This window comes from Nocardioides sp. Soil805, from assembly GCF_001429625.1.
In the GTDB taxonomy this organism is placed as follows: Bacteria; Actinomycetota; Actinomycetes; order Propionibacteriales; family Nocardioidaceae; genus Nocardioides.
This window is the reverse complement of the sequence record NZ_LMSU01000001.1, coordinates 1,920,235-2,032,693: the sequence shown is the minus strand read 5'-3', so window position 1 is coordinate 2,032,693 and position 112,459 is coordinate 1,920,235. Positions and strand designations below refer to the sequence as shown.

At 72.7% G+C, this 112,459-nt stretch carries 106 protein-coding genes and 3 tRNA genes (1 of these 109 cut by a window edge); 66 read left to right on the top strand and 43 right to left on the bottom strand.

The annotated features are described in order from the left end of the window. Nucleotides 1–368: 368 nt before the first annotated feature. The 13 genes from dnaA to ASG94_RS09780 all read left to right on the top strand — a co-directional run bounded on the left by dnaA (nucleotide 369) and on the right by ASG94_RS09780 (nucleotide 14,706). On the top strand, nucleotides 369–1,814 hold the full coding sequence (gene dnaA / locus ASG94_RS09835; protein WP_056926419.1) for a chromosomal replication initiator protein DnaA: 1,446 nt from the start codon (nucleotides 369–371) through the stop codon (nucleotides 1,812–1,814). 501 nt (nucleotides 1,815–2,315) lie between these two features. Beyond that, the gene (gene dnaN / locus ASG94_RS09830; protein ID WP_056926061.1) at nucleotides 2,316–3,449 is read left to right on the top strand and encodes a DNA polymerase III subunit beta; all 1,134 of its coding nucleotides are present in this window, start codon (nucleotides 2,316–2,318) and stop codon (nucleotides 3,447–3,449) included. A gap of 135 nt (nucleotides 3,450–3,584) precedes the next feature. Further along, nucleotides 3,585–4,565 (top strand): phosphogluconate dehydrogenase (NAD(+)-dependent, decarboxylating), encoded by a 981-nt coding sequence (gene gnd, locus ASG94_RS09825; protein ID WP_056926418.1) that lies wholly within the window; start codon nucleotides 3,585–3,587, stop codon nucleotides 4,563–4,565. A 7-nt stretch (nucleotides 4,566–4,572) separates the two neighbouring features. Then, entirely contained in the window at nucleotides 4,573–5,727 is a 1,155-nt protein-coding gene (gene recF, locus ASG94_RS09820) for a DNA replication/repair protein RecF (protein ID WP_056926060.1), read from the top strand. Beyond that, nucleotides 5,717–6,319, top strand: a complete 603-nt coding sequence (locus ASG94_RS09815) for a DUF721 domain-containing protein (protein ID WP_056926059.1) — start codon at nucleotides 5,717–5,719, stop codon at nucleotides 6,317–6,319. The genes recF and ASG94_RS09815 overlap by 11 nt, the downstream gene beginning before the upstream one ends. Nucleotides 6,320–6,588: 269 nt before the next feature. Next, nucleotides 6,589–8,658, top strand: coding sequence for a DNA topoisomerase (ATP-hydrolyzing) subunit B (gene gyrB, locus ASG94_RS09810; protein ID WP_056926058.1), 2,070 nt, complete (start codon nucleotides 6,589–6,591; stop codon nucleotides 8,656–8,658). A gap of 54 nt (nucleotides 8,659–8,712) precedes the next feature. After that, nucleotides 8,713–11,535, top strand: a complete 2,823-nt coding sequence (gyrA, locus tag ASG94_RS09805) for a DNA gyrase subunit A (RefSeq protein ID WP_056926057.1) — start codon at nucleotides 8,713–8,715, stop codon at nucleotides 11,533–11,535. 3 nt (nucleotides 11,536–11,538) lie between these two features. Next, entirely contained in the window at nucleotides 11,539–12,099 is a 561-nt protein-coding gene (locus ASG94_RS09800) for a DUF3566 domain-containing protein (RefSeq protein WP_056926056.1), read from the top strand. A 115-nt stretch (nucleotides 12,100–12,214) separates the two neighbouring features. Continuing rightward, a tRNA-Ile gene (locus ASG94_RS09795) sits at nucleotides 12,215–12,288 on the top strand. 46 nt (nucleotides 12,289–12,334) lie between these two features. After that, entirely contained in the window at nucleotides 12,335–12,460 is a 126-nt protein-coding gene (locus ASG94_RS22385; RefSeq protein ID WP_235537191.1) for a DLW-39 family protein, read from the top strand. A 27-nt stretch (nucleotides 12,461–12,487) separates the two neighbouring features. After that, nucleotides 12,488–12,563: transfer RNA gene (locus ASG94_RS09790), tRNA-Ala, on the top strand. 90 nt (nucleotides 12,564–12,653) lie between these two features. Continuing rightward, entirely contained in the window at nucleotides 12,654–13,901 is a 1,248-nt protein-coding gene (locus ASG94_RS09785; RefSeq protein WP_056926055.1) for a hypothetical protein, read from the top strand. A 145-nt stretch (nucleotides 13,902–14,046) separates the two neighbouring features. Continuing rightward, nucleotides 14,047–14,706, top strand: a complete 660-nt coding sequence (locus ASG94_RS09780) for a DUF305 domain-containing protein (protein ID WP_056926054.1) — start codon at nucleotides 14,047–14,049, stop codon at nucleotides 14,704–14,706. Between the two features lie 16 nt (nucleotides 14,707–14,722). Here the strand turns inward: ASG94_RS09780 and ASG94_RS09775 are convergent, their stop codons facing one another. From ASG94_RS09775 to ASG94_RS09765, 3 genes are read right to left on the bottom strand one after another with little or no spacing between them, the layout of a single operon-like run. Beyond that, nucleotides 14,723–16,924 carry a transglutaminase-like domain-containing protein gene (locus tag ASG94_RS09775; protein ID WP_056926053.1) on the bottom strand — a complete coding sequence of 734 codons (2,202 nt, stop codon included), beginning with the start codon at nucleotides 16,922–16,924 and terminating at the stop codon, nucleotides 14,723–14,725. Continuing rightward, nucleotides 16,921–18,087 carry a DUF58 domain-containing protein gene (locus ASG94_RS09770; protein ID WP_156411495.1) on the bottom strand — a complete coding sequence of 389 codons (1,167 nt, stop codon included), beginning with the start codon at nucleotides 18,085–18,087 and terminating at the stop codon, nucleotides 16,921–16,923. Before ASG94_RS09770 ends, ASG94_RS09775 begins: the two co-directional genes overlap by 4 nt. An 11-nt stretch (nucleotides 18,088–18,098) precedes the next feature. Further along, the gene (locus tag ASG94_RS09765) at nucleotides 18,099–19,103 is read right to left on the bottom strand and encodes an AAA family ATPase (RefSeq protein ID WP_056926051.1); all 1,005 of its coding nucleotides are present in this window, start codon (nucleotides 19,101–19,103) and stop codon (nucleotides 18,099–18,101) included. Nucleotides 19,104–19,175: 72 nt separating this feature from the next. On the opposite strand from ASG94_RS09765, the gene ASG94_RS09760 reads away from it, so the two are divergent. From ASG94_RS09760 to ASG94_RS09745, 4 genes are read left to right on the top strand one after another with little or no spacing between them, the layout of a single operon-like run. After that, nucleotides 19,176–19,898, top strand: coding sequence for an SURF1 family protein (locus ASG94_RS09760; RefSeq protein ID WP_056926050.1), 723 nt, complete (start codon nucleotides 19,176–19,178; stop codon nucleotides 19,896–19,898). After that, on the top strand, nucleotides 19,895–20,263 hold the full coding sequence (locus ASG94_RS09755; protein WP_056926049.1) for a DUF3817 domain-containing protein: 369 nt from the start codon (nucleotides 19,895–19,897) through the stop codon (nucleotides 20,261–20,263). Before ASG94_RS09760 ends, ASG94_RS09755 begins: the two co-directional genes overlap by 4 nt. A 34-nt stretch (nucleotides 20,264–20,297) precedes the next feature. Continuing rightward, nucleotides 20,298–21,161 (top strand): patatin-like phospholipase family protein, encoded by an 864-nt coding sequence (locus ASG94_RS09750; protein ID WP_200958041.1) that lies wholly within the window; start codon nucleotides 20,298–20,300, stop codon nucleotides 21,159–21,161. 42 nt (nucleotides 21,162–21,203) lie between these two features. Next, nucleotides 21,204–22,205 carry a lysophospholipid acyltransferase family protein gene (locus ASG94_RS09745; protein ID WP_056926047.1) on the top strand — a complete coding sequence of 334 codons (1,002 nt, stop codon included), beginning with the start codon at nucleotides 21,204–21,206 and terminating at the stop codon, nucleotides 22,203–22,205. Between the two features lie 171 nt (nucleotides 22,206–22,376). On the opposite strand, the gene ASG94_RS09740 is transcribed toward ASG94_RS09745, so the two are convergent. Continuing rightward, the gene (locus tag ASG94_RS09740) at nucleotides 22,377–23,225 is read right to left on the bottom strand and encodes a hypothetical protein (RefSeq protein WP_056926046.1); all 849 of its coding nucleotides are present in this window, start codon (nucleotides 23,223–23,225) and stop codon (nucleotides 22,377–22,379) included. A 168-nt stretch (nucleotides 23,226–23,393) separates the two neighbouring features. Here ASG94_RS09740 and ASG94_RS09735 point away from each other — a divergent pair, with 168 nt between their 5' ends. Next, nucleotides 23,394–23,903 (top strand): peptidylprolyl isomerase, encoded by a 510-nt coding sequence (locus ASG94_RS09735; protein WP_056926417.1) that lies wholly within the window; start codon nucleotides 23,394–23,396, stop codon nucleotides 23,901–23,903. A gap of 13 nt (nucleotides 23,904–23,916) precedes the next feature. Beyond that, nucleotides 23,917–24,846, top strand: a complete 930-nt coding sequence (locus ASG94_RS09730; protein WP_056926045.1) for a rhomboid family intramembrane serine protease — start codon at nucleotides 23,917–23,919, stop codon at nucleotides 24,844–24,846. A gap of 353 nt (nucleotides 24,847–25,199) precedes the next feature. Here ASG94_RS09730 and ASG94_RS09725 read toward each other — a convergent pair whose 3' ends face one another. After that, on the bottom strand, nucleotides 25,200–25,652 hold the full coding sequence (locus ASG94_RS09725) for a cell division protein CrgA (protein ID WP_156411494.1): 453 nt from the start codon (nucleotides 25,650–25,652) through the stop codon (nucleotides 25,200–25,202). Between the two features lie 72 nt (nucleotides 25,653–25,724). On the opposite strand from ASG94_RS09725, the gene ASG94_RS09720 reads away from it, so the two are divergent. Then, entirely contained in the window at nucleotides 25,725–26,519 is a 795-nt protein-coding gene (locus ASG94_RS09720; protein WP_235537190.1) for a DUF881 domain-containing protein, read from the top strand. A 28-nt stretch (nucleotides 26,520–26,547) separates the two neighbouring features. On the opposite strand, the gene pknB is transcribed toward ASG94_RS09720, so the two are convergent. From pknB to ASG94_RS09685, 7 genes are all read right to left on the bottom strand, one after another. Beyond that, the gene (gene pknB, locus ASG94_RS09715) at nucleotides 26,548–28,341 is read right to left on the bottom strand and encodes a Stk1 family PASTA domain-containing Ser/Thr kinase (protein WP_056926043.1); all 1,794 of its coding nucleotides are present in this window, start codon (nucleotides 28,339–28,341) and stop codon (nucleotides 26,548–26,550) included. A 106-nt stretch (nucleotides 28,342–28,447) separates the two neighbouring features. After that, nucleotides 28,448–29,971 carry a serine/threonine protein kinase gene (locus tag ASG94_RS09710; protein ID WP_056926042.1) on the bottom strand — a complete coding sequence of 508 codons (1,524 nt, stop codon included), beginning with the start codon at nucleotides 29,969–29,971 and terminating at the stop codon, nucleotides 28,448–28,450. After that, nucleotides 29,968–31,428: a peptidoglycan D,D-transpeptidase FtsI family protein gene (locus ASG94_RS09705; RefSeq protein ID WP_056926041.1), complete on the bottom strand. Its 1,461-nt coding sequence runs from the start codon at nucleotides 31,426–31,428 to the stop codon at nucleotides 29,968–29,970. The genes ASG94_RS09710 and ASG94_RS09705 overlap by 4 nt, the downstream gene beginning before the upstream one ends. A 52-nt stretch (nucleotides 31,429–31,480) precedes the next feature. Beyond that, nucleotides 31,481–32,890 (bottom strand): FtsW/RodA/SpoVE family cell cycle protein, encoded by a 1,410-nt coding sequence (locus tag ASG94_RS09700; protein ID WP_056926040.1) that lies wholly within the window; start codon nucleotides 32,888–32,890, stop codon nucleotides 31,481–31,483. Then, complete coding sequence (locus ASG94_RS09695; protein ID WP_056926039.1) at nucleotides 32,890–34,164, bottom strand: PP2C family protein-serine/threonine phosphatase; 1,275 nt, start codon at nucleotides 34,162–34,164, stop codon at nucleotides 32,890–32,892. The genes ASG94_RS09700 and ASG94_RS09695 overlap by 1 nt, the downstream gene beginning before the upstream one ends. Before the next feature lie 13 nt (nucleotides 34,165–34,177). Next, entirely contained in the window at nucleotides 34,178–34,648 is a 471-nt protein-coding gene (locus ASG94_RS09690) for an FHA domain-containing protein FhaB/FipA (RefSeq protein WP_056926038.1), read from the bottom strand. Between the two features lie 4 nt (nucleotides 34,649–34,652). After that, on the bottom strand, nucleotides 34,653–35,345 hold the full coding sequence (locus ASG94_RS09685; protein WP_056926037.1) for an FhaA domain-containing protein: 693 nt from the start codon (nucleotides 35,343–35,345) through the stop codon (nucleotides 34,653–34,655). A 148-nt stretch (nucleotides 35,346–35,493) separates the two neighbouring features. On the opposite strand from ASG94_RS09685, the gene ASG94_RS09680 reads away from it, so the two are divergent. Both ASG94_RS09680 and ASG94_RS09675 read left to right on the top strand, forming a co-directional pair. Next, nucleotides 35,494–35,579, top strand: a tRNA-Leu gene (locus ASG94_RS09680). A gap of 175 nt (nucleotides 35,580–35,754) precedes the next feature. After that, nucleotides 35,755–36,675 carry an NADP-dependent oxidoreductase gene (locus tag ASG94_RS09675; RefSeq protein ID WP_056926036.1) on the top strand — a complete coding sequence of 307 codons (921 nt, stop codon included), beginning with the start codon at nucleotides 35,755–35,757 and terminating at the stop codon, nucleotides 36,673–36,675. A 120-nt stretch (nucleotides 36,676–36,795) separates the two neighbouring features. Here the strand turns inward: ASG94_RS09675 and ASG94_RS09670 are convergent, their stop codons facing one another. Beyond that, nucleotides 36,796–37,911, bottom strand: a complete 1,116-nt coding sequence (locus ASG94_RS09670) for a matrixin family metalloprotease (protein ID WP_156411493.1) — start codon at nucleotides 37,909–37,911, stop codon at nucleotides 36,796–36,798. An 83-nt stretch (nucleotides 37,912–37,994) separates the two neighbouring features. Between ASG94_RS09670 and ASG94_RS09665 the strand changes: the two genes are divergently transcribed. The 4 genes from ASG94_RS09665 (at nucleotide 37,995) to ASG94_RS09650 (ending at nucleotide 41,180) form a co-directional block, all read left to right on the top strand. Further along, on the top strand, nucleotides 37,995–38,486 hold the full coding sequence (locus ASG94_RS09665; protein WP_056926034.1) for a hypothetical protein: 492 nt from the start codon (nucleotides 37,995–37,997) through the stop codon (nucleotides 38,484–38,486). Between the two features lie 43 nt (nucleotides 38,487–38,529). Further along, nucleotides 38,530–39,006 carry a glutathione peroxidase gene (locus tag ASG94_RS09660; protein WP_056926033.1) on the top strand — a complete coding sequence of 159 codons (477 nt, stop codon included), beginning with the start codon at nucleotides 38,530–38,532 and terminating at the stop codon, nucleotides 39,004–39,006. A gap of 64 nt (nucleotides 39,007–39,070) precedes the next feature. After that, nucleotides 39,071–40,450 (top strand): NAD-dependent malic enzyme, encoded by a 1,380-nt coding sequence (locus ASG94_RS09655; protein WP_056926032.1) that lies wholly within the window; start codon nucleotides 39,071–39,073, stop codon nucleotides 40,448–40,450. A 73-nt stretch (nucleotides 40,451–40,523) separates the two neighbouring features. Next, entirely contained in the window at nucleotides 40,524–41,180 is a 657-nt protein-coding gene (locus ASG94_RS09650; RefSeq protein ID WP_056926031.1) for a hypothetical protein, read from the top strand. A gap of 21 nt (nucleotides 41,181–41,201) precedes the next feature. Here ASG94_RS09650 and ASG94_RS09645 read toward each other — a convergent pair whose 3' ends face one another. After that, on the bottom strand, nucleotides 41,202–43,268 hold the full coding sequence (locus tag ASG94_RS09645; protein WP_056926030.1) for an MMPL family transporter: 2,067 nt from the start codon (nucleotides 43,266–43,268) through the stop codon (nucleotides 41,202–41,204). A gap of 71 nt (nucleotides 43,269–43,339) precedes the next feature. Between ASG94_RS09645 and ASG94_RS09640 the strand changes: the two genes are divergently transcribed. Beyond that, the gene (locus ASG94_RS09640) at nucleotides 43,340–43,843 is read left to right on the top strand and encodes a MarR family winged helix-turn-helix transcriptional regulator (protein WP_056926029.1); all 504 of its coding nucleotides are present in this window, start codon (nucleotides 43,340–43,342) and stop codon (nucleotides 43,841–43,843) included. A 3-nt stretch (nucleotides 43,844–43,846) separates the two neighbouring features. On the opposite strand, the gene ppgK is transcribed toward ASG94_RS09640, so the two are convergent. Both ppgK and ASG94_RS09630 read right to left on the bottom strand, forming a co-directional pair. Continuing rightward, the gene (gene ppgK / locus ASG94_RS09635) at nucleotides 43,847–44,602 is read right to left on the bottom strand and encodes a polyphosphate--glucose phosphotransferase (RefSeq protein ID WP_056926028.1); all 756 of its coding nucleotides are present in this window, start codon (nucleotides 44,600–44,602) and stop codon (nucleotides 43,847–43,849) included. Nucleotides 44,603–44,666: 64 nt separating this feature from the next. Then, the gene (locus ASG94_RS09630; protein WP_056926027.1) at nucleotides 44,667–45,278 is read right to left on the bottom strand and encodes a dienelactone hydrolase family protein; all 612 of its coding nucleotides are present in this window, start codon (nucleotides 45,276–45,278) and stop codon (nucleotides 44,667–44,669) included. 77 nt (nucleotides 45,279–45,355) lie between these two features. On the opposite strand from ASG94_RS09630, the gene ASG94_RS09625 reads away from it, so the two are divergent. The 4 genes from ASG94_RS09625 (at nucleotide 45,356) to ASG94_RS09610 (ending at nucleotide 49,837) form a co-directional block, all read left to right on the top strand. After that, entirely contained in the window at nucleotides 45,356–46,141 is a 786-nt protein-coding gene (locus ASG94_RS09625) for a maleylpyruvate isomerase family mycothiol-dependent enzyme (protein WP_056926026.1), read from the top strand. Between the two features lie 202 nt (nucleotides 46,142–46,343). Beyond that, nucleotides 46,344–47,780 carry a fatty acid desaturase gene (locus ASG94_RS09620; protein WP_056926025.1) on the top strand — a complete coding sequence of 479 codons (1,437 nt, stop codon included), beginning with the start codon at nucleotides 46,344–46,346 and terminating at the stop codon, nucleotides 47,778–47,780. A gap of 56 nt (nucleotides 47,781–47,836) precedes the next feature. Beyond that, nucleotides 47,837–48,406: a TetR/AcrR family transcriptional regulator gene (locus tag ASG94_RS09615; RefSeq protein WP_056926024.1), complete on the top strand. Its 570-nt coding sequence runs from the start codon at nucleotides 47,837–47,839 to the stop codon at nucleotides 48,404–48,406. Nucleotides 48,407–48,448: 42 nt separating this feature from the next. Beyond that, on the top strand, nucleotides 48,449–49,837 hold the full coding sequence (locus ASG94_RS09610) for an MFS transporter (protein WP_056926023.1): 1,389 nt from the start codon (nucleotides 48,449–48,451) through the stop codon (nucleotides 49,835–49,837). 36 nt (nucleotides 49,838–49,873) lie between these two features. Here ASG94_RS09610 and ASG94_RS09605 read toward each other — a convergent pair whose 3' ends face one another. Next, nucleotides 49,874–51,061, bottom strand: coding sequence for an acyltransferase family protein (locus ASG94_RS09605; RefSeq protein WP_056926022.1), 1,188 nt, complete (start codon nucleotides 51,059–51,061; stop codon nucleotides 49,874–49,876). Further along, nucleotides 51,062–52,144, bottom strand: coding sequence for an NAD-dependent epimerase/dehydratase family protein (locus tag ASG94_RS09600; RefSeq protein ID WP_056926021.1), 1,083 nt, complete (start codon nucleotides 52,142–52,144; stop codon nucleotides 51,062–51,064). A 154-nt stretch (nucleotides 52,145–52,298) separates the two neighbouring features. On the opposite strand from ASG94_RS09600, the gene ASG94_RS09595 reads away from it, so the two are divergent. The 4 genes from ASG94_RS09595 (at nucleotide 52,299) to ASG94_RS09580 (ending at nucleotide 57,191) form a co-directional block, all read left to right on the top strand. Then, nucleotides 52,299–53,531 carry a M15 family metallopeptidase gene (locus tag ASG94_RS09595; RefSeq protein ID WP_156411492.1) on the top strand — a complete coding sequence of 411 codons (1,233 nt, stop codon included), beginning with the start codon at nucleotides 52,299–52,301 and terminating at the stop codon, nucleotides 53,529–53,531. 22 nt (nucleotides 53,532–53,553) lie between these two features. After that, nucleotides 53,554–54,522, top strand: coding sequence for an NADPH:quinone oxidoreductase family protein (locus ASG94_RS09590; RefSeq protein ID WP_056926020.1), 969 nt, complete (start codon nucleotides 53,554–53,556; stop codon nucleotides 54,520–54,522). A gap of 56 nt (nucleotides 54,523–54,578) precedes the next feature. Then, on the top strand, nucleotides 54,579–56,537 hold the full coding sequence (locus ASG94_RS09585; RefSeq protein WP_056926019.1) for a M13 family metallopeptidase: 1,959 nt from the start codon (nucleotides 54,579–54,581) through the stop codon (nucleotides 56,535–56,537). Between the two features lie 192 nt (nucleotides 56,538–56,729). Continuing rightward, nucleotides 56,730–57,191, top strand: a complete 462-nt coding sequence (locus ASG94_RS09580) for a universal stress protein (protein WP_235537189.1) — start codon at nucleotides 56,730–56,732, stop codon at nucleotides 57,189–57,191. On the opposite strand, the gene ASG94_RS09575 is transcribed toward ASG94_RS09580, so the two are convergent. After that, nucleotides 57,172–57,684 carry a hypothetical protein gene (locus tag ASG94_RS09575; protein WP_056926018.1) on the bottom strand — a complete coding sequence of 171 codons (513 nt, stop codon included), beginning with the start codon at nucleotides 57,682–57,684 and terminating at the stop codon, nucleotides 57,172–57,174. The genes ASG94_RS09580 and ASG94_RS09575 overlap by 20 nt on opposite strands. A 50-nt stretch (nucleotides 57,685–57,734) precedes the next feature. Here ASG94_RS09575 and ASG94_RS09570 point away from each other — a divergent pair, with 50 nt between their 5' ends. Both ASG94_RS09570 and ASG94_RS09565 read left to right on the top strand, forming a co-directional pair. Then, complete coding sequence (locus tag ASG94_RS09570) at nucleotides 57,735–58,487, top strand: 2-phosphosulfolactate phosphatase (RefSeq protein WP_235537188.1); 753 nt, start codon at nucleotides 57,735–57,737, stop codon at nucleotides 58,485–58,487. A 33-nt stretch (nucleotides 58,488–58,520) separates the two neighbouring features. Further along, the gene (locus tag ASG94_RS09565; RefSeq protein WP_056926017.1) at nucleotides 58,521–60,644 is read left to right on the top strand and encodes a RecQ family ATP-dependent DNA helicase; all 2,124 of its coding nucleotides are present in this window, start codon (nucleotides 58,521–58,523) and stop codon (nucleotides 60,642–60,644) included. Between the two features lie 111 nt (nucleotides 60,645–60,755). Here ASG94_RS09565 and ASG94_RS09560 read toward each other — a convergent pair whose 3' ends face one another. The 3 genes from ASG94_RS09560 to ASG94_RS09550 form a co-directional block, all read right to left on the bottom strand. Continuing rightward, the gene (locus tag ASG94_RS09560) at nucleotides 60,756–62,336 is read right to left on the bottom strand and encodes a DHA2 family efflux MFS transporter permease subunit (protein ID WP_056926016.1); all 1,581 of its coding nucleotides are present in this window, start codon (nucleotides 62,334–62,336) and stop codon (nucleotides 60,756–60,758) included. Between the two features lie 68 nt (nucleotides 62,337–62,404). Beyond that, entirely contained in the window at nucleotides 62,405–63,580 is a 1,176-nt protein-coding gene (locus tag ASG94_RS09555) for a dipeptidase (protein ID WP_056926015.1), read from the bottom strand. Nucleotide 63,581: 1 nt separating this feature from the next. After that, nucleotides 63,582–64,070, bottom strand: coding sequence for a glutathione peroxidase (locus ASG94_RS09550; protein WP_056926014.1), 489 nt, complete (start codon nucleotides 64,068–64,070; stop codon nucleotides 63,582–63,584). 63 nt (nucleotides 64,071–64,133) lie between these two features. Here ASG94_RS09550 and ASG94_RS09545 point away from each other — a divergent pair, with 63 nt between their 5' ends. Together ASG94_RS09545 and ASG94_RS09540 are read left to right on the top strand one after the other, a co-directional pair. Then, nucleotides 64,134–66,935: a DEAD/DEAH box helicase gene (locus ASG94_RS09545; RefSeq protein WP_056926013.1), complete on the top strand. Its 2,802-nt coding sequence runs from the start codon at nucleotides 64,134–64,136 to the stop codon at nucleotides 66,933–66,935. Further along, nucleotides 66,932–67,603, top strand: a complete 672-nt coding sequence (locus ASG94_RS09540) for an SWIM zinc finger family protein (protein ID WP_056926012.1) — start codon at nucleotides 66,932–66,934, stop codon at nucleotides 67,601–67,603. Before ASG94_RS09545 ends, ASG94_RS09540 begins: the two co-directional genes overlap by 4 nt. 30 nt (nucleotides 67,604–67,633) lie before the next feature. Here ASG94_RS09540 and ASG94_RS09535 read toward each other — a convergent pair whose 3' ends face one another. Continuing rightward, complete coding sequence (locus ASG94_RS09535; RefSeq protein ID WP_056926412.1) at nucleotides 67,634–68,149, bottom strand: ferritin; 516 nt, start codon at nucleotides 68,147–68,149, stop codon at nucleotides 67,634–67,636. A 10-nt stretch (nucleotides 68,150–68,159) separates the two neighbouring features. Further along, entirely contained in the window at nucleotides 68,160–68,714 is a 555-nt protein-coding gene (locus ASG94_RS09530) for an SACE_7040 family transcriptional regulator (RefSeq protein WP_056926011.1), read from the bottom strand. Between the two features lie 256 nt (nucleotides 68,715–68,970). On the opposite strand from ASG94_RS09530, the gene ASG94_RS09525 reads away from it, so the two are divergent. The 7 genes from ASG94_RS09525 to ASG94_RS09495 all read left to right on the top strand — a co-directional run bounded on the left by ASG94_RS09525 (nucleotide 68,971) and on the right by ASG94_RS09495 (nucleotide 77,761). After that, nucleotides 68,971–69,648, top strand: coding sequence for a hypothetical protein (locus ASG94_RS09525; protein ID WP_056926010.1), 678 nt, complete (start codon nucleotides 68,971–68,973; stop codon nucleotides 69,646–69,648). A gap of 19 nt (nucleotides 69,649–69,667) precedes the next feature. Next, complete coding sequence (locus ASG94_RS09520) at nucleotides 69,668–71,293, top strand: carboxyl transferase domain-containing protein (RefSeq protein ID WP_442938470.1); 1,626 nt, start codon at nucleotides 69,668–69,670, stop codon at nucleotides 71,291–71,293. Nucleotides 71,294–71,414: 121 nt separating this feature from the next. After that, nucleotides 71,415–73,358, top strand: coding sequence for an acetyl/propionyl/methylcrotonyl-CoA carboxylase subunit alpha (locus ASG94_RS09515; protein WP_056926009.1), 1,944 nt, complete (start codon nucleotides 71,415–71,417; stop codon nucleotides 73,356–73,358). 51 nt (nucleotides 73,359–73,409) lie between these two features. Next, nucleotides 73,410–74,303 carry a hydroxymethylglutaryl-CoA lyase gene (locus tag ASG94_RS09510; RefSeq protein ID WP_056926410.1) on the top strand — a complete coding sequence of 298 codons (894 nt, stop codon included), beginning with the start codon at nucleotides 73,410–73,412 and terminating at the stop codon, nucleotides 74,301–74,303. A 46-nt stretch (nucleotides 74,304–74,349) separates the two neighbouring features. Further along, nucleotides 74,350–75,438 (top strand): hypothetical protein, encoded by a 1,089-nt coding sequence (locus tag ASG94_RS09505; protein ID WP_056926008.1) that lies wholly within the window; start codon nucleotides 74,350–74,352, stop codon nucleotides 75,436–75,438. Beyond that, on the top strand, nucleotides 75,435–76,541 hold the full coding sequence (locus ASG94_RS09500; RefSeq protein WP_056926007.1) for a hypothetical protein: 1,107 nt from the start codon (nucleotides 75,435–75,437) through the stop codon (nucleotides 76,539–76,541). The genes ASG94_RS09505 and ASG94_RS09500 overlap by 4 nt, the downstream gene beginning before the upstream one ends. Next, nucleotides 76,538–77,761 (top strand): hypothetical protein, encoded by a 1,224-nt coding sequence (locus tag ASG94_RS09495; protein WP_235537187.1) that lies wholly within the window; start codon nucleotides 76,538–76,540, stop codon nucleotides 77,759–77,761. Before ASG94_RS09500 ends, ASG94_RS09495 begins: the two co-directional genes overlap by 4 nt. A 22-nt stretch (nucleotides 77,762–77,783) precedes the next feature. On the opposite strand, the gene ASG94_RS09490 is transcribed toward ASG94_RS09495, so the two are convergent. Further along, on the bottom strand, nucleotides 77,784–78,467 hold the full coding sequence (locus ASG94_RS09490) for an EcsC family protein (protein WP_056926006.1): 684 nt from the start codon (nucleotides 78,465–78,467) through the stop codon (nucleotides 77,784–77,786). Nucleotides 78,468–78,789: 322 nt separating this feature from the next. Beyond that, the gene (locus tag ASG94_RS09485) at nucleotides 78,790–80,112 is read right to left on the bottom strand and encodes a calcium-binding protein (RefSeq protein WP_056926005.1); all 1,323 of its coding nucleotides are present in this window, start codon (nucleotides 80,110–80,112) and stop codon (nucleotides 78,790–78,792) included. A 104-nt stretch (nucleotides 80,113–80,216) separates the two neighbouring features. On the opposite strand from ASG94_RS09485, the gene aat reads away from it, so the two are divergent. From aat to ASG94_RS09470, 3 genes are all read left to right on the top strand, one after another. After that, entirely contained in the window at nucleotides 80,217–80,924 is a 708-nt protein-coding gene (gene aat / locus ASG94_RS09480) for a leucyl/phenylalanyl-tRNA--protein transferase (RefSeq protein ID WP_056926408.1), read from the top strand. A 56-nt stretch (nucleotides 80,925–80,980) separates the two neighbouring features. Then, a complete protein-coding gene (locus ASG94_RS09475; protein ID WP_056926004.1) occupies nucleotides 80,981–81,457 on the top strand; it encodes a hypothetical protein in 477 nt (158 codons plus the stop codon). Between the two features lie 127 nt (nucleotides 81,458–81,584). Then, the gene (locus ASG94_RS09470) at nucleotides 81,585–81,926 is read left to right on the top strand and encodes a YciI family protein (protein ID WP_056926003.1); all 342 of its coding nucleotides are present in this window, start codon (nucleotides 81,585–81,587) and stop codon (nucleotides 81,924–81,926) included. Nucleotides 81,927–81,947: 21 nt separating this feature from the next. Here ASG94_RS09470 and ASG94_RS09465 read toward each other — a convergent pair whose 3' ends face one another. Then, the gene (locus tag ASG94_RS09465; RefSeq protein WP_056926002.1) at nucleotides 81,948–82,829 is read right to left on the bottom strand and encodes an Fpg/Nei family DNA glycosylase; all 882 of its coding nucleotides are present in this window, start codon (nucleotides 82,827–82,829) and stop codon (nucleotides 81,948–81,950) included. Between the two features lie 53 nt (nucleotides 82,830–82,882). Here ASG94_RS09465 and ASG94_RS09460 point away from each other — a divergent pair, with 53 nt between their 5' ends. Together ASG94_RS09460 and ASG94_RS09455 are read left to right on the top strand one after the other, a co-directional pair. Further along, nucleotides 82,883–83,161, top strand: a complete 279-nt coding sequence (locus tag ASG94_RS09460; protein WP_056926001.1) for a hypothetical protein — start codon at nucleotides 82,883–82,885, stop codon at nucleotides 83,159–83,161. Between the two features lie 80 nt (nucleotides 83,162–83,241). After that, nucleotides 83,242–84,438 carry an ATP-binding protein gene (locus ASG94_RS09455; RefSeq protein ID WP_056926000.1) on the top strand — a complete coding sequence of 399 codons (1,197 nt, stop codon included), beginning with the start codon at nucleotides 83,242–83,244 and terminating at the stop codon, nucleotides 84,436–84,438. On the opposite strand, the gene ASG94_RS09450 is transcribed toward ASG94_RS09455, so the two are convergent. Then, on the bottom strand, nucleotides 84,439–84,858 hold the full coding sequence (locus ASG94_RS09450; RefSeq protein WP_056925999.1) for a DUF2177 family protein: 420 nt from the start codon (nucleotides 84,856–84,858) through the stop codon (nucleotides 84,439–84,441). It lies immediately after the preceding gene. Nucleotides 84,859–84,947: 89 nt separating this feature from the next. On the opposite strand from ASG94_RS09450, the gene ASG94_RS09445 reads away from it, so the two are divergent. Beyond that, a complete protein-coding gene (locus ASG94_RS09445) occupies nucleotides 84,948–85,541 on the top strand; it encodes a mycothiol transferase (protein WP_056925998.1) in 594 nt (197 codons plus the stop codon). A 99-nt stretch (nucleotides 85,542–85,640) separates the two neighbouring features. On the opposite strand, the gene ASG94_RS09440 is transcribed toward ASG94_RS09445, so the two are convergent. Beyond that, nucleotides 85,641–86,645, bottom strand: coding sequence for a hypothetical protein (locus ASG94_RS09440; protein ID WP_056925997.1), 1,005 nt, complete (start codon nucleotides 86,643–86,645; stop codon nucleotides 85,641–85,643). 134 nt (nucleotides 86,646–86,779) lie between these two features. Between ASG94_RS09440 and ASG94_RS09435 the strand changes: the two genes are divergently transcribed. From ASG94_RS09435 to ASG94_RS09415, 5 genes are all read left to right on the top strand, one after another. After that, complete coding sequence (locus tag ASG94_RS09435; protein WP_056925996.1) at nucleotides 86,780–88,150, top strand: MFS transporter; 1,371 nt, start codon at nucleotides 86,780–86,782, stop codon at nucleotides 88,148–88,150. Beyond that, the gene (locus tag ASG94_RS09430) at nucleotides 88,147–88,947 is read left to right on the top strand and encodes a glycerophosphodiester phosphodiesterase (RefSeq protein ID WP_056925995.1); all 801 of its coding nucleotides are present in this window, start codon (nucleotides 88,147–88,149) and stop codon (nucleotides 88,945–88,947) included. Before ASG94_RS09435 ends, ASG94_RS09430 begins: the two co-directional genes overlap by 4 nt. Nucleotides 88,948–88,957: 10 nt before the next feature. Continuing rightward, entirely contained in the window at nucleotides 88,958–89,896 is a 939-nt protein-coding gene (locus ASG94_RS09425; RefSeq protein WP_056925994.1) for a DUF5926 family protein, read from the top strand. A 224-nt stretch (nucleotides 89,897–90,120) separates the two neighbouring features. Next, a complete protein-coding gene (locus tag ASG94_RS09420) occupies nucleotides 90,121–92,076 on the top strand; it encodes an APC family permease (RefSeq protein ID WP_056925993.1) in 1,956 nt (651 codons plus the stop codon). Nucleotides 92,077–92,083: 7 nt separating this feature from the next. Continuing rightward, entirely contained in the window at nucleotides 92,084–93,040 is a 957-nt protein-coding gene (locus ASG94_RS09415; protein WP_056925992.1) for a DUF389 domain-containing protein, read from the top strand. Between the two features lie 119 nt (nucleotides 93,041–93,159). On the opposite strand, the gene ASG94_RS09410 is transcribed toward ASG94_RS09415, so the two are convergent. From ASG94_RS09410 to ASG94_RS09375, 8 genes are all read right to left on the bottom strand, one after another. After that, a complete protein-coding gene (locus ASG94_RS09410; protein WP_235537186.1) occupies nucleotides 93,160–94,170 on the bottom strand; it encodes an adenylate/guanylate cyclase domain-containing protein in 1,011 nt (336 codons plus the stop codon). Nucleotides 94,171–94,304: 134 nt separating this feature from the next. Continuing rightward, on the bottom strand, nucleotides 94,305–94,679 hold the full coding sequence (locus tag ASG94_RS09405) for a cyclic nucleotide-binding domain-containing protein (protein ID WP_056925990.1): 375 nt from the start codon (nucleotides 94,677–94,679) through the stop codon (nucleotides 94,305–94,307). A gap of 90 nt (nucleotides 94,680–94,769) precedes the next feature. Continuing rightward, on the bottom strand, nucleotides 94,770–95,996 hold the full coding sequence (locus ASG94_RS09400) for an arginine deiminase (protein WP_056925989.1): 1,227 nt from the start codon (nucleotides 95,994–95,996) through the stop codon (nucleotides 94,770–94,772). 62 nt (nucleotides 95,997–96,058) lie between these two features. Continuing rightward, nucleotides 96,059–97,183: a GNAT family N-acetyltransferase gene (locus tag ASG94_RS21335; protein WP_082624027.1), complete on the bottom strand. Its 1,125-nt coding sequence runs from the start codon at nucleotides 97,181–97,183 to the stop codon at nucleotides 96,059–96,061. After that, nucleotides 97,180–97,782: a TMEM165/GDT1 family protein gene (locus ASG94_RS09390; protein WP_056926406.1), complete on the bottom strand. Its 603-nt coding sequence runs from the start codon at nucleotides 97,780–97,782 to the stop codon at nucleotides 97,180–97,182. Before ASG94_RS09390 ends, ASG94_RS21335 begins: the two co-directional genes overlap by 4 nt. 9 nt (nucleotides 97,783–97,791) lie before the next feature. Further along, nucleotides 97,792–98,976 (bottom strand): nickel pincer cofactor biosynthesis protein LarC, encoded by a 1,185-nt coding sequence (gene larC / locus ASG94_RS09385; RefSeq protein WP_056925988.1) that lies wholly within the window; start codon nucleotides 98,974–98,976, stop codon nucleotides 97,792–97,794. Beyond that, a complete protein-coding gene (gene larB, locus ASG94_RS09380; protein WP_056925987.1) occupies nucleotides 98,973–99,683 on the bottom strand; it encodes a nickel pincer cofactor biosynthesis protein LarB in 711 nt (236 codons plus the stop codon). The genes larC and larB overlap by 4 nt, the downstream gene beginning before the upstream one ends. Nucleotides 99,684–99,716: 33 nt before the next feature. Beyond that, entirely contained in the window at nucleotides 99,717–100,577 is an 861-nt protein-coding gene (locus ASG94_RS09375; RefSeq protein ID WP_056925986.1) for a prephenate dehydratase, read from the bottom strand. Nucleotides 100,578–100,647: 70 nt separating this feature from the next. Between ASG94_RS09375 and ASG94_RS09370 the strand changes: the two genes are divergently transcribed. Beyond that, the gene (locus tag ASG94_RS09370; protein WP_235537185.1) at nucleotides 100,648–101,046 is read left to right on the top strand and encodes a DUF4446 family protein; all 399 of its coding nucleotides are present in this window, start codon (nucleotides 100,648–100,650) and stop codon (nucleotides 101,044–101,046) included. Between the two features lie 36 nt (nucleotides 101,047–101,082). Here ASG94_RS09370 and ASG94_RS09365 read toward each other — a convergent pair whose 3' ends face one another. Together ASG94_RS09365 and ASG94_RS09360 are read right to left on the bottom strand one after the other, a co-directional pair. Continuing rightward, nucleotides 101,083–101,802: an alpha/beta hydrolase gene (locus tag ASG94_RS09365; protein WP_156411491.1), complete on the bottom strand. Its 720-nt coding sequence runs from the start codon at nucleotides 101,800–101,802 to the stop codon at nucleotides 101,083–101,085. Nucleotides 101,803–101,921: 119 nt separating this feature from the next. Continuing rightward, the gene (locus tag ASG94_RS09360) at nucleotides 101,922–103,499 is read right to left on the bottom strand and encodes a YegS/Rv2252/BmrU family lipid kinase (protein WP_056925984.1); all 1,578 of its coding nucleotides are present in this window, start codon (nucleotides 103,497–103,499) and stop codon (nucleotides 101,922–101,924) included. A 40-nt stretch (nucleotides 103,500–103,539) separates the two neighbouring features. Between ASG94_RS09360 and serS the strand changes: the two genes are divergently transcribed. From serS to ASG94_RS09335, 5 genes are read left to right on the top strand one after another with little or no spacing between them, the layout of a single operon-like run. Continuing rightward, nucleotides 103,540–104,805, top strand: coding sequence for a serine--tRNA ligase (serS, locus tag ASG94_RS09355; protein WP_056925983.1), 1,266 nt, complete (start codon nucleotides 103,540–103,542; stop codon nucleotides 104,803–104,805). Continuing rightward, nucleotides 104,802–105,629 (top strand): HAD family hydrolase, encoded by an 828-nt coding sequence (locus ASG94_RS09350; protein ID WP_056925982.1) that lies wholly within the window; start codon nucleotides 104,802–104,804, stop codon nucleotides 105,627–105,629. The genes serS and ASG94_RS09350 overlap by 4 nt, the downstream gene beginning before the upstream one ends. Next, complete coding sequence (locus ASG94_RS09345) at nucleotides 105,626–106,435, top strand: Cof-type HAD-IIB family hydrolase (RefSeq protein WP_056925981.1); 810 nt, start codon at nucleotides 105,626–105,628, stop codon at nucleotides 106,433–106,435. The genes ASG94_RS09350 and ASG94_RS09345 overlap by 4 nt, the downstream gene beginning before the upstream one ends. 5 nt (nucleotides 106,436–106,440) lie before the next feature. Next, nucleotides 106,441–107,037: a hypothetical protein gene (locus tag ASG94_RS09340; protein ID WP_056925980.1), complete on the top strand. Its 597-nt coding sequence runs from the start codon at nucleotides 106,441–106,443 to the stop codon at nucleotides 107,035–107,037. Further along, nucleotides 107,034–107,642, top strand: coding sequence for a hypothetical protein (locus ASG94_RS09335; protein ID WP_056925979.1), 609 nt, complete (start codon nucleotides 107,034–107,036; stop codon nucleotides 107,640–107,642). The genes ASG94_RS09340 and ASG94_RS09335 overlap by 4 nt, the downstream gene beginning before the upstream one ends. A gap of 3 nt (nucleotides 107,643–107,645) precedes the next feature. On the opposite strand, the gene ASG94_RS09330 is transcribed toward ASG94_RS09335, so the two are convergent. The 4 genes from ASG94_RS09330 to mobA all read right to left on the bottom strand — a co-directional run bounded on the left by ASG94_RS09330 (nucleotide 107,646) and on the right by mobA (nucleotide 110,639). Then, the gene (locus ASG94_RS09330) at nucleotides 107,646–108,296 is read right to left on the bottom strand and encodes a bacterial proteasome activator family protein (protein WP_056925978.1); all 651 of its coding nucleotides are present in this window, start codon (nucleotides 108,294–108,296) and stop codon (nucleotides 107,646–107,648) included. Between the two features lie 343 nt (nucleotides 108,297–108,639). Beyond that, complete coding sequence (locus ASG94_RS09325; protein ID WP_056925977.1) at nucleotides 108,640–109,608, bottom strand: NAD(P)H-quinone oxidoreductase; 969 nt, start codon at nucleotides 109,606–109,608, stop codon at nucleotides 108,640–108,642. 67 nt (nucleotides 109,609–109,675) lie between these two features. Further along, nucleotides 109,676–110,002: a DUF6457 domain-containing protein gene (locus ASG94_RS09320; protein WP_056925976.1), complete on the bottom strand. Its 327-nt coding sequence runs from the start codon at nucleotides 110,000–110,002 to the stop codon at nucleotides 109,676–109,678. Nucleotides 110,003–110,060: 58 nt separating this feature from the next. After that, the gene (mobA, locus tag ASG94_RS09315) at nucleotides 110,061–110,639 is read right to left on the bottom strand and encodes a molybdenum cofactor guanylyltransferase (RefSeq protein ID WP_056925975.1); all 579 of its coding nucleotides are present in this window, start codon (nucleotides 110,637–110,639) and stop codon (nucleotides 110,061–110,063) included. Between the two features lie 66 nt (nucleotides 110,640–110,705). Here mobA and ASG94_RS09310 point away from each other — a divergent pair, with 66 nt between their 5' ends. The 3 genes in view from ASG94_RS09310 to ASG94_RS09300 are tightly spaced (at most 37 nt apart) and all read left to right on the top strand, a layout consistent with a single transcriptional unit that may run on beyond the window. Further along, entirely contained in the window at nucleotides 110,706–112,016 is a 1,311-nt protein-coding gene (locus ASG94_RS09310; protein ID WP_156411490.1) for a hypothetical protein, read from the top strand. 31 nt (nucleotides 112,017–112,047) lie between these two features. Continuing rightward, nucleotides 112,048–112,275, top strand: coding sequence for a biotin/lipoyl-binding carrier protein (locus tag ASG94_RS09305; protein ID WP_056925974.1), 228 nt, complete (start codon nucleotides 112,048–112,050; stop codon nucleotides 112,273–112,275). 37 nt (nucleotides 112,276–112,312) lie between these two features. Then, nucleotides 112,313–112,459, top strand: the 5' end (the start) of a protein-coding gene (locus ASG94_RS09300; protein ID WP_056925973.1) for a zinc-binding dehydrogenase. 957 nt of this gene lie beyond the right edge of the window; only the first 147 of its 1,104 coding nucleotides appear in the window; it begins with the start codon at nucleotides 112,313–112,315; the stop codon falls past the right edge of the window.

Here is a 112,459-nt window from a genome sequence, read left to right as displayed (position 1 = left end):
TGGGCGTGAAGTCGTGGACATGCGGCACCCGTCGACACGAAGTGGTGACAGGGGAAGTCCGTGCATCGCCCGGAGGCGACCGGCCAACGGTACGCGCGAGGCGAAGACAGGGTCAAACCAGCGATGATGACATGACGTCCGCGCCTGTGGATGACTCCTTGCCCGGCATGTCGGCGCCTTGTTAGGTTGCGGGCCAACCGGTGCGCGAGGTCGACCCGCACCACCCGCTGTTCCTGCAGCACGGCGCCGTGTGGGGCGTCGATCAGCGTCGACTGACCGATGGTTCACAGACTGTGGAAAACTCTGTGGAGCACCTGGCGATCGCACACCGCGACCGGGTCGGGACCAGCGAGGCGTGGAGGCAGTTCGTGGAACACCAGGAGACCGACCTCGGAACGGTCTGGCGCACCATCGTCCGAGACCTCCAGCCCAACCAGCGGGCCTGGCTGCGCGCGAGCGAGCCGGTGACGCTGCACGAGAGCACCGCGATCATCGCCGTGCCGAACGACTTCACCCGCAACCAGCTCGAGGGGCGGCTGCGGGGCCAGCTCGAGGACTCCCTCAGCGACGCCCTCGGCCGCGAGATCCGGCTGGCGGTGACCGTCAACCCGGCCCTCGAGGACGAGGCCGGTCCGAGCGCCCACGTCGAGGCCTCCGACCAGGCGCCCGTCGACATGTCGACAAAGCCACATGACGACATGTCCACCATGAACGGGCCGACGCTGGGCTCCCCGGCCGAGGAGCCGGCCGACGCTCGCCGCGCCGGGTCCGCCCTGGAGACGCGACTCAACCCCAAGTACACGTTCGAGACCTTCGTCATCGGCTCGTCCAACCGATTCCCCCACGCCGCCGCGGTGGCCGTCGCCGAGGCGCCGGGCAAGGCCTACAACCCGCTGCTCGTCTACGGCGAGTCCGGCCTGGGCAAGACGCACCTGCTGCACGCCATCGGGCACTACGTCCGCAGCCTCTACACCGGGGCCAAGGTCCGCTACGTCTCCAGCGAAGAGTTCACCAACGAGTTCATCAACGCGATCCGTGACGACCGCCAGGACCGGTTCAAGCGGCGCTACCGCGACGTCGACGTGCTCCTCATCGACGACATCCAGTTCCTCGAGGGCAAGACGCAGACCCAGGAGGAGTTCTTCCACACGTTCAACACCCTCCACAACGCCAACAAGCAGATCGTGCTGACCTCCGACCGCGCACCCAAGCGGCTCGAGGCGCTCGAGGACCGGCTGCGCAACCGGTTCGAGTGGGGCCTGATCACCGACGTGCAGCCGCCCGACCTCGAGACCCGCATCGCGATCCTGCGCAAGAAGGCGGCGATGGACCGCCTCACCGCGCCGCCGGACGTGCTCGAGTTCATCGCCAGCAAGATCCAGACCAACATCCGCGAGCTCGAGGGCGCCCTGATCCGCGTGACGGCCTTCGCCAACCTCAACCGCCAGGAGGTCGACATGACCCTGGCCGAGATCGTGCTCAAGGACCTGATCCCCGAGGGCGGCGAGCCGGAGATCACTCCCGGGCTCATCATCGCGCAGTCGGCCGCCTACTTCGGCGTCTCGATCGAGGACCTCACCGGCCCGAGCCGCGGCCGGCACCTCGTGATGGCCCGCCAGATCGGCATGTACCTGTGCCGCGAGCTCACCGACCTGTCGCTGCCCAAGATCGGCGCAGAGTTCGGCAACCGCGACCACACCACGGTGATGTACGCCGACCGCAAGATCCGCCAGCTCCTGGCCGAGCGCCGCGCCGTCTTCAACCAGGTCAGCGAGCTCACCAACCGCGTCAAGATGCAGGCCCGCCAGTCCTGACTCCGCGGCCCCGGACTCCCGGGCCGCACCGGTCCTCCCCACGACGGGTCGCGGCGGGTGAATCACAGGGCTGTGCGATGTGGAGGACGTGTGGTCCCACCCGGCCTGTCGTGCACACCCCCTGTGGGAATCACGCGTCCTGCACGCCACGGACCCCGCGCCGTGCACATGCCGGGCCGCGGGTGGACAGGCTCCTCAACACCCCCTGTGCACAGCGATCGAGCGTCACGACCTGCGACAACGCGAGTTGTCCACAGTTTCCACCGACGCTATGACTCCCACGAACCTCTACACGGATCGATCACTCGTCGAACACCACTCGGGCCCCTGCCTGGGGACAACCGGCACCGGAGCCCGACCGGGCGAAGCACAAGTTCGGCACTCCTGACCGACGGATTGACCGGCATGGCAGGATTCACCTCCCGTGCGCAGGAACGTGTCATTCGCCCCTGCCCTCGACCCCGATCCATCCCCGCCTCCACCGCACCGAGGAGCCCCGCCGTGAAGTTCCGCGTCGAACGCGACGTCTTCGCCGATGCCGTCGCCTGGGCGGCCCGCAGCCTCCCGGTCCGTCCCAGCGCCCCGGTCCTCGCCGGGCTGCTGATCGAGGCCAGCAACGAGGGCCTGGTGCTCTCCACCTTCGACTACGAGACGTCCGCGCGCGCCGACCTGACCGCCCAGGTCAGCGACGACGGCGCAGCGCTCGTCAGCGGCCGGCTCCTCGCCGACATCTGCCGCAGCCTGCCCAACAAGCCGGTCGACGTGGTGCTCGAGGGCCCCAAGGTCCAGCTCACCTGCGGATCGGCGCGCTTCAGCCTCCAGACCATGCCGGTCGAGGACTACCCCACGCTCCCCCAGATGCCCGCCGCCACCGGCACGGTCTCGAGCAACGACTTCGCCCACGCCGTCGCCCAGGCGGTGACCGCAGCCGGTCGCGACGACATGCTCCCGGTCCTCACCGGTGTCCGGATCGAGATCGACGGCGCGACCATGTCGCTGCTGGCCACGGACCGCTTCCGCCTCTCGCACCGCGAGCTGACCTGGAACCCGCAGACCCCTGACGCCTCGGTCGCGGCGCTCGTGCCCGCCAAGGTGCTCGGCGACACGGCCAAGTCGATGACCTCCGGCGCCGAGGTGACCATCGCGCTCAGCACCGGCGGGACCGGTGAGGGCCTGATCGGCTTCGAGGGCACCGGGCTGGGCGGCGTACGACGCACCACCACGCGCCTGCTCGACGGGGAGTTCCCCAAGGTCCGCTCGCTGTTCCCCAGCGAGCACCTCACCGTGGCCAAGGTCAACAAGCAGGAGCTCATCGACACGGTCAAGCGCGTCGCCCTGGTGGCCGAGCGCAACACCGCGGTGCAGCTGAAGTTCGGCGACGACCAGCTGGTGCTCGACGCCGGCAGCGGCGACGAGGCGATGGCGACCGAGGCGATCGACGCCGAGATCACCGGCGAGGCGCTCACCACGGGGTTCAACCCGCAGTTCCTGCTCGACGGCCTCACCGCCCTCGACGGGGAGTTCATCGACCTGTCGTTCACCCAGGCCACCAAGCCGGTCGTCATCTCGAGCACCGACGGCAGCGACGACAACGGCTTCCGCTACCTCCTGATGCCGCGTCGCCTGCTGTCCTGAGGCGACCAGCCGGGCGCGCTTGCGCGTCCGGCGTCGGTCGACCAGATTGAGCAGGGCCGGGAGCGAGCGTGCGAGCTCCCGTCGGCCCGTGTCGAAATCCAGCACGACAACGATCCGCGAGCCTTGGGAGACATGATGGACATCGGACTCGTCGGCCTCGGCAAGATGGGCGGCAACATGCGCGAGCGGTTGCGGCGCGCCGGCCACACCGTCGTCGGCTACGACCGCAACCCGGACGTCAGCGACGCCGGGTCCCTCGCCGAGATGGTCGAGGCGTTGCCCTCCCCCCGCGTCGTGTGGGTGATGGTCCCCGCCGGGGAGCCGACGCGGGCCACCGTCAAGGAGCTCGGTGACCTGCTCGGCGAGGGCGACGTGGTCGTCGACGGCGGCAACTCGCGCTGGACCGACGACATCGCCAACGCGGAGCTGCTCTCCGGCAAGGGCGTCGGCTACGTCGACTGCGGCGTCTCCGGTGGTGTGTGGGGCCTGGAGAACGGCTACGCCCTGATGTACGGCGGCGACGCGGCCGACATCGAGAAGGTCCAGCCGGTCTTCGACGCCCTGAAGCCCGAGGGCGACTTCGGGGCCGTGCACGCAGGCAAGGTCGGCGCCGGACACTTCTCCAAGATGGTCCACAACGGCATCGAGTACGCCGTCATGCAGGCCTACGCCGAGGGCTGGGAGCTCCTCGAGGCCGCCGAGGTCACCGACAACGTGACCGAGGTCTTCCGCTCCTGGCGCGAGGGCACCGTGATCCGGTCCTGGCTGCTCGACCTCATGGTCGCCGCACTGGACGAGGACCCGGGCCTGAGCCAGATCGCCGGCTACGCCGAGGACTCGGGCGAGGGCCGCTGGACCGTCGAGGCCGGTATCGAGCACGCGGTCGCCACCCCGGCCATCACCGCGGCGCTCTACGCACGCTTCGTCTCCCGCCAGGAGGACTCCCCGACGATGAAGGCCGTCGCGGCGATGCGCAACCAGTTCGGCGGCCACGCGGTCCGGACGGCGGCGCCCAAGGGCGGCGACGCCGCTGGTGCCACCGGGGGTCAGCCCGACCAGTCGGGCGCGGCCCGTCAGGCCGGTGCCGGCGAGGGTCGCCAGACGGGCGAGAGCTAGGCGCCACGTGCATGTCGCCCACCTGACCCTGCACAACTTCCGCTCCTACGCCGACCTCGACGTGGAGCTGGGCCCGGGCGCGACGGCGTTCATCGGGCGCAACGGCCAGGGCAAGACCAACCTGGTCGAGGCCATCGACTACCTCTCCCGGCTCTCCTCGCACCGCGTCGCCTCCGACGCGCCACTGGTTAAGGCGGGGGCCGACCAGGCGGTCGTGCGGGCGGCGGTCGTCCGTGACGGTCGTACGGCGGTGCTCGAGGTCGAGCTCAACCCCGGTCGCGCCAACCGGGCCCGGGTCAACCGCTCCCCCCTGCCGCGCCCCCGGGAGATCATCGGCCTGGTGCGCACGGTGGTCTTCGCCCCCGACGACCTCACCCTGGTCAAGGGCGACCCGAGCGACCGGCGCAAGATGCTCGACGACCTGCTGATGCTGCGTACCCCACGGCTGGCCGGCGTCCGCGCCGACTACGACCGCGTCCTCAAGCAGCGCAACACCCTCCTCAAGACCGCGGGGATCGCCCGCGGCGAGGCCCGCGAGACCGCGCTGTCGACCCTCGGGGTCTGGGACGCCCACCTCGCGCGGGTCGGCGCCGAGCTGCTCGCCGCCCGCCTGCGGCTGGTCGAGGAGCTGCGCCCCCACCTCGGCAAGGCCTACGAGGCGGTGGCCCGCGGGGCGAGCCGCGACGACGCCGAGATCGAGTACAAGCCGTCCTTCGACCTCGACGGCGCCGCCGGGGCCGGCGACCTGACCGAGGCGCTGCTGGCCGAGCTCGAGCGCCGCCGCAAGGACGAGCTGGACCGCGGCATCTCCCTCGTCGGTCCGCACCGCGACGAGCTGCTGCTCACCCTCGGCACGGGCAGGCAGGCCGGCGACCTCCGGCTGCCGGTCAAGGGGTATGCCTCGCACGGGGAGTCCTGGTCCTTCGCGCTCGCGCTGCGCCTCGCGGCGTACGACCTGCTGCGGGCCGACGGCGACGACCCGATCCTGGTGCTCGACGACGTCTTCGCCGAGCTGGACGGCGAGCGCCGCCAGCAGCTGGCCGAGCTGGTCGCCGGTGCGGAGCAGGTCCTGGTCACCGCGGCCGTGGCCGCGGACGTGCCGGTCGCGCTGCAGGGCGTCCGCTTCGTGGTCGCCGACGGGGAGGTGCGCCGTGACGAGTGAGCCGCCCGAGGGCACGGAGCCGGAGGCCCCCGAGAGCGGTGCGCCCGCCCCCGAGCCCGCCCCCGAGCCCGCACCGGAGCACCACGACGACGGCCTCGACCTGGCCCGGGCGGCCCGGCGCGCGGCCGGCGCGGTCCCCGGGACACCGACGACGAAGAAGAAGCGCCGTACGACGCCGTACGACGCCCCGCGCCGTCGTGGGGGGCCGCGCACGTCCGGCGCCTTCCCCTCCGACCGCGACCCCCAGCTGGTCGACACCGCGCTCGAGCGACTGATCTCCAACCACGGCTGGGAGCTCGACCTGCGCGTGCAGTCGGTCTTCGGCCGCTGGGCCGAGCTGGTCGGCGACGAGGTGGCGTCGCACTGCACCCCCGAGTCCTTCGCCGACACCCGCCTCGTCGTGCGCACCGACTCCACCGCCTGGGCGACCCAGCTCAAGCTGCTCGCACCGACCGTCGTACGACGACTCAACGAGGAGCTCGGGCACGGCACGGTCACCGTGATCGACATCCAGGGGCCACACCTGCCGAGCTGGAAGAAGGGCCGCTTCACCAGCCGCGACGGACGAGGTCCGCGCGACACCTACGGGTGAGGCCTCCCCGGCCGAGGCCGCGCGCCGGAATGCCGATCTACGGGCCGCTCGGACGTACAGGGACCTGTCCGACCCCCTGATCGGCCCTCCGCGATGCCCTCACGGGGCCCTCAGGGGCATATTTCGTCCCCAGATGACCCGATTCGGAGAGCACATGCGTGGATTGTGCGCGCGTGAAGGGTAGACTCGCCGAACGGGTCGCCGGCTCATCAGTCGCGACCCTCTCCCATGTCACCGACCCGTGTGGTCGAGAAGCAGATGAGGTTTGCGTGAGCGACGGATCCGCCCCCGAGAGGCCCAACGGCGTCGACTACGACGCCTCCGCGATCCAGGTGCTGGAGGGCCTCGAAGCGGTCCGCAAGCGCCCCGGCATGTACATCGGCTCCACCGGTGAGCGCGGCCTGCACCACCTCATCTGGGAGATCATCGACAACGCCGTCGACGAGTCGATGGCGGGCTACTGCGACCGCGTGATCGTCACCCTGCGGGCCGACGGCAGCGTCCGGGTCGAGGACAACGGTCGCGGCATCCCCACCGACACCGCGCCCGGGCAGGACATGCCCGCGCTGACGATGGCGCTGACGATGCTGCACGCGGGCGGCAAGTTCGGCGGCGGCGGCTACAAGGTGTCCGGCGGCCTGCACGGCGTCGGCGTCTCGGTCGTCAACGCGCTCTCGACGCACCTGCACGCCGAGGTCCGCAACCGCGGCCACCTGTGGCGCCAGACCTTCAGCCTCGGCGTGCCCGACGGCGAGCTCGAGCAGGTCCGTCCGATGGAGGAGGGCGAGCGCACCGGCACGACCGTCACGTGGTGGGCCTCGGAGGACATCTTCGAGACCACGACGTACAACCTCGAGACGATCACCAACCGCATCCGCGAGATGGCCTTCCTCAACAAGGGCCTCGAGATCGTGGTTCGCGACGAGCGCGAGCACGCCGACGACCTCGCTGACGCGGTGGGCGACAGCACCATCGACCCCAGCGTCGACCAGGCGGGCGCCGACGCGATCAAGAAGACCGCGACCGGCCTCGAGCGGATCTTCAAGTACGACCGCGGCCTCGTCGACTACGTCGAGCACCTCAACCGCCGCAAGGACAAGGCCAACCCGACGATCATCTCCTTCGAGGCCGAGTCGCCCGAGTCCTCGGGCGCGCACATGAGCCTCGAGGTGGCGATGCAGTGGAACACCTCGTTCACTGAGTCGGTCCACACCTTCGCCAACGCGATCAACACCCACGAGGGCGGCACCCACGAGGAGGGCTTCCGCTCGGCACTCACCAGCCTGGTCAACCACTGGGGTGAGGAGTGGGGCCAGATCAAGAAGAAGGAGGACCGGGTCTCCGGCGACGACATCCGCGAGGGCCTGACCGCCATCATCTCGATCAAGCTCGAGGAGCCCCAGTTCGAGGGGCAGACCAAGACCAAGCTCGGCAACACCGAGGCCAAGGGCTTCACCCAGCGCATCGTCAACGACCAGCTCGGCGCCTGGTTCGAGCAGAACCCCGCCGAGGGCAAGGACATCGTCCGCAAGTCGCAGGCCGCGGCGTCGGCGCGCATCGCGGCCCGCAAGGCGCGCGACCTGGCCCGCAACCGCAAGGGCCTGCTGGGCGGCGGCGGCCTGCCGGGCAAGCTGAGCGACTGCCAGTCGACCAACCCCGCCGAGTGCGAGGTCTTCATCGTCGAGGGTGACTCGGCCGGCGGCTCCGCGCGCCAGGGCCGCGACCCACGCGTCCAGGCGATCCTGCCGATCCGCGGCAAGATCCTGAACGTCGAGAAGGCCCGCATCGACAAGGTGCTGGCCAACACCGAGGTCCAGGCGATCATCTCCGCGCTCGGCACCGGCATCCACGAGGAGTTCAGCCTCGAGAAGCTGCGTTACCACAAGGTCGTGCTGATGGCCGACGCCGACGTCGACGGCCACCACATCAACACCCTGCTGCTGACGCTGCTGTTCCGCTTCATGAAGCCGCTCATCGAGCACGGCTACGTCTACATGGCCCAGCCGCCGCTCTACCGGATCCGGTGGAACAAGCCGGCCGAGCACGAGTTCGTCTACTCCGACGCCGAGCGCGACGCGATGATGAAGGACGGCCTGGCCCAGGGCCGCAAGCTGCCCAAGGAGAACCCGGTGCAGCGCTACAAGGGCCTCGGTGAGATGAACGCCGAGGAGCTGTGGGAGACCACGATGAACCCCGAGCAGCGCCTCATGCTCCAGGTCACCCTCGACGACGCCGCCCAGGCCGACGAGGTGTTCTCCACGCTGATGGGCGAGGACGTCGAGCAGCGGCGCTCGTTCATCCAGCGCAACGCCAAGGACGTCCGATTCCTCGATATCTGAGTGTCTAAGACCAGACCTAGATTCGAGTAGATCTCCCGAGAAGGACACAGACCCATGACTGAGACCACCGACAACCTCGCCGGACCCGGTGGCGGCGGCCGCATCGAGCCCATCGAGCTCCAGACCTCGATGCAGCGCGCCTACATCGACTACGCGATGGCGGTCATCGTGGGCCGCGCGCTGCCCGACGTACGCGACGGCCTCAAGCCGGTGCACCGCCGGGTGCTCTACGCGATGTACGACGGCGGCTACCGCCCCGACCGCGGCTTCTCCAAGTGCTCGCGCGTCGTCGGTGACGTCATGGGTCAGTACCACCCGCACGGCGACACCGCGATCTACGACACCCTGGTCCGCCTCGCGCAGCCCTGGGTGATGCGGGCGCCGCTGGTCAACGGCCAGGGCAACTTCGGCTCGCCGGGCAACGACGCCGCCGCGGCCATGCGGTACACCGAGTGCCGGATGGCCCCGCTCGCGCTCGAGATGGTGCGCGACATCGAGCAGGACACCGTCGACTTCCAGCCCAACTACGACGGCCGCTCGCAGGAGCCGGTCGTCCTGCCCTCGCGCTACCCCAACCTGCTGGTCAACGGCTCCGCCGGCATCGCGGTCGGCATGGCCACCAACATCCCGCCGCACAACCTGCGCGAGATCGCCGACGGCGCCCGCTGGGCCCTCGAGCACCCGGACGCCACCCGCGAGGAGCTCCAGGACGCGCTCATCGAGCGGGTCAAGGGCCCCGACTTCCCCAACGGCGCGCTCATCGTGGGCCGCGAGGGCATCGAGCAGGCCTACCGCACCGGCCGCGGCTCGGTCACCCAGCGCGCGGTCATCGAGATCGACGAGGACGCCAAGGGCCGCACCTGCCTGTCGATCACCGAGCTGCCCTACATGGTCAACCCCGACAACCTGGCGCTCAAGATCGCCGAGCTCGCCGACTCCGGCAAGGTGCAGGGCATCTCCGACGTCCGCGACGACTCCTCCGGCCGCACCGGCCAGCGCCTCGTCGTGGTGCTCAAGCGCGACGCCGTGGCCCGGGTCGTGCTCAACAACCTGCTCAAGCACACCGAGCTGCAGACCAACTTCAGCGCCAACATGCTCGCGCTGGTCGACGGGGTGCCGCGCACCCTGACCATCGACCAGTTCATCAGCAACTGGGTCACCCACCAGATCGAGGTCATCCAGCGGCGGACCCGCTTCCGCCTCGCCGAGAAGGAGCGCCAGGCCCACGTCTACCGCGGCCTGGTCAAGGCCCTCGACGCCCTGGACGAGGTCATCGCCCTCATCCGTCGCAGCCCCGACGTCGCGGAGGCCCGCGAGGGGCTGATCGAGCTCCTCGACATCGACGAGGTGCAGGCCGACGCCATCCTCGAGATGCAGCTGCGCCGGCTCGCCGCCCTCGAGCGACAGAAGATCATCGACCGCCTCGCCGAGCTCGAGCTGGAGATCGCCGACCTCGAGGACATCCTGGCCAACGAGTCGCGCCAGCGTCAGATCGTCATGGACGAGCTGACCGAGATCGTCGACAAGTACGGCAACGACCGGCGTACCCAGATCATCGCCGCCGACGGGGACCTCTCGATGGAGGACCTCATCCCCGACGAGGAGCTGGTGGTCTCGATCACCCGCGGCGGCTACGCCAAGCGTACGCTGCGCCAGCAGTACCGCCTGCAGAAGCGCGGCGGCAAGGGCGTGCGCGGCGCGACCCTGCGTGGCGACGACGTGGTCGAGCACTTCATCTCCACCACCAACCACCACTGGCTGCTGTTCTTCACCACGGCCGGACGCGTCTACCGCACCAAGGCCTACAACCTGCCCGAGGCCGCACGGGACGCCAAGGGCGGCCACGTCGCCGGGCTGCTGAGCTTCCAGCCCGACGAGGACATCGCCCAGGTGCTGGCGATCCGCGACTACGACCAGGCTCCCTACCTCGTGCTCGCCACCCGCAACGGGCTGGTCAAGAAGACCCGCCTCGGCGACTACAACTCCCCGCGCCAGGCCGGCGTCATCGCGATCAACTTCCGCGAGGACGACGACGAGCTGATCGGTGCCGAGCTGGCCAACGCCGAGGACGACATCCTGCTGGTCTCCCGCAAGGGCCAGGCGATCCGCTTCAAGGCCGACGACTCCCAGCTGCGGCCGATGGGCCGCGCCACCAGCGGCGTCTCGGGCATGAAGTTCCGCGACGGCGACTCGTTGTTGTCGATGTCGGTGATCCGCGCGGCCCAGGTGGCCGCCGAGGTCGCCGCCGGCCTGGACTCCGAGACCCCCAGCGACGAGGTCGCGGCCCCGACCGAGGGTGCCGTCGAGGAGGCGCCCCGCAACGACGAGGTCGCCACCGCGGCCGGCACCGGCGAGGTCAAGCCGCAGTACGTCTTCACCATCACCGACGGCGGCTTCGCCAAGCGCACCCGCATCAACGACTACCGCACGCAGTCGCGCGGCGGCCTGGGCATCAAGGCGATGTCGCTGGCCAACGAGGACCGCGGCGGGCTGGTCGGCGCCTTCATCGTCGAGGACGGCGACGAGGTGCTCTCCATCACCCAGGGCGGCCAGGTCGTGCGCAGCCCCATCAACGACGACTTCCGGCCGACCGGCCGTTCGACCATGGGCGTCAAGTTCGTGCAGCCCAAGAAGGACGACTCGGTCGTCGTGGTCGCCCGCTCGGTGGAGGCCCGCGAGGAGGAGGCCGACGAGGTCGAGAACGGTCCCCTCGAGGGTGAGGACGAGACCGGTACACCGGTCGCGACCGACGCCGCCGAGGGCACCGCGACCGAGGCGGTTTCGGAGGCCGGTTCCGAGGCAGGGGACGGCGACGAATCGCCCGAGGTTGCCGACGATGCAACAATCGAGAGTCCGTCCGAGTCCGCTGAGGAGTGATCCATGTCCGAGCGCACCGCTTCCCGAGCCCAGGGCAGCCCGCGCGGTGACGAGTCCGCCGCGTCTCGGCCGTCGCTGAGCGAGCGCGTCCAGTCGAAGCTGTCCAACGCCGCCACCGAGCACCGCGCCAACGCGGAGGCGAAGGACACCCGCACCGGTCGCCGCATCACCAAGGGGTCGGCCAAGTCGCCCCGCCGTGCCCGACTGCGGCTGACCCGGATCGACCCCTGGTCGGTCATGAAGACCTCGTTCCTGCTTTCGGTCGCCTTCGGCGTCGTCACCTTCGTGGCGGTCTTCATGGTGTGGTCGGTCCTCGGTGCCGCGGGCGTCTGGGACTCGATCAACTCGACGGTCGCGAGCGTCGTCGAGGGCGACACCAACACCAGCGACTTCGACGTCACCAACTACCTCGGCATGGGTCGGGTGCTCGGCTTCACCCTGCTCGTCAGCATCATCGACGTGATCCTGCTGACGGCCATCGCCACCCTCACCGCGTTCCTCTACAACATGGCCGCGGCGCTGCTCGGTGGCATCGAGGTCACCCTCGCCGAGGACGAGCGCTGAGGCTGGCGCACACCCCTCGCGGACGGCGTACCGGCGTTTTGTGGGGGTCCTCGGGCGTGGGGTAGTGTCTCCCCTCGGCCACCGGTGGTGGCCGTGTCGTCGTCCGCGACGACTCGGGCCTATAGCTCAGACGGTTAGAGCGCTTCCCTGATAAGGAAGAGGTCACAGGTTCAAGTCCTGTTAGGCCCACCGACGTCCCATCCGCGGCACCCGCCCCGCACCCCCAGGAGCGCACATGAAGAAGATCATCCTCCTCCTGCTGGCCGCCGGCGGCGCCGCGTTCGCGAAGAAGAAGATGGACGAGGGCAAGACCGAGCAGGCCCTGTGGGCCGAGGCCACGGACACCGTCCACAAGTCCTGACCACCCCGGCCCGCACGGGCCGACCCGGGGGCCTTGGCGCAATTGGTAGCGCACCTGCTTTGCAAGCAGGGGGTTAGGGGTTCGAGTCCCCTAGGCTCCACCACCCGCCGAGAACGTGAGTGCCGCGGTCTCCGGCACTGTGTGTTGTCGTGAACGACGGTCGGGGCTCGCGAAAGTCCTGTTGACTGCTCCAGTGGATCTGCTGACCTGGTTCGACCTGATCACGACGGTCGCGACCGTCCTTGCGGTGCTGGTGTCGGCGTATGCCGTTGCGCTCGCCCGGGACGCGGTCAAGGTGAGCGAGGCCGGACTGGAGACCGGCCGCAAGGACACCCTGCTCGCGATCACGACGCAGGTGCGGAGCACCTTGAACGATCTGATCGCGTCGTCCGGTGAGTTCGACGCCCAGCTCCTGCCGTACTGGAAGATCCCGGAGTCCGGACTCGGGCTGCCTGTCCACGTCACCGGGTCCGACGTGGGCGAGGACCCGTGGGTCGAGCGGGAGGTCCGGGTCCACGCCCAAGCACGCAGGATGACGACGCTGGGGACGATCCTCGCCAGTGAGCTCGCCGGCATGTTCGGCCATGTCCCCACCGGCTGGGACGCGGACGAGAGTGAGCGGCTCCTCGGATGGATCCGGGGGTTCGGCGACGGAGCGTGGTTTGCGCCCTACGCCGCGCTCGTCTCGGACGGCCCGACCTCCGCACTGACCATGATCGACTACCTGCGGTCCGAGGAGTTCGGAGGACTCCGGACCTTTGCGGTGGACCAGCTCTTCGACCAGGCGAGTCCGGGCGGTCTGCCCCACCCGCGCGCCAAGAACGTGGCCAGCGCGATGTTCAACGTCTCCCGGGACCGACTGATGGTGGAGGTGCTCGCCGCCCTTGCGCGCGCGGACGAGCTGATCGCCGACGGGGCGCCGCTCGCGAGCGCGGAGACGGCCCGCTTCCTGCGAGGCATCCACGACCTTCCTGCAGCGCCGATGCCGTCGCGGGACGACACCACGACGTACCGCCTCGTGCGGCGCGGCGGTCCGACCTCGGAGGGCACGTTGCCCGAGCTCGTCGCGACCCTGATCCCGGACTACGCCGAGTACGAGTTCGACTCCCGCGTCGCCCGGGCTCGCCGGGACGCGTCGGTGTTGCACCACGCGACCGAGCAGCAGCAGAAGGTACTCGGGGCGGAGCTCTCGGACCGGGAGCGGCGGCTGGCGGACAGCCCCAAGGGGTCTGTCCTGGAGGATCCGGACGGGGGGCCGCTGGGTTCGTGGTCGAGCCGGGCTCCGCTGTTCCTGGCGGCCAGCTTGTACGCGCCGTACACCGACGTCCCCGCGCCCGACGGGCACGCCGTGAGGCTCCTCGAGAGCGCGACCGAGCAGTCCTACCTGGAGAACTTCGGTCGCCTGACCGTGCTGAGCGCCGGCTCCGCACAGGAGTCCTGAGCCGGAGGACGGCTCGCGAAGGGTGCTTGTCCGCACGCCCGCACTGCGGGACCTCCGTCACCGGCCCGCGGGGCGCCCGCCTCTCCCCCTGACGGCCGCCCTGGCGCATCCTCGGTAGCAGGAGGACCCTGCGAGGAGGTCGGCGATGAGGCGCTCGGTGGTGGTGGCCGTGTGTGCCAGCGTCGTGGCGGTCGTCGCAACGGCGGGTCTGGCCGTCGCCCTCACGAACGACGACGACAACAGGCCCGGGATGATGTCCAGCAACGTCCAAGGGCGGGGCACCGGCGGTCCCGGCGGGCCGGGCCTCGGCCGCGGGACGATGATGCAGGGCCCCGGGCTCGGCGCCATGATGGGCGCCGGCATGCACGTCGTCGTACGCAGCGAGCACGGGTTCCTCGTCCGGATGATCGCCCACCACGAGGAGGCGATCGAGGCGGCCGGGGAGCTGAGCCGCTCCGACCGGCCCGAGATGCGGGAGCTGGGCCGCTCGATCGTGGCGGACCAGACGGCGCAGGTCGAGCAGATGCGGGCCTGGCTCCAGGAGTGGTACCCCGACCGCTCGGGCCATACCGCCTACCGGCCGATGATGCGCGACCTCAGCGGGCTGTCGGGCGACCGGCTGGACCTGGTGTTCCTCGAGGACATGATCGGGCACCACATGGCCGCGGTGATGATGTCGCAGCAGCTCGTGGTCCGCGGGCTCGCGGAGCACGACGAGGTGGCGGACCTGGCCCGGTCGATCAGCGCCAGCCAGCGCGCGGAGATCCTGACGATGCGCCGCTGGCTGTGGCAGTGGTTCGCCTGAGGGATCGCCTCGCGAATCAGCGGCGGCGCAGCAGCGAGCGCGGGTCGAGCGGCGCGAGCATGCGGCGTACGGGGGAAGCGGAGGACCGCAGCCCCGAGCGGCTCTCGTCCACGAGCGCCCAGAAGGCGGCTGCGGTGTCCGGCTCGCCGGGCGAGAAGGTCGCGACGTCCGCGTCGCGCGCGAGCCCGGGCGGTACGCCGAGGGCGACGGCCTGGGCGGTCCGGGTGCCGCGCGGGACGGGTACGCCGAGGTCCCCGGCCGTGTCGACGAGCTCGTCCCAGCCGCCGAGGTAGGCCAGGGACGGCGGCGAGGCCGCCCGGCGGCGCCGGCGGCGCAGCACCTTGAGCAGCGGGACCACGCCCAGCGCGAGAGGCACCAGCAGCAGCAGCGGCCACCGGGGCAGCGGCTCGTCGGCGACCTCGTCCTGCGACTCTGGCGTCTCCGGCTCCTCGCGGACCTCCGGCTCCTGCTGCTGGGGACGGTCGGTGGGCCGCTGGCTCGAGGGCAGCCGGACCTCCGGCAGCGGCGCGGAGTTGCGCTTGGGCGGTCGCCGCCCCATGAACGCCCGGGTCGGCAGCACCCGCCACGAGCCGTTGGCGACGCGGATCTCCACCCAGGCGTCGAGGTGCTTGCCCTTGATGACCCCGTTGCGGCCGAGCACGGCGCCGACCGCCACCCGCGCCGGGACGCCGACGCGGTTGGCCAGCAGCGCCATGGTGGCGGCGTACTGCTCGTCGTTGCCGACCATCATCGGCGCGTTGACGAAGCCCTCGTCCAGGCGGTCCTCGTCCTGCCCGGGCTCGAAGCGCGTCTCCCACCCGAAGGCGCCGTTGGAGTAGCGGCCGCGCTCACGCAACCGGTCGGCGATCCGGAACACCTCGCCCATCGGCGTCCGCGCCCCCAGCGACCAGGCGCGGGCCGGCACGTCGAGGAAGGCGGCGGCGTCCTGGAGCGTGGTGTCGGGGCGGCGGAAGGGCTTCATCCGCACCGTGAGCCGGTCGGGCGTGGGGACGGCGGTGAGGACGTAGTCCTCCTTGACGTGCAGGCCGCCGGGCAGCACCGCGGTGTCGGTCGCCCGGTTGTAGCGCAGGTCGGGCAGCCGGTCGCTGGCGTAGTCGTCGTAGAACTCGAAGGACTGGACGGCGCCGATCGTCGGCACCCACGGGAGGTCCCAGGTGCTGCGCACGAAGAAGGTGTAGAGCTCCTCCTCGCCGCGCCCCGGGTTGTCGAGGCGCGACGGGACGCGCAGGAAGCGGTCGGTGAAGTCGTCGGGGCTGGTGTCGTCGTCGGCGTACCAGCGGGTGCCGTCGTACCGGTCGAGCACCGCGACGCGCACCCGCGTCCCCGGGCCGGCGCCGCGCACCCGGAACAGCTTGCGCTCGGCCAGGTTGGTGTAGACGCCGGGCCCCTGGTCGCGGAAGCGGCGGAAGGCCGACAGCGGCGTCTCGAGGTAGGCCGAGTCGTACGGCGTGACTGCCTCGCGCAGCACGGCGCGGCGCTCGCCCTCCGGCAGGTCGACGACGGCGTACGACGCCACGGCGACGAGCCCGAGCACGGCCAGGCCGACGAGCAGGCGGCGCCCGGAGACGCCGCCGAGGGACGGGTCGCCCGCCGGGCCGGCCTCGACCCGCAGCCCGCGGTGGGCCGTCCAGGCCAGCGCCACGGCGCCGAAGCCGACGCCCTGCAGCAGCGTGGAGAAGGGGTCGGTCATGCCCAGGACCAGGGCCAGGACCAGCGCGGCGACGAGCGGGACCAGCGGCAGCGCGGCCCGCCGGCTGCGCAGCGCGATCGCCGACGAGATCGCGGCCGGCAGCAGCGCCAGGGCGTAGGGGATCAGCAGCACCGCGCCCCGGCTGTCCACGCGCGGGGCGGTCTCGACGAGGATCCGCCAGGACTCGACCGTGCCGATCGCTACGTCGTTGATCGTCTCGATGTCGGGGACACCGAGGAACAGCCCCGAGGAGCCGAGCGCGACGACCCCGGCGGTGAGCAGGTAGGGCACCGGCACCAGCGGGATGACCACGCCGCGGCCGAGCCGCAGGCCGGTCAGCAGCAGGGTCCAGGCCAGGCCGATCGCCACCCCGGCCGCGGCGACGACGACCCACCGCACCCCGGCGAAGGTGTCGGCGAAGCCGGCCAGGGCGATCGCCGTCAGCACCACGACGGCCAGGACGTCGACGGCGGCGTACGGCGGGAGCGGACGCGTGCGGGTGCTCATGAGGTGGCCGCCATCAGGCCGGGCAGCTCGGCGAGCCGACCCACGGTGACGACGTCGTGCCCGTGCTGGTGGACCACGCCGGCCGGCTCGCCGGGAGCCGCGCGCAGCACGACGACGCGGGTCTCGGCGGGCAGGGTCGTGGTCGCCCGGCCGAGGGCCTCGAGGTCGGTCCCCGCGCCGGTCACGAGCAGCAGCACGCTGGTCTCCGGGGCGAGCGCGAGCGCGGCGACCACCTGCTCGCTCGGCGTGCCGGTGCCCGGCTCGGGGTCGATGCGGCAGGTGCCGTCGAGCACGGTGGGGGCCGGCAGCGCGGCCAGCTGGATGCTGCCGCAGGCCAGGCTGACCTCATACTCCTCGCGGGCCGCGCACATGAGCAGCGACGCCGCGACCGAGGCGGCGAGCTCGAAGCCCTCGCCCGTCGGGTACGCCGCGGGGTCGGCGTCGACGACGACGGTGGCGTGGTTGCGGCGAGTGTCGTGGTACTGCCGGACGAGCAGCTCCCCGGCGCGGGCCGAGGAGCGCCAGTGGACGTGGCGCAGGTCGTCGCCGGGGACGTACTCCCGCAGCGCGTGGAAGGCCAGGTCGCTCATGGAGATCCGGTCGCTGGGGGTGCCCTCGAGGTCGCGCACGTGGCCGCTGCCCAGGCTCGGGACGACCACCATGGTCGGTCGCACGAACAGCTCGCGCGCGCGGCCCCACCGCACCGGGCGGTGCAGCAGCCCGAGCGGGTCGGCCCGGATCGCGGTGGCCGGCCCGACCTGGAGGACGCCCCGGGTCAGGTCGTCGACGAGGACCTCGGCACGCTCGGTGGCGCCGCGGTCGAGGGACGGCATCCGTACCCAGGCGTCGCGGTCCCCGACGGGCAGCCGCAGCAGGGGCTGCCACAGCGGCAGGACCCCGCGGTTGGTGGCGGTGAGGGACGCCTCGGTGCTCTCGCCCGCGCTGGTGCGCGGCGGCCGGAGCCGCAGGTCGGCGTCGACCCGCGTCGGCACCAGCAGCCACGGCACGGCGGCGACCAGGACGCCGAGGCACATCACCGCGACCAGGCGGAGCTCGACGAGGCCCCACAGGAGCGACCCGGCGTACGCCGCGAGGCCGAGGAGCAGCACGCCGCGCCCCGTCGCCGTGGGGACCCGCAGCACCGCGAGCGCGCGCGACAGCACGTCCGGCACGCTCAGCCGCGGTAGGTCGGGGGCTCAACGGACTCGAGCAGCCGCTCGATGACGTCGTGGACCGAGACGCCGTTGAACTGTGCCTGCGGGTCGAGCAGCAGCCGGTGGCACAGCACCGGAGTGGCGAGCGCGGTGATGTCGCCGGGCACCACGGTCGTGCGGCCGTCGGCCGCGGCCCACGTCTTGGCCACCCGCACGAAGGCGAGGCAGCCGCGCGCGGACAGGCCCATCTTGACGTGCTGGAGGTCGCGGCTGGCCTCGGCGAGCTGGCGGACGTAGCGCACGATCGCGCGGTCGACGTACACCTCGCCGGCGACGCGGGTGAGCTCGGAGACGACCTCGAGGGAGACGACGGGGGCGACCAGCGAGGCGCGGTCGCGGACCGCGGAGCCCAGCAGCAGCTCCTCGGTGGCGTCGGCGTCGGGGTAGCCGACGGACGTCTTCATGAGGAACCGGTCGAGCTGGGCCTCGGGCAGCCGGTAGGTGCCGGCCTGCTCGATGGGGTTCTGGGTGGCGATGACCATGAAGGGCCTCGGCACGTCGTGGGTGATCCCGTCGACGGTGACGTGGCCCTCCTCCATCACCTCGAGCAGCGCCGACTGCGTCTTGGGGGAGGCGCGGTTGATCTCGTCGGCCAGCACGATGTCGTGGAAGATCGGGCCGCGGTGGAAGTCGAAGGTGCCCTTGTGCTGGTCGTAGACCGTGACACCGGTGACGTCGGTGGGCAGCAGGTCCGGGGTGAACTGGATGCGCGCGTGGCTGCCCTCGATGGTGTTGGACAGCGCCCGGGCCAGCATGGTCTTGCCGGTGCCGGGCAGGTCCTCGAGGAGCAGGTGGCCCTCGGAGACCAGGCAGGTCAGGGCCAGTCGGACGACGTGGTCCTTGCCGAGGACGGCGCGGCCCATGTGGTCGGCGACCTGGGTGAAGGTGCGGCTGAACCACTCCGCCTCGTGGGTGGTGATCGATCCGGTGCTGCCGTCGACCGCCGTCGGCTGGGTGTCAGTCATGTCCGCCTCTCCGTCTCGTGCGAAGGGTACGCGGGCGCCGGGCCGCTGGGGGCCGAGTGACAGACTCTGGCCGTGTCATCCACCCCCCGGACCGTCGGCGCCACCGCCCTGGCCCTGGTGCTCGTCGGCACCGCCGGCTGGCTGGGCTGGTGGCAGCTCGAGGCCTGGCAGGCGCGCCGCGACGCCGAGGCGCGCGACCTCACGACGCTGGCGCCCGTGGCCCTCGACGAGGTGATGGGCTCCGACGACCCGTTCCCCGGCGACCAGGTGGGCCAGCCGGTCGACGTGGCGGGCACCTGGTTGGGCGAGGGCAGCTTCCTCGTCTCCGGTCGCACCCAGGACGGGCAGGACGGCTACTGGGCGGTGACCCCGCTGGCCCTGGAGTCATCAGGAGGCGACACGGCGGTCCTGGTGGTGCGGGGCTGGAGCGCGGACCCGGAGGTGGACGTGCCGTCGGGCGGTGCCGAGCTCACCGGGTGGCTCCAGCCCCCCGAGGGCACCGGTGCGGTCGACGACGACCCGGACGACGACGTCGTGCCCCAGCTGCGGATCGCCGACGCCGTCCAGCGGGTCGACGCCGACCTGTACGGCGCCTACCTGGTCGCGCAGGAGCCCGGTCCGGGGCTGGAGGCCGCGAGCCTCGAGTCCCTCCCGGAGGTCGGGCGCTTCACCGCCCTGCGCAACCTGCTGTACGCCGCGGAGTGGTGGTTCTTCGGCGCCTTCGCGGCCTTCATCTGGTGGCGCTGGCTCCGCGACGAGCGCGCTGTGGAGCGCGTGACAGACTCGGCGACGTGAAGGCCGCTCTCCTCCGTTACCGGGTCATGGCCACCGTCGTCGGTGTGCTGCTCATCGTGCTGTGCCTCGTCGGCCTGCCGCTCCACTACGGCTACCTCCTCTTCCCCGAGGCGATGCCCAAGGGCGGCGCGGCCTACGACCTCGGCGCCGCGATCTCGGCGTACCTCGGCGTCGCCCACGGGTGGCTCTACCTGATCTTCCTCATCATGGCGTTCATGCTCGGGCGCAAGGCGGGGTGGGAGCTGCCGTTCCTCGCGGTGACGCTGGTGTGCGGCACCATCCCGGTCGTGTCGTTCTGGGCCGAGCACCGCGCCACGCAGCGGACGATCGCCGAGCACCCCGAGCTGCAGCCCGAGCCGGTGTGAGCCCGGTCGTGGGCGCCCCGTGACGACGGCCCCGGTGACGACCGCCTTCGTCCTCGGTGGCGGCGGCATCCTCGGCGCCGTCGAGGTCGGCATGCTCCGGGCGCTCTTCGAGCGCGGGATCACCCCCGACCTGGTGCTGGGCACCAGCGTCGGCGCGCTCAACGGCGCGATGGTGGCCCGCGAGCCGCGGCTGCCGGTCATCGAGCGGCTCACCGACCTGTGGGCGCAGACCGCCGCCGGCAACGCCGACCGCGGGGCCTCGCCGTTCCACGACCGGCCCCTGCGCACCGTGCGGCGCGCGATGGCGACGGGCACGCACATCTACTCCGCGAAGCCGCTCACCCAGCGCCTGGCCGAGGAGTTCGGCGACACCACCTTCGCCGACCTCGAGGTCTCCTTCCAGGTGTGCGCGGCCAGCATCGAGCGGTCGGCGGAGCACTGGTTCCACGACGGCCCGCTGGTGCCGGCGATCGTGGCCAGCGCGGCCGTGCCGGGACTGCTGCCCCCCGCCGAGGTCGAGACCGAGTTCGGGGTCGAGCACTTCCTCGACGGCGGCATCGTCAACTCCATCCCGGTCGGGCGGGCCGTCTCCCTCGGCGCGACCCGGGTCTTCGTCCTCCAGGTCGGGCGGGTCGACCGCCCGCTCACCGTGCCCAAACGGCCGTGGGAGGTGGCCCGGGTCAGCTTCGAGGTCGCGCGCCGGCACCGGTTCATGCGCGAGCTCGCCGAGATCCCCGAGGGCGTCGAGGCGCACGTCCTGCCCGCCGCCGGCACCTCGCCCAAGGACGACTCGATGCTGGCCTTCCGCGACTTCTCCTCCGTCCAGCGCCGCATCGACGCGTCGTACGACGCCTCGCTCGCCTACCTCGACGCGCACCTCGACCCGGACGTCTCCTGAGCGGCAGGATGGCGCCGTGACCAGGGTGCCGGGGACGTCGTCGTGATCTGGGTCCTGCGCCGGCTCGTGCTGGCTCCTGCGCTGGTCGGGCTGACCGTGCTGCTGTGGGTGACGCTGCCGCTGTGGATCATCGGCGCGGCCGCGATCTCTCCGGTGCTCCCGGGGCGCTGGCGTGCGTTGCGGCTGTTCTGGGTGGTGGTCCTCTACCTGAGTGCCGAGTCGCTGCTGCTCGTCGTGCTGCTGGGCCTGTGGCTGGCGTCGGGCTTCGGGTGGCGGATCCGCTCGCCGTACTTCGCCGGCATCCACTACGACCTGGTGCAGTTCACCCTGGTCGGCTTCTTCCGCGAGGCGCGCCGCGTGCTCGCGCTGCGGATCCGCACCGACGGGCCGGCCCCCGCCCGGCACCCCGAGCGCCCGATCCTGGTCTGCTGCCGCCACGCGGGACCGGGCGACTCGTTCACGCTGATGTACGCCCTGCTGCACTGGTACGGCCGCGAGCCGCGCGTCGTCCTCAAGGACACCCTGGCGTGGGACCCGGCCATCGACGTCCTCCTGCGGCGGATCCCGGCCAGCTTCATCTCGCCCAACCCCGGCGCCGGGGAGGACCTCGAGTCGCAGATCGCGGCACTGGCCAGCGGCCTGGACACCAACGACGCGTTCGTGATCTTCCCCGAGGGCGGCAACTTCACCCCGGCCCGGCGCGATCGCGCGATCGCGCGGCTGCGCAAGCTCGGCCTGCACCAGATGGCCGCCCGGGCCGAGCGGATGACCAACGTGCTCGCCCCGCGCCCCGGTGGCTTCCTCGCCGCCCTGGACGCGGCGCCCGAGGCCGACGTGGTGATGGTGGCGCACACCGGCCTCGACCACCTGCTGACCGTCGGGGACCTGTGGCGCGAGCTGCCGATGGACAAGACCCTGGTGATGCGCTGGTGGGAGGTCCCCCGCTCCGAGATCCCGGCGGGCCGCGAGGCACGCATCGAGTGGCTCTTCGGCTGGTGGGAGCGGATCGACGCGTGGGTGGAGGACAACCGCACGGTCGCCTGATCCGGGCCGGCTCCTGGCGAGCCCGAGCGCGGTGCCGGCGTAGTCCGTGACGATCGGACCCCGATCACGCCCGTCCGGGGGTCCCTTCGTCGGGGACTACCCAGCCCGAGGACGCCGCGAGCCTCGGACCATCAGGTCCGGGGCTCGCGGGTGGTCGTGCTCGCGCTGGGATCAGCGCTTGTTGTCGGGGACCTCGTCGACGTCGACGACCTCGGCCGGGTTGTCCGGCGTGGTCACGTCGTGGGGCTCCTCGACGCGGTCGCTGAGCGCCTCGCCCGGGTCGCCGCCACCGATGTCGTCCACCTCGGTGCGGTGGGTCGGGTCGGTGAGCGCGTCCGAGGCCTCCGCGGCGTCGACCGCCGTGGGGGTGGACGGGTCGAGCGGCGTCTTGATCGGGTCGGTCAGCGGGTCACCGGCCGCACCGCTCGTGGGCAGCGGCGACGTCGAGGCAGCCGACGGTGCGGTGCTGGTCGGCGGGGCCGGCGTGTAGCTCGACTGCCAGTTGTCCTTGGTCTGCGACTTGCGCAGCTTGCTCGCGACGGCGCCCGCGACGGCCAGCAGGCCGCCGATGAGCAGGAACGTCTTGAGCTTGCTGCGCTGCGGCTCCGGCTCCTGGCGCAGCTCCGACACCTTGGCGGCTGCCAGGTCGCGGCCCTCGGCGGCCTTCTCGGCGGCCAGGGCGGCACCGACCGCGACCTTCTCCGACGCCAGCGCGCGGCCCTCGGCCAGCACCGGGACGGCCCGGTCGCGGGCGTCCTGGATCAGGGGCACGGCGCGGTCCCGGGCGTCCTGGATGAGCGGGACCGCACGGTCCCGGGTGTCCTGGAGGAGGGGTACGGCGCGGTCGCGGGCGTCGGACACCAGCGGGGCTGCCTTGTCCCGCGCGTCGGCGAGAGCAGGTCCCGCCGTGGCGCGCGCAGTCTCCAGCGCCGCCTCGAGCTGGGGGATGACGGTGTCGGCGACGGACTCCACGTAGTCGTGGGCCCGATCCATGATCGACTTCTGCCTGCGGATGCGCATGCGTGGCCTCCTTGTGAGTAGTGCACCCATCTCACCATGCCGCGCGAAGCCACCGACAGCCCCGTCCGGGTGAACGCCGACCGTGCGGGCCCACGTGGCAGGATCGACGGCGACACGTGCGCGGCGCCCCCGGCGTCGCACGCACTCCTGACACGCGAGAGGCAGACCATGGCGGACACCAAGGCCACCCTGAAGACCAGCAAGGGCGACATCGTCATCACCCTGTTCCCCAACCACGCGCCGGAGACGGTCGACAACTTCGTGGGCCTCGCCGAGGGCACCAAGGACTACACGACCGGTGACGGCAGGAGCGGCCCGTTCTACGACGGCCTCGGCTTCCACCGGGTCATCGAGGGCTTCATGATCCAGGGCGGCTGCCCGCAGGGCACCGGCACCGGCGGTCCGGGCTACACGTTCAAGGACGAGATCCACCCCGAGCTCGTCTTCGACAAGCCCTACCTGCTCGCGATGGCCAATGCCGGCCCGGGCACCAACGGTTCCCAGTTCTTCATCACCCTGGGCGCCACCCCGTGGCTCAACCGCAAGCACACCATCTTCGGCGAGGTCGCCGACCAGGCCTCGCGCGACGTCGTCGACGCGATCGGCACGACCCGCACCGGCGCGATGGACCGTCCGGTCGACCCGGTCACCATCGAGTCGGTCACCATCGAGCGCTGAGGCACTCCACCGCATGACCCAGCCGACCTCCGGCAGTCCCACGGCCGGCGTCCCGACCTGCTACCGGCACGCCGGCCGTGAGACGTGGATCCGCTGCCAGCGCTGCGAGCGGCCGATCTGCCCCGACTGCATGCGGGACGCGGCGGTCGGCTTCCAGTGCCCCTCCTGCGTCGCCGAGGCGGCGCGGACGACGCGCAGCATCCAGGCGCCGTACGGCGGCGCCCGCTCGAGCAACCCGGCCCTCACGTCGATGGTGCTCGTGGGCATCAACGTCGCGGTGTGGCTGGCGATCCTGGTGACCGGCGGCTCGGGCAGCGCCCTGGTCGACCGGCTCGGCCTGCGCGCCAACGGCGCGTGCGCCCCGGGGGACGGCTACCTCTACGACATGACCCGTACGACGTGCGACGCCGTCGGCGGGCGCTTCCTGACCGGGGTGGCGGACGGCGCCTGGTGGCAGCTGGTGAGCAGCCAGTTCGCGCACGTCGAGATCTGGCACATCGCGGGCAACATGCTCGCCCTCTACGTCTTGGGCCCGCAGCTGGAGGCCGTGCTGGGACGCGCCCGCTTCCTCGCGCTCTACCTGGTCTCGGGCCTCGCCGGCTCCGTCACCGTGCTCTGGCTCTCCCCCGAGATCGGGCTGACCCTGGGTGCCTCCGGCGCGATCTACGGCCTCTTCGGTGCGCTCGGGGTCGTGGCGCACAAGGTCGGCGGCGACCTGCGCAGCCTCGGCGGGCTGCTCGTGCTCAACCTCGTCATCACCTTCGCCGTCCCCGGCATCTCCTGGCAGGGCCACCTCGGCGGCCTCGTCGGCGGTGCCCTGATCGCGGTCCTGCTGGTTTACGCCCCCCGGCAGCGTCGCGGCCTCGTGCAGTGGAGCGGGCTGGCGGCGATGACCGTCGCGCTCGTCGCGCTCGCGGCCGGCCGCATCCTCGCGCTCGCCTGAGACGCCACGCCGCGGCGTACGACACACCACCCCGCGGCGTACGCCGTGTGCTCGCCGGGGAACGAGATCGGCCTGCCCGGGAGCTGCTGGGCCCGTCTGGTTCCCCAGTCCTGTACGCCGTCCGCGCGTCGCCCGCGATGGTCCTCATGACGCCGCACGGGCGCCGCGACGGCCGCGTGTATGAATCACAGCCGCCGGGATTCGGGCACCCGCCCCATCCACAGGTGTGGAATCACCTGTGGAGAACTACACGTGTGTAGTTATGCACACCTTCTCCCCAGACTGGGGAAAATGAGAGCGGCGCCGACCCCCGCATGGGGAGTCGGCGCCGCTGGCACGACGTCAGGAGGAGGTCACTCCCAGCGGGTCGCGAACGTGAAGCCGACCGCCATGAACGCGATGCCGACGGCGAGGTTCCACTGGCCGAGGTCGTTGAAGACCGGCAGCGAGGAGAGGTCGTCGGAGAAGACGTAGAAGGTGCAGATCCACAGCAGGCCGATGAGGAAGCAGCCCAGCATCCCGACCACGACGCCGCGACCGCGGCCGAGGGGGGTCGACGGGTGGGCCGAGATCGCCAGGCCGAGGAGGAGGGCACCGAAGCCGATGGCGTAGTTCCACAGGCCGAGGTCCGCGATCGCCTTGGGCGAGCCCTCCTCGGCGGGGAACACCGCCGGGTCGGGGCGCACGCCCACGTAGTAGTAGACGATCCAACCGATGCCGGCCGCGATGAGGAGCAGGGCCACCAGGAACCTCACGGAGAAGACCTTCGCCTTGCTGTCGACGAACGCCTCGCTGGACTTGGGCACGACCACTCCTCGTAGCTCACGAACTCGGGCGGTGGGGCGTGGGGCGCCCACCGGGGGGCTAGCGTAGTCGCCATGTCCGTCCCGTCCGACCCGCGCCCCGACGACAGCGCGGCGCGCGCCCGTCGACGGGCCCAGGTGTGGCGGGTCGGGACCCCGGCGATGTTCGTCCTGTGCGGGGTCCTCTTCGCCGTCAGCGCCGAGCAGAGCGACGGCACGGACCTGCGCGGTGGCCGCTACACCGACCTGGCGTCGGTGGTGCAGGCCGAGCGCAACGACACCAACGCGCTCACGCGGGAGGTGTCGGGGCTCAACGACGAGATCGAGACGCTCACCGACGGGCTCGGGGACCGCACGGTCAACCGCTACCAGGACGAGATCGACACCCTCGTCGACCCCGCCGGCCTCACGCCGCGCACCGGCCAGGCGGTCAAGGTCACCCTCACCGACGCTCCCGAGGATGTCCTCTCGACGACCGACCGGGACCAGAACGACCTGGTCGTGCACCAGCAGGACCTCCAGGCCGTCGTCAACGCCCTGTGGCGCGCGGGGGCCGTCGCCGTCACCCTCCAGGGCCAGCGCATCATCTCTACGACCGGCATCAAGTGCGAGGGCAACTCGGTCACCCTGCACGGCGTGCCCTACTCCCCGCCGTACGAGATCGTCGGGATCGGCGACCCCGACGAGATGCTGACCTCGCTCGACGAGGACAGCTACCTCGACGTCTACCGCGAGTACGCCGCCGACCCCACGGGCGGCGTGGGCTACGCCGTCACCACGCTGCCGCGGATGACCGCGCCGGCCTACGACGGGCTGCTCGACCTGACCTACGCCACGCCGATGGCCACGACCGGGCAGGACGGCGGCTGAGCCCAGCCCGGTCGCGGCACCACCGGTCTCAGCCGGTACGCCGCGGGGTCGTCGTCGGCGTCTCGGTCGGCGTGGTCGGTGTCTCCGTCGGGAGCGGCGTCTCGGTCGGGAGCGGTGTCTCGGTCGGCGTCTCGGTGGGCGTCTCGGTCGGCGGCGGCTCGACGAACGCCGAGACCACGATGAGCACCGTGTCGCCGCGGTCGGCCTCGCCGTCGCGGGGGAACTGGTCGACGACCGTCCCCTTGGGCTCGGTGGACGACGGGTCCGTGCGGACCTCCACCTCGAAGCCGGCCTGGCGCAGCGTCCGGGTGGCCTCGCCCTGGCGCAGGCCGATCACCGACGGGACCGACTCGGGTCCGTCGGACACCGAGAGCGTGACGGTGGTGCCCTCGGCCACGGACTGCCCGGCCGGCGGATCGGTGGAGATGACCTGGTCCTTCGGCTCGTCGGACTCCACCTCGGTCACGGCGACCTTGAGGCCGTCGGCCCGCAACGCGTCGCGTGCGGCCACGCGCGGCTGCCCCACGACGTACGGGACCTGCACCTCGGGCCGCCCGAGGGAGACCACGAGGTCCACGTCGGTGCCGGGGTCGACGTACACGTCGCGGTTGGGGTCCTGGCGCAGCACCTCGTCGGCCGGCACGTCCTCCGACGGCTCCCGGGTGACCTGGCCGACCGTCAGCCCGGCCCGGCCGATCTCGATCCGGGCCTGCTCCTCGGTGAGCCCCACGAGGGTGGGGACCTGCTGGCGCTGCACGTCCTCCTCGAACATGCTCGGCAGGACGTACGCCGCACCGGCGATGGCCGCGACGATGAGCAGGCCGAGCAGGACGAGCAGGCCGGTGCGTCCGCGCTGCCCGTTGTCACCCGAGGGGGGCGCGGTGGTGGCGGCCGGGATGGTCGTGGTGGCCGCGGCGACCGCCGGGACCACCTCGGTCGCGGCCACCGGCGGCGCGACGGCCTGGATCGGGTGGCCGGCGAGGTAGCGCTCGATGTCCTGGCGCATCGCGGCCGCGCTCTGGTAGCGGTCCTCGACGCGCTTGGCGAGCGACTTGAGCACGATGGCGTCGATCTCGGGGTCGAGCTCCTGGTCGTGGTCCGACGGCGGCGAGGGCTGCTCGCGCACGTGCTGGTAGGCGACGGCGACGGGGCTGTCGCCGACGAAGGGCGGCCGGCCGGTGAGCAGCTCGTAGAGCAGGCACCCGGTGGAGTAGACGTCCGAACGGGAGTCGACGGTCTCGCCGCGGGCCTGCTCGGGGGAGAGGTACTGCGCGGTGCCGACGACCGCCGCCGTCTGGGTCATCGTCGAGGACGCGTCGGAGACGGCGCGGGCGATCCCGAAGTCCATCACCTTGACGTCGCCGCTCGGGGTCAGCATCACGTTGCCGGGCTTGATGTCGCGGTGGATGATCCCGGCCCGGTGGCTGTAGTCGAGGGCCGCGAGCACGTCGCTGGTGATCTCGAGGGCCCGCTCGGGCAGGATCTTGCGGCCCTCGCGCAGGATGTCGCGCAGGGTGCGTCCCTGCACGCACTCCATGACGATGTAGGGCTGGGCGACGTCGGAGCCGTCGGTCGCCATCTCCTCGCCGGTGTCGTAGACCGACACGATCGAGGGGTGGTTGAGGGAGGCGGAGCTCTGCGCCTCCCGGCGGAAACGGGCCTGGAAGGTCGCGTCGCTGGCCAGGTCCGTGCGGAGCCGCTTGACCGCGACGGTGCGTCCCAGGCGGGTGTCGCGCCCCTTGCGGACCTCGGCCATGCCGCCCCGTCCGAGCAGCTCGCCGAGCTCGTAGCGGCCGCCGATGACGGTCGGTTCGGTGCTCATCCTCGCCCCCTCGCTGCGCTGGTCGTCTGGCTGGTCGTCTGGCTTCGTCTCGCGTGCGTGGTCGTTGTCGGAGTGGTCGTGGTCGGCGTGCGCCTGGTCGGACGCATCAGGTCGGACTGTCCGTGGGCGTGGCCGGCGTGGTGGCCGTCGTCGGCGTCTCCGTGGGGGTCTGGGTCGGGGTCTCGGTGGGGGTCTCGGTCGGCGTCGTCGGGGTCTCGGTCGGGGCCGGCTTGTCCCAGTAGGACACCGTCACCGTGTCACCCTCCTCGAGGGTGCCGGAGGGGTCGACGCCGAGGACGGCGTCCTGGGTCTCGTCCCCGGGGTTGTCGACCTTCTCCTTGCGCACCTTGAGTCCGAGCTCGCGCAGCGCCGCCTCCACCTCCTTGACGTCCCTGCCGAGGTACGCCGCCTCGTCCACCTCGACGGTCGTCGTCTCGGGGGTCTCGGTGGGCGTCTCGGAGGGGGACTCGCTGGGGGTCCGGCTCGGCGTCTGCGACGGGGTCTGCTGGTCGGGGGTGTCGTCGGGGGCAGGGTCGTCCCCGAGGACCTGCAGCGCGACCAGGACGGCCACCGCCAGGGCGAGGGCCAGCAAGGCCCACGGGAGCCAGCGCGGCAGGCCACCCGAGCGGCGGTCGTCGGCGGCGGGTGGGGACACCGGTGGCGCCGCGGGCGTGGGCACGGGGGCCGCCGGGACCGGGGCGATGACCTGCGTGCGGGTCGGGTCGTCGGCGACCGGGGCCGCGACGGGTGCCACGACCGTGGTCGCACCGCTCGCGGCGTCGGCCGAGGGGTTGCGCAGCGCGGCGGCGAAGGCCGCGCCGTCGGCGTACCGCTCGGCGGGGTCCTTGGCCATCGACCGGCGCACGACGGCGGCGAGGTCGCCGGGGACCGGGCCCGGGAGGTCGGGGACCGGGTCGCGCAGGTGGGCGATCGCGGTGGCCACGGGGGTGTCGGCGAGGAACGGCTTGCGGCCGGCCAGGCACTCGAAGGCGACCACGCCGAGGGAGTAGACGTCGGAGGCGCTGGTGGCGCGCTTGCCCTCCGCCTGCTCGGGCGAGATGTAGGCCGGGGTGCCCATCACCTGCCCGGTCTCGGTGAGCGACATCCCCTCGGCGGCGCGGGCGATGCCGAAGTCGGTCACCTTGGTGCGACGGTCCGGGGTCACGATGAGGTTGCCGGGCTTGACGTCGCGGTGCACGATCCCGGCCGCGTGCGCGGCCCCGAGGGCGTCGGCGGCCTGGGAGAGCAGGTCGCGGACCACCTCGGGGTCCATCGGCGCGTCCGGACGCAGCAGGTTGGAGAGCGGCTGGCCCTCGACGAGCTCCATCACCAGGAAGGGCCGCGGCGAGGTCGACCCGTCGGCCGGCGAGGCCTCCCCGAAGTCGAAGACGCCGGCGATGCCGGGGTGGTGGAGCGAGGCGGCGTGCCGGGCCTCGGTCTCGAAGCGGGTGCGGAAGAGCGCGTCGTCGGCGTACTCCGGCTTGAGGACCTTGACGGCCACCGCCCGCGACAGCACGGTGTCGGTGCCGCGCCAGACCTCGCCCATGCCGCCCGTCGCGATCCGGGAGGTGAGCGCGTAGCGGTGCCGGTCGTCCGCGAAGCGGTCCGGCGAGCCTGGGGTCGTCGTCACGGGTTGAGCACCGCCTCCATGACCGCCTTGGCGATCGGTCCGCCGAGCCGGCCGCCCGCGATGTCGCCGGGCGCGGTGTCGCTCGACTGCACCAGCACCGCCACGGCCACCTTCGGGTCGTCCGCCGGGGCGAACGAGGTGAACCAGGCGTACGGCGGGCGGGTGTCGGTGGACTCGGCGGTGCCGGTCTTGCCGGCCACCCGCACACCCGGGATCGCGGCGGCATAGGCGGTCCCGTCGTCGACGGTGGCGACCATCATCTCGGTCAGGTCGTCGGCGGTGCTGGGCGAGACGGCCTCGGACAGCTCCGACTCGGAGGTCTTGTCCAGCAGGGAGAGGTTGGGGGCGCGGACCTCGTCGACGACGTAGGGACGCATCACGACGCCGTCGTTGGCGATGCCGGCCGAGACCATGGCCATCTGCAGGGGCGTGGCGGTGACGCTGGACTGCCCGATGCCCGACAGGGCGGTCTGCGGCTCGTCCATGTCGGGCGGGTAGAGCGAGCGGGCCTGGCCGGGGAGGTCCTCCAGCGAGGTCGAGTTGAAGCCGAACTTCTCCGCCTGCTCGGTCATCGCCTCGATCCCCAGCTCGTCGGCCAGGGACATGAAGGTGACGTTGCAGGACACCTGGAGGGCCTGGGTCAGGGTGATCCGGTTGCCACCGCAGTCGCCGCCGCCCTGGTTGCCCACCTTGGTCGTCGACTGCGGCAGCTGGAACGACGCGCCCCCGGGGACCATCGACTGGGCGTCGTAGTCGCCCGACTCGATGGCCGCCGCGGCGGTCACCAGCTTGAACGTCGAGCCGGGCGGCAGGGTGGTGCCGATGCCGCGGTTGATCAGCGGCTCGGCGGGGTCCTGCTCGAGCGCCTGGTAGGAGTCCTCCACCGACCCGAAGTCGTGCGAGGCCAGCGTGTTGGGGTCGTACGTCGGGTTGGACACCATCGCCAGGATCTTGCCCGTGGCCGGCTCGATGGCCACCACCGCGCCCTGCACGTCCTCGCCCAGCGCCCGCAGGCCCTCGAAGGCGGCGGTCTGGGCCTCGGGGTCGATGGTGAGCTGGACGTTGCCGCCCTGGGGGTCGGTGTTGCTCAGCATGTCGACCAGCCGGGTGACGAACAGGCGCGAGTCCTCGCCGGAGAGCACGTCGTTCTGCGAGCGCTCGATGCCGGACTGGCTGTAGTAGGAGAAGTAGCCGGTCAGCGGGGCGTACTTGAAGGGCTGCGGGTAGGTGCGCTGGAAGTCGTACTGGTCGTCGCTCGGCACGCTGCGCGCGACCGCGTCCTTGCCCACCAGGATCGCGCCGCGCTCGCGGGAGAACGCGGCGGTGATGACGCGGCGGTTCTGCGGGTCGGCGGTGAGCTCGCCGGAGCGGACGTACATGAGGTACGTCGCGTTGAGCATCAGCGCGAGGAACAGGACGAGGCAGAAGAGCGAGATCGTGCGGATCGGCTTGTTCATGATCGGGGCCCCCGCGTCGTCGGGAGCGCAGCGAGGAACGTCGTGGGGTGATTCATCGCAGCTTCACCACCTGGGTCGACTCGCTGTCGGAGCCGGTGTCGGAGTCGTCCGCGCTCAGGCGGGGCACGGGGCGTCGGGCCTGGTCGGAGATGCGCAGCAGGAGCGCGATCACCACCCAGTTGGCCACCAGCGACGAGCCGCCGTAGGACAGGAAGGGCGTGGTCAGGCCGGTGAGCGGGATGAGGCCGGTGACGCCGCCGACGACCACGAAGACCTGGAGGGCGAAGATGCTGCCGAGGCCGACGGCCATCAGCTTGCCGAAGCCGTCGCGGGAGATCAGCGCGATCCGCAGCGCCCGCTCCACGATGAGGCCGTAGCAGACGATGATCGCCATGACGGCGGTCAGGCCGAGCTCCTCGCCGATCGCCGGGACGATGAAGTCGGACTCGGCGTACGGGATCCGGCAGGGTGCTCCGCCGCCGAAGCCGCGACCGATGAGGCCGCCCCAGCCCATGCCGAACAGGCCCTCGACGAGCTGTCCCGAGCCGGGGTTCTGGTCGTAGTAGGCCATCGGGTCGAGCCAGATGTTGACGCGGTTCTGGACGTGGCCGAAGGCGCGCCAGCCCGCGAACGCGCCCACCGCGAACAGCACCGTGCCGACGACCAGCCAGCCGGGCCGCTCGGTGGCGACGTACAGCATGATCAGGAAGATCCCGAAGAACAGCAGCGAGGATCCGAGGTCACGCTGGAAGACCAGGATGAACATGCTGACGGCCCACATGCCCAGGATCGGACCCAGGTCGCGACCACGCGGCAGGTCGATGAACAGCACCCGGCGACCGGCCAGGGCCAGCGCGTCGCGGTGCAGCACGAGGTAGCCGGCGAAGGCGATCACCAGCAGCACCTTGGCGACCTCGCCGGGCTGGAAGCTGAACGGTCCGACCGAGATCCAGATCTTGGCGCCGTTGACGGTGTTGCCGACGATCGGGACCATCGGCAGGAGCAGCAGCACGATCGCGGCCAGCCCGGTCGTGTACGTGAGCCGCTGCAGCAGCCGGTGGTCGCGCAGCAGCCCGAGGGTGGCGACGAAGAGCACCACGCCCAGCGTCATCCAGATGAGCTGCTGGCGGGCGAAGTCCCCGTTGTCGACGCACTGGCTGGTGTTGTCGAGGTCGAGGCGGTGGATGACGGCGAGGCCGAGGCCGTTGAGCGCCGCCACGAGCGGCAGCAGGACGGGATCGGCGTACGGCGCGAAGATCCGGATGGCCACGTGGGCCACGACGATGAGCGCGGTGAGCCACCCGCCGTACCCGACGATGTCGGCGGGGATGGTGCCCTCCATGCCGAGCCCGACCGCGGCGTAGGCGCCGATGCCGACGGCGAGGGCCAGCAGCAGCAGGAAGAGCTCCGCGCCCCGGCGGCGCCGGTGCACGAACCCCATCAGGGTGTGGTCCTGGCTCATCAGCCGGCGTCCTGGGTGGGCACGTCCTGACGGGCGGCGTAGGCGTCGACGGTGTTGCGCGCCTCCTCGAGGTCGCTGGCCTCGATGCCCTGGGACACCGTCTCGGCGTCGATCTCGCTGAGGTTGGCGACGTCCACGTCGGTCACCTCGTAGGGGTGCGAGATGTCCACGCCGGGGATCTCGGCGTTGAGGCCGCGGAAGATCGTCACCTTGTCGTCGGAGACCCCGACGTAGAACTGCTGCTGGCTCCACGACCAGGCCGCGGCCAGGGCCACCCACACGATGCCGAGCAGGACCGCGACCGCGAGCAGCCGCTTGAGCCAGGTGAACCGCGCCGGCGGGCGCGGCGCGTAGCGCTGGGCCTCGACGTCGATCGGGTCGGAGGGGAAGGCGTGCACGTCCGAGGGCAGCCCGTCGGGCACCGGGTCGATCTCGCCGGTGTCGCCGGAGCGGTGGCCGCGGAAGAGCCCACGACCGGCCACGCCGCCCGAGGCCTTGCGGGGCAGGTCGGCGGCGGCACCCACGAGCAGCGGCTCGAGGTCGGCCTCGGGCTCGGTGTCGATCACGTCGGCGACCACGCAGGTCACGTTGTCGCTGCTGCCGGCCTCGAGGCTGGCGCGCACGAGCTCCACGGCGGCGAAGTCGGGGGTGCCGGAGGCGAGGATGTCGGCCATCCGGGCGTCGTCGAGGGTGCCGCAGGCGCCGTCGCTGCACAAGAAGATGCGGTCCCCGACCTCGAGCGGCACCTCGAAGAGGTCGGGCTCCTCGTGCCGGATGCCGTCGAGGGCCTTGAGGATGAGGTTGCGGTTGGGGTGCACCCGCGACTCCTCCTCGGTGATCCGGCCCTCGTCGACGAGGCTCTGCACGAAGGTGTGGTCGTGGGTCAGCCGGCGCAGCTCGCCGCCGCGGAAGAGGTAGCCCCGGCTGTCCCCGAGGTGACCGACGCCGATCTTGGCGCCGTCGAAGAGCGCCACCGTGGCGGTGGTGCTGGTGCCGTTGAGGTCGGGGTCCTCCTCGACGAGCTCGCCGATCCGGTCGTCGGCGCGGTGGATCGCGCCGGCCACGAGGGCGAGCAGGTCGTCGGCGGGCTCCACGTCGAGCTTGCGCAGCTGCTGCACGGCCGTGCTGCTGGCCAGGTCGCCGCGCGCGGCACCGCCCACGCCGTCGCACACCGTGAGCAGCCAGGGACCGGCGTACCCGGAGTCCTGGTTGTCGCGGCGCACGCGTCCGACGTCGGAGATGGCGGAGTACGCCAGGCGTAGCGGTCCGGTCATGGAGGGCCGACCCCTACTTCCGCAGCTCGAGGATGGTCTTGCCGATGCGCACCTGGATGCCCAGCCCGATCGTGGTGGGCTGGGTGATGCGCACCGAGCCGACGTACGTGCCGTTGGTGGAGCCCAGGTCCTCGACGAACCAGTCGTCGCCGCTGGCGGCCACGCGGGCGTGCCGGGTGGAGACGTAGTCGTCGTCGAGCCGGATGGCCGCGTCGTTGCCCCGTCCGATGAGCAGCGGGGCGTCGTCGAGCTCGGCGCGGGCGCCGGTGTTGTCGCCCTCGACCACGATCAGGTGGGTGGGCGAGCCGCGGCGCCGCGACGGCGGCTTGGACTTGGAGCGCGCGGGAGCGGACCCGCCGCGGGCCGTCTCGGGCACCCGGGCGCCGAACATGTCGGAGCGGATCACCGAGATGGCCGAGAGCACGAAGATCCACAGGATCGCGAGGTAGGCGAAGCGGATGAGGAACAAGGTGAGCTCGGACATGTCCTCAGCCCTCCTCGGTGATGCGCACGGTCATGGTGGTGTGGCCGATCTTGACCTCGGTGCCGTCGCGCAGGCCCGCCCGACCGACCTTGGTGCCGTCGACCAGCATGCCGTTGGTCGAGCCGAGGTCGACCACCTCGAGGTCGTCGCCGTGCACGGTGAACTCGATGTGGCGCCGGCTGACGCCCGGGTCGTTGATCCGCAGGTCCGCCTCGGTGCCGCGACCGACGACGAGGCCGGGCGCGCGCAGCGGGTGGCGGGTGCCGTTGACCTCGAGCACCGCGCGGGCCGCACGGGTGCGGGTGCGCTGGTCGTTGTCGGTCACGCTGGCCTCGGCCCGGCTGAGGATCCGGAAGCGGCCGGTGGTCAGGTCGTCGGCGGCCTCGAAGTCGACCTGCACCGGACCGGTGAAGACGTAGCCCTGCGTGTCGGCGTGGTCCTTGAGCTGGTCGACGAGCTCGCGCTCCATGGCGTCGTCGTAGCCCTGCAGGCGCTCGAGGTCGACCGCGGCGAGCAGCACGAGGAAGCGGTTGGGCACCAGGCGCCGGTCGCGGCTCATGATCTGCGCGTTGTTGTCGCACTCGCGCTGGAGGGCGGCGGCGATCTCGACGGGCTGCACCGCGCTGCGGAAGGCGCGGGCGAACACCCCGGAGATGGCTTGCTCGAGCTTGCGCTCGAAGCGCTGCAGTGCGTTCACGTCGTGCGCCTCCTCTCGACGGCCGTCGGGTCTGGCCGATCGTACTGTCCGGGGACCCCCGCTCCGGGCACCACCGCTGTCGGGCAACGACCCGGGACCGCGATTGTGACGGCTCCGAGAGCGTGGGATAACGTTGCCCTCGCTCCACGCGCGAGTGGCGGAACGGCAGACGCGCTGCGTTCAGGTCGCAGTGTCCGAAAGGGCGTGGGGGTTCAAATCCCCCCTCGCGCACCACCATCGAAGGCCCCGGGTCACCCCGGGGCCTTCGTGCGTCACGGACCCTCGAGCGTTCGGGCCCGTGCGTCGGTGGCGACGACGGGGAGCGAGGCGGCGGTCACGTCCGTACCGGGAAGCCCGCGGTCGGTGCCGGTTGTTGTGGCCTCGTCCCCCCACGAGAAGGAGCACCACCATGCGCGCCGTCGTCTACCCGTCGTACAGCCAGGACCTCGCCACCCTCGAGGTGCGCGACGTGGATGCCCCCAAGACCGGCCCGGGGGCCGTCCTCGTCGAGGTCCGCGCCGCGGGCGTGAACCCCGTCGACTGGAAGGTCATGGCCGGCGGCCTGGACGGCCTGATGGACACCGTCTTCCCGGCGATCCCCGGCTGGGACGTCGCCGGCACCGTGGTCGCGGTCGGGCCCGACACCCCGGACTTCGCGGTCGGTGACGAGGTGATGGCCTACGCCCGCAAGGACACCGTGCACGGCGGCACCTTCGCCGAGCAGGTCGCCGTGCCCGCGTGGTCGGTGGCCCGCAAGCCGGCCTCCCTCACCTGGGAGCAGGCCGGCGGCCTGCCGCTCGCCGGCGGCACCGCGCTGCGCACCCTCGACGTGCTCGAGGTGAGCGAGGGCGACACGGTCCTGGTCCACGCGGCCGCGGGCGGCGTCGGCAGCCTCGCGGTCCAGGTCGCCGTCGCCCGGGGCGCCCGCGTGATCGGGACGGCGTCGGAGGCCAACCACGACTTCCTACGCGGCCTGGGCGCCGAGCCGGTGGCGTACGGCGACGGGGTGGTCGAGCGGGTCCGGGCCCTGGCTCCGGAGGGCGTCGACGCGGTCGCCGACTTCGTGGGCGGCCAGCTGGAGACCACGCTGGCGGTCCTCGCGGAGGGCGGTCGGCACGCCTCCGTGGCGGACGGCTCCGTGGAGGAGCACGGCGGCCACGCGGTCTGGGTGCGCCCGCTCGGCACCGAGACCGCCCGCCTGGCGGAGCTGGCGGACGCCGGCCGGCTCACCGTGGAGGTCGCCCGGACCTTCGGGCTCGGCGGGGTCGGCGAGGCGTTCGCCCTCAGCCAGCAGGGTCACACGAGGGGCAAGATCGTCATCGTGCCCTGACGCCCAGTGCCCTGACCCTTGGTGTCCGGAGACCACAGTGGCGGCGGACGGCGCCGGGACCCGAGCATCCCGTGCTGTCCGCCGCCACGGTGGCGACGCTGGTCGGTGAAGGACCAGGGATCAGTGCTCCTCGACGAGGTCGATGACCTCGCGACCGGGCGACACGATGCCCGGCGTGAGGACCGGAGCGCCCGGGCGCGCCTGGTAGCGGCCGCGGTACTTGGTCAGGCAGCCCTTGGCGGCACCGAGCGACCGGAGCCCGGCGAGGTCGCCGGCCTCGTAGTGGGCGAAGTAGCCGCCCGCGTTGGGCGAGCGGTTGCCCGGGTGCATGACCTGGATGTCGTCGGCGTAGTGGTCGAGGCCGAAGGCGTGCCCGAGCTCGTGGATGAGCACGAGGCCCATCGACTCGTGGTTCGGGTCGTCCATCGTCATCGGGTACTCGCCGCCGTACGTCATGTTCATCGTCAGGCCCGGCTTCTTGATCTGCCAGGTCGGCTTCTTGCTCCTCTTGAACTGCGCGATCGGGGAGCGACCGGTGCCGCCGATGCCGACGGCGCCGACGAGGCCCGGGTCGAGGTCCTGGCTGGACCAGGCGATGACGAGGTCGGTGCCCTTGGGGTTCTTGTCGCCGCGGATCGGGACGGCGGTCGTGGTGCCGACGTACTTGGACCTGAAGCCGGTGGCGCGCTCGAGCAGCTCCATCGCGGTCTGGCTGAGCGGCAGGGCGGCCTCACCGGCGACGCCGGGATTGACGCGGTACTTGATGGTCTCGCAGGGGTTCCAGCGGAAGGTCAGGCCCTGCCCGGAGAAGGGGAGGTACGCCGAGGTGGCGCCGCGCGGGGTCCACGGCACGGACACCGTGAACTTCTTGGCCTTGAACGCCTTGGCGCGGAACCGCTTCTTCTGGGGCACCAGCACGCGCAGCTTGTGGGCGCCGTACCAGTCGAAGGAGCCGGTGAAGCGGTACTTGCCCTTGCGCTTGGTGCGGGTCTTGTCGATGGTGTGCCAGCCGTCGGCCCACTTGACCTGCAGCGCCACCGTGCGGCGCTTGGGGCCGGAGGCCTTGCCCTTGATGGCGTAGCCGGAGGTGCCGGCGACCCAGGCGGTGGTGCCGTAGGACACCTTGCCCTTGGTGCGCTTGCCGGCGGCGGTGGCGGGCGAGGCGGCGAAGCTGGTCAGGACCAGGGCGAGCACGGCGACGAGCGCCACGCCTCCCAGGCGGGATCGGTGCGTCATGGGGTCCCCTCGTGGTGTGCGGATCAGGAGCCTCGTTCCACCGGGCGGGGGCCGGCAAACCCCCGACACCGATACTGGTCCACATGTCTGGTCCGAGGTCCCTGCTGGCGGACCCGCGACGCGCCAAGAACCTGGCGGTGCTCGTCTTCGTCGTGGTCCTGGTCAACGCGCCCCTCGTGCTCTCGACCTGGACCGACCTCCGGGTCCAGAGCGCCGGGACCGACGTGCGTGCCGAGGTCACCGCGGCCCGCAACCTGGGCACCGACGCCGAGCCGCGCTGGTGGCTGAGCTACCGGTTCCCCGAGGACGTGGACCCCGAGCAGGGCACCTGGGCGGCCGAGGTCGACCGCACCACCTGGACGCGTGCCGAGGAGAGCGGGGAGGTGACCGTCCGCGTCCTGGAGGGGTCGCCGTCGCGGCACACGGTGTCGGGCGAGGTGCGCAGCTGGGCCGGGCTGTGGTCCACCCTGGTCGCGGACGGGATCCTGGCCGCCGTGCTGGCGCTGGTCTGGCGGGCTCGCGTGCTCCGGCGCCGGGACGAGGAGCCGGATCCCGGCCCCCCGGCCGGGCCGTGAGCACGCGACCCATCCGATCCCTCCACCACTCCGAAGGACGAGCATGACCTCCCTGGGCGACTTCAAGGCCACCAGCATCGACGGCACCGAGACCGACCTCGCGTCGTACGAAGGTCGGGTGGTGCTCGTCGTCAACACCGCGTCGCAGTGCGGGTTCACCCCGCAGTACCAGGGCCTGCAGGCCCTGCAGGACGAGTACGGCGAGCGCGGCTTCACCGTACTCGGCTTCCCGTGCGACCAGTTCGGCGGCCAGGAGCCGGGCACGGACGACGAGATCGCGTCGTTCTGCGAGCGCAACTTCGGCGTCGACTTCCCGCTGTTCGCCAAGGTCGACGTCAACGGGGACGGGGCGCACCCGCTGTTCGCCTGGCTGCGCAAGGAGAAGTCGGGCCTGCTGGGCGGCAAGATCAAGTGGAACTTCACGAAGTTCCTCATCGGCCGCGACGGCGCCGTCATCGACCGCTTCGGTCCGACCACCAAGCCGGAGAAGATCACCACCGACATCGAGCGGGCCCTCTGAGGCGTCCGTCTCATGATTCGCAGGTGACTTGCCCGTAACCTCCGGGCCGGGGGAGGGTCAGGCCATGGCCGCCACCGCTTCGTCGTACTCGATCACCATGCGGTTGCACACCGCACCGGACCACGGCGTCGTGGGAACCGTCGCCACCACCATCGCCGAGGGTGGCGGCATCGTCACCGCCATCGATGTCACCGAGTCCCGCCACGACCGGCTCGTGGTGGACGTGACCTGCTCGGCGGCCGACGAGGCCCACTCCAAGGAGCTCGTGCGGGCCGTCGAGGAGCTCGAGGGCGTCGTGGTCCACAAGGTCAGCGACCGCACCTTCCTGCTGCACATCGGCGGCAAGATCTCGGTCGAGTCCAAGGTGCCGCTGCGCACCCGTGACGACCTGTCGATGGCCTACACGCCGGGCGTGGGCCGGGTCAGCATGGCCATCCACGACAACCCCGCCGACGTGCGCCGCCTGACCATCAAGGGCAACTCGGTCGCCGTGGTCACCGACGGGTCCGCCGTCCTCGGCCTGGGCAACATCGGCCCGGGCGCCGCGCTGCCGGTGATGGAGGGCAAGGCCGCGCTGTTCAAGCGCTTCGCCGACATCGACGCGTGGCCGATCTGCCTGGCCACCCAGGACACCGACGAGATCGTCCGGGCCGTCGAGATGATCGCGCCTGGCTTCGGCGGCATCAACCTCGAGGACATCGCGGCCCCGCGCTGCTTCGAGATCGAGCGCCGGCTGCGCGAGTCGCTCGACATCCCCGTCTTCCACGACGACCAGCACGGCACCGCGATCGTGGTCCTCGCCGCGCTCACCAACGCGCTGCGCTGCGTGAAGAAGTCCCTCGGCGAGGTGCGCATCGTGGTCTCCGGCGCCGGCGCGGCCGGCACCGCGATCGTGACCCTGCTGCTCGCCGCCGGTGCCGGCGACGTCGTCGTGGTGGACCGCGAGGGCGCGCTGTCCGCCGACGACGAGGGCCTCTCGCCCGCCCACCGCACGCTCGCGGGTCAGACCAACCCGCGCCGGGCCACCGGCAGCCTGCACGAGGTGCTCGTCGACGCCGACGTGTTCATCGGCGTCAGCGCCCCGGGGATCCTGGCGCCGGAGTGGATCGACGACATGGCCGACGACGCGATCGTCTTCGCGCTCGCCAACCCCGACCCCGAGGTGGACCCCGCGGAGGCCGGCAAGCGCGCCGCCGTGGTGGCCAGCGGTCGCTCGGACTACCCCAACCAGATCAACAACGTGCTCGCGTTCCCGGGTGTCTTCCGCGGGCTGCTCGACGCCCGCGCCGAGGACGTCACCATCGAGATGCTGCTGCGCGCCGCCGAGGCCATCGCCCTGGTGGTCACCGACGAGGAGCTCAACCCCTCCTTCATCATCCCCAGCGTCTTCCACCCCGACGTGGCCAAGAAGGTCGCCGCCGCGATCAGCCACCAGGAGTCCTGACGCCTCCTGGCCCGGTCGTTCACTAGGGTGTCCGGACCGGCGGCCGACCGGCCGTCGTCAACGGGAGGACGACATGAGCAACGACGGCACGAGCACGCCCGGTGGGGACCCCTACGGCCGGCCCGACCCGGCACAGCCGGACCAGGCACAGCCGGGCTACGGACAGCCCGACTACGGACAGGCGGCCTACGGACAGCCCGACTACGGCCGGTCGCCGTACGGCGAGCAGCCCGGCCAGTCGCCGTACGGCGCGCCGCCCGTCCCGACCGAGCCGCCGGCGCCGCTGCGCACGGCCGTGCTCCTGATGCGGGTGGGGGCATTGCTCTCGCTGCTGAGCCTGTTGAGCACGTTCTTGTTCCGTGACCAGATCCGCGACCAGGTCGAGCAGACGCTCGAGGACCAGGGCAGCGCGATCACCGCCGACGCGGTGGACACCGCGGTGGCCATCGGCACGGCGTTCGCCGTGGTCGTGGGGCTCGTCGGCGTGGCGCTGTGGCTGTGGATGGCGTGGGCCAACGGCCGCGGCAAGAGCTGGGCGCGGATCGTGGCGACCGTGCTGTTCGCGCTGTCGGCGATCTCGTTCCTGTTCTCGTTCTCCCAGCCCCAGCCGGTGCTGTCCACGGTGCTCGGGCTGGTCAACCTGGTCCTCGGCGCCGCGATCGTCGTCCTGCTGTGGAAGCGTGAGTCGAGCGACTACTACGCCGCGGTGTCGGGCCAGCGCCGCCGCTGACCCGACACATCGCAGGAGTCGTCAGGCGCTGACCTTGCGCGGCCACCAGAAGCGGTCGCCCAGGGTCAGCGCCAGCGCGGGCACCAGCACGGTGCGCACGACGAGGGTGTCGAGCAGGACGCCGATGCAGATCACCGTGCCCAGCTGGGCCAGCACGACCAGCGGCAGCACGCCGAGCACGGCGAAGACCGCGGCCAGCAGGATGCCCGCGCTGGTGATGACCCCTCCGGTCGCGGTCAGCGCGCGCAGCATCCCCTGGCGCGAGCCGTGCTCGGCGGCCTCCTCGCGGGCCCGGGTCACCAGGAAGATGTTGTAGTCGACGCCGAGGGCCACGAGGAACAGGAACGCGAGCAGCGGCACTCCCGAGTCGAGGGCCTCGAAGCCCAGCGGCCCGGTGAACAGCCACCACGACACGCCCATGCTCGCGGCGTACGTCGCCAGCACGGTCGCGACGAGGAGCAGCGGCGCGACCACGGCTCGCAGCAGGACGAACAGCGCACCGAGGACCAGGGCCAGGATGAGCGGCAGGATCAGCAGCCGGTCCCGCTGGGCGCTCTCGCCCTGGTCGATGGCGGTGGCCTCGGTGCCGGTGACGTGGGTGTCGTCGAAGGGCTCGACCGCGTCGCGGATCGCCGTGATCGTGTCGCGGGACTCGTCGCTGCCGGGCGCGCCGTCGAGGACGGCGTCGATCTGCGTGATGCCGTCGCCCTGCTGGCTGATCATCGCGGAGCCGACCCCGTCGACGCCCTGGACCGTGGTCAGCACCCGGTCGGCGTCGTCGCGGGTGAGGACCTGGGCCGGGTCGGAGACCCCGGCGGGGAACGACTCGGCGAGACGGTTGGAGGCGGAGATGGCCTCCGGCTCCACGAGGAACTGGTCGGCCTGGTCGAGGCCGGTGTCGATGCGGAAGACACCGATCGCCATCACCGCGAGCAGCACCAGCGTGCCGGTGACGAACGCCGCCGGCCGCTTCGCGACGCGGGCGCCGACCTTGTGCCACAGGGAGTCGGTCTCGACCAGCGCCGGGTCGCCGACGTGGGGGACCCGCGGCCAGAAGACCCAGCGCCCGAAGACGACGAGAGCCGCCGGCAGCACGAGCAGCACGAAGGTCGCCGCGACCACCACGCCGATGGCGCAGGCCAGGCCCAGCCCTCGGGTCGTCGGGACCACCGACAGCAGCAGGGTGAGGAGCCCGAGCACCACGGTGGTGGCACTGGAGAGCACGGCCTCGGCGGTCCGGCGTACGGCGACGGACATCGCGACGTACCGGGACTCGTGGGCCTTCAGCTCGTCGCGGTAGCGCGAGATCAGCAGCAGGGCGTAGTCGGTGCCGGCGCCGAAGACGAGCACCGAGAGGATCCCGACCGTCGACTCGTCCCAGGCGACGTCGAGCACGGCCATCACCTGGGTCGCCAGCACGGCGGCGAGCCGGTCGGCGGTACCCACGACGATGAGCGGGATGAGCCACAGGATCGGGCTGCGGTAGGTGATGAGGAGCAGCAGGGCGACCACGCCCGCGGTGACGAGGAGCAGGTTGGTGTCGGCTCCCTGGAAGACGGCGGCGAGGTCCGCCTCCACGGCGGCGGGCCCGGTGACCTGGCTGGTGACGCCGTCGGGCCGGTCGGCCTCGAGGCCGTCGCGCAGCTCGGCGACCTGGTCGGCGTTCTCGGTGGCCGACGTCGACTCCACGGGCACGACGGCGATGGCGGCGGTGCCGTCCTCCGCGACGGTCACGGGACCCGTCGGACCGGCGGGCACGGCGCCGAGCTCCTCGGCCTGACGTCCGAGCTCGGCCACCACGTCACGACCGAGCTCGCCCTCGTCGCTGGTCCACAGGACCACGGCCACCGACGCGTCGTCGTCGGGCAGCGCGTCGCGCAGCGCGGTGCCCTGGGTGCTGTCGTATCCCTCCGGCAGGGCGTCGAGGCTGGTCCGCTCGCGCGTCCCCTCGCCGAGCCCGACGATGAGCCCCACGGCGAGCAGCAGCGGGATCAGCGCCACGAGCCAGGCGGTGCGGCGACGGAGGAGGGGGGAGATCCGGTGCTCGCCCGCGTCGGTGCGCTCGCGTGGAAGGGTGGGGGTGGCCATGGACGATCTCCTCGCTGGTGGTGCCGTGGAATAATCGTTCAGAACCTTAGTCGCTAAGTAGGTGAAACAAAATGCTGGACCCCCGCACGGAGGTCGACCCGGCGCCGCCGGACGCGCCGGCGAGCGCCTTCGCCGACGCCTGGCAGCAGACCGGGAGCCTCGACGCGTTGCGCGAGTTCGCCGACGCGGCGGCCCGGATGCGACCGATCGTCGCCCGCCAGGCCGGTCTCAGCGAGTCGGAGCTGTCCGCCCTCGAGCACCTGGTGCGCGAGCCGCTCGGCCCAGCCGAGCTCTCTCGGCTCCTCGAGGTCAGCACCGCCGCCGGCACCGGCATCGTCGATCGCCTCGCCAGCCACGGCCACGTGACCCGCGAGCCGCACGCCGGGGACCGTCGTCGTACCCGCGTCATGGTGACCGCGTCCGGGCGCGAGGAGGTCCTGATGCGGCTGATGCCGATGTTCACCTCGCTGCAGCGCCTCGACGCCTCCTTCACCGACGACGAGCGCGCGGTCGTCGAGCGCTACCTGCGCGGGGCCCGCGAGGCCTTCCGGGCGGTCACCGCCCCGCCCGCCTGACGATCAGGCCTCGTCGGCGGCGCGGGTCGCCACCAGCGCGGCGCCGATGATGCCCGCCTTGTTGCGCAGGGCGGCGGGCACGATCTCGGTCTCGATGTCGATGAGCGGCCCGAACTTGTCGAAGCTCTTGCTCACCCCGCCGCCGATCACGATGAGCTCGGGGGAGAAGAGCCGCTCGACGGTGCGGTAGTAGGTCGTCAGGCGCTCGGCCCACGCCTCGTAGGAGAGGCCCTCGGACTCGCGGGCGCTGTTGGCCGCGCGGGTCTCCGCGTCGTACCCGTCGATCTCGAGGTGCCCGAGCTCGGAGTTGGGGACGAGCACGTCGTCGTGGATGAGGGCCGAGCCGATGCCGGTGCCGAGCGTGGTGACGATCACGAGGCCCGTGCGACCCTTCGCCGCGCCGTACTCGACCTCGGCGAGGCCGGCGGCGTCCGCGTCGTTGACGACGTGGACCTCGCGGCCCAGTGCCTCGGTGAAGACGGCGTCGGCGTCGGTGCCGATCCACGACGGGTCGATGTTGGCCGCCGAGGAGACCATGCCGTGGCGTACGACGGCGGGCACGGTGACGCCCACCGGCGAGGACGAGGCGGGGAACCGCCCGACGAGCTCGCGGAACACGTCGGCCACGGCCTCGGGCGTCGCGGGGCGGGGGGTGGCGATCTTGACGCGGCTGCCGGCGAAGTCGCCGGACCCGAGGTCGACCGGTGCTCCCTTGATGCCGGTGCCGCCGAAGTCGATGCCGAAGGGGTCGTTGCTCATGGGGACACCCTGCCGCAGCGCTCCCCGGCGGACCACTCGCGGGGTCGGCCGACCGGCTGCCGGATCAGCCGGCGGCCCGGTCGGCGGAGCGGTCGGCGACAAAGGCGAGCAGGCGGGTGTAGAACTGCTCGGCCGCGGCGGGGTCGTGCTCGCCGGGGAGCCCGGGCTCGTTGAAGAGGTGGCCGCCGCCGTCGTAGCGGAAGAGCTCGGGCGTGGCGCCGGCCTTCTCGACGTCCGCGACGAACTCCGCACGCACCTCCGGGCCGTCGTCGAAGTCGTCGTGGGCACCCATGTGCTCCTGGACCGGTACGCCGGCGGGCCAGGGCGCGGTGCCGTCGCCGAGGTACTTGGTCGGCATGGCGCCGCCCATGGCCACGACGCCGCGGACGTCGTCGGGGCGCTGCGTCGCGACGTACATCGCCAGGGCGGCGCCCGAGGAGAAGCCGACGGCGACGAAGGGCCCCTCGACCACCCGCGAGCGCTCCAGGGCGGTCGCCTCGTTGGTGGCGCCGTCGGCGCGGGCACGGTCGAGCGCGGGCTCGTAGGAGTCGAACGTGGTGCCGTCGAGGACGTCGACCACCTCCACGCGGTGGCCGGCCGCGCGCAGCCGCTCGGCCGTGTCGGTGACGCCGGTGCGGACGCCGAGGACGGAGGGGAACAGCAGGATGTCGGTCATGGCGGCCACGCTAGGGGTCCGGTCGGCTCCCGGAAAAGCACGAGCGGACGCGTCCCGTCCTCTGTCACCGTGACGACATGACGATCGCGTCCGCACGACCCCGGCTCGGCGTCCCGCGGCACCTCGAGGGACTGCGGGAGGCGATGGTCGCGCTCGTGAGGTACGCCGATCGCGCCGGGCTCCGCGCGCCGGTGCCGACGACGCCCGGCTGGACCGTCCGCCGGCTGGTCGCCCATCAGGGGATGGTGCACCGCTGGGCGGCCGCCACGGTGCTCGGCAGCTCCGCCGACCCGGACGCACTGGAGCAGCAGGGGATCGATGCCGCCGACCCGCTCGAGTGGCTCGCCGACGGCGCCATCGACCTGGTCACCGCCCTGGTGCAGGCGCCCGAGGACCTCGCGGCGCCGGTGTTCCTGGCCGACGCCCCGGCGCCGCGCGAGTTCTGGGCGCGGCGGCAGTGCCACGAGACCACCGTGCACGCGGTCGACGCCGCGTCGGCGTACCTCGGCCGCTTCCCCCGGGCCGCCGACGTCCCGTGGATCGGCGAGGACGTGGCCCTCGACGGGATCGACGAGCTGCTCACCGGCTTCGTGACCCGGCCCCGGTCCCGGCTGCGCTCGCCCGAGCCGCACCGCATCGTCGTGCTCCCCGCGGCCGGGGGGACGGCCTGGGTGGTGGACGTCGGGCCGACGCCGGCGGTGACGACCCGCGTCGACGCCGGCTCGTCCCCCGACGGCGACTCGCTGCTGCGGGGCTCCGCCGTCGCGCTCTACCTCTCGCTGTGGAACCGCAGCGACGAGGTGACGCCCGACGCCGGCGACTGGCCGGACTCCTGGCGGGACTCCGGCGTCACGTGGGGGTGAGGGGACTCTTGCGGCGAAGTCCCCGCCTGGGCGGGGAGTCCGACACGGTGTGACCGTTGCAACGGTCACACGGTGACAGAGTCCCCGGCTGAGCGGGGACTCTGCCGCTTTACAAACAGTGGCCTCTTGTCAACGAGGTTTACAAACCCTATGGTCTTGTAAACCTCGGAACGGCGACGTTCCCTGACGGAAGGCGACCACGATGAGCCTCGAGCACTCACTCAGCGGCACGGTCCCGGCGGGATCGACCGACGGCTGGACGGACCGCAAGCGCCACCTGTGGCTCATCGGGCTGGTGGTGCCGAGCCTGGCGTTCGCCGGCGTCGGCCTGCACCAGCTCACCGGCTGGGGCGCGTGGCTCTGGCTCGGCCCGATCGTGATCCTCGGCGTCGTCCCGGCGATCGACCTGGTGGCCGGGCTCGACCGCTCCAACCCGCCGGACGACGTGATCGAGGCGCTGGAGCAGGACCGCTACTACCGCTGGATCACCTACCTCTTCCTGCCCATCCAGTACGCCGGGTTCATCGGCGCGTTCTACCTGCTCGCCCACCCGGGGGTCGTCGGCGGGCTGAGCACGCTGGACAAGGTCGGCCTGGCCATCTCGATCGGCTGCATCGGCGGCATCGGCATCAACACCGCCCACGAGCTCGGCCACAAGAAGGAGTCCAACGAGCGCTGGCTGTCCAAGATCGCGCTCGCCCAGGTCGCCTACGGCCACTTCTACATCGAGCACAACCGCGGCCACCACGTCCGCGTCGCCACCCCCGAGGACCCGGCGAGCAGCCGGCTGGGCGAGAGCTTCTACGCGTTCTGGCCGCGGACGGTCGGCGGCTCGCTGAGGTCCGCGTGGCGCCTGGAGAAGCGCCGCTACGCCCGCAGGAAGCAGCACTCGTTCCGTCCCGGCAACGACGTCCTCAACGCGTGGTTGATGACGGCGGTGCTGTGGGGCGGCCTGGTCGCGTGGCTCGGCGTCGGCGTCGCGCCGTACCTCCTGCTCCAGGCGGTCGTCGGCTTCTCGCTGCTCGAGGTCGTCAACTACATGGAGCACTACGGGATGCTGCGGCAGAAGGTCGGCGTGGGCGAGCGCCGCCGCTACGAGCGGGTGCTGCCCAGCCACAGCTGGAACTCCAACAACATCGCCACCAACGTGCTGCTCTACCACCTGCAGCGCCACAGCGACCACCACGCCAACCCGACGCGGCGCTACCAGGCGCTGCGCGACTTCGAGGAGTCGCCGGTGCTGCCGACCGGCTACGCCGGGATGATCGTGCTCGCCCTGGTGCCGCCGCTGTGGCGACGGGTGATGGACCCGCGGGTGGTGGCGCACTTCGACGGCGACGTGTCCCGCGCCAACATCAGCCCGCGGCACCGCGAGCGCTACCTGCAGCGGTACGACGCCCGCGTGCGCGCCGCTGACGAGGTGCGCGAGGACGTGACGCCCGGGCTGGTCGAGGAGGTGCTGGCCGCGCGCTGCCCGGGGTGCTCCTACACCTACGAGGTCGCCGCGGGCGACGAGCACGAGGGCTTCCCGGCCGGGACCGCCTGGGCCGACGTGCCGGCGGACTGGTGCTGCCCCGACTGCGGGGTGCGTGACAAGGCCGACTTCGTCCCCGTCGACCCGACCCGGGCGGTGGCCTGAGCGCCGGCACGACCGATCTCCGCGGGGCCGCGGCGCCCCTGCCTAGACTCGCCGCCATGCCCCCCCAGGACGCCCTGCGCGAACGGATCGTGACCTCCGCCGTCGCGATGACCACCGAGGTCGGGTGGGCGCGGGTGACCATGGCGCGGCTGGCCGAGGCGTCCGGGGTGAGCCGGCAGACCGTCTACAACGAGATCGGCACCAAGGACGCGCTCGCCGAGGCGATGATCCTCGGCGAGCTCGACCGCTTCCTCCAGGTCGTCGAGGGCGCCTTCGCGACGCACGCCGACGACATCTCGGCGGCGATCGAGGCGGCGGCGTACGACGTGCTGGTGCTGGCCCAGGACAACGCCCTGCTCAAGGCGGTGGTGAGCGCCACCCACGGTGCCGACACCGAGCTGCTGCCCCTGCTCACGACGCACGCCGGGACGCTGCTCGACACCGCCAAGACCGTGATCGAGGACCGGGTGCGCACCTTCGACCTCGGCCTGCCGCCGCAGCGGCTGGCGCCCGCGATCGACATGGTCGTGCGGGTGGTGCTGAGCCACATCATGCAGCCGTCCGGGTCGTCGCGGCAGACCGCCGCCGACCTCGCCTGGATGGCACGCCAAGTGCTCGGCGGTTGATCGGCTCCCCGATGGGCGCCCCTGTGCCCTAGCCTGCTGGCCGTGGGTGCCGAGGCGGTCGGATGGGGTACGCCGCGTGGTCGCGCGGTGATCGCGGCCGCCACGCTCGGCTCGGGCATGACGTGGCTCGACGGCTCGGTGGTCAACGTCGCCCTGCGCACCATCGGCGAGGACCTCGACGCCTCGCTGGCCCAGCTGCAGTGGATCAACAACGGCTACCTGCTGATGCTGGCCTCGCTCATCCTCATCGGCGGCTCGCTGGGCGACCGCTTCGGCCGCCGCCGGGTCTTCGTCCTGGGCACGGTGCTCTTCGCCGCGGCGAGCCTGCTGTGCGGCCTCGCGCCGACCGCCGAGGTGCTGATGGTCGCGCGCATCCTCCAGGGCGTCGGCGGGGCGCTGCTCACGCCGGGCAGCCTGGCGATGATCCAGGGCGCCTTCGGGCCCCGCGACCGGGCCCGCGCGATCGGGGCGTGGTCGGGCCTCGGTGGCGTCGCGGGAGCGATCGGACCTTTCGTGGGGGGCGTGCTCATCGACCACGCGAGCTGGCGATGGATCTTCCTCATCAACCTGCCGCTGGCCGTCGTCACGGTGGTCATCGCCGTGCGGTGGGTGCCGGAGACGCGCGACCCGAACGCGCCGACGACGTTCGACTACACCGGTGCCCTGCTGGCCTCCCTCGCGCTGGGCGGGACGACGTACGCCCTCATCGAGTGGGGCAGCGGCGGGGCCCCGTGGGCGGCGGCGGCCGGCGTGATCGCCGCGGTGGCGTTCGTGGCCCTCGAGCGTGCCGAGAAGGCGCCGATGATGCCGCCCGCCCTCTTCCGCGACCGGACCTTCAGCGCGAGCAACGCGATGACCTTCCTCGTGTACGCCGCGCTGGGGGCGGTGCTGTTCTTCCTGGTGATCCAGCTCCAGACCGTCAGCGGGTACGACGCCCTGCAGGCCGGCGTGGCCACCTTGCCCATCACGATCTGCATGCTGTTCCTGGCCGCCCGCGGCGGTGCCCTGGGGGCGCGGATCGGCCCGCGGATCCCGATGACCGTCGGCCCGCTGGTGATGGCGGTCGGCACCCTGCTCATCTCCGGGGTCGGTGCGGACGTCGACTACTGGCGCGACGTGCTGCCCGGGATCACCGTCTTCGGCCTCGGACTCTCGCTCATGGTCGCGCCGCTCACCGCGACCGTGCTGGCCGCGGCCCCCGACGACAACGCCGGCATCGCCAGCGGCATCAACAACGCGATCGCCCGCGCGGGCTCGCTGATGGCGGTCGCCGCGCTCCCGCTCGCGCTCGGGCTCAGCGGCGACGCGTACGCCGACCCCGTGGTCTTCGACGCGGCGTACGGCGACGCCATGGTCGCCTCCGCGGTGCTGCTGGCCGTGGGCGGCCTGGTCTCGTGGCTCACCATCCCGCGGCGGATGCCGCAGCGGTGAGCCCGGTGACCCCGGGGGCCCCGCTGGACTGCGGCGTCAGGCGCGGTCGCGCGTGACCCCGGTCGTGGCGACCGGCTCGACCGGCTCGACCGGCTCCGTGGACTGGACGGCCTCCGCGGGCGCGACCGGCACGACGGGGCTGGGGGACGGGTCGCCGGACCGCGGCACCTCGACCTCCCCGCGCCGGGGGCGGCGTCCGACGAGGCGGTTCTTGAGCCGCATGCTCGGCGCCTCCACGAGGTGCCAGGAGACCAGGGCGAGCAGCGCGGAGATCGCGACCACGAGCACCAGGTTGAGCGACATGGCCACGACTCCGACGTACACGACGACCAGCTGCTGGACCGGGAAGCCGACGAGGTACATCCCGTAGGACAGGTCGCCGAACCGTGCGGCGCGACGCACGTACGGCGTGCTGGCCAGGCCGATGGTCAGCACGATGTAGGGCAGCGCGACCCAGGAGATCTTCGTGGTCCACGCCGGGTAGAGGGCGACGAGCATGAGGTAGCCCAGGCCGAGGACCACCGCCACGTCGGTCCGGAAGAGGCCGCGCCAGCGCTCGTGCGCGAGGCGGAGCAGGGCGCCCGCGGCGAAGAAGACCCACATCAGGGCGGCGTCGGAGATCCGGGTGCCCCAGATGACCGGGGAGTCGAAGGCCGGGATCGCGGCCAGCACCAGCGAGACGACCAGGGCGGCGCCGAAGGTGACCGGCCGGGCGAAGCGCGGGACCAGGCACAGCAGCGGGACCACCAGGTAGCAGAACAGCTCGGCCGGCAGCGTCCACAGCGAGCCGTTGACGGCGTTGGGGTAGGGCACGTCGGCGGCGAAGACGCCCGGCAGGTCGTACTGCGGCTGCATGACGATGTTGACGAGGTAGTGCAGGGTCCGCGGGTCGTCGAAGTACTCACCGACGCTGCGGGTCGTCACGACCGGACCGAGGACGAAGACGCTCAGCACGATGACCACGACGAGCGCCGGGAAGATGCGCAGCGCGCGGGCGGCGCCGTAGGTGACGACGCTCGGGGAGCGGCTCCAGCTGGCCGTGATGAGGTAGCCCGAGATGCTGAAGAACACCACCACGCCCAGCGTCTGCACCGGGTAGCCGAACACCACCGGGATCAGCGCCGGGCGACCGGTGAGGTGGTAGGCGTGGCCGAGGATGACCGCCGCGGCCCCGAGGAGGCGGAGCGCGTCCAGGTTGTTGGAGCGGGGTGCGTCGGAGGACATTCAGCTCCCTGCCGGGACGTTCTGCTCGTCGATCCACGCCTGCAGGGCGCGGACCCCGTCCGCCATGCTCCACTGCGGCGTCCAGCCCAGGGCGGCGGTGGTCGCCGCCACATCACAGGCCGCGTGGCGCACGTCGCCGTCGCGGAACTGCGCGGTGACCTCGGGGGCGGGCGCTGCGTGCATCGCCGCCACGGTCTCGGCGAGGTCGCGGATGGTGGTCCGGACACCGGTGCCCACGTCGAGGGTGCGCGGGAGGCCGGTGGGCGGCGTGGCCGCCGCGGCCACGAGGGCCGACACCACGTCGTCGATGAAGACGAAGTCGCGGGTGATGTCGCCGTCCTCGTAGAGCGGGATCGAGCGGCCCTCGGCGGCGATGCGGGAGAACAGCGGCACGATGCCGGTGTAGGGGTTGCTCAGGGACTGGCCCGGGCCGTAGACGTTCTGGAGGCGGAGCACCGACAGCGCGGTGCTGCGGGCGCCGACCCACGCGGACAGGACGTGCTCCTGGGCGAGCTTGGTGGCGCCGTACACGCTGACCGGGGCCGGGAACGACACGGCGGCGGCGTTGGGCACGTGCTCGGCGCCCTCGACCTCCCACTGCTGTGCCTCGAGCTGGGCCCGGGTGCGCTGCGGCGGGTAGAAGGTCTCGCCGTCGGTACGACGCCACAGCCCCTCGCCGTAGACGGCGCGGCTGCTCGTCAGCACGATGTGGGCGGGGTCGTGCCCGGCCCGGGTGAAGGCGTCGGCCATCTGGGTGGTGCCCACGACGTTGACGCTGGCGTGGCGGTTGCTCTCCGCGAGGGACTGCGCGGTGCCGGTCTCGGCGGCGAGGTGGAAGACCACGTCCGGCCGGACCTGCGCGAGCAGCTCGTCCCAGGCCGTGGCGTCGGTGACGTCGCCGACGACGAGCTCCGCCTCCGCGGCGAGGCGCTCGGGCCGGGTGTCCGGGGAGGCGTGGACCTGCGGGTGCATGTTGTCCAGGACCACCCACCGGTCGGCGGAGGGCGCCAGGGCCCGCGACAGCTCGCACCCGATGAAGCCGGCACCCCCGGTGACCAGGACGGTGCCGAGCGAGGAAGTCATGGGAGGGAGCCTTTCGGTGGAGGACGTCGGGGCGACGGGGGAGGCCCGCGCCCGCGGATCCCCCCGTGTCTGCCGCCGCACAGCATACGGAATCTCCTCCCCGGACGGCCTTTCCCGGGCGGGGTGCCTAGGCTTGGGGACGGGAGGGGGAGCGATGTTGCGAACGGGTCGTGTGCGCGCCGCGGCGGTGGCCGCTGCGCTCGGCCTCGCCCTGACCACGGGGTGCAGCGGTGGTGACGCGGCCGACGAGGCCGACGAGCCCGCTCCGGCGCCGTCGGCGACCGACCGGCCGTCGCAGCCCTCCGCCGGCGGTGGCGACGGCTCCACCGCCGCCCCGGTCGCCGACCCCGAGCACTCCGTCGACCCGCCCGGGAGGCGGACCGGCACGCTGGTCGGCCCCGACCTGCGCATCTACTCCCAGCAGCCGCTGAGCGACGCGCTGGTCGAGCGGATCGAGGGCAACCGCCGCGTGCAGCGAGTGGAGCGGATCTCGCTCGGTGACTTCGGCGTGCAGAACGGCGTCATCACCGTCGCCGCGGTCGACCCGGCGACGTACCGCAACTACACGCCGTACGTGAGCGCGGAGCTGCAGGAGGTCTGGGACCGCGTGGCCGGCGGCGAGCTGGCCATCGACAAGGCGCTCGGACGCCGGCTGCAGGACGCCGACGGCTACCTCAAGCTCGGCAACGACAAGGACGCCGAGCGCGTCCACATCGGCGCCTACGCCCCGCAGGTGCCGCAGGTCGACGCGGTGGTCAACGAGAAGTGGGGCGAGGAGCTCGGCATCGAGTCCGGCAACGCCCTGCTCGTCTACACCGGCATCCACTCGCCCCGCGACGTGCGCAAGGACCTCGTCGACCTCGTCGGGGACGAGGCCTCCGTCACGATCCTGGGCCCCAACCTCGACCCCGGCGCCACGCAGACCGCGGTGCTGACCGGTGGCTCGGTCGCCGACGCCGTCGGCACGTTCCGCTACACCGTGCTCGGGGGCGGGCGGATCGCGCCGGACCAGTCGTGGGTCGGCGCCAACATCCGCACCGAGCCGGTGCCGATCCTCGGGTCCATGACCTGCCACCGGGTGGTCTTCCCCCAGCTGCGGGCCGCGCTCCTCGAGGTCCAGCAGCGCGGGCTCGCCGACGAGATCCACGTCGACGAGTACGCCGGGTGCTTCTACCCGCGCTTCATCGCCGGCACCCAGCAGCTGTCCCTGCACTCCTTCGGCATCGCCTTCGACGTCAACGTGCCGGGCAACCAGCGCGGCACCGTCGGGGAGATCGACCGCGACGTCGTCGACATCTTCAAGAAGTGGGGCTTCGCGTGGGGCGGGGACTGGGGCTACACCGATCCCATGCACTTCGAGATGAACGCGATCGTCGATCCGGACTAGGGCGGTCGCTAGCCTGCACGGCATGCGCGCTGCCCAGGTCGTCACCCTCACCGGTCCCCTCGACGTCGTCGTCAACGACGTCCCCGAGCCCACGCCCGGCCCCGACGACGTGCTCGTCGAGGTGCACAGCGTCGGGGTCGCCTTCCCCGACCTGCTGCTGAGCCGCGGCGAGTACCAGATGAAGCCCGAACCGCCGTTCAACCTCGGCGTCGACTTCGCCGGCGAGGTGCTCGACCCCGGCAGCAGCGACCTCGTCGTCGGCCAGCGGGTGGCCGGCGTCGCGGGCTGGGGCAACGCCGCCGAGCGGGTCGCCTCCCCGAAGGCCTGGACCTTCCCGCTGCCCGACGTCGCGTCGTACGACGAAGGCGCGGCGCTGCCGCTCAACTACCTGACCGCGCAGTTCGCGCTCAAGGACCGCGGCGGGATCCGCGAGGGCGACACCGTGCTCGTGCACGGGGCCGCGGGCGGGGTCGGCACCGCGACCCTCCAGGTCGCGAAGGGGTACGGCGCCCGCACCATCGCCGTCGTCAGCACCGAGGAGAAGGCCGCGGTCGCCCGCGCCGCCGGGGCCGACGAGGCCGTGCTGGTGGACGGTTTCCGGGACCGGGTCAAGCAGCTGACCGGCGGCCGCGGGGTCGACATCGTCCTCGACGTCGTCGGCGGGGACCTCTTCACCGACTCGCTGCGCTGCCTGGCCGAGCAGGGCCGGCTGCTGGTGGTCGGCTTCGCCGCCGGGCAGGGCATCCCGGAGGTCAAGGTCAACCGGCTGCTGCTCAACAACATCGACGTCCGCGGCGTCGGCTGGGGCGCCTACGCGATGACCCGGCAGGACTTCATGCAGCAGCAGTGGGCCGAGCTCGTCCCGATGATCGAGAGCGGCGTGGTCAGGCCGCCGATCGGCGCGACGTACGACCTCGAGGGCTTCGGCCGGGCCCTGGTCGACATGGACGAGCGGCGCACCCTGGGCAAGAGCGTCGTGCGGCTGCGCTGACCCGCCCGACCCGGCTGGGCTGACCGCTGTGGGTGGGGCCGGTTAGTGTCGGGCCCGTGAGCATCCTCGACGACGCCCGCCCGGGCATGAACCCTGACATCCGTCCCCAGGACGACCTGTTCGGCCACGTCAACGGGCGCTGGCTCGACGAGACCGAGATCCCCAGCGACCGCTCGAGCTGGGGACCCTTCGTCCAGCTCGCCGACGTCGCCGAGCAGCAGGTGCGCGACATCATCACGTCGCTGGCCGAGACACCCGCCGATGAGCTCGACGAGGACGCGCGCAAGATCGGCGACCTCTTCGCCTCCTTCATGGACGAGGAGGCGATCGACCGGCTCGGCACCCGCCCGATCCAGCCGCTCGTCAACGCGGTCGAGGGCCTGCGCGACGTGCGCGACCTCGCGGCCTTCCTCGGCGAGTTCGAGCGGATCGGCGGCGCCGGGCTGTTCGGGTCCTACATCGACACCGACGACCGCAACTCCGACCGCTACCTGTTCCACATCACCCAGGGCGGCCTCGGGCTGCCGGACGAGAGCTACTACCGCGAGGACAAGTTCGCCGAGGTCCGCGAGGCGTACGTCGCCTACCTGACGCGGCTGCTCGAGCTCGGCGGCGCCGCGACCTCGTGGCTGGGCGACCCGGCCGCGGCGGCGCGGACGGTCCTCGACCTCGACACCCGCCTGGCGAAGGGCCACTGGGAGCGCGCGGAGACCCGCGACGTCCAGAAGACCTACAACCTGACGACGCTCGAGGAGCTCAAGGCGCTCGCGCCGGCCTTCGACTGGGAGGCCTACGCCACCAACCTCGGCGGCAGCGCCGAGACGATCGCCGAGACCTGCGTGCGGCAGCCGTCCTACCTCGCGCACCTCTCCACGGTGCTCGAGGAGGTCGACATCGAGCAGTGGCGCCCGTGGCTGCTGTTCCACGTGCTGCGCTCCGCCGCGCCGTACCTCCCCGACGACTTCGTGCAGACCAACTTCGACTTCTACGGCCGCACCCTCAACGGCACGCCCGAGCTGCGCGAGCGCTGGAAGCGCGGCGTCGCGCTGGTCGAGGGCGCGATCGGCGAGGCCGTCGGCAAGGTCTACGTCGAGCGGCACTTCCCGCCGGAGTCCAAGGCGATGATGGACGACCTGGTCGCCAACCTCCTCCAGGCCTACCGCGTCTCCATCGAGGCGCTGGACTGGATGACCGAGGAGACCAAGCAGCGGGCCTACGACAAGCTCGACACCTTCCGGCCCAAGATCGGCTACCCGGAGAAGTTCCGCGACTACAGCAACCTGCGGGTCACCCCGGGCGACCTGATGGGCAACGTCGCCGCCTCCGCGGCGTACGAGACGGACCGCGAGCTGGCCAAGATCGGCTCGCCGGTCGACCGCGACGAGTGGTTCATGCTGCCGCAGACGGTCAACGCCTACTACAACCCCGGCACCAACGAGATCTGCTTCCCGGCGGGCATCCTGCAGAAGCCGTTCTTCAGCCCCGACGCCCACCCCGCGGAGAACTACGGCGGCATCGGCGCGGTCATCGGTCACGAGATCGGCCACGGCTTCGACGACCAGGGCGCGCAGTACGACGGCGCCGGCAACCTCAACGACTGGTGGACCGCTGACGACAAGGCCGCCTTCGAGGTGAAGTCGAAGGCCCTCATCGAGCAGTACGACGGCTTCGAGCCGCGCGCCCTGCCCGGCGAGAAGGTCAACGGTGCGCTGACCGTCGGCGAGAACATCGGAGACCTGGGCGGCCTGACCATCGGCCACAAGGCGTTCGTCATCGCCGAGGGCGGCGAGGCCTCGGTGGAGGACCGCCGGAAGGTGTTCCTCAACTGGGCCTACTGCTGGCGCACCAAGCGGCGCAAGGAGCAGGAGCAGCAGTACCTCACCATCGACCCGCACTCGCCGCCGGAGTTCCGCGCCAACATCGTGCGCAACCTCGACGAGTTCCACGAGGTCTTCGAGACCTCGACCGACGACGCCCTGTGGGTCGAGCCGGAGCAGCGCGTCCGCATCTGGTGAGCCAGGCGGCTCCCTCCGCCATGCGGGGGGAGCCGTGCTCGCGGCGCCAGGTCGCGAAGTCCCGCCCGGCGACGAACGACGTCGCGGCGCCGGCTCGAAGGTCACGAGATCGTGGACCTCGTCCTGATACGTCGCGCGTCTCAGCCGCGCGGGACGATGCCGTGGGACGACCTCCGCGTCTACGCTCGCTCCATGCGGACAGCGGAGATGATCGACGGCGGGATCCTGGTGGGCCACGACGGGTCGAAGGCCTCCAGCGAGGCGGTCGTGTGGGCGGCCGGGCACGCCGCCCGGCTCGGCATCTGCCTGCACGTGCTGCGTGCGTGGAGCCTGACGAACGCACCCCGTCCCGCGTCCATGGCGCCGGGCTACGTCCCGCCCTCGGAGGACTTCGAGCGGGCCGTGCTCGAGCAGCTCGGCCGCGACGTGGAGGCGCTGCACCTGCCCCAGGACTGCACCGTCGAGCTGCACGCGGCCCACGGCCAGTCCTCGGCCAAGCTCCTCGACGCCGCGAAGGGCGCCGAGATGCTGGTCGTCGGCCGGCGCGGTGCGGGCGGCTTCCGCGGGCTGCTGACGGGCTCGACCGCGGACCAGGTGGTGCGACACTCGCCGTGCCCGGTCGTCGTGGTGCCGATCAGCGACCACCACTCCTGACGTCGGCCCAGCGTCGCCGCTCGGCCTCGTCGACGAACAGGTCCGGTCGCCGGACGAGCTCGGCGTCCAGGCGACGCGCGAGCGGCTCGAGGTCGCTGACGTAGGCCTTGGACACGGGGAACACCAGGGACCGGCCCTGCGGGTCGTCGCCCCACAGGGTGATCGTGAGGAAGTAGGCCTCGCGCCGCACCCGGACCCGGGTCACCCGCGAGAACTCCAGCCGGTGGACCACCCGGTCGCCGTACGTGCGGGTCAGCGCCGCCTCGTCGACGAACACGCGGATGCGGAAAAGTCCCCGGGCGAGCAGGAGCGGTCCCAGCACGAAGAAGAGAGTCATGGTCACCACGACGGCCCACGCGCCGAGGCTCGTGGGCCCGTCATTCGCGGACCGGACGGCCCGGGCCGTGGGGACGGCGAGGACCACTGCCCCGGCCACCATCGCCCACGCCAGCGTGTTCCGTCGTCCCAGCCGGGTCCCGAGCTCGGTCGTCACGGCGCCCACCCTAGGGGCCGGTGGGGCCGGGGACGGAGTTGAATGGGCCGGTGATCAAGCCGGGGCACGACCAGGGTGCGTACGCCGTCCGCTGCGAGTGGGGCCCCGTGGGCGCGGCCCTGGTCCCGGCCGACATCGCGGTCGTCGTCGACGTGCTGTCGTTCACCACCACCGTGACGGTCGCGGTGGGGCGCGGGATCGCGGTCCTGCCCTACCGGTGGCGCGACGAGAGCGCCCGGGCGTACGCCGCGTCCCGCGACGCGCTGCTGGCGGTCGGTCGTCTCGAGGCCCGCGAGCAGGCCGGGCAGGTGAGCCTGTCGCCGGCGGCGATGGCCGCGGTCTCCGGGGTCGAGCGGATCGTGCTGCCCTCGCCCAACGGCTCGACCATCACCCGGGCCCTCGCGGGGACCGGCGCCCGCGTCGTCGCCGGGTCGCTGCGCAACGCCTCTGCGGTCGCCGCGTACCTCGCACCGCTGGTGCGCGACGGCGCGACCTGCGTCGTCGTACCGGCCGGGGAGCGGTGGCCGGACGGCACCCTGCGCCCCTGCGTGGAGGACCTCTGGGGCGCGGGCGCGATCCTGGCGGGCCTGCTCGAGCGGGGCGTGAGCGACCTCAGTCCCGAGGCGCGGGCGGCCGCGCACGCCCGTGCCGGGGCCCGGCTGCCCGGCGACCTCCACGACTGCGCCGGCGGGCGCGAGCTCGCGGCCGCGGGGTTCGGCGACGACGTCGTCGTGGCCGCCGAGCTCGACGCCAGCGACGTCGTACCCGTCCTGACCGGCGAGGCCTTCGTCGACGCGGGCTGAGCGCTGTCGGCACGCCCTGTTAGACATGGGGCCATGACCACCGCCACCGACGTCCGTGCCGAGGCCGAGCGCCACCTCCAGGCCTTGGTGGGTCGCGACGACGCGGTGCTGCGCGAGGACCAGTGGTCGGCCATCGAGGCCCTCGCGGTCGACCGGCGCCGGGCGCTCGTCGTGCAGCGCACCGGGTGGGGCAAGTCGGCGGTCTACTTCGTGGCGACCCTGCTGCTGCGCGCCCACGGGGCCGGGCCGACGGTGATCGTCTCCCCGCTGCTCGCCCTGATGCGCAACCAGATCGAGGCCGCCGAGCGCGCCGGCATCCGGGCGGTGACCATCAACTCCACCAACATCGAGCAGTGGCAGCCGATCAACGACGCGATCAACGCCGGGGAGGTCGACGTGCTGCTGGTGAGCCCCGAGCGGCTCAACAACCCCGGCTTCCGCGACGAGGTGCTGCCCCGGCTGGCGGCCACCTCGGGCCTGCTGGTGGTCGACGAGGCGCACTGCATCTCCGACTGGGGCCACGACTTCCGACCCGACTACCGCCGGATCCGCACCCTCCTCGGCGACCTGCCCGAGGGGATCCCCGTGCTCGCCACGACCGCCACGGCCAACGCCCGGGTGACCGCCGACGTCGCCGAGCAGCTCGGCGGGGGGCTCGACCCCGCTGCCGACGAGCGTTCCGGTGTCCTCGTGCTGCGCGGCTCCCTCGACCGCGAGTCCCTGCGCCTGGGGGTGCTGCGCCTGCGCACCGCCGAGCAACGCCTCGCCTGGCTGGCCGACCACCTCTCCGAGCAGCCCGGCTCGGGCATCGTCTACTGCCTCACCGTCGCCGCCACCCAGGAGGTCGCGGCCTACCTGCGCGAGCGCGGCCACGAGGTCGCCGCCTACTCCGGGCAGACCGACCCCACCGAGCGGCAGGCCCTGGAGGCCGACCTGGTCGCCGGGCGGGTCAAGGCGCTGATCGCCACCTCGGCACTGGGCATGGGCTTCGACGCCTCGCTCGGCTTCGTCATCAACCTCGGCGCCCCGCAGTCCCCGGTCGCCTACTACCAGCAGGTCGGCCGCGCCGGGCGTGGCACGTCCGAGGCGAGCGTGGTGCTGCTGCCGCAGCTCGAGGACCGCGACATCTGGGCCTACTTCGCCGGGCTCTCCTTCCCGCCCGAGCAGCTGGTCCGGCAGACCATCGACGTGCTCGCCCGCTCCGACCGGCCGCTGTCCACCGCCACCTTGGAGACGTACGTCGAGCTGGGTCGCAACCGGCTCGAGGCGATGCTCAAGGTGCTCGACGTCGACGGCGCCGTCCGCCGCGTCCAGGGCGGGTGGGAGGCGACGGGTCGCGAGTGGGTCTACGACGCCGAGCGCTACGACCGCGTCCGCGAGGCCCGCGAGCGCGAGCAGGCCGCGATGCTGGCCTACCTCGACAGCGACGAGTGCCGGATGCGCTACCTGCGCGAGCAGCTCGACGACCCCGAGGCCGTCGACTGCGGCCGCTGCGACAACTGCGGCGGTCTCTCGCTGGCCACCGCCGTGTCCGAGGAGGCGGTGGCGTCCGCCAGCGCCCGCCTGTCCCGCCCCGGTGTGGCGGTCGAGCCCCGCAAGATGTGGCCCACCGCCCTCGCCAACCTGGGGCTCGGAGGCCTCAAGGGCAAGATCGGTGCCGGAGCGGGCGAGGGCCGGGCGATCGCCCGGCTCACCGACCTCGGGCACGGGCAGGCCCTGCGCGAGCTCTTCGCCGAGGGCGTCCCCGACGGCGGAGTTCCGCCGTCGCTCGCCCAGGGGCTGATGACGGTGATGAAGGACTGGTCGGGCGAGTGGGCCGAGCGGCCGGTCGCGATCGTGCACGTCGAGTCCGCCACCCGCCCCCAGCTGGTCGCCGACCTCGCCGCCGGGCTCGCCCGGGTGATGCAGCTGCCCGTGGTCGGCACGTGGGCGATCGTCGACCCGTCGGTGGCCCCGGGGCGGGGTGCCACCAACTCCGCCCAGCGGGTCGCGGCGGTGACGCGGCGCTACGAGCTGCGCGCCGACGTCCCGGCCGGTCCCGTCCTGCTGGTCGACGACCTCGTGGTCACCGGCTGGACCCTCACGGTCGCCGCCGTCGCGCTCCGCGATGCCGGGGCCACCGCGGTGCTGCCCGTGGCGCTGGGCACCCAGGCCTGAGCCCATCGCCCGTCGCCGCGGGCCTGCGGACCGTCCCGCGCCCCGCCCGCGGAACGACGACGGCCCGCCCCCCGCGGAGGGGGACGGGCCATCGTCGGCCGTGGGACCGGGTCAGTGACCCATCATCGCCGCGGGGTCGACCGGAGCGACCTTGGTGCGCGGCAGGAACGCCGCCGGGATGAGGCAGCAGGCGACGAGGATCGTCGCCACCATGAACACGGTGGCGAACGCGTCGGCCATGTCTGCGGGCACCTGGGCCAGGACGGCGTCGAGCTGGTCGGGGCTGAGCCCGAACTTCTCGAGCACGGCCGCCACGGCGGCCTGGTCGTCACCCGCGGACTGCAGAGCACCCGCGACGGCGACCGACTCCTTGCCCTTGAGCTCGTTGGTGAGGATCACCGAGAACAGCGCCGTGCCCATGGAGGCCGCGACCTGCTGGGTGATGTTGAGCAGCGTCGAGCCGCGGGCGACGTTGTGCGCGGTGAGCGTCGCCAGCGCGGCGGTCATGATCGGCATCATCGTCCCGCCCATGCCGAGGCCCATCACGAAGAGCGCACCGAGGATGTAGGGGTAGGAGGTGTCCGCCTCGATCTGGGTGAACATCGCCATGCCGACGGTGATCACGGTGATGCCGGTGAGCACGATCTTGCCGGGCCCGATCCGGTCGGCCAGGATCCCGGCGATCGGCATCGTGATCATGGCGCCGATGCCCTGGGGGGCCAGCAGCAGCCCGGCGCCGAGGGCGTCCTCGCCGCGGACCTGGATGAAGTAGAGCGGGAACAGCAGCGACGCCCCGAAGAAGGCGATCGCGAAGAGCATCATCGCCAGCACCGCGACCGTCATGTTGCGGTTCTTGAACAGGCGCAGCTCGACCAGTGGGTGGAGGTTGCGCCGGTTGAGGGCCCACGGCACGAACGCGATGATCAGCAGGGCGCCCAGGACCATCGGGACCATGACCTCGGGGGTCAGGGCGGTGCCGTGCTCGGGGATGGAGCTCACGCCGTAGAGGAACGCCGCGAGGCCCGGGGACAGCAGCAGCATGCCCAGCCAGTCGAAGGTCTCCGACGGCTCGACCTCGTCCTTGGGCAGGACGATCCAGGCGTAGACGATGGCGGCGGCGCCGATCGGCAGGTTGATGAGGAAGATCCAGTGCCACGAGGCGCTGTCGATGAGCGCACCGCCGAGGATCGGGCCGAAGATCGGGCCGAGCAGCATGGGGATGCCGAGGACGGCCATCACCCGGCCGACGCGCTCCGGACCGGCGGCCCGGGTCAGGATCGTCATGCCCAGGGGCATCAGCATCCCGCCGCCGAGGCCCTGCAGGACGCGGAACAGCACCAGCATCTCGAGGCTGGTGGCGGTGGCGCACAGCACGGAGCCGGCGGTGAAGAGCAGCACCGCCAGCAGGTAGAGGCGCTTGGTGCCGAAGCGGTCGGCTGCCCAGCCGGTCAGCGGGATGACGCTGGCCAGGGCGAGGGTGTAGCCGGTCATCGTCCAGGCGACCTCGGCCGCGGTGGCGTCGAACTCGCGCTGGAAGGTCTCGAGGGCCACCGAGACGACGGTGATGTCGAGGATGGACATGATCGCGCCGAGGACGACGACGCCCGCGACGAGGAGGACGCTCTTGTCGAGCCTGTCGGAGTCGCCGCCCGCCGGGCTCTCGGCGGGATGCTGCTGGAGGTCTGTGGTCACCGGAGAATGGTGGCAGTTGCCACCGACAACCACCCACTACTTGAGAACGACTTCGGACGTGTGCTGCCTCACCCGTGCGGGCGGTCGACGTCCTCGATGCGGGCCAGGCTCGGGCCCCGTCGGGCCCGGATCGTCCGTGCGCCGGACTCCACGTCACGCATCACCCGCAGCACGTTGCGGCAGGTCAGGCGGGCCAGGTCGTCGGCGGACCAGCCCCGGTCGGCGAGCGCGGACAGCAGCCTCGGGTAGCCGGTGACGTCCTCGAGCCCGGTGGGCAGCACCTCCACGCCGTCGTAGTCGCCGCCGAGCCCGACGTGCTCGATGCCGGCCACCTCACGCACGTGCTCGCAGTGCGCGACCACGTCGGACAGGTCGGCGACCGGCTCCGGGTGGGCCGCGCGGTGGGCGGCGTACCAGGGCGAAAAGCGCGCCCCGTCGGCCTCGGCGATGCCCTCGGCGGCCGCCGCCTCGACGGCCGCGCGGTGCCAGTCCGCGCAGGCCTGGTTCACGAACTTGGGCACGAACGTCACCATGCAGACCCCGCCCTGGTCGCGCAGCGTCTCCAGCACGTCGTCCGGGGCGTTGCGCGGGCTGTCGGTCACCGCGCGCGCCGAGCTGTGGCTGAAGATCGCCGGGACCTCGGTGACCGCGAGGGCGTCGCGCATGGTGTCGGCGGAGACGTGGGAGAGGTCGACCATCATCCCGACCCGGTTCATCTCGCGCACGACCTCGCGCCCGAAGGGCGTCAGCCCGCCGGCCACGGGGCGGTCCGTGGCGGAGTCGGCCCACGGGGTGTTCGCGTTGTGGGTCAGCGTCAGGTAGCGCACCCCGAGGGCGTGCAGCGCGCGCAGCGTCCCGAGCGAGCAGTCGATCGAGTGCCCGCCCTCGGCGCCCAGGAGGGAGGCGATCCGCCCCGACGCCCAGGCCGCCTCGACCTCGTCCGCGGTGCGCGCCAGCACCAGCCGGTCGGCGTACCGCTCGGTGAGGGCGTACGCCGCGTCGACCTGCTCGAGCGTGGCGCTCACCGCGTGCCCGCCGCCCAGGCGGGTCGGGACGTAGACCGACCAGAACTGCGCGCCCACCCCGCCGGCGCGCAGCCGGGGGAGGTCGGTGTGCGTGGGCGTGCCGCCGGCGCCGACGTCGAGCCGGCCCCAGTCGTAGGCGGTCAGGTCCCGGGCGGTCCACAGCAGGTCGTTGTGGCCGTCGACCACCGGGTGGTCGACGAGCAGCGCGGCGACGTCCACGTCAGCCGATCAGCGTCTCGATGTGGTCGACGACCCGCGGGTCCTGCGGCTCCACGCGTGGGCCGAAGCGGGCGACGACGGCGCCGTCGGCGTCGAGGAGGAACTTCTCGAAGTTCCACTGGACGTCGCCGGCCTCGCCCTTCTCGTCGGGCGTCTCGACGAGCCGGCGGTAGACCTCGTGGCGGTCCTCGCCGTTGACCTCGACCTTCTCGCTCATCGGGAAGCTCACGCCGTACGTCGCCGAGCAGAACTCCGCGATCTCCTCCGAGCTGCCGGGCTCCTGGCCGCCGAACTGGTTGCACGGCAGCCCGACGACGGTGAAGCCGCGGTGGGCGTACTTCTCCTGCAGCTCCTCGAGCCCGGCGTACTGCGGCGTCAGGCCGCACTTGCTGGCGACGTTGACCAGCAGGGCTGGGCGGCCGCCCGTGAGGTCGCGGAGCGTGCCGGGGGTGCCGTCGAGGCGGGCGAGGGGGGAGTCGAGGATGTCCATGGGTACGACGCTAGCCGCTGCCGGCACGCACGGGTGTCGGGGCCGCGGGCTAGGTTGCGGGACGTGAGCTTCGTCCCGGTCAGCGGTCCCGCCACCTTCAGGGCGGGAGAGCAGCCCCGCGACGGGACGGTCGAGTTCACCGGTGGTCGGCGCACGGTCAGCCTCCCGATCCGCGGCGCGCTGCCGGTGCTGACCCGGGCGCACGCGCAGTCCGACGTGCACCCCAGCGTCGCCCTGCTCAGCGGCGCCGCCCTGCTGGGCATGCGCCTCGTGGCCGCCGGGCGCTTCGGCCCCGACGAGACCGGCACCCGCTGGCAGGTGGCCGGCCTCGACGCCACCGACGAGGACCGGATCGCCCAGCTCGCCCGCGCCCGGGCGCGCGAGGGGCTCGACGAGGGCACGGCCGAGGGCATCGTCCGTGCGGTCCTGGACGCGGTGGCCGACGCCATGCCCCGGGCCGCGCCCCTGGCGACCCGCCGCAGTCCCGCGCGGGACGCGGCGACAGCGGCCGCGCCGCGTCGTGTGGACCCCGACTTCACCCGCCGCCTCGAGGAGCGGGTCGCCCGCGCGAGGGCGCGGGGCAGCGACGACCGCCCCCAGCTGGTCAACCTCGCGCTCCGGGTCGAGGCCGACGAGGAGGAGCTGGTCGCGGGCGCCGTGCGCCTGGTCCTCCAGGTCGTGGCCGCCGACAACGCCGCGCACGTCGCGGACGCCGCCCTGCTGTGGACCGAGGGCGACGAGCCCGGCAGCAGCCACGGTTTCGGCGACCGGGCTCGCACGCACGCCTCCATCGCCCTGCGCGCGGCCGCGGAGGCCTGGCCGGTGCTCGACCGGCTGCTGGCGCTGCGGGTCCCCGACCAGATCACCCTGGACAGCGACGAGCTGCTGAGCCTGCTCGACGAGGGGGCGCTGGCCCTCGACGCGGTCGGGGTGCAGGTGCTGTGGCCGCGCTACCTCGATCGCGACGTGACCTCGCGCGTCGTGCTGTCCGGGCCCTCCGCCGGCCGCGACGAGCCCCTGCAGACCGGGCTGTTCGGGCCGGACGCGCTCTTCGGGTTCTCCTGGCAGCTGGCGCTGCACGGCGACGCGCTCAGCGACGAGGAGATGGACGCGCTGGCCACCGCCGCGACGCCGGTCATCAGGATCCGCGACCACTGGACGGTCGTCGACTCCGCGGTGCTCAAGCGGGCGCGCAAGCGGCTGATCAAGCGGGTCGCGCCGGCTGCCGCCCTCGCCGCCACGCTCACCGAGGTCGTGCAGGTCGAGGACGTCGAGCACCAGGCGGTCGTCGGTGCCTCGCTGCTCAGGGTCCGCGACCAGCTCCTGACCGCGGCCGTGCGGGACCCGATCGAGGTGCCGGCCGGGCTGGCGGCCACGCTGCGCGACTACCAGCGCCACGGGTTCACCTGGCTGGCCGAGCTGACCGGGCTCGGGCTCGGCGCCTGCCTGGCCGACGACATGGGCCTGGGCAAGACGGTGCAGGTCATCGCGCTGCACCTTCACCGGCACGAGGCGGGCTTCGACACCCTCGCTCCGCTCGCTGCTCAACCGACGCAACGTCGCGGGCCGACCCTCGTGGTGTGCCCGGCGTCGCTGCTCGGCAACTGGGAAGCCGAGATCCGGCGGTTCGCCCCCGGCGTACCCGTCCGTCGCCTGCACGGTGCGGGACGCACGCTGGAGGGGCTGGGTGCCGACGAGGTGCTCGGCGACCCGGGCTTCGTGCTGACGACCTACGGGACGATGCGCAACGACGCCGAGCAGCTGGCGGGCGTCGCGTGGGGGCTCGTGGTCGCCGACGAGGCGCAGCACGTCAAGAACGCCCGGTCCTCGACGGCCCGGGCGCTGCGGACGATCCCGAGCGCCGCGCGGGTCGCGCTGACCGGCACCCCCGTCGAGAACGACCTCACCGAGCTCTGGGCGATCCTCGACTGGGCGGTCCCGGGCCTGCTCGGCAGCCGCAACGCCTTCCGCAAGGTGTGGGCGGCCCCCATCGAGTCGGGCCTCGAGCCGACCAAGGCGCGCCAGTTCGCCGACCTGATCGGCCCGTTCCTGCTGCGCCGCCGCAAGTCGGACCCCGGGATCGCCCCCGAGCTGCCGGCCAAGACCGAGACCGACCACCTGATCGGGCTGACCCGCGAGCAGGTCGTCCTCTACGAGACCTACGTGCGCGACTGCATGCGGCGCATCGAGGAGGCCGACGAGGACACCCGCCGCGGGCTGGTGCTCACGCTGCTCACCGGGCTCAAGCAGATCTGCAACCACCCGGCCCACTTCCTCAAGCAGTCCGACCCCCGACCGGCCGGCCGCTCGGAGAAGCTCGACCTGCTCGACGAGCTGATCGGCACCGTGCTCGCCGAGGGCGGTGCCGCCCTGGTGTTCACCCAGTACGTCGCGATGGCGCGGCTGCTTGAGCGCCACCTGGCCCGGGCGGGGGTGCCGCACCAGTTCCTGCACGGCGGCACCCCCGTCCGGGAGCGGGAGGCGATGGTGGCGCGGTTCCAGGCCGGGTCCGCCGACGGCACGGCCGGTGCCGAGGGCGGGGTGCCGGTCTTCCTGCTGTCGCTCAAGGCCGGTGGCACGGGGCTCAACCTCACCCGGGCCGACCACGTCATCCACGTGGACCGGTGGTGGAACCCCGCCGTCGAGGAGCAGGCCACCGACCGCGCCTACCGGATCGGGCAGACCCGGCCCGTGCAGGTGCACCGCTTCATCACCCAGGGCACGATCGAGGAGAAGATCGCCGAGCTGCTCTCCCGCAAGCGCGCCCTCGCCGACACGGTGCTGGGCCGGGGGGAGGCCGGGCTCACCGAGCTGAGCAACGACGAGCTGCGCGACCTGGTGGAGCTGCGCGGGACGCGTCCGTGACCGGCCGCCACACGGTCACCCATCCCCGGATCCCCCCGCGGCGGGGCGGTGGAGGCGGCACGTGGTGGAGCAAGGCGTGGGGCCGGGCGGTGGAGGAGTCGGCCTTCGCGGTCGCCGAGCTGCGCCGGGGGCGGGCGCTGGCCCGCGCGGGGGAGGTCGGGGCCATCGCCGTCGACTCCGGCTCCGCGGTCGCCGCGGTGAGCGACCGCGACGACGCGTGGACCGTCACGATCAGCGTGCCGGTCCTCGACGAGCGCGACCGCGCCACGTTCGTCGAGCTCGTCGGGGCCGAGTCGGGACGGATCGCCGCGATGCTGGCCGGCCAGCTGCCCTACGCGCTGCTCGAGGCCTGCGAGGAGGCCGGCATCGAGCTGCTGCCGTACGGCGGGGAGCTCGGCTCCACCTGCACGTGCGACTCGTGGCTCGACCCGTGCCCGCACGCGCTGGCCGTGCTGACCCAGGTGGGTTGGCTGCTCCAGGCGGACCCGTTCGTGCTGCTCCAGCTCCGGGGCCTGTCGCGGGAGGCGGTGCTCGCCGGGCTGCACGCGCTCGCCGGCCGCGGGGGCGCCGACGACCTCGCGGTGGCGGAGGACGCCGCGCTGCGGGCCGCGCGGATCCTGACTGCGCTCGAGGCCGACCCGGAAGCCGACGTCGGGCGCTGGTGGTGAGGCCTGCGTCAGGCCCGGGTCAGGCCTCGATCAGGCCTTTGCCTCGGTGGTCGCGACCGGACGCATGCCGAGCTCCTCGTCGAGCCGTAGCAGGCCGGGGCCGTCGTCGTCGATCATGACGACCCGCCCGATGATCTCGCTGACCGTGGCCTCCTCCTCGATCTGCTCCTCGAGGAACCAGTTGAGCAGCGGCCTCGAGTCGAGGTCGCCCTCGGCCTCGGCGGTCCGGTAGAGGTTGCGGATCGACTCGGAGACCTTCTGCTCGTGCGCCAGCGCCGCCTGGAAGGCGTCGAGCACCGAGTCGACGGCGACGTCCGGGGCCGAGATGGCGCCGATGGCCGGGTGGTTGTCGCGGTCGGCGACGTGGTCGATGAACTTGTTGGCGTGGACGATCTCCTCGTCGGCCTGGTGGCGCAGCCATGCCGACATGCCCGGGAGGTCCCTCAGCTCCAGCTCGATGGCCAGCTGCCGGTAGACCAGGGAGGCCTGGAACTCCAGCGTGATCTGCGCGTTGAACGCGGACTCGAGCGTGTCACTGAGCTTCATGAAGCCCACCCTAACGGGGGGACAGCAGTGCCCCGAGGGCCATGTCGCGCAGCAGCTCGTGCATCTGGTCGTCGGGCAGGAGGCTGCTGTGCGGGGTGGAGTTGAGCAGCCCGAAGGCCACGTGCGCCATGGCCCGGGCGCGGTCGAGTCCGAGGCCCTCGTGCACGAGGCGCAGCTGCCCGGCCCAGACGTCGACGTAGGCCCGCTGAAGCGCGCGCACCTGCTCGCGGGCGTCGTCGGCGAGCGAGGACCAGTCCCGGTCCTGCACGACGATCAGCGCGCGGTGGGCCAGCGCGAACTCGACGTGCCACTCGACGAGGGCCGCCACGGCGTCGGTCGGGCCGGCCGCGGTGCCGGCTCGCTGCCGGCCCACCGCGAGCAGCTCCTCGCTGATGGAGACGAGCATCTCGGCGAGCACGGCGTCCTTGGACGGGAAGTGCTTGTAGAGCGCGGGGCCCGAGATGCCGCACGCCGCCCCGAGGTCGGCCACCGAGACGCCGTGGAACCCCCGCTGGGCGAACAGGTCCGCGGCGATGTCGAGGATCTGCTGCCGCCGCGGACTCACCGCGCAAGGTTAGCGCCCGCTAACCGGGGTGGGTGGCGTCGTCCACGGTGGTGCTGACCACGCGCGCAGCCATGGAGGGGATCCTCTGCCCCCTTCCCTGCGCGCCCGCGCGGCCTCGGAGGGATCCCCGGTGCCCTTGCCTGCGCACCCGCGCAGGGAAGCGAGGTCCGGCCACCCCCATTCACTGCGCACCCGCGCGGGTCGGTCCCTCTGGACAACCGGATGCCGCGTCGGTGGATCGGGGTAGGAGGCCCGCATGAGACCTCAGAACCTGAGCTACCACGTCGACGTGTACGCCGCCGTGGAGCGGATCGTCCTGCGGGCCGGCTGCGGCGCTGCCACCGTGCGAGCGGTCGCCACGGAGGGCGACCTGAGCCCCAGCACCGTCCGGTACTACTTCCGCAACCAGTCCCACCTGCTGGCCTGCGCGTTCTCCGCGGTCGACGACCACTTCAGGCACGAGCTGGGCTCGCACCCCTTCGCCCTGGGCAGGTTCGGCCGCGGCGAGCCACCCGGCATGGAGGACGCGGTCGTCGTCCTGGCCGTCCACGTGCCGACCCGGGGCGTCGCGCTCGAGAGACTCCGGCTGCTCCACGCCTACCGGGCGTGGGCGCGACACGACCCGGCCATGGCCGTCACCGTCGGGGGGTTCGACCAGCGACTGCTGGACCTGTGCCGTCGGGTGCTGCTGGGCCTGGGCCTGGCACCCGCGCGGGCCCCTCGGCAGGCCCGGATCCTGCGGGCGCTGCTCACCGGCCTGGCAGACGAGGTCGTCACGGTGGCGGAGCCGGAGGGTGAGTACCGGTTCGTCCCCCCGGACCGCCTGACCGATCGCGGGGTGCGCGCGATCCTCACCCGGCACCTCACTGCGGTACGGGCGCTCGCGGGGGTCGTGGAGCGCCCGGCGGGGCCGCCGGTCGACAGAGCAGGTTAACGATCGCTAACCTGAGCGCGTGACCGACGCCACCAGCTCCAGCACCCCGGCCCCACCGTCGATGCGCGACCTCGGCGACGCTCCGTCCATGCGCGACCTCGTCGCAGACCTGCGCGAGCGCCTGGCCGTGGTCCGGCAGGGGGGCAGCGAGGCGGCCCGGGCGAAGCACACCGGGCGCGGCAAGCTGCTGGTGCGCGACCGGGTGGACCGACTGCTGGACCCGGGGAGCCCGTTCCTGGAGCTGAGCCCGCTGGCGGCGTACGGGATGTACGGCCGCGACGCGGACGACCTCAACGCGGTGCCGAGCGCCAGCATCGTGACCGGCATCGGCCGCGTGAACGGCCGCGAGGTCGTGGTGATCGCCAACGACGCCACCGTCAAGGGCGGCACCTACTACCCGATGACGGTCAAGAAGCACCTGCGTGCGCAGACGGTGGCTGCGGACAACAACCTGCCCTGCATCGCGCTCGTCGACAGCGGCGGGGCGTTCCTGCCGATGCAGGACGACGTCTTCCCCGACCGCGAGCACTTCGGCCGGATCTTCTTCAACCAGGCCAACCTCAGCGCGCAGGGCGTCCCGCAGATCGCCGCCGTGATGGGCTCGTGCACCGCCGGCGGCGCCTACGTGCCGGCGATGTCGGACGAGACGGTGATCGTCAAGGAGCAGGGCACGATCTTCCTCGGCGGCCCGCCGCTGGTGAAGGCCGCGACCGGCGAGGTCGTGAGCGCGGAGGACCTCGGCGGTGGCGACGTCCACGCGCGGAAGTCCGGGGTCGTGGACCACCTCGCGGAGGACGACGCCCACGCGCTGGCCATCGTGCGCAGCATCGTCGACACGCTCCCGGCGACGTCCGGCTACCCGACCCCGGGGCGCCGGATCGAGCCCGGCCCGGTCGAGGAGCCGCACGAGTCGCCCGACTCGCTGTACGACGTCGTCCCCACCGACACCCGCACGCCGTACGACGTGCGCGACGTCATCCGCCGCATCGTCGACGGCAGCCGGATGCACGAGTTCAAGAAGCTGTACGGCGAGACCCTGGTGACCTGCTTCGCCAAGATCCACGGCTACGACGTCGGGATCGTCGCCAACAACGGCATCCTGTTCAGCGAGTCGGCGCTCAAGGGCGCGCACTTCATCGAGCTGTGCAACCAGCGCGGCATCCCGCTGGTCTTCCTGCAGAACATCACCGGCTTCATGGTCGGGCGGGAGTACGAGAACCGCGGCATCGCCCGCGACGGCGCCAAGCTGGTCACCGCGGTGGCGTGCAGCGTGGTCCCGAAGTTCACCGTCGTCATCGGTGGCTCGTTCGGCGCCGGCAACTACGGCATGTGCGGGCGGGCCTACGACCCGCGCTTCCTGTGGATGTGGCCCAACGCGCGGATCTCGGTGATGGGCGGCGAGCAGGCGGCCAGCGTCCTGGCGACCGTGCGCACCGACCTCGAGACCGACGAGCAGGTCGAGGCGTTCAAGGCGCCGATCCGCGACCAGTACGAGACCCAGGGCTCGCCGTACTACTCCACCGCCCGGCTGTGGGACGACGGTGTGATCGACCCCGCCGACACCCGCCGGGTGCTCGGCATGGGCCTGGCGGTGGCGGCCAACGCCCCGGTGCCGGACCCCTCCTACGGCATCTTCCGGATGTGAGCGCGCAGTGACGAGCGAGGAACGAGCGCGGCGCGTGGGCGCGCTCAGGTTGAGCAAGCCCGGCGACCGAGGCCACGAGGTCGCAACGGGCGCGTCGAAACCTACAGAAGGAACCGAGACCGTGGACGCACTGTTGGTCGCCAATCGCGGCGAGATCGCCCTGCGCGTGCTGCGCACCGCCCACGCGACGGGCCTGCGCACGGTCGCCGTCTTCACCGCCGCCGACCGCGACGCCGCCCACGTGCGCGAGGCCGACGAGGCCCTCGAGGTGCCGGGCTACCTCGACGTCGAGGCCATCGTCGCGGCCGCCCGGGACAGCGGCGCGGAGGCGATCCACCCCGGCTACGGCTTCCTCTCCGAGCGCGCCGCTTTCGCCCGCGAGATCGAGGGGACCGACGGGATCGTCCTGGTCGGTCCCGGCTCGGGCGTGATGGAGGCGATGGGCAAGAAGGACGCCGCCCGCGACATCGCGGTCGCCGCCGGCGTGCCCGTGGTGCCGTCGTACGACCTCGACGCCGACCCGGCCGGCTTCGCCTACCCCGTGCTCGTCAAGGCCGCCGCCGGCGGGGGCGGCAAGGGCATGCGCATCGTCCGCTCGAGCAGCGAGTACGACGCCGCGCTGGCCGCCGCGAGGCGTGAGGCGCTCAGCGCGTTCGGCGACGATACGATCCTCATCGAGAAGTACGTCGAGCACGGACGCCACATCGAGGTCCAGGTGCTCGCCGACCACCACGGCAACGTCGTGCACCTCTTCGAGCGCGACTGCTCGACGCAGCGCCGCCACCAGAAGGTGCTGGAGGAGGCCCCGGCCCCCACGATCACCCAGGCCCAGCGCGAGCTGGTCACCCGCAGCGCGGTGGCGCTGTGCCGCGAGGTCGGCTACACCAACGCCGGCACGGTCGAGTTCCTCCTCGACAGCGATTCGGGGGAGGTGTACTTCCTCGAGATGAACACCCGCCTCCAGGTCGAGCACCCGGTGACCGAGGCGGTCGTCCGGGTCCGCGGCGAGCGGATCGACCTCGTCGAGCAGCAGCTGCTCGTCGCCGCCGGTCGTCCGCTCGACTTCACCCAGGACGACGTCACCCTCGAGGGCCACGCCGTCGAGGCGCGGATCTACGCCGAGGACTCCTTCGGTGGGTTCCTGCCGCAGGCGGGCACCGCCGAGCTGGTCCGCTGGCCCGCCACCCCGTTCGGCGACCCGGCCGCGCCGGTGCGCGTCGACGCGGCGCTGGAGTCCGGCCAGGTCGTCACCTCCGGCTTCGACCCGATGCTCGGCAAGGTCATCGCGTGGGGTGCGGACCGCGAGGAGGCGCGCACGACGCTGGTCGACGCCCTCGACCGCACCGGCGTCCTCGGCCTCACCACCAACACCGGCTTCGTCCGCGCCCTGGCGGCCGGGACCGAGTTCCGCGAGGCCGCCATCGACACCGCGTGGCTGGACCACGCCGAGGTGGCGGCGCCCGATCCCGAGGTCGCGCTCGTGACCGCCGCCTGGGTCGACGCGGTGCTGCACAGCCCGCGCTTCAGCGACCGGCCCGGAGACCCGTTCGCGACCGACGGCTGGCGGGTCGCCGGCCCGCACGCCCGGACCCTGGTGGCGCTCGAGACCCCCGAGGGTCGACGCGAGCTGCGCGTCGACGTCCCCGGACACCGCGTCGACGACTACTTCGTGAGAGAGCACCGGCTCGCCGACCACACGGCCGTGCTCTCCCTCGACGGCAGCCGCGAGACGGCGTACGTCAACGCCACCGCGCACAAGGTCGAGGTGGCCCACCGCGGGCAGCGGCACTCCTTCGAGCGGCCCGACGCCTTCGCCGACCACGGTCCGGCCGTCGGCGACGGCACGCTGCTCGCCCCGATGCCCGGCACCGTCCTCGACGTCCACGTCACCGTCGGCCAGCAGGTGGACGAGGGTGAGACGCTGGGAGCCATGGAGGCGATGAAGATGGAGCTCGCGCTCAAGGCACCCTTCGCCGGCACGGTCACCGAGGTCCACGTCGCGGCCGGCCAGCAGGTGCCGCTCGGCGCGGTCCTCCTCGTCGTCGAGGCAGACTCCGCTGGTTGAGCAGGGAGCGCAGCGAGCGTGTCGAAACCGAGGAGACATCCAGTGAGCAACATGCCCGATCACGTCACCATCTACGAGGTCGGCCCCCGCGACGGCCTGCAGAACGAGCAGGGGATCGTCGCCACCGAGGACAAGGCCGAGTTCGTACGCCGCCTGGTCGCGGCCGGCCTGCCGGTCGTGGAGGCCACCAGCTTCGTCCACCCGACGTGGGTGCCGCAGCTGGCCGACGCCGCCGACCTGATGACCATGCTCGGCGAGGCGGGCCGCGTGCACCCCGTGCTGGTCCCCAACGAGCGCGGCCTCGACCGGGCCCTCGAGCTCGGCGTGCGACACATCGCGATCTTCGGCAGCGCCACCGAGACGTTCGCCCGCAAGAACCTCAACCGCAGCCTCGACGAGCAGTTCGCGATGTTCGAGCCGACCGTCACCCGGGCCCGCGACGCCGGCCTCGACGTCCGCGCCTACGTCTCCATGTGCTTCGGCGACCCGTGGGAGGGTGCGGTCCCGATCGAGCAGGTGGTGTCGGTCGGCAAGCGGCTCTTCGACCTCGGCGCCAGCGAGCTCAGCCTCGGCGACACCATCGGGGTCGGCACCGCCGGGCACGTCAAGGACCTCGTCCACGCCTTCGTCGACGCCGGGATGCGCACCGACCAGCTGGCCATGCACTTCCACGACACCTACGGCCAGGCGCTGGCCAACGCCTACTCCGCGCTCCAGGAGGGCATCACCACCTTCGACGCCAGCGCGGGCGGCCTCGGCGGCTGCCCCTACGCGAAGTCCGCCACCGGCAACCTCGCCACCGAGGACCTCGTGTGGATGCTCACCGGCCTCGGCATCGAGCACGGGGTCGACCTCGACGCGGTGGTGGCCACCAGCGTGTGGATGGCCGGGCGGCTCGGGCGCCCCAGTCCCAGCGCCGTCGTACGCGCGCTGGCCGGGAGCTGACGGTGCCCTCGCAGCGCGGCCGCGGGCGTCGGGCACAATTCCCCGCATGAGCCGCGTCGTCTACCTCCACATCGGCGCCCCCAAGACGGGGACGACCTACCTGCAGGACCGGCTGATGCTCAACCAGTCGTCCCTGTCGGACCACGGGGTGACGATCCCGACCAAGAACCGCTTCGTCGACGCGGACCTCTTCCACTTCCGTGCGGCGCTCGACCTGCTCGAGCAGGACTGGGGTGGAGCCCCCGGGCACGCGCACGGCGCGTGGGACGCGATGGTCAAGCGCGTACGCCGCGCCAGCGGCACCGTGGTCATCAGCCACGAGATCCTCGCCCCGGCCAAGCCGGACAAGATCGCCCGGGTCATGAACGACCTCGAGGGCAGCGAGATCCACGTCGTCTACTCCGCGCGCGACCTCGGCCGCCAGCTGCCGGCCGCGTGGCAGGAGAGCATCAAGCAGGGCCGCAAGTGGACCTTCAACCGGTTCCTCACCAAGGTCGAGCGCGGCCAGACCTGGTTCCGCAGCGCGATGGACCTGCCGGCCGTGCTCAGCAACTGGGGCGCCAAGCTGCCCCCCGAGCGGGTGCACGTCGTGACCGTGCCGCACGACCGCGGCCCGACCGGCAACGAGCTGTGGTTCCGCTTCTGTCGCGCCTTCGGCATCGACCCGACGTGGGCACCCCTCGACTCCGAGCGCGCCAACCGCAGCCTCGGCATCGCCGAGACCCAGCTGCTGCGGCGCCTCAACCGTCGCCTCGAGCTGCCGATGTGGCGCGATGCGACGTACGACGGCCTCATCCGCGAGCTGCTCGCCCAGGAGGTGCTGGTCAGCCGTGACTCGATCCCGGTCCGCCTGCCCCCCGAGCGCTTCGACCACGCCGAGGCGCAGGCCGATCTCTGGATCGACTGGATCAAGGGCAGCGGGGTCGACGTCATCGGCGACGTCGACGACCTGCGCCCGCGCCGACCCGCGCCGGACGCGCCGTGGCGCAATCCCGACCGGGTCAGCCCCAAGCTCCAGCTCGGCGCCGCCCTCGACGCCCTCACGGTGATGACCCGCGAGGCCGCCGAGCGCACCGACGCCGAGACCCCGGTCCGTCGCCTGCGTGACCAGGCCCGCCGGCTGCGCGAGCGGTGAGCCACGCCGCGGCCGCGCCGGTCGCCGGGAGCCCCGGGGCCGCACGTGCGTGGGGCTGGGTCGCCCACCTGCGCGACGGCGGTACGACGCCGTGGTCGGCCTGGACGGGCGAGGCGCCGGCCACCGGGCGGGTGCTGCCCGGTGCCCAGCAGCTCGAGCTGCTCCGCCGCCTCAACCTGGCCGGTGGGGTCGCCCCCGACGTCGCCCAGCGGGTGCTGACCGCCGCGGCACCCGGGCGCGGCAAGCCCGACCTGGCGCTGGTCGGCGTCCCCGGATCGGGCTACGGGCCCCGACCCGTCGACCCCGCCACCCTGCCCGCCGACGAGCTGGTCCGGGTCGCCACCAGCGTGCTCGCCGAGGACGTCGTCCGCCTCGGCCCGGCGCGCGCTGCTCGTGGCCTGCCGCGGCCCTGGGGACAGCACCACCGGGTGGCCGGCGACCCCGTCCTGGCGGTCGCCGCGCGCGAGGCGCTGGGTCCGCGGCGGCTCGGGCGGGGACCGATGGTCGTGGTCGGCGCACCCCTGGACCAGATGCTGGCCGACGTGTGGACCCGGCGTTGCTTCGAGCGCGGCTCCTTCGGCTGGCCGGAGTGGCTGCGGTTCTGGCAGCAGCGCGGCCAGCTGCCGCCCCGCATCGACCTGCCCGCCGTCGCCGAGCGCCACGCCGGCTCACCGGGCGGCGTGCGGGTCGTGCTCGACCCGACCGCGCTGCCGCACGCCCTCGGCGTACGACGCGTGCCCGCGCCGCGGCGTCCGGGCGCCGACGCCGCAGAGCTCGCCCGACGCATCGCCACCGTCGTCGGGGTGCTGGTCCCGACCGACGAGCGGGCGGCGCTGATGTCCCAGGCCCTGTGGCCGCGGATCCCGCGCACGACCATGCCGCAGGTCAGCGTCCCCGACGAGCACCGGGAGTGGGTGACGCGCGCCGCCGAGCGGATGACCGGTCGCCTCCAGCGGGCTGGCTACCCTGTCGTCGGCGATCCCGCCGCCGTCGCCCCGGTCCTGACCGGCGAGACGCCGGCGCCCGAGCGCCCCGACGCCGCAGTGCTGGAGCTGGCGGTGCGGATGCTGGTGGACGACGACTGGACGAAGGAGACGCGGTGACGACCACCCCGACCCCGTCGTCCGGGACCGATGCCCCCCGGCGACGCGTGCTCGTGCACGTCGGCACCCCCAAGACCGGCACGTCGTACCTCCAGGACGTGCTCTTCCGCAACCGCGAGGCGTTGCGCGGCCACGGCATCCTCTACCCCGCCGACCGCTTCGACGGCCACTTCCTCGCCGCGCTCGACCTGATGCGCCTCACCTGGGGCGGGCTGGAGACCGAGGCCGTCGGCGCCTGGGACCGGCTGGCCGAGCAGGTGCGTGCGTGGCCCGGCACCTCGATCATCAGCCACGAGATCCTCTCCACCGCCTCGCCCATGCAGATCGACCGGGCGATGACGTCGTTCGGCGAGGGCGCCGAGGTGCACCTGGTCCTCTCGGTGCGTGACCTGGTCCGGCAGGTGCCGGCCGAGTGGCAGGAGAACGTCAAGCATCGCAGCCTCGTCTCCTACGCCCACTTCCTGGAGATGATCCGCGACCCCGACCGCGACACCCGGATCGGCTCGTGGTTCTGGGGCGCGCAGGAGATCCCCGACATCCTCGACCGCTGGGGCGCGCTGCTGCCGCCCGAGCAGGTGCACGTCGTGACCGTGCCGCGTCCCGGCGCGGCGCCCGACGAGCTGTGGCGCCGCTTCAGCCGCACCTTCGGCCTGGACGGCCTCGACCTCGACCTGACGCCCGAGCGGGCCAACCCGTCCCTGGGTGTCCCCGAGACCGCGCTGCTGCGGTTGGTCAACAAGCGCGTCACGCCGGTCGTCGACCCGCCCGACTACCGACCGCTGGTGCGCGAGCTGCTCGCCCACCAGACCCTGTCGCGGCGCACCTCCAGCGCCCGCCTCGGCCTGCCGCCGGCCACCCACGCCTGGGTCCAGGACCTCTCACGCTCGTGGATCACGGAGGTGGAGCAGCGCGGGTACGACGTGGTGGGCGACCTCGCGGACCTGCTCGGCGCGCCCTCGGAGACCTTCGTCGACCCTGACACGGCGCCCGCCGACGAGCTGCTGCCCGCCGCGCTCGACGCCATCACGGCGCTGCTGGTCGAGGGCTCGCGCCTGCGTGAGTCCGAGGCCAACCTGGTGCGCGAGCTCGAGGAGGCCCGCCACGAGCTGCACCTCGCCCGGCGCAGCCCCGCCGAGCGGACGGTGCAGGCACTCGAGGCCCGGCCGTCCGGGCGCCGGGCGATGGGTGTCTACCGCCGCGTCCGCGGCCGGCAGCACTGACCCGACGGGTCGGGCAGGGACCTCAGGGCCGCCGCGTGCGCGGCAGCAATTCGCGGTCGGCGTACCGGCCGATGCGCCAGGTGTAGTAGCCGTCGGCGCTCGCCCCGACCACGCCACCCACGACCGGGACGCGGCGGCCGACGGTGGTGGCGAGGCGCTTGCCGGCCATCCGGGCCAGGATGTCGGAGGCGACCACCCCGGCGATGGCGACGTCGAGGTTGACGTCGTGGGCGGGCGCGGTCGCCAGCGCCATCGGGGGCGCCGGGAGCTTGCCCTTGGCCACCAGGGTCTCGACGGCCTCCTCGCCCAGCAGGGTCATCAGGATCGCGTTGCGGACGCGCGGGTCGTCGAGGTCGTGGCCGCGCAGGTGGGCGATGCCGGCGATCATCCGGCACTGGAGCAACGTGAGGCCGGCGATGTTGGCCGGGATGGCGACCGCCGCGGTGACCAGCCCGCCGACGTTGGTGAGGAACCCCTGCGCGCCGGCCAGGCGGACGTGGTTCTCGATGACCTCGTGCACGGCTCGCTCGACGTGGCCGCGCTGCTCGGCGAGCTGCTTGTCGGCGGCCTTGGCGGCGGGCGGCAGCGGGCCGACCCCCTCGATGGCGCGGTGGAGGGACTCGCGCACGAACGAGGTGGTCAGCCCGGGCGCGAGCTCGGAGATCTTGGGGGCGAGGTGCCGGCCGACGGATCCCTTCATGCTCATACGGGCAGCCTACGGGCGGCCACCACCTCCCGACGGGCGGCGGAGCAGTGCCACACCGCGAAGTGCGCACCGGCGTCAGCCACGGCTAGCCGGGGGACGCCCGCTCCAGAACAGGTGCGCAGAGATCCGGAGGGGACTCGGGCCGGTTCCCTGCGCGGGTGCGCACGGAGGAGGGCTGGGCTGAGCCGCTTCCCTGCGCGGGTGCGCAGGGAAGCGACGTGCTCCTCCGTCCAGGACTACGCAGGTGCGCAGGGAAGGAAGGCGGTCCCCCCTCCAGTGCCGCGCACGTGCGCGGCGAAGCGCCCGCCGCCGGTCGCAGGCCTCAGCGACGCCGCTCGCAGGAGACGGCCCGCTCGACGGACACGCAGGTGTCGCGACCGCTGCTCCCGTTGGCCCGGTCGCGCCCCCGGCCGCCGTCGAGCAGGTCGCGGCCGCCGGTGCCGTAGAAGACGTCGTCGCCACCCCGGCCGTACGCCGTCAGCGACCGGCCGCCGAGCACCCGGAGGCTCTCGTCGGCCCGGGTGCCGACGAAGGTCCAGTGCGGGTGGCCGCCGCTGACGTCGAGGCGCTCGACCTCGAAGTACCCGAGCCGGGTGGTGGAGCCGGTGAAGGTGATCCGGTTCCGCGGCCGGTCCACGCGCACCTTCTCGCCCGTGCCGAAGGCCCTGCTGAGCTGGAGGTCGAGCGAGTCGCGGCCGCCGTCGCCGTCGATCTCGGTGCGGAAGCCCGGCTGGAGGACGTAGTCGATCTGGTCCTTGCCCGCGCCGGCCGAGACGTCCACGGGACCCTCGGCGTAGACGCGGTCCTTGCCCGGACCGCCCCGCAGCGAGCCCGCGGTGACCGGGGAGGTGGTGAGGAAGTCGTTCCCGGCGTCACCGGAGAGCTGGTCCGTGCCACCGCTCGAGACCAGGCCGTCCGTCCCGGGGCCGCCGTCGGCGACGTCGTCCCCGCCGTCGAGCGCCGGGAGCGAGGTGGTCGTGTCGGCGCCGCCGTCCACGACGAGGTGGTCGTCGCCCCCGCGGCCGTCCACCACGTCGTCCCCGTCACCGGCCTGGATCAGGTCACGGTACGGCGACCCGGTGATGCGGTCGCCGAAGGCGCTGCCCACCACCCCGGCCGGTCCCTCGACCACGATCGTGTCGGTGCCCTCGCCCGTGGCCGTGCCCGCGGTGAGGTCCACGGTCACGGGAGCGGTCGCGTCGGCGTACACGACCCGGTCGAGGTAGCCGAAGTCGACCCGGTGGATGTGGAGCGCGGCCGGGTCGGCGCCCAGGTCGACGTGGTCGTTGCCCGGGCCGGGGCTCACCAGGTCACCCCGGTAGCCGTCGTCGATGGAGTACTCCATGTCGAGTCCGCCGAAGAGCCGGTCGTCCCCCTCGCCACCGGCGAGGGTGTCGGGACCGCCGAGGCCGCAGATGACGTCGTTGCCCCCTGCGCCGTCGATGGTGTCGCGCCCGGGGGTGCCGACGATCACGTCGTTGCCGGGGGTGCCGACGACCGGCGCGGTGTCGTAGGCCGTGGCCGGCACCTCGATGGTCGCCGCGCGACCGTCGCACGTGGCGGCCGCGTGCGCGGGGACGCCGGTGAGGGCCGCGAGGGCCAGGGCGACGCCGAGCGTGGGGGCGAGCAGGGTGGTGGTCCGCATGTGTCCTCCGAGAAAGTGGGACGAGAGTGGTGTGCTGGATCAGGTGCGGGTGAGATGCCCGCGGGCCGCGCGAAGTTGCCGGCACGTTGGCTACCGTGCCCAGCGTGCCCCCCGTCCACCCCCCCGACACCCCGTGGGTCTTCCCCGAGCCCGAGCTGTGGGACCCGGAGGACGACCTGGTCGCGGTCGGCGCCGACCTCGAGCCCGGGACCCTGCTCCGCGCCTATGCGTGCGGCCTGTTCCCGATGCCGATCGGCCCGCCGCAGGACCCGATGGGTTGGTTCTCCCCGGTACGCCGGGGGGTGCTGCCGCTCGACGGGCTCAAGGTCTCGCGGTCGCTGCGGCGCTCGGCCCAGCACTTCGAGATCCGGGTGGACACGGCCTTCGAGGAGGTCATCGACGCGTGCGGGGACCGGCGCCGACCTGACGGCTGGATCACCCGCGACGTGCGGACGGCGTACCTCGAGCTGCACGAGCTCGGCTGGGTGCACTCCGTCGAGGCCTGGTGCGACGGGCGGCTGGCCGGCGGCCTGTACGGCGTGGCGATCGGCGGTCTCTTCGCCGGGGAGTCGATGTTCCACCGCGAGCGCGACGCCTCCAAGGTGGCGCTGATGGGCCTGGTCGACCTGCTCACCGACGAGCACGTCGCGGACCGGGTGCTCGACGTGCAGTGGCAGACCCCGCACCTGGCGAGCCTCGGCGTGGTCGAACGCTCCCGGCACGCCTATCTCGGCGACCTCCCCGTGGCGCTGCACCTGCCGCTGCCGGTCGCCTTCGACCCTCCCGTGACAGGTGTGGATCTCCGACGGTAGGGCAGGGTGGTGGGTGACAGGCGCCCGGCGCCGCACCCATCCGTCAGGAGAGATCCATGAAGCCTGCCCTGCTCGTCGCCTCGCTCGTCCTCGTGGGCGGCTCGGCCGTCGCCTGCGGTGGGGGAGGTGCCAGTGGTGCCCCGACCGACGCCAGCGAGAAGGACTTCTGCGAGGGCTACCAGAGCCTGTTCTCCGACATGTCGGGCATGACCGAGGCCAGCGACAAGGAGATCATCACCAAGATCAAGGACTGGGGGACCGCGATGCAGGACACGGGCACCCCCGAGGACATCTCCGACGACGCGCGCGCCGGGTTCGAGACGACGATGTCGCTGATCGACGACCTCGACGAGGACGCCAAGCAGGCGGACTTCGAGAAGCTGGACGACGACCTCACCAAGGACGAGACCGCGCAGGTCGACGCGTTCGACACCTACACCACCGACACCTGCGGGTCGGTCATGGACAACATGGAGCCCCCGGAGCTCCCGTCCTCCGAGACCCCCGCGCCCGAGGAGTCCCCGACGCAGTGACGCCGTCCGCGGCCGGGACGAGGTGGGAATCCGCGAAGATCCCGGTCACGGATGTCGCATCCGGCGAGGCTCGTTCGTGGAACTCTCGAGGTGGGCCACCGGGCCCGCGGACAGATGAGGAGCAGACATGACCCAGTACGCGATCTACTTCAACCAGCAGTGGGTCGGCGACCACTCCGAGGAGTGGTTCGGCAGCCGCGGGCCGCTCGCGAGGGCCGTCGTCGACGAGATCAGGGCTGCCGGCCACTACGTCTTCGCCGGCGGGCTCGAGGAGGAGATCAACGACGCGTTCAGCGCGGATGCCACGAGCGGGTCGGTGGTCGTCACCGACGGTCCCTACGCGGAGACCAAGGAGTACCTCGGCGGGATCACCATCGTCGAGGTGCCTGACGTGGAGACCGCCCGGATGTGGGCCGGCAGGATCGCGGAGGCGTGCGGCTGGCCCCAGGAGGTGCGCGTCGTCAAGTAGGTGCCCGCCGGGGGAGCGGGGCTACTTGAGCAGGCGGCTCATCCGGCGGTCGGCGAGCGGCTTGCCGCCGGTCTGGCAGGTCGGGCAGTACTGGAGGCTCGAGTCGGCGAAGCTCACCTCGCGCACCACGTCGCCGCAGACCGGGCACGCCTGTCCGGTGCGGCCGTGGACGGCGAGGTTGCTCTTCTTCTCGCCCTTGAGCTCGCTGGCGGCCAGGCCGCGTGATCGCTCGACGGCCGACCCGATGACGGTGCGGATGGCGTCGTACAACGTCTGGACCTCGGCCTCGTCGAGCGAGCTGGCCGGCTTGTACGGCGACATCCGCGCCGCGTGCAGGAGCTCGTCGGAGTAGGCGTTGCCGATGCCGGCGATGGTGCCCTGGTGGCGCAGCACGCCCTTGATCTGCTTGCGGCCCTCGTGCTGGAGGATCCCGGCCAGCACGTCGATCGTGAACGACTCGTCGAGCGGGTCCGGGCCGAGCCGGGCGATCCCCTCGACCTGCTGCGGGTCCCGGACGACGTAGATGGCCAGGCTCTTCTTGGTGCCGGCCTCGGTGATGTCGAGCCCCGGGTCGGTCTCGCGGTCCGGGTCGTCGATGACCACCCGGGCGGCGAGCGGGTTCTTGCTGTTGGGCCGGGCCGGCAGTGCCGGCACCTCGTCGCGCCAGCGGATCCACCCGGCGCGGGCCAGGTGGACGATGAGGTGGGTGCCGCTGGCGGTGATGTCGAGGAACTTGCCGTGCCGGGTGACGTCCTCGACCAGGGTGCCGTGCAGGGACTGCAGCGGGGGGTCGAAGGTCTTCAGGGCGCTGAACGCCGCCAGGTCGATGCGGGCGATGGCGCGGTCGACGAGCCGGCCCCGGAGGTCCTGGGCCAGCGCTTCCACCTCGGGCAGCTCGGGCATGGCGCGAGTCTAGGCCGCGTGACACGCCCTTGTGGGCTGGGTCACAATGGACCATGGCCAGGCCACGACCGCTGCCCCGCACCGGGGGCGTCTTCCTCGACCCACGGGGCGAGGACCGGTCGCTGCGCGTCTCGTGGCACCCCGAGGCCGACGTGGTCGTGCTGTCGCTGTGGCGCGACAACCTGTGCGCCGGGACGTTCCGCCTCGCCGTCGACGAGGTCCCGGACCTCATCGAGATGCTCCGCACCGGGCTCACCGAGGCGTACGCCGTCGCCCGCGACCGTGCCGAGCGGGGTGGCGCCCTCCCCGACGGCGGGCAGCAGGCGGGCTGAGCCTGCCCGTCCGCAGCGACTCGATCGGCGTGTCTCGCGAGATCTAAGGATTCGGCTAGAGAGCCCGATACCGTCACATCGTGGACCCGATCCGTAACCCCTACGCCCCCGGCGCCGGGCAGCGCCCTCCCGAGCTCGCCGGCCGCGACGAGCAGCTCGCCGCCTTCGACGTGGTCCTCGAGCGCGTGGCTCGCGGGCGACCGGAGCGCAGCCTCGTCCTGACCGGGCTGCGTGGGGTCGGCAAGACCGTGCTCCTCAACGCGCTGCGCGGCGCCGCCGTACGCCGCCAGTGGGGGACCGGCAAGCTGGAGGCGCGCCCCGACCAGGGGCTGCGGCGGCCGCTGAGCGGGGCGCTGCACCAAGCGGTCCGCGAGCTCGGCCACCGCGACGCCGACAGCGTGGACCACGTGCTCGGCGTCATCAAGGCCTTCGCCCAGCGCGACGCGGGTCCGGCGGCCAAGATGAGGGACCAGTGGAGCCCGGGCATCGACGTGCCCGCAGTCCGCGGCCGGGCCGACTCCGGCGACATCGAGATCGACCTCGTCGAGCTCTTCACCGACCTCGGCGGGCTCGCGGCCGACAAGGGCAAGGGCATCGCGATCTTCATCGACGAGATGCAGGACCTCGGGCCCGACGACGTCTCCGCGCTGTGCGCGGCCTGCCACGAGATCAGCCAGTCGGGGCTGCCGGTGATCGTCGTCGGCGCCGGCCTGCCGCACCTGCCGGCCGTGCTGTCGGCCAGCAAGTCCTACTCCGAGCGACTCTTCCGCTACCAGCGCATCGACCGGCTCACCCGGGAGGCCGCCGACCTGGCGCTCACCGCCCCGGCCGAGGACGAGGACGCGTTCTACGAGGCCGCCGCGCTGGAGGCGATGTACGCCGCGACCGGCGGCTACCCCTACTTCATCCAGGCCTACGGCAAGGCGGTCTGGGACCGGGCGCCGCGCTCGCCGATCACCGCCGCCGACGTGGCCGTGGCCGCCCCCGAGGCCGACGCGGAGCTCGCGGTCGGGTTCTTCGGCAGCCGCTACGAGCGGGCGACGCCGGGGGAGCGCGACTACCTGCGCGCGATGGCCGACGTGGCGGGCACCGAGGTCGACGCCCCCGACGCGGTCCCCACCGCCGACGTGGCCGCGGCCCTGGGCAAGAAGCCGCAGTCACTCAGCCCGGCGCGGGACTCGTTGCTCAAGAAGGGGCTCATCTACTCCGGTGAGCGCGGTCGGATCGCCTTCACGGTGCCGCACTTCGGGCGCTACCTGCGCGAGCACACCAACTAGTCAGCGCGCCCAGGCCGGGAGGCGGTGCACGACGGCGTACGTCCCGACGCTGACCGCCGCCGAGAGGAACGCTCCCCACGCGATGTCGATGGGCACCAGCGCCGCCGGCCACCCCTCGAGGATGGCGAGGTTGGTGAGCTCGTAGACCCCGTAGACGACGAAGCCGAAGAAGGCGCCCACGCCAACCGCGCGCCGCCACGAGCCGGCGGCGACGGCCGGGTGGATGACGAAGTGGACGAGCCCGGCCAGCAGGACGAGGTAGACCAGGACGGCGCCGACGAGGTTCGGTGACCCGGCCTTCAGGTCGCCGAGCTGCTCGTCGTACAGGCCCGTGGCGATGGTGCTCAGCCACAGCACGTCGACCACGCTGAAGACGACCGCGGCGACGAGGAACTGGGTGAGCCAGGCGGTGAGACGCATCGGCCCAGTATGACCGTCCACTGCGGACCGATCCTGTCCGCCATGCGCGGGAGGGTGGACCCATCGACCACCGACGAGGGAGACCCACCATGCTCGAGCCGACCACCCACTCCGAGTCCAGCGCCCTGGCCGCCTTCCTGCGCGAGCAGGTCGTCGCCGCCCGCACTGCCGCGCACGGCCTGACCGACGCGGAGGCGCGCCTGACCCCCACCCGCTCGTCGTTGAGCGTCGGCGGGATCCTCAAGCACCTCACCACCGCCTGGGTCACGTGGGAGCGCCGGGAGGCGCAGAACCGCGGCGAGAGGGGCTGGGAGCTCACCGAGGCCGACTACGGGACCTTCTACGGCAGCTTCGCGCTCACCGCCGACGAGACCCTCGAGCAGGTCCTCGAGGGGTACGACGCCGCGACCGGTGCGCTGCTGGCCGCCGTGGAGTCGATGGACCCCGGCGCCGAGGTCCTGGAGGCGCCGGCGCCGTGGTTCGGCCGCCTGGAGCCGAGCCGGGTCACCCGGCGCTTCCTCGCGCTGCACCTGATCGAGGAGTTCGCCCGGCACGCCGGGCACGCCGACATCGTCCGCGAGCAGCTCGACGGCGCCCAGGCCGGCCAGCTCACCATGGCCGTGGAGGGCATCGAGGGCAACGACTTCATGCAGCCGTGGCGCCGGGAGCCGGTCGAAGCCTGAGGGGGCCGGGTGGTCCCGAACCCGGGGTAGTCCGTGACGAAGGGACCCCGGAATCTCGGTTCCAGGGTTCCGATCGTCACGGACCACCCGCGTCGGGGCTCAGCGCTCGCGCGGGATGGCCGCGCGCGTCACCCAGTAGTCGGTCTCCGGGGTGGGAGGCGTGGAGAAGCGGGCGTTGGGCAGGTAGAGCCAGCGGCCGAAGGCGGCCACGGTCGTGGGGATGTCGACCGCGGCGTCGAAGTCGGTGCCGGCGATGGTGTCCACCAGCTCGCCCGAGCGTCCGTCGCGGGCCAGGTGCAGCACGGCCACCTGGTTGAGGAAGTTCTGCACGACGTAGAGCGTGCGCCCGCGCAGCAGCATCCCGTCGCCGTTCGCCACCGACGCACCGCCGAGGTCGACCCGTCGTGCGTCGCCCGAATCCGGGTCCACGCGGTAGAGCGTGCCGGCGTTGACGACCAGGAGGGCCGACCCGTCGGGGGTCTCGGTGAGCCCGTTGGCTCCGTTGACGCCGGCCGCCGGCTGGACCCACTCGCCGCCGAGCTGGATCGTCACGACGTCCTCGGGAGCGGGCAGCGCGCCGCCGGGTCCGATCGGCAGGCCGAAGAGCCGGGCGCTGCGCGAGTCGGTGAACCACACGGTGTCGTCCGTGACGAGCGAGTCGTTGATGAAGCGGTCGGCCCCCGTCGAGAGCTGGTAGCGGGCCAGCACCTCGCCCGTCCGGGTGTCGACGACGCGGGCGTCGCCCGCCGTGCCGCCGGACACGAAGAGCCGCCCCCGCTGGTCGACCTTGAGGCCCACGGAGGGGTTGCCGGGGCCGGGGCCCTGGCTGATCGTCCCACCCGCGCCGGTCCGCAGGTCGACCTCGTAGATGTCGCCGTCGGTCCGGGAGCCGAACCACGCGGTGGCTCCACGACCGATGGTGATGCCCTCGGGCTGGAACCCGTCCGGGAGCTCGATGCGGGGCGGGAACACGGTGTCCGGGGGTGCGGCCGCTGTGCCGGGGGACGGGGCCAGGGTGGCGGCGAGCCCGGTGGCGAGGAGTCCGGAGAGGGCAACGGCGAGCGTGGTCCTGCGGGTGCCGCTGGGGCGTCGGGTGCTGGTCATCGCGCTACCTGTCGTCGGGCGCCGGCCGTTCTCGCCGACGCGAGGGATGGTGCCGCCACGGTACGTCGAGTAGCCACATTAAATCTTGATTGGTTTACTACGGTTTGCCTTGCCCCCGCTGCCCAGGAGCCCCCATGACCCTCGCCGCCCCCGCACCGGCGTCCCCCGACGAGACAGGTGTCGCGACGCCCGACCCGGCCCAGGCCCGCAAGGTCGCCGTCGCCTCGGCCGTCGGCGCCACCATCGAGTGGTACGACTTCTTCCTCTACGGCACCGCCGCCGGGCTCGTCTTCGACAAGCTCTTCTTCTCGGGGCTCGACGGACCGGCCGCCCAGTTCGCCGCCTTCGGCACCTTCGCCGTCGGCTTCGTGGCGCGCCCGGTCGGGGGACTGATCTTCGGTCACTTCGGTGACCGGGTCGGCCGCAAGAAGATGCTCATCTGGACGCTGGTGATCATGGGCGCCGGCACGGCCGCCATCGGCCTGCTGCCGTCGTACGACTCGATCGGCGTCTGGGCGCCGGTCCTGCTCGTCGTGCTGCGGATCCTCCAGGGCATCGGCGTCGGCGGCGAGTACGGCGGGGCCGTGCTGCTGGCCGTCGAGTTCGCCCCCGCCGAGCGGCGCGGCTTCTTCGGCAGCTTCGCCCACTTCGGCGTCCCGGGCGGGCTCTTCCTGGCCAGCGGCGCCTTCGCGATCGCCAGCCAGCTGCCCGACGAGGAGTTCCTGGCCTGGGGCTGGCGCGCGTGCTTCCTGGTGAGCGTCGTGCTGCTCGCCATCGGGGCGTGGATCCGCCTCTCGGTGATGGAGACGCCGGCCTTCCAGGTGGTGGCGGAGGAGAAGGAGATCTCCTCGATGCCCGTCACCGAGCTCTTCCGTCGCCAGCCCCGGCGGCTGCTGCTGGGCATGGGCACGCGCTACATCGAGGGCTTCACGTTCAACTTCTTCTCGGTCTACCTGCTCGCCTACGCCGTCACGACCGTCGGCGTGCCCCGCTCGACGGTCCTCAACGCGATCATCGTCGGCGCGCTGCTCGGCGTGCTGCTGGTCCTGTGCTCCGGCCACCTCAGCGACCGGGTCGGGCGCAAGCCCGTCTACCGGGTCGGCGCGACCCTCGCGCTGCTCTTCGCCTTCCCCGCCGCGTGGCTGGTCCAGCAGGGCTCGACGCCGGCGATCGCCGTGGTCTTCATCGGCGGGCTCGGTGTCCTGTACGGCGTGATCTACGGGCCGCTGGCGGCCTTCTGGTCCGAGCTCTTCGACACCCGCTACCGCTACTCGGCGCTGTCGACGCTCTACCAGGTGTCGGGGATCCTGGCCTCCGGCCTCACCCCCCTCATCGCCGCATGGCTGGTCACGGTCGGCGACGGCACCCTGTGGTGGGTCGCCGGCTACAACGCCTTGGTGGCGCTCATCTCGCTCACCTGCGCGGCCTTCCTCCCCGAGACACGCGGGCGTGACCTGCAGGTGGACGAGGCGCCGGCCCCCGGGAGCTCTACGCTCGTCGCATGAGGCCGCAGGTCGTCGCCCACCGGGGAGCCAGCCACGACACCGCCGAGCACACGCTGCGCGCCTACACCCGCGCCATCGAGCTGGGTGCCGAGGCGCTCGAGTGCGACGTGCGCCTGACCGCCGACGGGCACCTGGTCTGCGTCCACGACCGGGACCTGCGGCGTACGGCGTCCTCGCGCGGCCTGGTCTCCACGATGAACCTCGCCGAGCTCGACGAGCTGGACTTCGCGCGGTGGAAGAACCCGTGGTCCGACATGGACGACGAGGCGCCCGACACCGACCCCTCGGACGGCAAGGTGCTCACCCTGCGCACGCTGCTCGAGACGGTGGCCGCCGCGGACCGCCGGGTGGAGCTGGCGATCGAGACCAAGCACCCCACGCGCTACGGCGGACTCGTCGAGAAGCGGGTCGTCGAGCTGCTGGCCGACTTCGGCTGGGACCGCGCGGGCAGCCCGGTGCGGGTGATGAGCTTCTCCTTCACCGCGCTGCAGCGCCTCAAGCGGCTGGCTCCCGGGGTGGACGTGGTCATGCTCGTCGAGAAGGCCCACCACTGGCCGATGCTGCGCCGGGTGGTCGGCGACGACTGGATCATCGGGCCCGGGATCGAGGAGCTGCGCGAGCACCCGGGCCTGGGGCGCTCGCTGCGCCGCTCCGGTCGCCAGGTCCACGTGTGGACCGTCAACACCGCCGCCGACCTCCAGCTCTGCCTCGACCTCGGGGCCGCGGCCGTGATCACCGACCGGCCGGCGGACGTGCTCGAGCTCCTCGACGAGGGCGACGTCGGAGGCGTTGGATAGCCTCGCCCCCATGGCGAAGAAGTCCCGTACCAAGGCCCGTGACACCGCTGCTCCCGCCGAGGGCGAGGTCGGCCCGCGCCAGCCCTGCCCCTGCGGCTCGGGCAAGCGCTACAAGGCGTGCCACGGTGCCGCCGGCGGCGCCACCCCCGCGTTCGTGAGCCGGCCCTTCGAGGGCATGCCCGGCGAGTGCGACGTGATCGCGCTGCGCGAGCTGGTCCCCGCCGCGACCGTCCCGCTCGACGTGAAGGGCACCGACCGCGAGGTCCGCCTCTGCACCCTGCTGCCGATGGCCGCGCCCGCGATGGTCCGCGACTCCGGCGCCATCTGGCTCGGCCTGCAGGTGGCCCACCAGTACGGCGACCCCGCCCGCGACCTCGGTGCCGTCCTGGAGAAGGCGCTGGCCACCGAGGAGCCCGGCATCATCGGCCTCACCGAGGCCCCGGGCGAGGGCCCGCGCCTCCAGGACCTGATCAGCAACACCGCGCTCGACATCACCGTGCACGACGGCTTCGGCTACTGGATCGACGACGTCGAGGAGCGCGACGCCTCCATGGAGGCCGCCCTCGAGCAGGCCGACAGCGCCGCGAACCCCACCACCCGGCTCGCGGGCGTCGAGGCGGCGTACTGGACCAACGTCGGCACCAAGGAGCACCTGCGCTGGGTGATGCCGCACCCCGAGGACCCGCTCCTCGACGCGCTGGCCCGCCTGCACGCCGCCGGCAAGGACACCGTCGGCGAGGGATCGCGCTTCGTCGGCATGTTCCGCGCCCACGGCCTGCTCGCTCCGGTCTGGGACCTGCCCGTCGGCACCGGCGCCGAGGTCCTCGAGGAGCCGGCCGCGCGCTTCGCCGCGGACCTCGAGCAAGCGCTGGCCGACACCTCCGACCTGACCCCCGAGCAGCGCTCCGCCCGCGCCGGACTGGCCAACCGGCAGGTCACCATCCGCTGAGTCGTGTCGGATTTTCGCGAAAGCCTTGTCCGCCCTGAGGCCGGAGGGTAGGTTTTCGCTCGCCCGGTCGTTGTTGTTTCCCCCGTCAACAGCGGCCGGGCATCCAATTTCCCACCGGCCGACCCGCTCGTGCAGACCCCGAGCGACCGGTCCGAGTCCGGCGATGAGGCCCGCGAGACGGCGGGCTGACCACCTGCACGGTGGGTCACCTACGCTTCCCGGTTGTGACCCCTGACGTGACCGAGCGGAGCCGCTTCAACGCGTGGCTGCTGGAGACCACCGAGCAGTCCGACCCCGGCGGCTTCTACGAGGGTGAGCGGGAGGCCACCGCGCAGCACCACGTCAAGCCGTGGTGGAAGGTCATGTGCCTGACCGGCGTGGACTACTTCTCCACCCTCGGCTACCAGCCGGGCATCGCCGCGCTCGCCGCCGGCGCGCTGGCCCCGATCGCCACCCTCATGCTGGTCCTGGTCACCCTGTTCGGGGCCCTGCCGATGTATCGGCGCGTGGCCCGGGAGAGCCCCCACGGCGACGGGAGCCTCTCGATGCTGGAGCGGCTCCTCTCCTACTGGCCCAGCAAGGTCCTGGTGCTGTCCCTCCTCGGGTTCGTCGCCACCGGATTCATCATCACCATCACGCTCTCCGCCGCCGACGCCTCCGCCCACCTGGTCGAGAACCCGTTCCTGACCGATGCGCTCCACGGTCAGGAGGTGTGGCTGACGCTGGGCCTCCTCGTGCTGCTCGGGGCGGTGTTCCTCAAGGGGTTCAGCGAGGCCATCGGCATCGCGGTGGTCCTGGTGATCGGCTACATCGGCCTGTCCCTGGTGGTCGTGGCCAACGGGTTCTGGCACGTCGTCGAGAACCCCGGCACCGTCACCGACTGGACCAACGCCGTCACCGAGGCCCACGCCTCACCCCTGGCCGTCCTCGGCGCGTCGCTGCTGGTCTTCCCCGCCCTCGCGCTGGGGCTGTCCGGGTTCGAGACCGGCGTGGTGGTCATGCCCCTGGTCAAGGGCGACCCCCACGACACCCCGACCCACCCCGAGGGCCGGATCCGCAACACCAAGAAGCTGCTCACCACCGCAGCGCTGATCATGTCGGTGATGCTGATGGGGTCGGCGATCGTCACGACCCTGCTGATCCCCGCCGCCGAGTTCGAGCCGGGCGGTGAGGCCAACGGCCGCGCCCTGGCCTACCTGGCGCACGAGAACCTCGGCGACGGGTTCGGCACCGCCTACGACGTCGCGACCATCGCGATCCTGTGGTTCGCCGGGTCCTCGGCCATGGCCGGACTGCTCAACATCGTCCCCCGCTACCTGCCCCGGTACGGCATGGCCCCCGACTGGGCCCGTGCGACCCGCCCGCTCGTGCTCGTGTTCACCCTCATCTCGGTCGTGGTCACCGTCGCGTTCCAGGCCGAGGTCGACGCGCAGGCCGGGGCCTACGCCACGGGCGTGCTGGCGCTGATGACCTCGGCGGCCGTCGCGGTCACGCTGACGGAGTGGCGCCGCGGCCACCGCCGCGCCGGAGCCTTCTTCGGCGTCGTCGCCGCGGTGTTCGTCTACACCCTCGGCGTCACCATCCTCGACCGTCCGGAGGGCCTGCTCATCGCGCTCGTCTTCATCGCGATGATCGTGGTCATCTCCCTGGTCTCCCGGATCAGCCGGTCCACCGAGCTGCGCGTCCAGGAGGTCACCTTCGACACCACTGCCCAGGAGCTGCTCGACGAGGTCCTCGTCAAGAACGCGCCGGTGCGGTTCATCGCCAACAAGATCCAGGCCGGGGACCACGCGGAGTACCACGAGAAGTCCCTCGACGTCCGCCTCGACAACCACCTCGACGTCGCTGAGACTGCCGTGTTCCTGGAGGTCGAGGTCAGCGACGCCAGTGACTTCGCGACCACCGTCGAGGTGTTCGGCGTCCGCGTCGGCCACCACCGGGTGCTGCGAGCCATCGGTCCCAGCGTCCCCAACGTGCTCGCGGCGGTCCTGCTCGCCGTCACCGAGCAGGACGACATGCCTTCCCACATCTACTTCGAGTGGTCGGAGAAGGGGCCGGGACAGAACGCCCTGCGGTTCCTGTTCGCCGGGGAGGGCGACATCCCGCCCCTCACGCACGAGATCCTGCGCCGCGCCGTCCCCGACCCCGGCCAGCGGCCCGTGGTCCACGTGGGAGGGTGAGCTCGCCATGCAGCACCTGCGCATCACCTCGCCGACCCACCTGACCGACGACGTGGTCGCCGTCTTCGACGGCGACCCGGCGGTCAGCCAGCTCTCGGTCCTCCGAGGAGCCTCGCTGACGCCCGCGGGCGACATCGTCATGGCCGACGTCGCCCGCGAGGCCACCAACGAGCTCATCGACCGCCTCGACCGCCTCGGCATCCCCGAGCACGGCACCATCCACGTCGAACCGGTGACCGCCTGGGTCTCCCGGGCCGGCTACGACGCCGAGCGCCGCACCCCCGGCGCCAGCGCCGACGCCGTCGTGTGGGCGGACGTCACCCAGCGTGCCTACGAGGAGTCCGAGCTCAACTGGACCTACCTGTCGTTCATGACGCTGGCCACGCTGCTCGCGTCCATCGCGATCGTCGTCGACTCCCAGGTCCTCGTCATCGGCGCCATGGTGCTCGGACCCGAGTTCGTCCCCATCGCCGCCCTCGGGCTCGCACTCGTACGACGCCGCTCCACGCTGTTCAGGCTGGCTGCCCGCACGCTGGTGGTCGGGTTCGGCATCGCCATCACCCTGACGACCGTCGCCGCGCTCGCCGCCCGAGCCCTCGGCTGGGTGGTCACCGAGGACGTCACCGGCGAACGCCCGGGGACGGACTTCATCTACTCACCCGACAAGTGGTCCTTCATCGTCGCCCTCATCGCCGCCGCCGCAGGTGTCCTCTCCCTGACCAGCGCCAAGGTCGGGGGGCTCTCCGGCGTCTTCATCTCCGTCACCACCGTCCCGGCCGCAGGAAACGTCGCTCTCGGTGTCGCGTTCGGCGCATGGGGTGAGGTCACCGGGAGCGCCATCCAGCTGGCCCTCAACATCGCCGGGATGGTCCTCGCCGGATGGGCCACCCTGGCTCTCCAGCACCTCGTGTGGAACCGCAAGGCCCACCACCGGCAACGAGTCCTCCGCCAGGACACTCCATGAACCGCCAGCCGCCGGACCGGTAGGACGTCACCGGCGCGCCGGTCTGCCTCGTCGGGGTCGCGGTGATCATGTACGTCCCGCGCACCGCCGGCTGAGTCCCGACCGATCCGGGTCTCCGGTCAGTCCGCCCGGGGCAGCCGCAGGCTCCACGCCTCCAGGCGCGAGTAGCCCTTGACCGAGACGCGTCGCAGCCGCTTGAGCCGGTACGGCGGGGGGTCGGCGTCCGCGCGGTCCTCGGCCCCGTCCTCGCCGGCGCCGCCGACGGGACCGGCGGAGTGGGAGCCGTCGGACTCCTCGGCCGCGGCAGGCGGCTCGGCAGGCGCACCTGCGGGCGGGGCCAGCGCATCGTGCATGCCCCGGTCGACGACCACGGTGCCCGGCCGGGCCACCGAGGTGAGCCGGGCGGCGATGTTGACCGTGGGGCCGAAGACGTCCCCGAGCCGGCTGACGACCGGGCCGTGGGCCAGCCCGGCCCGGACGGCGGGGAAGGGGTCGTCCTCGTCGAGGCCGCGCCCGACGAGCGCCAGCGCGATCGCGGCCGCCGCGTGCGCGTCGTCGGCGGTCAGGAGGATCTCGTCGCCGATCGTCTTGATGACCCGGCCGCCGAGGTCGACGGCGATCCCGGTCGCCTCCTGCTCGAAGCGCTCGATCCAGGCCACGAGGTCGCGCTCGTCGAGGTTCTTGCTCTGCGTGGTGTAGCCGACGATGTCGACGAAGCACACGGCCATGTCGGTCTGGGTGGCCATGGTCGACTCCACCGACAGCAGCCGGCTGGCGGCGCTGGCGAGGTGCCGGCGCCACACGTAGGACTGGAGCGCCTCGACCCGCGGCAGCACCCCGGCGGCGAGCTCGGCCATCCGCACGTCGGGGTCCGGGCCCTCGACCGCGAGGCCGGCGAGCAGGCTGGTCTGCCACTCGGCCAGCCGGGCGTAGCTGCGGCCCCACGTGCGCACCAGGGCGGCCTGGGAGTCCTCGCCCAGGATACCCATGCGCCGCAGGTCCGCGGTCAGCTGCAGTGCCTGCACGTCGCTGTCGGTGAAGGCCACGTCGTCGTCGGACCGGTTGGCGAAGCCGAGCAGCCGCCACAGCTCGGTGGCCAGCTCCACCGGTACGCCGGCGCGCTCGGCCACCTGGAGGCGCGTCAGGTTCGGCGGGCCGCCGAGCAGGAACGCCTCGACGTGGTCGTACGCATCGGCCAGCGCCGCCGCGGTGGGCGGCGGCCCTCCCGCGTCGGGGGCGGGAGCACCCGGCTCGAGGTCGTCGCTCAGGACGGGCCCTGACGCTCCGCGGTCGCCGACCGCACGGCCTCGCCGAAGGCGGGCACCTCGACGACCAGGCGCTCCAGCGTCTCCCCGGTGAGGTGGATGACCCGCAGCGGGGTGAGGGCCACGACGCTGGCGGTGCGCAGGGACCGGTTGAGGATCGCCGCCTCGCCCAGGATCTGGCCGGGCCCGAGGACGGCGACCTCCTGGCCGCGACGACGGACCGAGACCTCACCCTCCTCGAGGATGTAGGCCTTGTCGGCGGGGGTCTGCTCGGCGATGGGGGACCAGCCCTGGGGCAGCGTGAGGGTGGTGCCGGCGGACCTGATCCGGGCGACCTCGCTGGGGGACAGGCCGTCGAAGATCGAAGAGCTCATGCGTGGTGCCTCTCTGGGTGCGCACGTGGGGGTACGACCCTCCAACGATCGGGGAAGCCCGACGTGATGCGTGACCTGCGCCGCAGCGGACTACTCGACCGGCAGCGGGTCCCGCGAGACCGGGCACGACATGCAGCGCGGGCCACCGCGGCCCGAGCCGAGCTCGGAGCCGGCGATGCGCACGACCTCGATGCCGGCCTCCTCGAGGCGGTCGTTGGTCTCGTCGTTGCGCTCGTAGGCGACCGCCACCCGCGGCGCGAGGGCCAGGGTGTTGTTGCCGTCGTCCCACTGCTCGCGCTCGGCCGTCACCGGGTCGAGGCCGGTGTCGATCTGGTGCAGGGTGTCGATCTGCATGGCCTTGGCGGCCGCCACCAGGAAGGGCTCCGGCTCGGCCACGGCGAGCACCATGTCGGAGTCGGCCGAGCCCCAGTCGGCGACGGTGACGGCGATGGCGGTCAGCGTGTGGGCGACGTTGGGGTACATCACGACCTTGTCGACGTCGACCATCGTGCAGACGGTGTCGAGGTGCATCGTGGCCCGCTCCTGGGCGATCGGCACGGCCAGCACGGTGTGCGCGAGGTCGGCGTCGAAGACCTGGCGGGCGAGCCGCTCGACGCCGGCGGGCGTCGTACGCTCCCCGACCCCGACCGCGATGATGCCGGGAGCCAGCAGCAGCACGTCGCCGCCCTCGACGTGCTCGTTGTGCCAGCCGTGGATCTTGCGGGTCTGGCCGGCGAAGCGGGGGTGCTCGGTGTAGATCAGCTCGGTCAGCTGGGTCTCGCGCTTGCGCGCGGGCATGGCCAGGCTGGTGACCGCCACCCGGTCACGGATCCACACGCTGGAGTCGCGGGTGAAGAGCAGGTTGGGGAGCGGGTCGATGAGGAAGTCGAAGGGGCTCAGCAGGCTGGTCACCAGCCCGTGGCCGCCACGCACCTCGTCGTTGCGGATGCCGGCCGTCAGCACCTGGGTCAGCTCGGCCGGGGTGGAGTCGCGCAGGGCGGTGGCGAGGTAGCGGCGCAGGGTGTCGCCGAGGTGCAGGCCGCTCAGGGCGGAGGTGATCGCGTGGTTGCGCGCGCTCTCGCTCTCCAGCGTCTCGGTGAGCAGCTCGGTCAGGTAGAGCACCTCGACGCCCCGCTGGCGCAGGGTGTCGGCGAAGGCGTCGTGCTCGTCCTGCGCCCGGCTCACCCACGGGATGCCGTCGAAGAGCAGCTTGTCGTTGTTGCGTGGTGTCAGGCGCTTCAGCTCGGGGCCGGGGCGGTGGAGCATGACGGTCCGGAGCGTGCCGACCTCGCTGTCGGCGCCGTGGGTTGCAGGCATGGGGTGACTGTAGTGGGCCCGGGGCGGTCCCGCCCACCGCCGTGGGGTGGGCCGACGGCCGGTCAGCGGGTGTTCCGCGCCGCCCACTCCTCGGCGAGGATCGCCCACCGCTGCGAGTCGGTCCACTCGCCCTTGGACCAGAAGTCGGCCCGGGAGTCGAGCTCGAGCCGCATCCCGAGCCGGCGGGCCAGGGCGGCCGAGCGCGGGTTGCGGGTGTCGAGGTCGGCGAAGACCCGGTGCACGCCGTAGTGCCCGAACGCCAGGTCGAGCATGGCCGTCGCGGCCTCGGTGGCGATGCCCCGGCCACCGACGTCGGGGTGGATGACCCAACCGATCTCCGCCATGTCGTGGCCCTCGCCCTTGAGGAAGACCACCAGGTCCCCGACGACGCGGCCCTCGAGCTCGACGACGAGGTTGCAGGCCGTGTGGCTGCGGGGCCCGGCCAGGCGCCGGCGCAGCATGTCGTCGATCTCGGGGCGGCTGAAGGCGTCGTGGAGCAGGTGCTCGGTAACGTCCTCGCGGCCGTAGTAGGCGTGCATGTCGTCGGCGTCCGCCGGGGTCGCGCGCCGCAGCACCAGGCGCTCGGTGCGGATCGGCAGCTCGGGCAGCGGCGGGGTGAGGTGGTCCTCCCGGACCTGCTGGAGGCGCTGCCAGCTGCTGGGCCCGCCGAAGCGCAGCGCGTCGTACGACGTCTGCGGCAGCAGCAGGTCCTCGAGGCGGCTGACGGCCTCGCCGACCATCCCGCGACCCACGTGGTCCCGCGGGTCGGCGGCCAGTCGCTCGAGCGCGGCGTCGAGCTGGGCGGTCCAGCGGGTCTTGTCCCGGATGGTCAGGGGTGAGACGTGCTGGAGGCAGACGTAGCGCCCGGACAGGTACGCCGCCCACTCATCCTCGGCCTCCGCCTGCCGGTCCGCCGGCCAGTAGCCGACGAACCAGTCGTGGAGCCGGTCGGTGCCGCCGGCCCAGTCGACCGGGTCGAGGTGGTCGCGCGGGACCATCGGGGTGCCGTCGGAGAGGAGGTACGACGGCAGCGGGACGAGTCCGGCGGCCATCAGGTCGAGCTGCTCGGCGGTGGCCGGCGCGAAGCGGGTCCGCACGTAGGCGTCGTCCACCTCGGACATCGGGTGGTCGCCGTTGACCTCGCGGTAGCGGCGTCGTACGTCGTCGAGGTCCGGCTCGGCGCTCATGCCCGGGTCATCTCCCACACGGTCAGGCAGGCCATCAGCAGGCAGACGCCGGCGCCGAGGTAGTGCAGGACGCTGAGCCTGATCCGGCTCAGCAGCACCCGGCCCACGATCACGGCCAGGCCGCTGACGGCGAGCAGCGCACCCCAGGCGCCGACGAAGACGCTGAGCGGGTCGTCGTACTTGGCGACGAGGGAGAGGGTCAGCAGCTGCGAGAGGTCACCCCACTCGGCGGCGAAGAGCACCAGGAAGCTGGTGAGGATCACCCTGAGGCCCTGCGCCTCGCCGGCCTTGGCGGCGAACTCCTCCTCCTCGTCCTGCTCGGCGGCGTCGTGGGAGCGGGCCTCGCGCAGCAGGATGACGGCGCCGACGAGGAACATCAGCGCGGCCGCGACGTGCACCACGGTCTCGGGCAGGAAGCTGGCCGCCTTGCCGAGCAGGACGGCGATGAGGGTCTGGACGAAGAAGGCCAGGCCGACGCCGATCCACACGAACAGCGGGCGGAACCTGGTGGAGAGGACGAGGGTCGCGATGAAGGTCTTGTCCGGCAGCTCCACCACGAAGATGGCGGCGAAGGCGAGGGCGACGACGACGAGGTCCACCGGCACAGCCTAGGAGCGGGCCTCGCCGAGCAGGGCGCGGGTGGCGGCGATGGCGTCGGCGAGCACGTCGTTGGCGGGGCGGCCCAGCGCGGTCGCGGCGCGGGCCACGTCCTCCCACTCGGGCTGGGCGTTGACCACCTCACCGGCGTGCCGGGCCAGCTTGACCGCGATCGCCTGGCCGGCCACCTCGACGGCCACCATCTCGCGCTCGAGGGCGTGCTTGGCCAGCCGGGTCTCGCGGACGCCGATGGTCGAGGTGTGCCGCCACAGCGCGTCGCGCACCTCGGCGGCCCGGGTCGAGGAGGTGAGGACCGACAGCGTGTGGGCGGGCCGGCCCTTCTTCATGAGGATGGGCGTCAGCCAGGCGTCGCTGGCCCCGGCCGCGAAGAGGGCGGTGATGACCGAGGGCCAGACCCGGGGGTCGAGGTCGTCGATGTTGGACTCGATGAGCAGCGGCCCCGCGTCGGTGACGGCGGTGGCCCCGGTGAGGATGCGCAGCACGTTGGCGTGGGTGTCCGGGTCGCGGCCCCCGGCCCCGATCCCGATCTCCTCGACCGTCATCGCGGGCTGCGGGCCCCAGGAGTCGGCGAGGGTGGTCAGCAGGGCCGCGCCGGTGGGCGTGCACGACTCGGCGCTGCCCGGACCGGCCAGGGACGGTACGCCGCGCAGCAGCTCGGCCACCGCGGGTGGCGGCACCGGCATCGTGCCGTGCGCCCCGCGGACGGTCCCCGTCCCCACCGCCACCGGTGAGACGACGACCGGGCCCCCGACGTGGGCGTCCAGCCAGGCGAAGCCGGCGCAGACCCCGACGACGTCGGCGATCGCGTCGAGCGCCCCGACCTCGTGGAAGGCGACGTCGAGCGGGTCGGCGCCGTGGACGGTGGCCTCGGCGACGGCGAGGCGCTCGAAGGCGCGGGTGGCGCGGTCGCGGACCTCCTCGTCGAGGTCGGCCCGCTGGAGCAGGCCGCGGATGTCGCGCCAGCTGCGGTGGTGCTCGCTGTCGGCGATCTCGACGTGGCAGCGGGTGGCGGCGAAGCCGTTGCGGGTGACCGTCTCGGGAGCCAGGGCCACCGGCTCGGGCGCGACCGCGTCGACGGCGCCCCGCACGACATCGAGCGGCACCCCGGCACCGAGGAGGGCGCCGAGCAGCATGTCGCCGCTCGCGCCCGCCGAGGCGTCGACCCAGACGGTCATCGGGGCGCCCGGTCGGGGCTGCGCCGGGCGATGCGGGCGGCGGCCACGCCGGCGCCGTACCCGTTGTCGATGTTGACCACGGTCACCCCCGGGGCGCAGGAGTTGAGCATGCCCAGCAGTGCGGCCAACCCACCGAAGGACGCGCCGTACCCGACGCTGGTGGGGACCGCGATGAGCGGCGTCCCGGTGAGGCCCCCGACCACGGAGGGCAGGGCGCCCTCCATGCCGGCGACGACGACGAGGCAGTCGACCTCGTCGAGCCGGTCGCGCACGGCCATCAGGCGGTGCAGGCCGGCCACGCCGACGTCGCGGATCTCGACGGGCTCGGAGCCGTGGCAGGCGACGGTGAGGGCGACCTCGGCGGCGACCGGGGCGTCGGAGGTGCCGGCGGACAGCACGCCGACCCGGCCGCGGGGGACGGGCAGGGGGCCGAGGGTGGCCGCGCGGGCGGTCTCGTGGACGGTCGCACCGGCCTCGCGGGCGGCGACCAGGGCCTCGGCGGAGAGCCTGGTGGCCAGCACGGCGCGGTCGGGGTGGCTGGTGTGCAGGGTGGTCAGGATCGCGGCCACCTGCTCGGGGGTCTTGCCGGCGCCGTACACGACCTCGGGGTCGCCGGTGCGGGCCGCGCGCTCGAGGTCGACGCGGGCGAAGCCGAGGTCGGCGGTCCGGGCGTCGGGGCGCTGGTCGGGCCCGGGGGTCTCACTCACGCGCGCAACGCTAGCGCCGCCCCTGCCAGGGTCCTACCCGGCCCGGAAGGCGTCGGCGGGGTAGACGCCGAGCACCTTGACCTCGGTGGTGAAGAACTCGAGCTCCTCCAGCGCGTTGCGCACGCCCGGGTCGTCGGGGTGGCCGTCGACCTCGGCGAGGAACTGGGTCGCGGTGAAGTGGCCGTCGACCATGTAGCTCTCCAGCTTGGTCATGTTGACGCCGTTGGTCGCGAAGCCGCCCAGCGCCTTGTACAGCGCGGCCGGGAGGTTGCGGACGTTGAAGATGAAGGTGGTGACGATCGGCCCGTCACCGCGCGGCGCCACGTCGTAGTCGCGGGACAGCACGATGAAGCGGGTCGTGTTGTGGTCCTCGTCCTCGATCTCGTCGCGCAGCACCTCCAGCCCGTAGATCTGCGCGGCCAGCGGCGGCGCGATCGCGGCCTGGGTGGGGTCGGCGGCCTCGGCCACCTCGCGGGCCGCGCCCGCGGTGTCGCCCGACACGATCGGGGTGAGCCCGAGCTCGCGGATGACGCCGCGGCACTGGCCCAGGGCGTGCACGTGGCTGTGCACGGTCCGCAGCCCGGCCACGTCGGCGCCCGGGGTGGCCATCAGGGCGAACTGGATGCGCAGGAACCGCTCGCCCACGATGTGCAGGCCGCTCGTCGGCAGGAAGTGGTGGATGTCGGCGACCCGGCCGGCGATCGAGTTGTCGATCGGGATCATCGCCAGGTCGGCGTCACCGTTCTCCACGGCCGCGAAGGCGTCCTCGAACGACGCGCACGGCAGCGACTCCCAGTCCGGGTAGGCCTGCTGGCAGACCAGGTGGGAGTTGGCCCCCGGCTCGCCCTGGTAGGCGATCCGCCGGGCGCCCGGGTGCGGTGCGGGTGAGGTCACGGCTCGGAGTCTGGCACGCGGGCCCGTGTCGCGAGCGCCTCGTCTCAGCGCCCGCCCTAGGGTCGACCCCGTGTGGATCCTCGCCTCGATCGCCCTCGTGCTCGCCCTGCTCGCCGTCGTGCTCGCCGTCGTCGCGCTGCGTCGTACGGCGGCCGCCGGCGCCCGCCCGTCGGCCGACGCCCTCCCCGAGGACGTGCACGGGCTGCGACAGGAGGTCGCGGCCCTCAAGGCCGAGGCCGGCGACGCCCTGCGCCACCTCTCGGTCGTGCGGTACGACGCGTTCGGCGACGTGGGCGGACACCTCAGCTGGAGCCTGGCGTTGCTCGACGACGCCGGCCACGGGGTCGTGCTGACCTCGATCCACGGGCGCAGCGAGGCCCGCACCTACGCCAAGAACATCACCGGCTGGACCTGCGAGCAGCCGCTCTCGCCCGAGGAGGACGAGGCGATCGCGCACGCCCGTGGCTGAGGCCCCGGGGCCTCAGCCCGAGGCGTGACCGGCCGCTCAGCCGTCCAGGAACGTCGAGATCGACGTCCAGTAGCCGGACTCGTCGGAGATGTCGTTGTGGCCCGCGTCGGGGAACGAGACCACAGCGGGGTCACGCAGTGCCTCGATGAGCGCGTCGGTCCGCCTCGGCCGGACGACCCCGTCGCGGGCCGCGCGGACCACCAGGACCGGCGCCCGGACCTGGGGTGCGATCGCGGCGGAGTCCCAGCGGTCCTTGATCAGCCGACCGGCCGGAAGCCCGGGGAACAGGTCCGCGGCGGTGGCGGTCAGGCTGTCGAACGGGGTGATGAGGACGACGTGGTCGAGGGAGCGCTGGGTGGCGACGTGCACGGCGACCGCACTTCCCAGGCTCCTGCCCAGGACGTCCACCCGGGCCCCGGGGTGGCGTGCGGTCACGTGGTCGACCAGCGCCATTGCGTCGTCGCTCAGGGCGCGCTGACTCGGACGACCGTCGCTGGCGCCGTACCCGCGGTAGGCGATCAGGTAGGTCGTGTGCTGCGGGAACCGCTCCGCCACGACCTCTCGCCACGGGTCGAGTCGCTCGCCGTTGCCCCCGAAGTAGACGAGCACCCGGTCGCGGCCCGGGTTGACCACCCACCCGCGCAGCGTGGCCCCACCGACGTCGAGCTCGTGCATCGACGCGTCGGCCGGCACGCGCGTGCTGCCGCGCGGGTAGACCATCTCCCGCACTGCGGCGGAGACAAGGGCGTCCAGCACGGCACCACCCTATGAGCCGGATGGCTGGAACCAGTCCCGATGGTGGGGTAGTCCGTGACGAACGGACCCCGGAACGGCCCGGACAAGGGTCCGATCGTCACGGACCACCCCAGCAGACGTCAGCGGGGGACGCGGACGAGCAGCCGCCCGTGGACGCAGGACATCCGCAGCTCCCGACCGGCGCCGATCGAGTCGCCGTCGAGCTGGCGGGGGGTGTCGGAGGAGGCGCGCAGCACGACCCGCGCGCCCGTCTTGCGGTTGATGAGCTCGTCGGTCTTGGTCGCCTTGGCCAGCACCCGGAGGGCCAGCGGGATCCAGGACACGAAGCGCTGCGGGTGCAGGATCACCACGTCGAGCAGGCCGTCGTCGATCGCGGCGTCCGGCAGCAGCGGCATCCCGGCCTGGAGGTAGCCGACGTTGCCGACGACGACGGTGCGGGCCCGGTGGACGGTGGGCTCCTCGTCGTCGATCTGCACCTCGATCTTGACCGCGGGGAACATCAGGGACCGCAGGCCGGAGATCACGTAGGCGAACCAGCCGACCTTGGCCTTGATGTCGTCGTTGACCCCCTCCATCAGGGCCGCGTCGAAGCCCATCCCGGCCATCACCATGAAGTGGGTGTCCTCGATGCCGTCGCCGCTCACGTCGACGAGGTCGATGGCCCGGTCCTGGCCGTTGAGGGCGACGTCGATCGCCGAGCGGATGTAGAGGGGGATGTCGAGGTTGCGGGCGAGCAGGTTGCCGGTGCCGGCGGGGATGATCCCCACGGGGATGCCGGTGCCCGCCAGCTCGGCGCACACCTCCCGCACGGTCCCGTCGCCCCCGCAGACGAGGACGAGGTCGGCCCCCTCGACGGAGGCCTTCTCGGCCATCCCGGTGCCGGGGTCCTCGACGGTCGTGAGGTGCCAGGTCGGCTCCGACCAGCCGGACTCGGTGGCCATCGAGGTCACGGTGGCCTTGAACGCGCCGACGTCCTCGACCTTGATCGGGTTGAGCACCACCGCGAGCCGGCGCTCGCTGCCGAAGACCTCCGGCAGCGGCTCCTCGTGCACCGCGTGCCCGCGGGGCAGCGGGTTGAACACGGCGATGAACAGCAGCGTCACGGCGAGGCCGAGCAGCGACCCGCCGACCACGTCGGTGGGGTAGTGGCGCCCGAGCATCACCCGGTCGGCCCAGACGACGAGCACGAACAGCACGCACCCGGCGTACGCCCAGCGCCGCAGGCCCGAGCGGCGGACGAGCATCGAGGCCAGCACGGCCAGGATCGCGGCGAACGCGGTCACCGAGGAGGCGTGCCCGGAGGGGAAGGACTTGGTCTCCAGGAAGTCCGCCGTCGCCTGCCACTCCGGGCGGGACCGGGCGAGGTTGAGCTTGACCACGGTCGTGACCAAGGCCGTCGTGATCATCACCAGGACGGTGAACAGCGCCGCCCGGCGGTGCTTGCTGTAGAGCAGGGCGCCGGCCAGCAGCACCGTCAGCACCGTCATCCCGATGGTGCTGAAGGCGTGCTCCACGAGGCTGAGGAAGGTCAGCAGGTGCTCGTGGTCGTCGGCCCAGTCCTCGGCGTTGCGGCCCCACGTGTCCACGGAGTCGAGGGGGGACCGGTCCTGCTGGGCCACCATCCAGGCGATGACGGCGAAGGCGACGGCGAAGGCGGCCGACCAGAGGAGGGTCACGTGGCGGGGGCGGTCGAGCACCGCGCCAGTATGCCGGGCGCCTGCGGATAGCCTTGCACCCGTGATCGACCCCCGCCTGCTCCGAGACGACCCCGACCGCGTGCGTGCCGCCCAGACGAAGCGCGGGCTCTCCCCCGACGTCGTCGACCGGGCGCTGGCCGCCGACGAGGCCCGCCGGGCCACGATCGCGGCCTACGAGAACCGCCGGGCCGAGCAGAAGGCGATGGGCAAGGAGGTCGCCCGGGCCCAGGGCGAGGAGAAGCAGGCGCTGCTCGCGCAGGTCAAGGACCTCGCCTCCGCCGTCAAGGAGCTCGAGGCCGCCCAGAACGCGGCCGAGCTGGCCTGGGACGACGCCATCCGGGCGATCCCCAACGTCGCCGCGGACGAGGCCCCGGCCGGTGGCGAGGAGGACTTCGCGACCATCGAGCACGTCGGCGCGCCGCGCGAGTTCGACTTCGAGCCGCGCGACCACATCGAGCTCGGCCGGATGCTGGGCGCCATCGACCTCGAGCGTGGGGCCAAGGTGTCGGGCTCGCGCTTCTACTTCCTCACCGGTATCGGGGCCCGCCTCGAGCTGGCGCTGGTCAACATGGCCATGGACCAGGCCCGCGAGGCCGGCTTCACCCAGGTCATCGCCCCGTCGCTGGTCAAGCCGCGCGCGATGGAGGGCACCGGCTTCCTCGGCCAGGCCGCCGACGACGTCTACCGCATCGAGGGCGAGGACATGTACCTCGTCGGCACCAGCGAGGTCGCCATGGCGGCGTACCACTCCGACGAGATCCTGGACGGCGCGTCGCTGCCGCTGCGCTACGCCGCCTTCAGCCCGTGCTTCCGCAAGGAGGCCGGCTCGCACGGCAAGGACACCAAGGGCATCATCCGCGTCCACTGGTTCGACAAGGTCGAGATGTTCGTCTACACGACGCTCGAGGAGTCGTACGCCGAGCACGAGCGGCTGCTGGCCTGGGAGAAGGAGTTCCTCGACAAGCTCGGGCTCGCCTACCGCGTCATCGACGTGGCCGCCGGCGACCTCGGCCTGTCGGCGATCCGCAAGTTCGACTGCGAGGTGTGGATCCCCACCCAGGGCAAGTTCCGCGAGCTGACGTCGACCTCCAACTGCCTCGACTTCCAGACCCGTCGCCTCGACACCCGCCAGCGCACCGACGCCGGCATCGCCCCGGTGGCCACCCTCAACGGGACGCTGACGGCGATCACCCGCACCATCGTGGCGATCCTCGAGACCCATCAGAACGCCGATGGCTCGGTCACCGTGCCCGAGGCACTGCGGCCCTACCTGGGAGGGCTCGAGGTCCTGGAGCCCCTCGCGTGAGCGACTGGACCCCGGGCCTGGTCGCGCTCGACATCGACGGCACGCTGCTGGCCTGGGTCGAGGGCTCCGGGCAGACCTACGAGCAGATCTCCCCACGGCTCCACGACGCCGTCCAGCGGGCGCGGGCCGCCGGTGCGCACATCGTGCTGGCCAGCGGCCGCTCGCCGCACGGCATGACGATGATCGCCGACCTGCTCGACATCCACGACGGCGACCAGGACCCGCTGTGGATCGTGGCGTCCAACGGTGCCGTGGTCTTCCGCTACCCGCCGGTGGAGGTGGTGCACGAGGAGACCTTCGACGCCGCCCCCGCGGTCGCCGCGGTGCTGGAGCGCCACCCCGAGGCCCTGGTCGCGGTGGAGGAGCGGGGCCGCGGCTACCGGGTCAACCGGCACTTCCCCGAGGGCGAGCTCTCCGGCGAGATGATCCTGACCGACCTCCACGAGATCGTCGGTCACCCCGTCAGCCGGGTGATCATCCGCGACCCCAACGCCAGCGCCGACGACTTCGTCCAGCTCGCCGACACCCTCGGGCTGCACTCCATCGGGTACGTCGTCGGGTGGACCGCCTGGCTCGACCTCTCGCCGCAGGGCGTCCACAAGGCCTCCGGCCTGCAGCACGTCGCCGACGCGCTCGGCGTCGACGCCCGCGACGTGCTGGCCATCGGCGACGGCCGCAACGACATCGAGATGCTGCGCTGGGCCGGTCGCGGCGTGGCCATGGGCCAGGCGGTCGAGGAGGTCCGTGAGGTCGCCGACGTCGTCACCGACAGCGTGTACGACGACGGGGCCGCGGTCGAGCTCGAGCGCTGGTTCCCCGCATGAGCCGACCCCGGCTGGTCGCCACCGACCTCGACGGCACCCTGCTCCACACCGACGGCACGGTCACCGACCGCACCCGCGCGGTCCTCACCGCCCTCGACGACCTCGGGATCCCCGTCGTCTTCACCACCGGCCGCCCCATCCGCTGGATGGAGCAGCTGTGGGAGGAGGTCGGCGGCCACGGCCTGGCCATCTGCAGCAACGGCGGCATCGTGTACGACGTCGCCCGCCGCGCAGTCCGGACCGCGCGGACCATCCCGACCGAGGTCCTGCTCGAGGTCGCGACGGCGATCCGCCGCGAGATCCCCGGGTCGACGTTCGCCCTGGAGAAGACCACCGGGTTCGCCCGCGAGCACGACTTCATGCCGCGGCTCGCGGTCAACGTCGCCCCCGACGTCCTGGCCGGCACCTTCGAGGAGATCGCCGACGACACGGTGGTCAAGCTGCTCGCGCGACACGAGGAGCACGGCCCGGAGGACTACTGGCGCCGCGTCGAGGACGCGGTCGGGGAGCAGGTCGTCGCCACGTGGTCGTCGGTCGGGACCCTCGTCGAGATCAGTGCCGCGGGCGTCACCAAGGCGACCACGCTGGCGACGCTGGCCGCCGAGCTGGGGTCGGGTCCCGACGAGGTGATCGCCTTCGGCGACATGCCCAACGACCTGCCGCTGCTCGAGTGGGCCGGGACGTCGTACGCCATGGCCAACGCCCACCCGACGGTGATCGCGATGGCCGACCACACGGCCCCCCGCAACGACGAGGACGGGGTCGCTGATGTGCTCATCCGGGTGTTCGACCTGTCGGTAGGGTGACGCGCATGTCCTCCCGCCTCCCGACGGTGCTGGCCCCTGCGCTGCGCGCGCTGGTGGCCTGCGTGCTGGTGGTCGGCGGCATGGTGCTGGCCGTGCAGTCGCCGGCCGCCGCCTGCACGTGCCAGCCGGCCAGCGCCGAGCGTCAGACGTCGCGCGCGGACGCCGTCTTCATCGGCACGGTCGACACCGTGACCGAGGTCGGCCAGCAGTACGAGATGGCCGTCACGGCCACCCGGGCCTACAAGGGCACCGTCGATCGCAGCACCACCGTGACGACGCCCCGTCAGACGACCGCGTGCGGCATCGGCAAGCCCCGACCGGGCAGCGACTACCTCTTCATCGTCCGCGGGGACGCCCCGCCGTACGTCGCCAACAGCTGTGACGGGACCGGCCAGGTCGACGCCGACCGGGTGGCCCAGATCGAGGGCATCCTCGGCACCGGCGAGGCCGTGCAGCCGCCCCCGCCCCCGACGGCCACCCGCACCCTGGTCGAGGAGTCCCCACCCGCGTCGTTCGCGCGGCTGGCCGCTCCCGGAGGGGCGCTCCTCATCGTCGGCCTGCTCGGGCTCGTCGTGGTCCGGCGACGGGGTCGCCGGGCGTGACGTCGCCCTCCCGGCTGCTGGACCGGGTCCTGCTCGTCGTCCCTGGGGTGCTCGTCCCCGGGCTGCTCGTCCCCGTGCTGGGCGCGGCGCTGGTCCTGACGGGACCGCCGGCCGCGGCCTCCTGCGCGGAGCCCAGCGCCGAGCTCGCCGACGGCAGCGACCTCGCCTTCTCCGGCGTCGTGCTCGACCGGTCCACGTCGGGTGGCGACCCGATGGTGACGGTGCGGGTCGACCGCGTCTTCAAGGGGGAGGTGACCCGTCGGGTCGACGTGGTCAGCGACGCGTCCGACGACGGCTACGCGATCGACGCCGACATCGACGACGAGGTGGTGGTCTTCGCGCAGCTCGTCGACGACCAGGTGACCAGCGGCCTGTGCACCGTCGTGGTCGGCCCTGGCACGTACTACGACCGCGTGCTGGAGGACCTCGGACCGGGGACGGCGCCGTCCGAGGGCTACACGCAGGCGGAGCGCAGCGGGCTGACCTACGACCAGTGGAGCATGGGCCGGCTGGTCACCGGCGTGCTCGGGCTCGCGGTGCTGGGCGTCGTCGCCTGGCGCTCCCTCCGGGCGTGGCGGGCCCGTCGGGCGTCCGGGGCGGGGTAGGCCTCAGAGGTACATCCCGCCGGACTCGCCGGGGGTCGGGGGCTCGCCGGTGGGCATGGTGGGCATGCCCTGCGGCTGCGGGTGGGGTTGGCCGTCGGCGTGCACGCCCGGGGGCAGGGCCTTGCGCATCTGCTCGAGCTGGTTGCGCGCGGCCATCTGCTGGGCGTAGATCGCGGTCTGGATGCCGTGGAAGAGTCCCTCGAGCCAGCCCACGAGCTGGGCCTGGGCGATCCGCAGCTCCCCCTCGGAGGGGGTGCTGTCCTCGGTGAAGGGGAGGGTGAGGCGCTCGAGCTCCTCGACCAGCTCGGGCGCCAGCCCGGCCTCGAGCTCCTTGATGGAGGCCTGGTGGATGTCCTTGAGGCGGTTGCGGCTCGCCTCGTCGAGCGGCGCGGCCTTCACCTCCTCGAGCAGCTGACGGATCATCGAGCCGATCCGCATGACCTTCGCCGGCTGCTCGACCAGCTCGGTGATGTGCCGCTGGCCCTCCTCGTCGGAGTCGTCCGTCTCGGCGTCGGGTCCGGGCATCGCGGGCAGCGCGCTGGCCGGGATCGTCCCGATGGGGCGCCCGTCCGGACCGACCACCACCACCTGCTCCTCGCCGGAGGGGTCCTGCTGGTCGTGCTGGTGCTGGGGGGTCCCCTGCTGCTCGCTCATGCGATCCACCCTAGCCGCGGGTCCGAGTGGTGCCGCAGGCCTCTGCGTCCCTCATGGGTGCGCAGTCACGCCGGCGCGAGGACCCGCTGGGGGCTGCGCACGTGCGCGGTCTTCGGGCCGAGCGGGGGGTCCTTCCCTGCGCACGTGCGCGGCCCCAGGGCCGAGCGGGGTTTCCTTCCCGGCGCGGGTACGCAGGGAAGACGCCGCGGAACACTGCTGGGGCTGCGTGGGTGCGCAGGCATGAGGCCGCCGAACAGCACCGGCGCTGCGCGGGTGCGCAGGGAAGGAGCTGCGGACCACCACGGGAGCTGCGCACGTGCGCGACCCCGCGGCACCACCGATCTCAGAGGGTCAGCACGATCTTCCCGATGTGGTCGCTGGACTCCATCAGCGCGTGCGCGGCGGCGACGTCCTCGAGGGGCATCGTCGTGTGCACGATCGGCCGGACCGTGCCGTCGGCGACGAGCGGCCACACGTTGTCGACCACCGAGGCGCAGATGGCGGCCTTGTCGTCGGCCGGCCGCGCCCGTAGCGAGGTGGCGAGCACGGCGCCGCGCTTGCGGAGCAGCGCGTTGATGTCGAGCTCGCCCTTGGTGCCGCCCTGCATGCCGATGATGACCAGCCGCCCCTCGGTGGCGAGCGCCTCGACGTTGCGCCCCAGGTAGGAGGCCCCCATGTTGTCGAGGATGACGTCGGCGCCGCCGTCGGCGGTGACCACGTCGACGTAGTCCTCCTCGCGGTAGTTGATCGTGACGTCCGCACCCAGCTCGGCGCAGGCCGCGAGCTTGGCGGCACTGCCGGCCGTGGCGAAGACCTTGGCGGAGGTGGCGCTGGCGAGCTGGATGGCCATCGTGCCGATCCCGCCCGACCCGCCGTGCACGAGGAAGCGGTCTCCCGGCTGGAGCCCGGCGACCATGAAGACGTTGGACCACACGGTGCAGGCCACCTCGGGCAGCGCCGCCGCCTCGACGAGGGAGACCCCGTGCGGCACCGGCATCAGCTGGCCGACGGGCACGACGACGTACGCCGCGTAGCCGCCGCCGGCGAGGAGCGCGCAGACCTCGTCGCCCACCGCCCAGCCCTCGACGCCCTCACCGAGCGCGGCGACCGTGCCGCTGCACTCGAGCCCGATCACCTCGGACGCCCCGGGCGGCGGCGGGTAGAAGCCCTGGCGCTGCAGCGTGTCGGCCCGGTTGACGGCGGTCGCGACCACGGCCACCAGCACCTCGCCGGGACCCGGCGTCGGGTCGGGCAGCTCGCCCACGGACAGGACCTCGGGACCTCCGGTACCGGAGGCGATCACGGCTCGCATGGGTCCACCATGCCAGTCCGCCGGCCCGGTCGGACGGCCCGGTCGGACGGCCCGGTGGACCGCCGGGCTACTCCTCCTCGAAGTCCTCACCGGTGTGGTCGACGGTGGAGTCGTCGGGGACGTCGTCGTCGACGTCGTCGGGGTCCGGGGCGCCGGCCGGGCGCTCCCACCGCTCGGCCAGTCCCTGGGCGAGGGCCGCCAGTCGCTCGATCTCCTCGGGGTCGGCGTCGCGGGAGCCCACCGCCACCCCGAGCAGGTAGGCGGTGACCGGCGCGGCGGTCTTCTGCACGTTCTTCGCCGCCGCGCGCGCAAGGTCGAGCACGAGGCCCTCGTCGACCTCGGTCTCGACGTCGAGCACGTCGCACAGCTCATCGATCCAGTCGTGGAGGTTCACACGGTCAATCTCCACCCGGGAGGATTGGGCGTGCAAGTACCTAGCGGGTGCCGGCGGGTCAGCGCTGGAGGTCGCGCCAGTCCGCCCAGGTGTCCACGTCGCGGGCCTCGGCGCCGTCCGCCGCCACGTCCGCCAGGTCCAGGTCGGTCAGCAGGGCGCGCAGCGACATCCCGTGCTGGTGCTCGAGGTCGGGTCTCACGGCCGTGAGCCGGTCGGCCGCGACGACCCCGGCGAGCTGGCGCCGACCGTCCTGGTCCACCAGGAAGGCCCCGTCGCGTCCCTGCGCCGCGTCCCGGAGCCGGCGCAGCGTGCGTGCGGTCACGTGCGGCATGTCGACGGCCAGCACCCCGACCAGGGTGGGCCGGCGCAGCAGCGCGTCGACGCCGGTGAGGAGCCCGGCCACCGGCCCGCCGCGCGGCGGGTCCTCGCGGGTGAAGGTCACCGGTCGCGTGGTGGGCACCGACCGCGGGCCGACCACGACCACCTCCTCGGCGTCGAGGAACGCGTCGATGGTCCGCTCCAGCAGGGTCCGGCCGCCGAGCTCGAGGCCGGCCTTGTCGATGCCGTCCATGCGTGCCGCCGTACCGCCCGCGAGGACGACCCCGCAGAAGCCCGCCGCGTCCAGGTCCAGTGCCATGCCCCGAGTCTCCCAGTCGTGTCCTCCCGGCGTGGCCGTCGAGCCCTCCGCTGTAGCCTTCGGGCCGTGTCTTCCCCCTCCCGGGGGCCCGCCAGGGGCCGCCGCATCGCCGACAAGCCGCCGTCGAGGTGGCGTCGTGGCCCGGTGTCGAACCCGGCGTCCGGCGGCCCGGAGTCGAACCCCGCGTCCAGCGGTCCGGTGCCCCACGGCAATCAGCCCGGCGAGCGGCCCGGCAAGCGTGCGCAGCGGGCGCCGGAGACGGACGGCGGCGAGGCCCGGGAGCCCGCCCCTGCCGCGCCGCCCGTCACCGCGCCCGTCCCGGAAGAAGGCGACCACGGGGCCGCACCCGGTGCTGAGGCCGCCGCACCCGTCGACCTCCCGCCCCCCGGTCCCGGGCTCGAGGTCTCGCCCCGCACCCGTGGCGTGCTGTGGCTGCTGGCCGGGCTGGTGCTCCTCACCGGCGTGGCCGCCCTGGTCGCCGCCGCCCTCGGCCGGGGGCCGGGATGGCTCGACGGGGTCGGCGCCGTCGCGGTGGCCACCGTCCTGTCCTGGGCCCTGGCCGTGCGCACCGGCGGGCGCCCGTGGGTCACCGCCGCCCTCGCGCTGGCGATCGGCGGCACGGCCGTCGTGGTCGACACGGCCGTGCTGCGCACCGGCGCCGCGGTCCTCACCACCGTGACCGGGGGCGTGCTGGCGGTGATGCTCACCGTCCCGGCGGCCACCTACTGGCGCGCCTGCCGCGAGGTCCTCGTCGCGACGGTGCTGGCCGCGATCACCGCGGTGGCGGCGGTCGGCTTCGAGCCCACGGTCACCGTGCCCCGTTTCGACTACGCGTCCCTGCTGCTGGGACTGGTGCTCGTCTTCGCCCTGGTCTACCGCCTCGGCGCGGGCCTCCACGGCCTCGGTCGCCGCGGCCTGGTCGCGGTGCTGGTCGGCGCCGTGCTGCTGGTCCTCACGCTGGCCTACGCCGAGCTGCTGAGGCGGTACGGCGCGGGGTCGGTCGTGCAGTCCGTCCTCGAGTTCGTCGACTGGACCACCGAGCGGATCGGGGCCTTCCCGCGACCGCTGGTGGTGCTGCTCGGCATCCCGGCCCTGGTCTGGGGCACCCACATGCGGGCCCGTCGTCGCCAGGGCTGGTGGGTCTGCGCCTTCGGCGTCACCGCCACCATCCCGCTCGCGCAGGGCCTGCTCGACCCCGAGGGCAGCTTCGCCGAGGCCGGCCTGCAGGCGGCGTACTCCCTCGTCCCCGGCCTGCTGCTCGGCTACCTCGTGGTGCGCGCCGACCTGGCCCTCACCGGCCCGCGCGGTCGCCGCGGTCGCCGCGCGGAGGAGGCCGAGGCGCACCGCCCCGAGCCCTCGCGCCTCGCGGAACTCTGACTACGCCCCGGTAACGGCTAGCGTCGCCCCCATGGCCCGTTCCCAGTCCACCGAGATCCTCGCCGAGATGGTGGCCAACGTCCTTGTCGTTTCGTGCGAGGTCGGCGACACCATCGCCCAGGGCGACACCGTGATCCTGCTGGAGTCGATGAAGATGGAGATCCCCGTGCTCGCCGAGCGCGCGGGCACGGTCACGGCCATCAAGGTCACCGCCGGCGACGTCGTCCAGGAGGGCGACCCGCTGATCGTGCTGGACTGAGCACCCCGGCGGGGGCCACGTGCGGCACAGTGGCCCCATGCTGATCCGTGGTGCCGTCCTGGAGTCGATCGGGGCCTCGCGCCCGTACGCCGACTCCCGTCCCCTCACCATCGGCGAGGTCGAGCTGGACCCGCCCGGACCCGGCGAGCTGCTCGTGCGCGTCGAGGCCGCCGGCCTGTGCCAC

Excerpts from the sequence above, each read along its gene's own strand:
- ASG94_RS09485 (WP_056926005.1), bottom strand. The coding sequence starts at position 80,112 with ATGCGGACCACCACCCTGCTCGCCCCCACGCTCGGCGTCGCCCTGGCC.
- ASG94_RS09650 (WP_056926031.1), top strand. The coding sequence starts at position 40,524 with ATGAGCAACGACGGCACGAGCACGCCCGGTGGGGACCCCTACGGCCGG.
- ASG94_RS09800 (WP_056926056.1), top strand. The coding sequence starts at position 11,539 with ATGTCCGAGCGCACCGCTTCCCGAGCCCAGGGCAGCCCGCGCGGTGAC.
- ASG94_RS09325 (WP_056925977.1), bottom strand. The coding sequence starts at position 109,608 with ATGCGAGCCGTGATCGCCTCCGGTACCGGAGGTCCCGAGGTCCTGTCC.
- gnd (WP_056926418.1), top strand. The coding sequence starts at position 3,585 with ATGGACATCGGACTCGTCGGCCTCGGCAAGATGGGCGGCAACATGCGC.
- ASG94_RS09330 (WP_056925978.1), bottom strand. The coding sequence starts at position 108,296 with ATGAGCGAGCAGCAGGGGACCCCCCAGCACCAGCACGACCAGCAGGAC.
- ASG94_RS09595 (WP_156411492.1), top strand. The coding sequence starts at position 52,299 with ATGTTGCGAACGGGTCGTGTGCGCGCCGCGGCGGTGGCCGCTGCGCTC.
- ASG94_RS09345 (WP_056925981.1), top strand. The coding sequence starts at position 105,626 with ATGAGCCGACCCCGGCTGGTCGCCACCGACCTCGACGGCACCCTGCTC.
- ASG94_RS09740 (WP_056926046.1), bottom strand. The coding sequence starts at position 23,225 with ATGCGCATCCGCAGGCAGAAGTCGATCATGGATCGGGCCCACGACTAC.
- ASG94_RS09340 (WP_056925980.1), top strand. The coding sequence starts at position 106,441 with ATGTCCTCCCGCCTCCCGACGGTGCTGGCCCCTGCGCTGCGCGCGCTG.
- ASG94_RS09445 (WP_056925998.1), top strand. The coding sequence starts at position 84,948 with ATGCTCGAGCCGACCACCCACTCCGAGTCCAGCGCCCTGGCCGCCTTC.
- ASG94_RS09475 (WP_056926004.1), top strand. The coding sequence starts at position 80,981 with ATGAAGCCTGCCCTGCTCGTCGCCTCGCTCGTCCTCGTGGGCGGCTCG.
- ASG94_RS09525 (WP_056926010.1), top strand. The coding sequence starts at position 68,971 with ATGAGACCTCAGAACCTGAGCTACCACGTCGACGTGTACGCCGCCGTG.
- ASG94_RS09505 (WP_056926008.1), top strand. The coding sequence starts at position 74,350 with ATGAGCCGCGTCGTCTACCTCCACATCGGCGCCCCCAAGACGGGGACG.
- ASG94_RS09600 (WP_056926021.1), bottom strand. The coding sequence starts at position 52,144 with ATGACTTCCTCGCTCGGCACCGTCCTGGTCACCGGGGGTGCCGGCTTC.
- ASG94_RS09510 (WP_056926410.1), top strand. The coding sequence starts at position 73,410 with ATGCCCGATCACGTCACCATCTACGAGGTCGGCCCCCGCGACGGCCTG.
- ASG94_RS09430 (WP_056925995.1), top strand. The coding sequence starts at position 88,147 with ATGAGGCCGCAGGTCGTCGCCCACCGGGGAGCCAGCCACGACACCGCC.
- ASG94_RS09640 (WP_056926029.1), top strand. The coding sequence starts at position 43,340 with ATGCTGGACCCCCGCACGGAGGTCGACCCGGCGCCGCCGGACGCGCCG.
- pknB (WP_056926043.1), bottom strand. The coding sequence starts at position 28,341 with ATGAGCACCGAACCGACCGTCATCGGCGGCCGCTACGAGCTCGGCGAG.
- ASG94_RS09700 (WP_056926040.1), bottom strand. The coding sequence starts at position 32,890 with ATGAGCCAGGACCACACCCTGATGGGGTTCGTGCACCGGCGCCGCCGG.
- ASG94_RS09550 (WP_056926014.1), bottom strand. The coding sequence starts at position 64,070 with ATGGACATCCTCGACTCCCCCCTCGCCCGCCTCGACGGCACCCCCGGC.
- ASG94_RS09655 (WP_056926032.1), top strand. The coding sequence starts at position 39,071 with ATGGCCGCCACCGCTTCGTCGTACTCGATCACCATGCGGTTGCACACC.
- ASG94_RS09400 (WP_056925989.1), bottom strand. The coding sequence starts at position 95,996 with ATGCCTGCAACCCACGGCGCCGACAGCGAGGTCGGCACGCTCCGGACC.
- ASG94_RS09470 (WP_056926003.1), top strand. The coding sequence starts at position 81,585 with ATGACCCAGTACGCGATCTACTTCAACCAGCAGTGGGTCGGCGACCAC.
- ASG94_RS09630 (WP_056926027.1), bottom strand. The coding sequence starts at position 45,278 with ATGACCGACATCCTGCTGTTCCCCTCCGTCCTCGGCGTCCGCACCGGC.
- ASG94_RS09675 (WP_056926036.1), top strand. The coding sequence starts at position 35,755 with ATGCGCGCCGTCGTCTACCCGTCGTACAGCCAGGACCTCGCCACCCTC.
- ASG94_RS09670 (WP_156411493.1), bottom strand. The coding sequence starts at position 37,911 with ATGACGCACCGATCCCGCCTGGGAGGCGTGGCGCTCGTCGCCGTGCTC.
- ASG94_RS09615 (WP_056926024.1), top strand. The coding sequence starts at position 47,837 with ATGCCCCCCCAGGACGCCCTGCGCGAACGGATCGTGACCTCCGCCGTC.
- ASG94_RS09460 (WP_056926001.1), top strand. The coding sequence starts at position 82,883 with ATGGCCAGGCCACGACCGCTGCCCCGCACCGGGGGCGTCTTCCTCGAC.
- ASG94_RS09625 (WP_056926026.1), top strand. The coding sequence starts at position 45,356 with ATGACGATCGCGTCCGCACGACCCCGGCTCGGCGTCCCGCGGCACCTC.
- ppgK (WP_056926028.1), bottom strand. The coding sequence starts at position 44,602 with ATGAGCAACGACCCCTTCGGCATCGACTTCGGCGGCACCGGCATCAAG.
- ASG94_RS09605 (WP_056926022.1), bottom strand. The coding sequence starts at position 51,061 with ATGTCCTCCGACGCACCCCGCTCCAACAACCTGGACGCGCTCCGCCTC.
- ASG94_RS09645 (WP_056926030.1), bottom strand. The coding sequence starts at position 43,268 with ATGGCCACCCCCACCCTTCCACGCGAGCGCACCGACGCGGGCGAGCAC.
- ASG94_RS09735 (WP_056926417.1), top strand. The coding sequence starts at position 23,394 with ATGGCGGACACCAAGGCCACCCTGAAGACCAGCAAGGGCGACATCGTC.
- ASG94_RS09425 (WP_056925994.1), top strand. The coding sequence starts at position 88,958 with ATGGCGAAGAAGTCCCGTACCAAGGCCCGTGACACCGCTGCTCCCGCC.
- ASG94_RS09415 (WP_056925992.1), top strand. The coding sequence starts at position 92,084 with ATGCAGCACCTGCGCATCACCTCGCCGACCCACCTGACCGACGACGTG.
- ASG94_RS09490 (WP_056926006.1), bottom strand. The coding sequence starts at position 78,467 with ATGAGCATGAAGGGATCCGTCGGCCGGCACCTCGCCCCCAAGATCTCC.
- ASG94_RS09660 (WP_056926033.1), top strand. The coding sequence starts at position 38,530 with ATGACCTCCCTGGGCGACTTCAAGGCCACCAGCATCGACGGCACCGAG.
- ASG94_RS09440 (WP_056925997.1), bottom strand. The coding sequence starts at position 86,645 with ATGACCAGCACCCGACGCCCCAGCGGCACCCGCAGGACCACGCTCGCC.
- ASG94_RS09450 (WP_056925999.1), bottom strand. The coding sequence starts at position 84,858 with ATGCGTCTCACCGCCTGGCTCACCCAGTTCCTCGTCGCCGCGGTCGTC.
- ASG94_RS21335 (WP_082624027.1), bottom strand. The coding sequence starts at position 97,183 with ATGAGCGCCGAGCCGGACCTCGACGACGTACGACGCCGCTACCGCGAG.
- ASG94_RS09690 (WP_056926038.1), bottom strand. The coding sequence starts at position 34,648 with ATGTCCGAGCTCACCTTGTTCCTCATCCGCTTCGCCTACCTCGCGATC.
- ASG94_RS09535 (WP_056926412.1), bottom strand. The coding sequence starts at position 68,149 with ATGAAGCTCAGTGACACGCTCGAGTCCGCGTTCAACGCGCAGATCACG.
- ASG94_RS09620 (WP_056926025.1), top strand. The coding sequence starts at position 46,344 with ATGAGCCTCGAGCACTCACTCAGCGGCACGGTCCCGGCGGGATCGACC.
- ASG94_RS09695 (WP_056926039.1), bottom strand. The coding sequence starts at position 34,164 with ATGACCGGACCGCTACGCCTGGCGTACTCCGCCATCTCCGACGTCGGA.
- ASG94_RS09705 (WP_056926041.1), bottom strand. The coding sequence starts at position 31,428 with ATGAACAAGCCGATCCGCACGATCTCGCTCTTCTGCCTCGTCCTGTTC.
- ASG94_RS09720 (WP_235537190.1), top strand. The coding sequence starts at position 25,725 with ATGTCCGTCCCGTCCGACCCGCGCCCCGACGACAGCGCGGCGCGCGCC.
- ASG94_RS09780 (WP_056926054.1), top strand. The coding sequence starts at position 14,047 with ATGAGGCGCTCGGTGGTGGTGGCCGTGTGTGCCAGCGTCGTGGCGGTC.
- ASG94_RS09730 (WP_056926045.1), top strand. The coding sequence starts at position 23,917 with ATGACCCAGCCGACCTCCGGCAGTCCCACGGCCGGCGTCCCGACCTGC.
- mobA (WP_056925975.1), bottom strand. The coding sequence starts at position 110,639 with ATGGCACTGGACCTGGACGCGGCGGGCTTCTGCGGGGTCGTCCTCGCG.
- ASG94_RS09590 (WP_056926020.1), top strand. The coding sequence starts at position 53,554 with ATGCGCGCTGCCCAGGTCGTCACCCTCACCGGTCCCCTCGACGTCGTC.
- ASG94_RS09305 (WP_056925974.1), top strand. The coding sequence starts at position 112,048 with ATGGCCCGTTCCCAGTCCACCGAGATCCTCGCCGAGATGGTGGCCAAC.
- ASG94_RS09465 (WP_056926002.1), bottom strand. The coding sequence starts at position 82,829 with ATGCCCGAGCTGCCCGAGGTGGAAGCGCTGGCCCAGGACCTCCGGGGC.
- ASG94_RS22385 (WP_235537191.1), top strand. The coding sequence starts at position 12,335 with ATGAAGAAGATCATCCTCCTCCTGCTGGCCGCCGGCGGCGCCGCGTTC.
- ASG94_RS09765 (WP_056926051.1), bottom strand. The coding sequence starts at position 19,103 with ATGACTGACACCCAGCCGACGGCGGTCGACGGCAGCACCGGATCGATC.
- larC (WP_056925988.1), bottom strand. The coding sequence starts at position 98,976 with ATGACCGTCTGGGTCGACGCCTCGGCGGGCGCGAGCGGCGACATGCTG.
- ASG94_RS09775 (WP_056926053.1), bottom strand. The coding sequence starts at position 16,924 with ATGAGCACCCGCACGCGTCCGCTCCCGCCGTACGCCGCCGTCGACGTC.
- ASG94_RS09565 (WP_056926017.1), top strand. The coding sequence starts at position 58,521 with ATGACCACCGCCACCGACGTCCGTGCCGAGGCCGAGCGCCACCTCCAG.
- gyrA (WP_056926057.1), top strand. The coding sequence starts at position 8,713 with ATGACTGAGACCACCGACAACCTCGCCGGACCCGGTGGCGGCGGCCGC.
- ASG94_RS09435 (WP_056925996.1), top strand. The coding sequence starts at position 86,780 with ATGACCCTCGCCGCCCCCGCACCGGCGTCCCCCGACGAGACAGGTGTC.
- ASG94_RS09580 (WP_235537189.1), top strand. The coding sequence starts at position 56,730 with ATGCGGACAGCGGAGATGATCGACGGCGGGATCCTGGTGGGCCACGAC.
- ASG94_RS09405 (WP_056925990.1), bottom strand. The coding sequence starts at position 94,679 with ATGAGCTCTTCGATCTTCGACGGCCTGTCCCCCAGCGAGGTCGCCCGG.
- ASG94_RS09665 (WP_056926034.1), top strand. The coding sequence starts at position 37,995 with ATGTCTGGTCCGAGGTCCCTGCTGGCGGACCCGCGACGCGCCAAGAAC.